The sequence below is a fragment of the Bacillus sp. SH5-2 genome (assembly GCF_008368905.1).
In the GTDB taxonomy this organism is placed as follows: domain Bacteria; phylum Bacillota; class Bacilli; order Bacillales; family Bacillaceae_G; genus Bacillus_A; species Bacillus_A luti.
The window spans coordinates 1-115,343 of the sequence record NZ_QOSD01000021.1 but is presented as its reverse complement, the minus strand read 5'-3'; the positions used below and the strand labels follow the sequence as shown (position 1 = coordinate 115,343).

Below are 115,343 nucleotides of genomic sequence, written 5' to 3'. Positions count from 1 at the left end.
GTGTAGTGGTTAACATGCCTGCCTGTCACGCAGGAGATCGCCGGTTCGACCCCGGTCGGGACCGCCACTTTTGTTTATACCACCATTAGTGGTTTTATATATAGTTTTGGCTCGGTAGCTCAGTCGGTAGAGCAGAGGACTGAAAATCCTCGTGTCGGCGGTTCGATTCCGTCCCGAGCCACTCTCAGGATATTAAGTGGGCCCACTTAATATCCTTTTTATTTGTGTAATTTTACAAAAGTGAGTAGTTATTTTAAAATAGAATGAGGAGCCTCTAGCAGTTGAAGCTAGAGGTTTTTCTATAGATCGTATAGGATTCCGTGTAAAAGTGGATCATACATGAGTCTGTGAGAATAGAGGAGAAGTACTTAAGCAAAAGATGCGGTCATATAGGGACATACTATGTAGACATCAATGTGTTTAGGGATATTGACCATATTTTTATAAGGAGGAAATAGACGATGATGGGAAAGAAAATTTTAGTAGTTGATGATGAAAAGCCGATTGCGGATATTTTGAAGTTCAATCTAGAAAAAGAAGGTTTTGAAATTGTAATGGCGCATGATGGTGATGAAGCGATTGAAAAAGCGAATGAAGAACAGCCAGATATGGTTTTATTAGATATTATGCTACCAGGTAAAGATGGCTTAGAGGTTTGCCGTGAAATACGTAAAAGCTCAGAAATGCCAATTATTATGCTTACAGCAAAAGATTCTGAAATTGATAAAGTATTAGGGCTTGAGCTTGGGGCAGATGATTATGTAACGAAGCCATTTAGCACGAGGGAATTACTGGCTCGCGTGAAGGCGAACTTACGTCGCCATCAACAAGGTGGTGCTGCGGAAAAAGAAGAAAATACGGAAATGGTTATTGGTCCAATTGTTATTAACCCAAATGCCTATAGTGTAACAAAGCGTGAAGAAAATATTGAGCTTACACATCGTGAATTTGAATTACTACATTATTTAGCTAAACATTTAGGACAAGTTATGACACGTGAACATTTATTACAAACAGTTTGGGGTTACGACTATTTTGGAGATGTTCGTACAGTAGACGTAACAGTACGTCGTTTACGTGAAAAAATTGAAGATAATCCAAGTCATCCTACTTTAATTGTCACTAGACGTGGAGTAGGGTATTACTTGCGTGACCCAGAGCAGGAATAGTATATGAAGAAAGTCGGTTTTTTTCAATCTATTCATTTAAAATTTGTACTCATATATATGCTATTAATATTGATAGCTATGCAAGTTATTGGGGTATATTTCGTAAGAGAGTTAGAAAAGAGTCTTGTACAAGGTTTTAGAGATTCTTTAACGCAGCAAACAAACTTATTAGCATATAACTTGAAACAAGAGTTTAAAAAAAGTTATACAAAAGCAGAAACAGAGTCAACCGATGAAACGATTAAAACGTCAATTCGAAAATTTGCCTCTGATCGAAAGAAAGATATTCAAGAGGTAAGTGTATTTGATTCGCATAGAAAGTTACTAGCCATTTCAGATGAATCGAAGCAAAATAAGGTGAATCGAACATCAACTGATATAGCTGTTCAGCGAGTATTGGTACAAAAAAAGCCTGAAGTGAAAATTGAGAAAGATGGTCGAACGGGCCATCGTGTCCAAGTTATGATTACTCCTATTCTAGATGATAACGGCAAAGATGCACTTGGTGTTATTTATGTTGTTGCATCTATGGAAGATGTTTATAAGCAGATGAAGGATATTAATCAAATTTTTGCAACGGGAACAGTTATTGCATTACTCGTAACGGCTGTACTTGGAATTTTGTTGGCTCAAACTATTACGAGACCAATTTCAGATATGCGAAGACAAGCAATTGAAATGGCAAAAGGAAACTATTCGAGAAAAGTAAAAGTGCATAGCCATGATGAAATTGGACAACTAGCATTATCTTTCAATAATTTATCAAAAAAATTACAACAAGCCCGTTCTTCAACAGAAAGTGAAAGACGTAAATTATCATCTGTTTTATCACATATGACAGATGGAGTAATTGCTACTGACCGAAAAGGCGATATTATTTTATTAAATGACCCTGCGGAAAAAATGCTAAATGTTTCGCGTGAAACAGCGCTCGATCAATCTGTTTTAGAAGTATTAGGGATACAAGAAGAGTTTACGCTTGATCATTTATACGAAGAACCAGACTCTGTTTTATTAGATTTTAGTACGAGAAATGAACCATATATTTTACGTGCTAGTTTCTCGGTTATTCAAAAAGAGACAGGGAAGGCAAATGGTTTAATTGCTGTATTATATGATGTAACAGAGCAGGAGCGTATAGAGCGAGAACGTCGTGAGTTTGTGGCGAACGTCTCTCATGAATTAAGAACACCATTAACAACAATGCGTAGTTATTTAGAGGCGCTTACGGATGGGGCATGGCAAGATCCGAATATTGCACCGCAATTTTTAACAGTTACACAAGAAGAAACAGAAAGAATGATTAGACTTGTAAATGCGTTGTTGCAACTATCTAAACTCGATAGTACAGAACATCGTTTAATGAAAGAATGGGTCGACTTTACTGACTTCTTTAATAACGTTATTGATCGATTTGAAATGTCTAAAGAGCAAAATGTAAGTTTCAAACGATCTTTCTCGAAAAAGTCCCGATTTATTGATATGGATACGGACAAAATTACTCAAGTGTTGTATAACATTATTTCTAATGCATTAAAGTATTCACCAGAAGGTGGAACGGTAACATATCGCTTACGTGATCGCGGTGATTTATTAGAGATTAGTGTAAGTGACCAAGGAATGGGTATTCCGAAAGAAAACGTTGATAAAATCTTTGAACGCTTCTATCGCGTAGATAAAGCACGTTCAAGACAAATGGGTGGTACAGGACTTGGATTAGCGATTGCGAAAGAAATGATTGAGGCGCATGGTGGTTCGATTTGGGCGAAAAGTGAGGAAGGAAAAGGGACGACTATTTACTTCACATTGCCGATGGCAGCGGATGAAGAGGACGATTGGGAATGAGTATGGAAAACTTTAAAACGATAGTTTTAATTAATTTAGTTGTAATTAGTCTATTCCTTACTTTTAACTTATGGACATATGTGCCAGACTCCACTTCCATGCAAAATGCAAAATTTGTGCAGGGTAATGAAGGAACCAGTCAAACGAAAATTTCCGATGTAATCCGTCCCACTTCTATCATCGTGCACAAAGATAAAAATCATTATGGGAGCAAAAGAGAGGAAGATATAGAATCAATCTATAGACCTTTGGAAACAGGAGAGTTACATGATTTTAGAGAGATTTCGGTTGCTAAGGGTGATTTCCTTTCTTATGTACATGGCGAAGGGAAAATTGAGCTTCTTTTTCCTACTAATATCCCATTTGATGCAGTCAAATCTATGTTTAATCTGAAAGAGAAAAGTATAGATAGGCCTAAATATTTTAATCGTATTATTCTTGATCCTTCTCGAAGTAGGGATCAGGAAATTAAAATTAACTTTGTGTCTTATGACGATAACTTTAGAATATATGAAGCAAAATTAAGTGGTGTGTATTTAAAAGATATTGTTAATGCACAAAATCAATTTATAGTATCAGCAAAACCATATTTTGATTATCAAATTAATGATACGAAAAAGTTGTTTTTGCCAGATGGAACGACAGAATTAAACAATATCACATATATTTCATCTAATTTAGCGGTGGATACATTTAAGAATGCTCTTTTTAGCGATCCACGTTATTTAAGTCCTATTACAGAGGGATCGAAAGAAACATTTACGGATGGTATTAGGTCCATGGAGATTGAACATGATCATCACATGCTAAAGTATAAAAACTCTTCTGTATCAAGTGAGAAACCTATAGATAATTTAATGCTTTTACAAAAAAGTTTTGAATTTGTGAGTGGCCACAGTGGGAGCTTGGATTCATATCGTTTAGATTATGTGAATAAAGGACAGACAGTATTTCGTTTGCATGAAGATGGATATTCCGTATTCAATACAGATGGATTAGCTGAATTAAGACAAGTATGGGGATCAGAAGAAGTGATGGAATATGAAAGACCGTTGCTATCTTTAAATACGAAGGGGATAGAACAGAATGTTACCCTTCCATCAGGTCACGTTGTGATAGCATCCTTAGAAAAGAATACAGAAATAAATAAACAATTAATTAAAGACATTGGTATTGGATACAAGTTATCACTAGATGGGCAAGTAGTTCGATTACAGCCAATTTGGTATGTAAAGCTTGCTGAAGATGAGGCTGGTAAACAAAAAATATATGAGTGGAGTGAGGGAGGACTAAATGGATTGGGATCGGATTAAAACCATATTTATTGTGACCTTTTTTGTTTTGGACCTCTTTCTCATTTTTCAATTCATTCAAAAGCAAGATAGTAATCAATTGGAGCTTATTGCGGAAACAAAGATAGATCAAGAATTAAAAGCAAACAAAATTACTATGGGTAATTTCCCTAAAGAACCGAAAGAAGAGTCGTTTATTAGGGCGGAAAACAAGGCCTTTAAAGAAGAAGATATACAGTCTTTAAAAAATCAAACGGCGCATATACAAAATATGTACAAGATAGAAAGTAAGTTAAAAGAACCTTTTTTAAATACAAAATCATTATCAAAAGATAAGTATAATGAATTTTTGAAGAACTATGTATTAGATGGACAAAAGTATGAGTTTGGAGCGATGAAAGACTCTAAAATTTACTTCTTCCAAAAATATAAAGATAAGCCTATTTTCTATAATGATCAGGCAATGATTGTTGTGGAATTAAATGAAAAAAATGAGCTTGTTTCGTACACACAGACGATGCTAACGGATTTAAAAGAAATGGGCGAAAGTGAAAAAACGAAACAGCAAGAAATTATTACGGCTCAAACGGCTTTAGAAAATTTGTATTTAAAAAATAAAGTTCATGGGAATACGCATGTAAAAGAAGCGCAAATTGGTTATGCCACCCTTACCGCATCTACTTCTAATAACCAAGTACTCGCTCCCACATGGAATTTAAAAACGGATCAGAAGCAGGATTTCTTTGTGAATGCGATTGAAGGACAGGTTATGGAATTAGGGGAAAAGGAAAATCAAGTGGTTGATGAACATACTGGAGTGAGAAAGAATGGGGTTGCATTTTAGCGTACTTGCAAGTGGAAGTACAGGGAATATGCTATATGTAGGAACAGATGAGAAAAAATTACTTGTCGATGCAGGTTTAAGTGGTAAAGCAACAGAGGCTTTATTTAAACAGGCAGAACTAAATATAAATGATGTATCAGGTATTCTTGTAACACATGAACATAGTGACCATATTAAAGGATTAGGTGTATTGGCACGCAAATATGATTTACCTGTTTATGCAAATGAGAAAACATGGAACGCAATGGAACATTTAATAGGAAATATCCCAACTGAGCAAAAGTTCATTTTCTCAGTCGGGGATGTGAAAACATTCGGTGATATTGAGGTCGAGTCATTTGGTGTTTCTCATGATGCGGCAGAGCCGATGTTTTATGCTTTTCATAACAACAATAGAAAGTTAGCCCTTATTACAGATACAGGATACGTCAGTGACCGTATGAAAGGTGTTATTAAGGGAGCGAATGCTTTCGTATTTGAAAGTAACCATGATGTGGAAATGCTTCGTATGGGGCGTTATCCATGGAGCATTAAACGACGTATTTTAAGTGATGTGGGGCACGTTTGTAATGAGGACGCTGCATTAGCCATGGCGGATGTAATTACAGATGAGACAAAACATATTTATTTAGCACATTTAAGTTTAGATAATAATATGAAAGAGCTAGCCCGCATGTCGGTATCACAAGTACTGGAGGAAAAGGGATTTGGAGTAGGAGAATCCTTTGAAATTCACGATACAGATCCAAAAATGCCTACAAAAATTCAATACGTATAATTCTTCATTTTAGTAAACAATAAAGGTGAATATAGTTGTTTTCAGGAAGATGGGTGAACAAATATGTCCTTTATTGATGAAGAAAAATATCGTATAAAACGTGCAGGTAAAAAGAAGCGAAAAGGTATTGTTATTTCTAGCATAGCGGGAACAATTGTCGGAGCTTCATTGTTTGCATTTGGAGCTCCTTTATTCTCAAACCATACGGGATCGCTCCCGCAAGCGGAAGCAAGCGGAAGTAATATGGCCGAAGCTCAAGGGATTAAGCAGATTAGCTTTGTGGATGCTGTTGATCGTGCTTCTGAAGCTGTTGTTGGTGTGATTAATATTCAACGAGATGATTTTTCAGAGGCGGATTCTGAAGCAGGTACAGGATCTGGTGTTATTTATAAGAAGACTGGTGATCGTGCTTACATTGTAACAAATAATCACGTTGTTGCTGGAGCGAATCGTATTGAAGTGAGCCTAAGTGACGGTAAAAAAGTTTCAGCAAAAGTATTAGGAACCGATGTAGTCACAGATTTGGCTGTATTAGAAATAGATGCGAAGTATGTGAAAAAAGTAATTGAAATTGGCGATTCTAATACTGTTCGCAGAGGAGAACCGGTTATTGCGATCGGAAACCCACTCGGACTACAATTTTCTGGGACTGTTACACAAGGTATTATTTCAGCTAGTGAACGCATTGTTCCTGTAGATTTGGATCAAGATGGTCATTATGATTGGCAAGTAGAAGTATTGCAAACAGATGCAGCGATTAATCCAGGTAATAGTGGTGGCGCGCTTGTAAATGCAGCAGGACAATTAATTGGTATTAACTCAATGAAAATTGCCGCAAAAGAAGTAGAAGGAATTGGACTAGCAATTCCGGTTACTAGAGCTGTTCCAATTATGAATGAACTTGAGAAGTACGGAAAAGTAAGAAGACCTTATGTTGGAATTGAACTTAGGTCATTAAATGAAATTCCGACCTATCATTGGTCAAAAACATTACAGTTACCAGGGAATGTGACGGAGGGCGTTTGCATTTTAGATGTGAAAAGTCCTTCGCCAGGTGCAGAAGCTGGTTTACGAGAACATGATGTTATTGTGGCGGTAGATGGAAAACCAATCCGCGATATTATTGGGTTCCGCACGGCCTTATATGATAAGAAAATTAATGATAAAATGACTCTGACGTTTTATCGTGGTACAAAACGAGCAACAACAACGGTGAAGTTAGGCATTCAGAAGTATTAAAAACAGGAGGGCCTACCTCCTGTTTTCTATTGTAGAAAAGTGAGGTGAAGAATATGAATTTACCTTGTTGTTTAGAACATGTAGAATTAGCGCTAGATATTATTGTGGATGAATGTGAAGTTGCGCCGGTTATCAACAATGTGGATAACTCTAAAAACGAGAAGAAAACATGTGAATTTTGTCAAAATGAGGCGACATATGTTGTATCGAACACAGATTCTCACACAATATGTGGGTAACAATTGTGGATATGTGGATAAGTTATGTGGATAACATGTTTGTAAGGTGGGGAATACGTGTGAATATCTCGATTATTTCAATTGGGAAATTAAAAGAAAAATATTTAAAACAAGGTATAGCAGAATACTTAAAACGATTATCTGCATACGCAAAAGTAGAAGTAATTGAATTACCAGATGAGAAGGCACCAGAAAATTTAAGTGAAGCTGAAATGCTAATTGTAAAGGAAAAAGAAGGTATACGTATACTGGATAAAATTTCTGATGATACGCATGTCATTGCATTAGCGATAGAAGGAAAACAAAAATCCTCAGAAGAATTTGCAGTAAGTCTAGATCGTCTTGCTACATATGGAAAGAGCAAAGTGGCATTTGTAATTGGTGGATCACTTGGACTAAGCTCAGAAGTAATGAAGCGTTCAAATGAGTCACTTTCTTTTTCAAAGATGACATTACCACATCAATTAATGCGATTAGTATTGCTTGAGCAAGTGTATAGAGCGTTTCGGATTAATCGTGGGGAACCGTATCATAAATAATGTATATAAAAAGAGTAAAAAAGACCATTGGACAAAAATCACCGATGGTCTTTTGAACATTAATAGGTTGTATATAGATTTCCTAAAATAAGTATGTTTCTATTTCTAAAAAAGTATGCTGTAATATGAAGAGGAAAAAGTATAAGTAGTCAGAGAAGTGAGGAATTAAAGGTGAAAAAGTTTAAGAAGTTTTACTTGGAGATTACAAGTGTATGTAATCTTGCGTGTAGCTTTTGTCCGCCTACGGAAAGGCAGAAGCAATTCATTTCTGTGGAGGATTTTTCTAAAAGATTAGACCAAATTAAACCTCACACAGACTACATTTATTTGCACGTGAAGGGTGAGCCGTTGCTGCATCCGAAAATAGATCAACTGTTAGATTTAAGCCATGAAAAGGGGTTTAAAGTTAATATTACAACGAACGGAACGTTAATTAATAAGAGAAGGCATAGACTGTTAAATAAGCCTGCTCTAAGGCAAATGAATTTTTCACTGCACAGTTTTGACGGACATCCAGGTTCGCAAGACAAAGAAGGATATGTAAGAAGTATACTTTCTTTCATTAGAGAGGCGACTAGCCAATCGGATTTAATCGTTTCATTAAGGTTATGGAATTTAACTCAGGATAATAAAACAAATGCTGAAATCCAGAAAAATAGAGAGTTATTATCCATCATTGAAAATGAGTTTAATCTGTCTTATCAAATTGAAGAGAAGCTTACTCCAGGAAAAGGTATAAAAATTGCGGAACGCGTCTTTATTAATCAGGACTATGAATTCCAGTGGCCAGCATTGCATGAGGAAGAGGATGACGGAAAAGGATTCTGTCATGGTCTTCGAAATCAAGCAGGCATTTTAGCAAATGGAACAGTTATTCCTTGCTGTTTAGATGGTGAAGGGATTATTAATCTTGGCAATATTAATAGTGATTCATTTTCGAATATCATAGAAGGTGAAAGAGCGCAAAATATTGTAGATGGATTTTCGAAGAGAGTTGCAGTCGAAGAGCTATGTAGGAAATGTGGATACCGAAAAAGATTTGGAAAGTAAACATAAGATAAGCCCTCATAAAGCGAGGGCTTATTTTTATGCTCTAATTCATCAATGAAGGAACCGGCGTAAGAAACGGCTTTACGGAGGGTTTATCTAATCTGGCGTGTTTCGTTGGTTATATCTCCCCTATTTTTAATATTGAAAAACCCTCAACGTATTCATACATGAAAAGAAGGACAAGCATAAAAATGCTTGTCCTTCGAGTTGAATTTGAAAATTAATATACTTTGTCGCCGTTGAAAATAGAGTTTTTCACGACAACATAATCTACAGTACGGATAGCGTCTAATTTTGTTCCACCAGCGTAAGAGATAGAAGATTGAAGATCTTGTTCCATTTCGATTAAAGTGTCTTCTAGAGAACCTTTATGCTCAACGAACATTTTCTTACCTTCAACGTTTTTCTTCTCACCTTTTTGGAATTCAGAAGCTGAACCGAAGTACTCTTTATAAAGTTTGCCGTCTTTTTCGATTGTTTCCCCTGGAGACTCTTCATGACCAGCGAATAGAGAACCGATCATAACCATAGTCGCCCCAAATCGAATAGATTTAGCTACGTCGCCGTGTGTACGAATACCACCGTCAGCGATAATTGGCTTGCTTGCAGCTTTTGCACACCAGCGAAGTGCAGCTAGTTGCCAGCCGCCAGTTCCAAAGCCTGTTTTAATTTTAGTAATACAAACTTTACCAGGTCCAATACCAACTTTTGTTGCGTCAGCACCAGCGTTTTCTAATTCTCTTACCGCTTCTGGAGTTCCAACGTTTCCAGCGATAACGAAGCTTTCTGGTAAATGCTTTTTAATATGTTGAATCATGTTGATCACAGCATTAGAATGTCCGTGCGCGATATCAATTGTGATGTATTCAGGTGTAAGTTGCTCAGCAGCTAATTGTTGTACGAATTCATACTCGTCCTCTTTTACACCAACGCTAATAGAAGCGATTAATCCACGTGATTGCATATCTCTAATGAATGAGATTCGTTTCTCTGGTTGGAAACGATGCATGATATAGAAGTAATTATTTTCAGCTAAATAAGTTGCAATTCTCTTATCAATAATCGTTTGCATATTTGCAGGTACGACAGGTAATTTAAATTTATGTTTTCCTAAAGTGACAGTTGTATCACATTCAGAGCGGCTATTTACAATACATTTTGCAGGAATTAATTGAATATCTTCATAGTCGAATACGTTTTCCATCATTTACACCCCTAAAATACGAATATTTTATTCGTTTTGTTTAAAAATGTTCGTCCAAAAGATAATTTACATTATTTTCACTCATAAGTCAAAGGTTTTCATGTTTATATTTGAAAATTAACATTTATATACGAATGTTGTAGGGGCAAATGCTGAAAATATGTTTTAACATAGTGGTATTTGATGTAAAATAATCTTTGGAAAATAAAAGAGTAATAGGCAAATAACAGATTAATAGCCAAATTTAGGAGGAGTATTAATGAAACGCTTAGTATACATGGATTGGCTACGAGTATTAGCCACAATCGCAGTTGTTACAATTCACGTTACTGCTGGTTATGTTTCTGTGTTAGATACAAATAACGTGTCGCGCTGGCTGGCTGGTAACTTTTTTGAATCCATTTCACGTGCCAGTGTTCCAATCTTCGTGATGATTAGTGGAGCGTTATTATTAAAGGGAACGAAAGAGATTCCGATCGGGGAATTTTTACAGAAGCGTGCAAGTAAAGTGATTATACCTTTTATCGCTTGGAGTGCTATATTTTATGCATATGGAGCATATGCAGGATATTTTCCAGCATCTTTCAAGCAAGGGATAAAACACTTTTTAACGGATACGATCGGGGGACATTTATGGTTCCTATACATGATTGTAGGGATATATTTAATTACACCTCTACTGAAAATCTTTGTGAAGAACGCTAAGAAAAGAGAGATAGAATATTTTTTAATTTTATGGCTATATGCATCTGTTGTAGTCAATTTAGTGAAATATTATTATCCTATCAATTTTAATATTGAATTATTTTACGTTACAAATTATGTAGGATACTTTTTACTTGGTTATTATTTATCTAATTATGATATTTCGAAAAAATGGAGAAATATTTCTTACATCGGAGGAATCGTAGGATTTATTAGTACATTCTTTATTACATATCACTATACGGTAAAAGCCAATGGACAGTTAGATCAGTTCTGGTACGGGTATTTTGCACCAGGTGTTGTACTTATGGCGATTGGACTATTTGTATTTTTCAAATATGCTTTCCAAAACTCAGAACGAGAATTACCATTCGTATTACGCTTTATAAATCAAGCGAGCCTTGGAATTTATATTCTCCACTTCTTCTTATTAAATAACTATCTGTACATTATTTTCCCTAAGGTAAATGAACGTGTGCATGCAATATTAGCAATACCAATTAATGTAACGATTACAATCGTTCTTAGCATGGTGATTACATTAGTATTGCAAAGGATACCTGTTGTAAAAAGATTAGTTCCGTAAAAATTAATATGATGTAGATGGGGCAGACTTATTATTAAGACTGCCCTTTACTATTTGTAAATTATACTTAGATAAATTGTGACTTAAATGAATTAAAAACAATAGTATTGCGGTATAATTCAACGTGAGGCATGAAGAATATAATTATTTAAATTTAAAATCAAATGAGGTTAATATATGAGTAAAAAGAGCTTTAGTAATTATGCATTAAGTAAAGAGATAGTAAGAGCACTGACTGGTTTAGGATATGAGCATCCAACAGAAGTACAAGGAGAGGTTATTCCAGTTGCATTGCAAAAGAAGGACCTTGTTGTAAAATCGCAAACTGGAAGTGGAAAAACGGCTTCGTTCGGTATACCACTTTGTGAAATGGTAGAGTGGGAAGAGAATAAACCACAAGCGTTAGTTTTAACGCCAACGAGAGAACTTGCTGTTCAAGTAAAAGAAGATATTACGAATATAGGTCGATTCAAAAGAATTAAGGCTGCCGCAGTTTATGGGAAATCTCCATTTGCGCGTCAAAAATTAGAGTTAAAGCAAAAAACACATATTGTAGTGGGTACCCCTGGTCGTGTATTAGATCATATCGAAAAAGGTACGCTTTCTTTAGAGCGTCTAAAGTACTTAGTTATTGATGAAGCAGATGAAATGCTAAATATGGGTTTTATTGATCAAGTAGAAGCAATTATTGATGAATTACCGACAAAACGAATGACAATGCTATTTTCAGCAACGCTTCCAGAAGATGTTGAAAAGTTATCTCGTACATATATGAATTTACCGACACATATTGAAATTAAGGCGGCTGGGATTACAACAGATAAAATTGAACATACCCTTTTTGAAGTGGGAGAAGAAGAGAAGCTTTCACTTCTTAAAGATGTAACAACAATTGAAAATCCAGACAGTTGCATTGTTTTTTGCCGTACACAAGAAAATGTAGATCATGTATATAGACAGTTAAAACGAGTTAATTACCCTTGTGACAAAATACATGGTGGCATGGTGCAAGAAGATCGTTTTGAAGTAATGGATGATTTTAGAAAAGGAAAGTTCCGTTATTTAGTAGCAACGGATGTAGCTGCGAGAGGTATTGATATTGATAATATTACACATGTTATTAATTATGATATTCCATTAGAAAAAGAAAGTTATGTACATCGTACTGGAAGAACAGGACGAGCTGGTAAGAAGGGAAAAGCTATTACATTTATTACGCCATATGAAAATAGATTTTTAGAAGAAATTGAGACGTACATCGGATTTGCAATTCCGAAGGCACAAGCACCTTCAAAAGAAGAAGTGATGAGAAGTAAGGCTGTATTTGAGGAAAAAATACATGCTAAACCAATGATAAAGAAGGATAAAAATGCTGATATAAATAAAGGAATTATGAAATTGTACTTTAATGGCGGGAAGAAAAAGAAAATTAGGGCTGTAGATTTCGTCGGTACAATTGCTAAAATTCAAGGTGTTTCGGCTGAAGATATAGGTATTATTACAATCCAAGATAATGTTTCGTACGTTGAGATATTAAATGGAAAAGGCTCACTTGTTTTAAAGGTCATGAAGAATACAACAATAAAAGGTAAACAATTAAAAGTTCATGAGGCGATTAAATAGGAGAAACTATCCACTTTAAAGGTGGATAGTTTTTTTTGAAACTTCATTAGAGTGGACGATTTGAAAGGACTTTACATAACGCGTTATTGACGATTGTTTTTTTGTATGTTAGTATATTCATTTGATTTTTTCTACCATTGAATGGGAAAATTGTTAATTCGTTTAGAGGGATATTTTTATATAAGTAAATCAATTTTTAATTCAATTGTTGTAAGTTATAAAAAGTGAGGACGGTGTTTGATTAATGAGTTTTACTCGAGATAGGTGGAGTTTAAATTGGCTTCATTTTTATTTGATTGTAGTAGTTGTTGCATCTCTTTTATTACGTATATATTTAGCGTTTCATTTAGAAGGCTATGAACGAGATCAACTCTTTTTCGTAGATTGGATGAATACTGTAGGTAAGTATGGGCTAGGTGATGTGTACGCACATGGGGATTTAGTAAACTATCCACCATTTTTCTTAGCTATATTAGGTATTTACGGAGCAATATTGTCATTTTTTAATATATCTGTCGAAGCGGCGGGTGTTTTAATTAGAGTGCCATCCATTTTATTTGAAGTGATAGCTATAATTATTTTTGCTATAGCTTCAAAAAGAATAGGTAATCCCATTGTGAGAGCGGCGTTAGTAACATTTTTTGCATTCAGTCCTGCTGTTATAGTGGATGGGACTATATGGGGTCAAGTAGATATGCTGCATAGTATATTGATGGTGAGTTCCCTTTTATTACTTATGTCTAAGCCGACTTGGTCTGGTGCTATTTATGCTGTAGCATTACTAGCTAAATTTCAATCAATTGTAATTGCGCCTGTATTTGCTATGTATTTCTTAAAAGTAATATGGGAGAAAAGAGAAGGGAAGGAATTGGCTAAGTTTGTAATAGGATTCTGTATACCTTTATTAATATTTAGTTTATATTTTGCAGCCCATGGAACATTTAGTATGATGTTAGATCAAGCGTATTTAGATGCAGTGGGCACGTTCCCAACAGTAACCGTATTTGCTATGAATATTTGGTATTATGCAATTGGTACTACCCCTGATACAGTGGATACTATTCAAATCTTACCGTATATTACTTTGAAAACAGTAGGGTTAATACTCTTGTCTATCGCTGCATCATTAATGTGCTTGTATGTCTTTTTCCATCGCCAAATGAATACAGCAATTTTATTGAAGGCCGCGACTTTTATAAGTTTCGCATTCTTTATGTTACCTACACAAATGCATGAAAGATATTCTTTCCCAGCATTAGTATTCGTGATCTTTTTACTGTTGTATGACATGAAGTGGACAGGAATAGCGTTAGGATTATCGGTAACAATATTTTTAAATATAGGAACGGTTTTATATGCGGGCGCTAATACGAATACAGGAATGTTTATTGTTGTAATTAATGTTTTTATTTTTTATTCTATGTGTAAATTATTATTAAAAGAGTATTATGATCGCTTTGAATCGTTGTTAGAGAGACAGTAAAAGCATAATACTTGGAATAGTTACATGTATTAGTTATTAAAATCTAATAATTACTCCAATAGATAATGCGGGATAAAATAAAAACGCTACCTAATTATTAGGTAGCGTTTTTATCGTTAGTAAGATCCTTTTAAATCATCAATTAACTTTTCAGCTAAGCGTCTATACATATTACTCATAGTTACGAAAGATGTTAGTAATAAAAATTGCTCTAAGTTTGGATCTTCCAAGGAAGAGATGTCGCTTACTTCTGAAACACGATTATTTACGTCTTGTTTAAAGCCTTCAACATTGATTTTAGTAAGGGCTAGATAATCTTTATATAGTGTATCTAACTCAAAGGTATCATCATTTAATAATGATTCATTTATATTTTCTAAGGAGCTTTTAATGTCGTTAATAGAGAGAGCCCCTTTTAATTGATAAATTAAGCTGATTAAAATCATATGCTCTTTTGAGTATTTTTTATTTTTGATTGGAATGAACAATTTCCCTTTTGCGTAATTGTTAATCATTGTTTTAGTTAATACTTTTTCATCATCAGTTCTTGTTGTATCCGCATAAGTATTCTCAAATAGTTGAACAACTTGGTCTACATATAAATCGACATTTGGGATATCCTCAAGTTTAATATTTTTTTCTAAATGTAATGATTCAAGTAATTTATTTATATTTTCCACGTAGAACCCCTCACTTTTATAACTTAGTGGAACTTAATGTTCAGTATATCTTTAAATATGGTATTACGAAACAAATGAATTGTAAATGTTGACCTATAAGGATAATGTGTATATAATTACATGTAGTTATCAAAACTACATGTAATTATATGAGGGGTGTTAATATGAATGCTTATGTAAGAGAACCGGTTAATGCATTAACTCATTTAGGAGGAGCTGTATTATCATTTATTGCATTATTAGCTATGCTTGTGAAAGTTTCTGTTAAGATGCCATCTTTCGCGGCAATTACAGCTGTTATTTTATTTGGTATCGGGATGATGGTCCTTTATATGGCGTCAGCTGTATATCATAGTGTTGTAGCCAGTGAACGTGTTATTTATTTCTTTAGGAAGTTAGATCACTCTATGATCTTTATATTAATTGCAGGTACATATGCACCCTTTTGCTTAATTACATTACATTCGGCAAATGGTTTGTTATTATTTTCTTTAGTTTATGCAACCGCGATTTGTGGTATTATTTTTAAAATGTTTTGGTTTAATTGTCCGAGATGGTTATCAACCGCAATTTATCTTCTTATGGGTTGGTTAATTGTTTTATTCTTTGCACCGCTAGCTGAGAATTTAAGTACAGGAGGTATTATTTTCTTAGTACTTGGAGGTGTTTTTTATACAATTGGTGGATTTATTTACGGTGCGAAACCAAAATGGTTGGAGTTTAAATATATGGGACACCATGAAATTTTTCATGTTTTTGTATTGTTAGGTAGTCTTGCACATTTTCTAAGTGTATATTGTTACGTAATTTAATATAAAAAAGCCACATAACAAAGATTATGTGGCTTTTTTGATTGTTGAAGTAGAGTTGTGTGTTGTACAGAATAAATGTGAGTTTCTGTGTTCGCATAATAAACATGTAACAAGAAATACATGGTATAATTTGGTGAATTCATATTAAATATGATATGGGGGACTAGAATTATGGCAGTACTTGTAACAGGTGGAGCAGGATATATTGGTAGTCATACATGCGTAGAATTACTGAATAACGGTTATGAAATTATTGTAGTAGATAATTTATCAAACAGTTCAGTAGAGTCTATTCATCGAGTAAAAGAGATAACGGGAAAACAATTCAAATTTTATAAAGAGGATCTTGTAAATTACGAGGCGCTGAATAAAATTTTCGAGGAAAATACAATAGAAGCTGTCATTCACTTTGCTGGTTTGAAAGCTGTAGGAGAATCGGTAGCAAAGCCATTAATGTATTATCACAACAATATTATTAGCACATTAGTATTATGTGAAGTGATGAAAAAGCGTAATGTGAAGAAGATGATTTTTAGTTCATCGGCAACGGTATATGGTATGCCAGAAACATCACCAATTACGGAAGAATTTCCATTAAGTGCAACAAATCCATATGGTCAAACAAAACTAATGATTGAACAAATGATGCGTGATGTAGCATTTGCAGATGAAGAGTGGAGCATTGCATTACTTCGCTATTTCAATCCATTTGGTGCGCATGAAAGTGGACGAATTGGAGAAGATCCAAATGGAATTCCAAATAACTTAATGCCATATGTAACACAAGTAGCGGTAGGTAAGTTAGAAGAATTAAGTGTATTTGGAAACGACTATCCAACGAAAGATGGAACGGGCGTCCGTGATTACATACATGTAGTAGACTTAGCAAATGGCCATGTAAAGGCGCTTGAAAAAGTATTGAATGCAACAGGAGTAGATGCTTATAATCTGGGCACAGGTACAGGGTATAGTGTGTTAGAGATGGTTGAAACTTTTGAAAGGGTTTCAGATAAGAATATCCCTTATAAAATTACAGATCGTCGCCCTGGTGATGTAGCGGTATGCTTTGCAGATGCATCAAAAGCAAAACGTGAACTAGGATGGGAAGCAAAACGTGGATTAGAAGAAATGTGTGCAGATTCTTGGAAATGGCAATCAAATAATAGAAATGGCTACCTAGAAGTTTAAGGAATATAAAAAATGACCTTTGCATAAGCAAAAGGTCATTTTTTATATTTATTTTCTATTAAGTTTATTCGCCAATGTAGTAAAGAAAGTTCTCTGTTTTATAGGAACATTCGATTGGCAAAATGTATAGTAATCAATATCTTTAATATAAGTAAAGAGTCTAGAAATAGCATATAAGAATGTGATAGAAGACCCGATTGCAAAACTAATACCGTAACCGTTGAATCCAAACGGAAGTAGAAGGAGACTTAATATTAGGTTTGCAAAAAAGAATAAGGCCGATGTTCGAAAGGCACCTTTACGATCCTCAAAGTATAGAAGTAGCAACGTAATAACGAGGACCATTCCATTTGCATAAGCCCCAACTATAGTTAGCTGTAAAATAGAGTATTCAAGTGTCGTTTTTCCAGCTTGTGAACTAAACATCCATATTATAAAAATAATAAGTAAAGAAAAAATACCTTGATTACGAAGTATACGTTCCATTTCTTGCTTTAAGACAAAATTCATGGAATCTTTTAATTGTAAAATTGTATTTAATGTTCCTCCATTGTTTACTGAACCGAAGAACTTTTTATATCTTTCATAAAACCTTGTTTCAATGGATACTACAAAGAAAATATAGGTTGGAATAATGCTTAAATATGCCCAGAAAACAGAAGTATCATAAATTTGATGATAAATAAATGTATTTTCAATATTTCCTCGCCCTTCTCCAAACCAAAGAACAAAGTTACATATCCAAATACCGATATTATAAAATAGGCTTGACCAAAACAGTTCTGGATATTTATCTAGATAAGAAAGAAAAGTAAATTGCTCAGTTGCGTCACTATTTGGAAACATTCGTACAATAACAACACTTAACCATACTAATGTAATGAAAGTGCCGATTGTAAAAGAAATTAAAAGCAATAGGGCCGATCCGTGCTCTAATCCGAGTGTGGGATGCCAGTAAGCAATTAGTGCAATTCCAGATAAGGAAAAAATGGAACCAATTAAAAAGGCAAGAGCGATTGATTGATAATCTTTAGCTGCCGTTAAATAAATGGATTGAATCCAAATGATATTTAAAGCTAAAAATAAAAATAACATCACAATTTTATAATAAAAGGCCAATGGTGTGAAAAACGCAAACAACATCCATAAAATAATAGCTAAAAAAAGTGTAATCTTCGTCATTCCTAAAAATGAAGAGAATACTTTATCAGCTTTTTGCTCGTATAAGAGGTCAGCCACATACCTAGTTACGATGAGTTGCAATGCTCCATATATAATTTGTGAAAAAATAAAGCAGTATGAAATTGAAATGGTGAAAAGTCGCTGTTCTTCAATTGAAATCGAATGGAACAAACTTAAAATATATCGAATAGCTGTTACTGCTAAAATAACAACTAACCAAGGACCTGCTGTAACAAACAACGAAAATCCATAAGCTTTCACCCTTGAAGAATAGTAGTCTTCTTGAAATAATTTTTGTAATCGAAATCCTATGCCTGCCACATTTTTTCACCTCTTTCTAAGTAAAGCTTACGATAACTTTCAACGACCCCTGATAATTGATAGTACGCTTCAATACGATTTCGCCCATTATCTCCAAACTGTTGAATGGATTCAGGATGGCGGTAATACCATTCTAAATAAGTAGCAACTTGTTCGGGAGATACAGGTGGTACCACAAATCCACATTGACCATAGGAATCGCCATCTTGTCCATAAATTAATTCTTTACAAGAACCAACATCCGTAACAACCCATGGTAACCCTGCGGCCATACCTTCTAACATAGCTAGAGGTTGTCCTTCAGATATACTTGTTAATACGAGAATATCCGTTTGTTTTAAGTAATCTTTAATATTCACCCTGCCAGTCATGATTACATAATCTTTTAATCCTAATTGCTGAATTAAATCGCGACATTCTTGGGCGTATTCTGGCTCTTCGGTATCGGGGCCTAGTAGATAAAATATAAAAGGAACATCTTTCTCTACTAATAATTTCGCTGCATAAATCATCGTTTTGACATCTTTAATCGGTACAACGCGTATAATAGCGGAAATAACGAGTTTTTCCGGGTTGTACTTTGATTTACGAAGCCCTTCATAATCAGCTAGAGTAACACCATTTGGTATGATTTTTAGTTTATGGGATGGAGCACCTAATTCTTTTTGATATATACTATTTCGGCCGAATAAAGTAATTACATCATCAGCCTGTTCGTATGCCTGATGAGATAAATGATGGAAGAAGGAAACCCACCTTTTTTTATATTCAATCGGTATCCAAGTTGATTGTAATATTTCCTCTTCACGTTCCCGAGAATAGATACCATGCTCAGTTAGCAGAAATGGTATATCAGAATTAGCGCTGATTGCCGCGCCAAGTAATCCACCATAACCCGTTGATACGGAATGGATAAGGTCTAGTTTTGGGAAGTCAATTTGTAGAATTTGAATGATTGGTGTGAACATAGACCTCCACATCCAAAAATAATTTAAGAAAGAACCACTACTTTTTTCATATACATAGCTCTCTTTAACAATTTCATAAAACTCACGGCTTTCGAAGAAGGAGTGGAGCGTTCCTAACTTTTGTTTATTCCCTAATATGCGTAATGCTGCTGTATCGTTAGCTTGAAATGTAAACCATTTTTGAAGTGTTTGTACTTCATCAGTAGTTAAATTCGTTTTGACATGTTTTGAGTCACTTTCTGATTGTAAGGGAATCATAATGATATCCTTTACATTGCTGGGAATTTCATATTGATATTCTTCTTCTGTTTTTATTTGCGGTACGATCGCAAATATGGTGAATTCATGTTCTTTAAATTGCTGGATGATCATTTGTACCCAGCTTGCTACTCCGCCACTGACAAAAGGGTAACTTCCTTCAACGACTAAACCTATTCTCATTTGCTATGCTCCTTTAATTGGAATTGTAGCGTTGGCTTTTTTTAATGTAACGCTATAAATTTGTGAATCTAGTTTTGTAACTGTACCGTACGGGAAAGAACCGGTTTTTAATTTTTTTCCTTCTTCGACACGTATAATCGTTGAAGTGTGGTTTGGCAATCCTTTATATGCAATATGAACAGCATTGTCTTCATAAGAAACAGCTAGATCACCAGTTTGATAAATTTTCATGGAAGCAGTTGCTTCGCTTTGTGTCATACTTTTTATATAAGGATATCTTTCACGTATTTCAAAGATTGTTTTTTTATAAGCTTTAAATAATTCTTCCCAAGTTAAGTTACCTGAACGTTTTTCATCAAGAATATCATCGGGATGGACGAAGTGTGAAATAACGCCTAAATTTGCAGTAACATCGGTTAGGATGAACTGTTCTTCGTCTGTAATAGCATAACCACTCGTAATGCGCGGGAAGTGATAAATATTTTTGTTCTGTTTATCTTGTTCGAATTCCTGAATCAAGCTACCGTTACTGCTACTTCCTATATATAGGGAGGAAACAGTTTCTAGTGTAGGAACACTATCATTTAATACATTTAATCCAGTTGTATTTATAATATTGGATGGTGGTACATAAGTTTTTAATTTTTCATTTGGAAAGAAGTTATATACGAGCTTTTGTAGAGCATCTAAAGCGTTAGCCATATCCTCTTTTGAATTCCATGGAATGTATTCCAGTGATTTGTCTACCGGATCTTTTGGTAATAATAAAGGTTGATGATTATAGCCGTGTATTCCAATTTCTCCGCCTTGAGATAACAATTCCCTTCCAAATAATAAATAGGTATTTCTATTTTTATTAGCGAAATCCTCAAAAGGAGGCGTCACCTTATTTTGGTATGTCCCAATTGCAACCCCTGTATATTTAATATGAAGTTCGTCAGAGATGTCTTTCATATTCTTCCACCAATGTTTTTTATAAAATTCTTCAACAGAAATTTTTTCGGTCGTTAAGTTTTTTAATTCACCACTTGGTATTGGTGATGGGAAATCATCGATATACATAATTTCTGCACCAAGTTGTGCTGTAGCAAAAGTAGGGAAAATGGTACCAAGTGATTGGACAAACATCCCTCTACCTAATTTATTGTTTAATGCCGTTGTATTCCAATATAAGACCTTTCCATCACCATATTCATTCGTCCAAAGAATCGGAAGGTCTTCGGCTGTTATCCAAGGATCGGTTGTATTCTCATCTAGTGCAATCTCCATAGAGCTATGTGTAAATAGAGCAGAAGAGTTTGAGAGATCTGGATAACCAGGGAATAAAACTTGTTCAAAAGTTAATCCCTTTGCATCTGTGAATCCTCCTTTTTGGTTAATCCCAAATAAGGAATTCCAGGAAGGATCTGAATCGAGCCGGTTGGCAATAATGAGTCTTCCACCCATCTGTACAAAATTTTGAATATCAGCTTGTGGCAGTTGTGCCATTACTTCACCCGTAATAATGATCCCTGTATAAGGAGAGGGAGTAAGCGTCTTAATTTCATTAGCTGTAATATCCTTGTAATGTAGGTGGGCGTAATCCATTGCCTTTTTTGTATGGAATGTAACTTGTTCTCCTAATTTATTATCCGTTGTTAAAACGTAGAATTGCATGTTTTGACCATTTGGATTTACATCTTTCGCTGTTACTGTTTTAACAGTATCTGTTTCTTTAGTTTTGGGAATAGAAAAAAATTGATAAAAATTATTTGTTCGATATATGAGGATAAGGATAATTAAGAGAAATAAAGTAATACTGATGATCCCGATATATATATTAATGCTCTTCTTCAATGTGTATGCCTCCAAACTGCCCTACAAATAATTGATATTTACGTGGTAAAATATGAACTTTTTTTGTAGATGTTAGATTATCAATTAATTTATAAAGTTTGTCCCATAATTGTTGTTCGTAGTATAGTTCTAGTAATCCGACATACCCGTAATAGGATTCAGAATTAAGGTGGATTAGATGTGAAAATTGTCCTTCGGATTCTACATATTGTTTTTTGTATAGAAGTAGATTTCCGAGCTGGAAAGAGTAGAGCAATTCGTCCGGGAAAAGTTCTATACTTTGTGTAATGAAACTCATAAATTCATTAATTGTTTTCTCTTTCTGCTGATTGGAAAGTAGACCACTTTCTATATATCTTAAATAATTAGAAACTAATTCTTTTGCAATGTCGTTTTGGGGATGTTGCAGAAATTGTTTATTCAAGTATCCAATCTGTTTTTCATAACGCTCGTTTAGTAAATTAATCGTAGTTGCAGCATAATGTACAGTTTCAGGATCTTTATGATGAATCGCTTCTTTCAATAATCCACCTTCATTAGAAATGGTGGAAGAACTTAATTGTACAATGAGTTGTTTATGTAACTCAGGCTTATCAATTTCTAATCCGGAAGAAAATGAAATAAGGTCCATATCCTGTTTGGCCGATTCTAAAATATCTTCATAATTATCAACCTGAAAGGACACATAATCAGAATACTGCTGTAACCACCCTGTTTTGGAACGCTTTATATTAAGTAATAACATGATTACTGATACAATAAGTCCAAGGAGTGGGAACAGAAGAGAAATAATTAAGCAAAATTCAATAATTCCTTTTTTATTTTCTGACATTAAACCTTTCGTAAATCGAAATAAGAGAAAAATTAAAATAGCATATATAATATAAAAAAGGAGAAAAATCATTAGGATATCACTCCTTCAGCAGAGAGAGCATTTTGTATACGAGTTTTAACTTGTAATAAAAACTTTTCTTCAGTACCAGGTAATAAAATCATGATTTTTTGATGGACTGTACTATAACTGAAGATATCAATATCACGTAAATGCGTTTTTAAGACTGCATTTATTACTTGTAAAGAGTCCTGTGACGCATGGAACTCAAAATATGAATATGGATATGATAATGTTTCGTAACGTTTTTGTTCGATTTCTAATAAATGTTCAAATTCGTCTTCATAGTAAATACTCGTGTTAGGGAATGTACGCTCTTCCTGACTAGATATCCAAATATTAGAAGCGTTTTGTAAACGGTCACCCATCCAGCGTAAATACCATGTGAAGAGTTCAAATTGTTCAGAAGTTATTTTGGAGAATTCAATTTCATCTAAGATAATGATGTATTGTACATTATCTTGGAATAAGACAGGACCAACTAAAAGTGGTGCGTCTTGAAAATCTTCTTCTGTACGGAAAAAAGGTCGATTATGCGCTAATGCATTTTTGATGACTGGTGAAGCGTTTTTAACAAAAATTGATTGGGATAAAGTATTTTCACCAGTTTCTGATCTTAATTTAATACGAAGAGATTGTTTATTGTTATCAACGTGATAGATGCCAATTTTTTTTGCACCAAAATATGTTTTTAATACATTCATGCCTTCATCTAATACAATTTCAGGATGTGTATGATTTAAGGCTTTAAACATATGGTACATTTTAGATAAATGATTGTTTGATTCAAGCACACGAGAACGAAGTGTAATACGTGTTTCATCCAATTGTTTAATAACATACTTTAGCTCTTTATTTTCAGACTGGAGTTCAGCATTTACCATATGTATATCTTCATAACGTTCTTTTTGTGAAGTACTCATTAATCCGCAATATAAACTAACAACAAGCAAGAAAATCCAACTTATCCAATGATCTGATGAATAGAAGTAAAGTAGTATATCATCACCTTTATATATACCGCTTATAAAAATGTAAACTATTGATTCCAGGAATGTGAAAAGTGCAATTGATATACCGTATCGGCTAGAAATAATTAATGTAATAAATAAAAGTATGAAATATTCATGTGTAGACGTAAAAAAATCAGTTAATATTGAGAGAACAAATAGAGCAATAAAGAGAATAGTAGGTTCAATCAATTTCATGAATAAATTGGATTGTTTATAGTGCATAAATAGACCCCTTCTTTCGTTTACCAATTTAGCTCCGAGTAATAATACATGAAGTAAAATAAACAGTTATTTTAAAATATATATTTTCTGCAGAATACAAATTATTTTATCAATAGGGATGTAGTAAATTCAAGAGAAATAAATTCTAATTTTTGTTAATTCATTGTGTTTTTGAGGGGTTTTTATAAAATAACGACCCTTTATTAACGCTTTAAGATATAAAACATGAAAATATTATTATATTAGTATAGGAGGCAATATGATTATGAATTGGAAACGTTCCATCTGTTTTTTTTCTATATTTTCTTTTATTTTTTCCTCAAATACAGCAGCACAAGTAAATGCGGTGAATCCAATTTTGAAAAATGTGCAGAGCTATAAAATTTATTATGGCGAAGCAAATAAGCAAGTAATTGAAAGACTTTCGAAGTATGACATGGTTATTATCGAGCCTTATGCATTTACGAGAGAACAGGTTCAACAATTAAAAAAATCAGGAACTGTGGTTCTCGGCTATGTTAGTGTTTTAGAATTAGAAGACTGGCATAAATCACAAGTAATGGAGTCGGATTATTATTATAGAGACGGCGAGAAAATGAGAATTGAACAGTGGGATACATATATTATGAATTTAGCTGACGACCATTATCGAAGTATTATTATCAACAAGGTAAAACAGCAAATTATTGGAAAAGGCATAGATGGGGTATTTTTAGACACTGCGGGTGATATTGACGATTATTTCTATGATCAGGCAGCTGTACAAGAAAAATTTAGATCGGCGTATGTAAATTTATTAAAAGAAATTAAAAGTGTTGATTCTAATTTATTGCTTGTACAGAATTGGGGATTTGAAACGATTAAAAGTGCGACTTTGAATTTTATCCACGGTGTACTATGGGAAGACTTTAATAAACGCGTTATTGCAGAAGATCAATGGAGCCAGAATTGGATGCGTTATTTTAAGCAACAGAGTAATAAAGTTGTAACGTTTACTGTAACTCCAGATGATATATCGAAAAAATATAGCACTATAAATGGATTTATTTCTACAATAAATCCAAATGATATTTATGATAAGTAAAATAATATTAAATATGTCCTTTGGGATCAGTAATACCCTTTTTTCTAGAGAAGGAAAAAGGGTATTACTGGTCTAGAATTTCTCAGAAGTATTAAGACTGATAATATGGAAACGTAATACTTTCATGAATTTTAACGAGTTGCTTATGGTATACGGTATTACCTTGTTGGCTTGTATAAGGAGGAAGGCTTCGTCCAAAACAATTTGCAACAACATTAGCGTGCTTACGATAAGAAATGCGAATTTCATACAAATTAACAGATTCATTTAAATCTGCATAAAAGACCGCTAAATGATTTCCAGCTAAAGGATAAGGAAAGTTTGCTTCCGTGTTTTCACCAATTAATACAGGTAATTTCACGGGATTAGAATAATTAGACCAATCCCAAACTTCTATACTTATAGGGTGCTCGTAATGTGCATCTAGATTTACAATGTTTACTACTGCAGAAACGGTAGCTGGTTCTCTTGTTAGAACACCAGTTGAGTAAATAAGAGAGTGAGTTGGATAATGAAGGGACATATATATCAAACCTTTCTAAATTAATATGAATTTACAATATTCTATGCGGATAATTAATAGAGTGAGATAGGAAAAATGTATCATTCATCATATTTTTTATAGAAATAAAAATATGATATTGAAAAGTATTCCAATACTTGTATCATTACTAGAGTACGTTTATAATCAAATAATCCTATTAGCTTTTTGATTGGATTACGTATTATTGAAAGCGTTTTAAGACGTGTTACGCTCAGATTCATATTATTTACTGTGTAGCATGTATGGAATGGGTTTGTATGTCGTTTTTCAAGGTAGGAAGTCTGACTTGTTTTGCAAAAAACTTTGTATGTAGTTGTAAATAAGAAGGAGAATAAGGAATAATATTATTTTTACAAGATGGGGAGGTTACAGTGTGAAACTGTAAGGTTTTCACATGAGGATATATGGGTTACGTAGGATTATTACTTTCGGGTGCAGCTTTATTTTTAAATAGTCTTGTTATATTAGGAAAAGCAGAGATGAAAAGTGCGGGTGTTTTTAATTTATTTGTAGGTGCACTACAAATTATTATTCCGTTCTATCTGATCATGATTTCTGACCAAAGCAATTGGACAGTGTATTCATATGCAGCTACTTTCTTATTTGGATTAACCTATTTATATGTAGGTGTTACCTTTATAAAAGGAATGGATAGTAGCGGTCTAGGGTGGTTTTGTATTTGGGTAGCAATTATTGCTTTATTCTATATGGTTGTTTCATTTGTTCAATTCCATGATGTTGTTAATGCGTTAACGTGGTTTATGTGGGCATTACTTTGGTATTTATTCTTTGTATTAAATACACAAAAAAAGAATATTAATCAATACCTTGGTAGAATTGCTTTCGTGCAATCGTGGGTAACGTTGACGCTGCCTTCACTCTTTTATTTTATGGGAGTATGGGGAGAAGGTTTTGTATATGAACTTTGGGTTTATGTATCAGTAATTTCTATTTTATACTTCTGTTATTGTATTTTTAAATATAGAGTACGTTAATATATTATCTATAGAAAAGCATGGAATCGTTAAACTGATTCCATGCTTTTTATATAGTAGCTTTTATAATAATAGAGGAAGTATTTTAAAAATTGTTGTAATGGGGATGATGGAATTGAAAAAAGTACTAGTGCTCGGGGGAACAAGATTTTTTGGTAAACATTTAGTAGAAGCACTTTTGCAAGATGGACACGATGTAACGATTGCGACGAGAGGAATTACGGAAGATTCTTTTGGAAGTACAGTGAAAAGACTTATTGTAGATAGAGAAGACGAAAAACAATTAGAAGAGCGTCTAGAAGATAAAAGTTATGATATCGTATACGATAATTTATGCTATAGCTCGAATGCAGCGAAGATAGTATGTAAAGTTTTGAAAGGGAAAACGAAGAAGTATATTATGACATCTTCAATGGCGGTCTATGAACCTGCACTAAACTTATCAGAGGAGGACTTTAATCCGTACGAGTATGCAATTACGTACGGAAATAGGAAAGACTTCACTTATAGTGAAGGAAAGAAGTTAGCGGAAGCAGTGTTGTTTCAACATGCAACATTCCCAGTTATTGTAGTGCGTTTTCCAGTTGTTATTGGAGAAAACGATTATACGAAAAGATTGCAATTTTACGTTGAAAATGTTGTGAAACAAGAGCCTATCGTTGTGGATCATGTAGATGGAGAGTTGTCATTTATACATGAAAAAGAAGCAGGAGAGTTTCTAGCTTGGTGCGGGATGGAAAACATGGAAGGTGTGATTAACGCTTGTAGTAACGGGGTAGTTTCTACTGAAGAAATTATTCGTTTCATAGAAGAGAAAACAGGGATAAAAGCGTGTATTCAAGAAGCAGGAGACAATATAGCGCCTTATAATGAGGTAACTAATTGTACGCTACATAATGGAAAGGCTCGTGAATTAGGGTTTCCATTCCGAGAACTGAAAATAGAAATAAAAAATGTTTTACACCATTACATAAATACAATGAAGTAATCATAAATCCCCCGGTGGCAATCCGGGGGATTCTGGAGGATTTCGACAATACTGACTTTACATTACCAGATTTACCTTATACGTACGACTAATGTTTTCGTGATTGAATTGCTTGTAAATACTTTTCGTTTACTCGGTCCCAGTTTACTGTATGCTACCAGTTGGTCACAAACTCTGGGCACCGATTTTCATCATGGTGCTTCCCATGATGAATGGCAATTGAAATGAAGACATAACCCCCTTTTTACCATAAAGTTGGTTTAGGTAAAAACATTTTACCTGAGTCAAAAATACACTTATTTTACATGTAAGTCAATAGCGATCTGTTTAATTTTCTGAAAAATATTACAATAATAGTAACACTCTCACTTTCATTTGTGACTCGTATTCTTTTTGCTTATACTGTAAAGTAGTAGCGTTTTGTTGAAATAGAAGGAGATTGTTTATGAGTAAAATGAAACAATTAATAGAGGAAGCAAGTAACTTTATTACGATTTGCTATAAAGAGCTTCAAAAAGAGCAATTAATAGAAGAACGTATAAAAGAAATTCAAATTGAAATAGAGAAAACGGGGACTTATGAGCATACATTCGAAGAGCTTGTTCATGGTTCGCGAATGGCATGGCGTAATAGTAATCGATGTATCGGAAGACTATTTTGGAATAAGATGCACATATTAGATGCACGTGAAGTAAATGATGAGGAAGGTGTATATAATGCATTAATTCATCATATTAAATATGCAACGAACGACGGGAAAGTGAAACCGACCATTACAATTTTTAAGCAATATCAAGATGAAGAAAATAATATACGGATTTATAATCACCAGTTAATTCGATATGCAGGATATAAAACGGAAACGGGAGTGATTGGTGATTCTCATTCCGCTACATTTACAGATTTTTGTCAGGAACTTGGTTGGCAAGGAGAAGGCACGAATTTCGATGTATTGCCACTTGTGTTTTCTATAGATGGAAAAGCACCTATATATAAAGAAATTCCGAAAGGAGAGGTGAAAGAAGTACCAATTGAGCATCCAGAATACCCTGTATCTTCACTCGGAGTAAAATGGTATGGCGTACCGATGATTTCAGATATGCGTTTAGAAATTGGCGGTATTTCCTATACAGCTGCTCCGTTCAATGGATGGTATATGGGGACGGAGATTGGGGCTCGTAACTTAGCGGATCATGATCGTTATAATTTACTCCCAGCCGTTGCGGAGATGATGGATTTAGATACATCAAGAAACGGGACGTTATGGAAAGATAAAGCATTGGTTGAATTAAATGTAGCTGTTTTACACTCCTTTAAAAAACAAGGAGTTAGTATTGTTGATCATCATACTGCAGCACAACAATTTCAACAGTTTGAGAAGCAGGAAGCTGCGTGTGGTCGTGTTGTAACAGGCAATTGGGTATGGCTAATTCCGCCATTGTCACCAGCTACCACTCATGTTTATCATAAACCGTATCCGAATGAAATTTTGAAGCCGAATTTTTTTCATAAATAGTTTGTAGTATAGGGCATTTTCTGTAAAAATATAATTTTTTTTAATTACTGTTACGTAGCAAATGGAAGCCTTTACTATCGGTTATTTTTGGAAAGGGCTTTTTGAACCAAGGAGTTCCTTATGTTATAATCAAATTTCTGTTTCGAAGACCTTATATAAATATAAGGTCTTTTGTTTTGCTTTTTTATGTAAAAGGAATAGAAATTTTCTTTTAAATAAGGGATTTAGCATATTTTTAGGGACAACATAAGTGTGTAGAAAATCGTTGAATTATTATACTTATATAATCATTGTGTTTTGGGTGTAAACAATAAAACATAATAAAGTTGTTTTTTTAGATTGCTGAGGAAGGAGGAAGTGTAAATGAGGATGAAGAGTCGAAAAACGGATTGGCCTGTATTTCTTATTAGTGGTGGCTCGCTTTTATTATTTGTAATTGCGGTTTTTTTAAATAAAAGTTACGTAGAGGGAGTCATTAATAGCAGTTTTACAGCTTCAATTAAATATTTTGGTGCCTTTTGGCAGGTTTTATTAATTGGTACATTTATTGTTGCAATGTGTATGGCGTTCTCGAAATATGGGAGAGTTAAACTTGGGGGATTAGAAAAACCTGAGATTAGTACGGCAAAATGGCTCGCTATTATTATGTCTACATTACTTGCCGGAGGTGGCGTTTTTTGGGCAGCAGCAGAGCCAATGTATCATTTTATGACAGTTCCACCAATACATGAAGGTATATCCGCTGAAACGAAGGAAGCGGTAATGCCGGCTTTAGCACAAAGTTATATGCATTGGGGCTTCTTAGCTTGGACAATTTTAGGAACAATTAGTGCAGTAGTGATGATGTATGGGCATTACCATAAAGGGATGCCGTTCAAGCCTCGCACACTTTTATATCCTATTTTCGGGGAGAAATTACGAAAGAGTATGCTTGGAACGATGATTGATGTATTTGCGATTATTGCGGTAGCTGCAGGGACAATTGGTCCAATTGGATTTTTAGGACTACAAGCAAGTTATGGATTACAAGCATTGTTTGGAATTCCTGATGTGTTTACTACTCAATTAGCGATTATTGTTTGTGTCGTTGCTGTTTCTACTATATCTGCAGTGACAGGAATTAATAAAGGAATTCAAATTATAAGTGATTTAAATGTTAAGTTAGCGATTTTATTGATGGTATTTGTATTATTCTGTGGACCAGGCGGATTTATTATTGATGCATTTATTTCTTCGTTTGGATTTTATATAAATGAATTTATTCCAATGAGCACATATCGAGGGGATACAGCTTGGTTAGGATCTTGGACGATCTTTTTCTGGGGATGGTTTATTGGATATGGACCGATGATGGCAATTTTAGTGAGCCGTATTTCAAGAGGAAGAACAATCCGAGAAATCATCGTTGCAATTGGAATTATTGCCCCAATTATTACAACGTTTTGGTTTACTATACTAGGGGGATCAGGTGTGTTTTATGAGTTAATGAATCCTGGTTCTATTTCGGCCGCATTAAGTGAATCTGGTATGCCAGCAGCTATGATTGCAATTACAGAGCAACTACCACTTTCTAATATTATTGGACCTGCATTTCTGTTATTAACAATTTTATTTGTAGTGACAACAGGAGATTCAATGGCTTATTCGATTTCAATGGCAGTGACTGGAGATGGAGATCCTAGAATTAGCTTACGAATTTTTTGGTCGCTTATTATGGGAACAGTTGCAGCGATTCTTTTATACATGGGCGAGGGAAGCATTAATGCGTTGCAGTCATTCATTGTAGTGACAGCTGTTCCAGTATCCATTCTGTTGTTCCCAATGCTATGGCTAGCACCTAAAGTTGCAGGGGAACTAGCATTAAAACAAGGTATTGTAAAAGAAGAAGATAAAACTGCTTTCTTATTTCAGAAAGCTAGTAAATCAAAAAATGATAAATAAACATTGAAAAGAGGAAGCATCTCATTTAAGATGCTTCCTTTTTTACGTTTAGTCTAATGCTGTTCTCTTTGTTTCTGTTACGATAGCCATTTCAACTAAAAAACGAAGAACTAATAACTTCCAGTAAATTATTGTATTCTTCTTGACGGCTACTTCATTATTTTCTCATAATAAAACTAACGAACTAAAAAGGAATGACTCACAGATGTTAAATTTAGTACTTATGATGATTGAACGTGTTGGACTTATTGTTATTTTAGGTTTTTTACTCTCTCATATTAAGACATTCAGGCGCCTACTTCATAGGCAGGACGGATATATAGATAAGTTTAAGCTTATTTGTATTTTTTCAGTGTTTACAATTGTAAGTAATTACACAGGAATTGAAATTGCAGGGAATACGATTATGAATGAAAATTGGCTACAAGGTGTTTCTTCATCGAGTACAATTGCAAATACACGTATTATGGGTGTTGGAATTAGTGGATTGCTTGGTGGGCCTATCGTTGGAATTGGAGTAGGGTCGATTGCTGGTATTCATCGTTATATGCTTGGCGGGACGACAGCGGTAAGCTGCGCAATCTCATCAATTTTGGCAGGAGTGATAGCGGGGTATATTGGATATATTTTTAAAAAGTATAACCGTATGATTACGCCTAAGTTTTCAGCGATTTTAAGTGTGTTTATCGTTTCTTTAGAGATGATTATGATTCTACTAATTGTAGAGGATGGAATGGGTATTGTGAAAACAATCGCGATACCGATGATCCTTGTGAATAGTTTCGGTAGTTTTATTTTACTTTCCATGATCCAAGCTATTTTGCGTCAGGAAGAGAATGCGAAAGCATTGCAGACTCATAAGGTATTGCGCATTGCTGATAAAACGTTACCTTATTTTCGCCGGGGTTTAACAGAGGAATCTTGTAAGCATGTGGCACAAATTATTCACCGCTTTACGGGAACAGATGCGGTATCCTTAACAGATACAGAGAAAATATTAGCTCACGTCGGATTAGCATCAGATCATCATATTCCTTCACACAGTTTAATAACAGGTTTATCGAAAGAGGTTCTACATACGGGGAAAATAATGAAAGCGAAATCGCGTGAGATTATTAATTGTCAACATGAAGGGTGTCCGTTACAAGCGGCAGTTGTTATTCCACTCACTTCACATGGGAATACGATAGGAACATTAAAACTTTATTTTAAAAACGCTAGTCAATTAGGGCGTGTTGAGGAAGAATTAGCGGAAGGTTTAGCAAAAATATTCTCCACGCAGCTTGAGTTAGGTGAAGCCGAGTTGCAAAGTAAATTATTGCAAGATGCTGAAATAAAAGCGTTACAAGCACAAATCAATCCACATTTTTTATTTAACGCAATTAATACAGTATCAGCTTTATGCCGAACAGATGTAGAAAAAGCGAGAAAATTATTATTGCAGCTTAGCGTATATTTCCGTTGTAATTTGCAAGGGGCACGTCAATTATTGATCCCACTAGAACAAGAATTAAATCATGTACAGGCATATTTATCACTGGAACAAGCGAGGTTTCCAAATAAGTATGAAGTAAGGATGTACATTGAGGAGGAGCTAAAGACAACATTAGTCCCACCGTTTGTTCTTCAACTATTAGTTGAAAATGCATTGCGACATGCTTTTCCAAAGAAGCAACCAGTATGTCAAGTTAAGGTACATGCGTTTGAAAAAGAGGGGATGGTTCACTTTGAAGTGAAAGATAATGGACAAGGGATTGAGAGTGAACGTCTAGAGCAATTAGGAAAGATGGTAGTTTCTTCAAAGAAAGGGACCGGAACAGCTTTATATAATATTAATGAACGTCTAGTCGGTTTATTTGGGAAAGAGACGATGCTTCAAATTGAAAGTGCACTACACAAGGGAACGGATATTACTTTTATAATTCCAAAAAAAGTAAAGGAGGAAGAGCGGTTTGTTAAAGGTATTAGTAGTTGATGATGAAATGTTAGCACGTGATGAACTAAAGTATTTATTAGAAAGAACGAAAGAAGTTGAGATCATTGGTGAGGCTGATTGTGTGGAAGACGCATTAGAGGAACTAATGAACAATAGACCAGATATTGTATTTCTAGATATTCAATTATCGGATGATAATGGATTTGAAATCGCAAATATATTAAAAAAGATGAAAAATCCCCCTGCAATTGTATTTGCAACTGCGTATGATCAATATGCGTTGCAGGCATTTGAGGTAGATGCGCTAGATTATATTTTAAAGCCATTTGATGAAGAACGTATTGTACAGGCATTAAAAAAGTATAAAAAACAAAAACAAGCGAAAATAGAAACGAAGCAAGAAATAAAAGCGGGCGATGTAACAGCAGAGATGCACAAATTGGCGTTGCCAATTGAAGAATCAATCGTACTTGTAAATATTAAGGATATTATATATGTAGGGCTTGTAGATGGAAAAGTAACCGTAAAAACAATGAGAGAAACGTATGTAACACATGATACGCTTGTCATTTTGGAAAAGAAGTTACCACAAGCAAGTTTTATGCGTGTGCATCGTAGTTTTATTGCAAATATTAATCATATTGTAGAGGTACAACCGTGGTTCAATTCTACTTATAATTTAATTATGAAAGAGGCATCTAAAGTCCCTGTTAGCCGTACATATGCAAAAGAACTCAAGAAGCTGCTTCGTATTTAGGAAGCAGCTTTTGTATTTCGTCCTCATATTCCTGCAACTGATTCTATATATTTGACGTTCCGTTTGTAAGCGCTTACCAAATCAGTTATATCTTATACAATAAAGGTACCAAATCGAAAGAGGTGGACAAAATGAGTACGAAAAAAGTATATAGTTTCTTATCACAAGCATTCATATTCTCAGCCGTTATGTTAATTTCTAATATTATTGCAACACATTTACCAATTCCGATGCCTTCATCGGTAATCGGGTTAGTCATTTTATTTAGTTTATTATGTTTAAAAGTTATTAAATTAGAGCAAGTTGAATCGCTTGGAACAGCTTTAACAGGTATTATCGGATTCCTTTTCGTTCCATCAGGTATTTCAGTTATTAATTCACTTGGTGTAATGAGCCAATATTTCATACAAATTTTAGTCGTAATTGTTGTCGCGACAGTTATTTTACTCGCTGTAACTGGATTATTTGCACAATTCATTTTAGGAAAAGATGACAAAGAAACAAAAGATACAAAAGAATTAAAAGTTGTAAACAAAGGACGTAAACACGGAAAAGTTGCATAACTATTTTAGACCATACATGGTTAGGAGGTAATGAACATGACAAGTATAATGACTCCATATTTCGGAATCGTCGTTTCATTAATCGCATACGGAATCGGAACATTATTATTTAAGCATTCAAAAGGGTTCTTCCTATTTACGCCATTATTCGTAGCGATGGTATTAGGAATTGTCTTTCTGAAGGTAGGTAACTTTACTTTTGAAGAATATAATACTGGTGGGAAAATGATCAGTTTCTTCTTAGAACCAGCAACAATTGCATTTGCAATTCCATTATATAAACAAGTGGATAAGTTAAAAAAATATTGGTGGCAAATTTTATCAGCTATCGTGGTTGGATCTATTTGTTCAGTAATTGTCGTGTTCATTGTTGCCAAAGCAATTGGTTTAGATACAGCAGTAATGAATTCAATGTTACCACAAGCAGCAACAACAGCCATTGCATTACCAATTTCTGAGAGTATTGGTGGTATTCCAGCCATTACCTCATTTGCAGTTATTTTTAACGCAGTTATCGTATACGCATTAGGAGCGTTATTCTTAAAAACATTTAGAGTGAAACATCCAATTGCAAAAGGTCTAGCACTTGGAACAGCAGGTCACGCATTAGGAGTTGCAGTAGGAATTGAAATGGGTGAAGTAGAGGCAGCAATGGCTAGTATTGCTGTAACAGTAGTTGGGGTTGTGACAGTAGTTGTCATACCGATGTTCATGCCATTCATTGGATAGTAAAAACTTACTTAAAAAATGAGAAAAGCAAGCTATTTGTAGGACGGATTTCTACTGATAGCTTGCTTTTTATGTTACAGTAGTGGTAAGACCTATTAGAATACAAGTTTCCTTAAATCTTCATTAATACTCTGGATAATACGTGTTGAATTAGGTCATTGTATTGTAAAATAAGAAGTAAGCTATTATATGGTCTGGTAAGTGATACGTATACTAAGCTTATAAGAATTTTAATATGAATGAATAATTAAAGGTAGAAAAGAGAGATACATCTACTTATTAACGTTTTACTTTATAGGACAGGAGAGAGTACTCGTCGATTATGCAAATAAAAAACCTGTTTCAAAGCAAAGGATTTCAGAGGTTACTCGTATTAGTAATACTTGCTCTTGTATTATACGGGCTGCAAAGTATGTTGAATTTAATATTAATTACGTTTATTCTTACGTATTTAATGGATCGATTCCAAAAGTTTATTTCCCGCAAATTAGATCACTTTATGCCCATTAATCGAAAACTTATTATAGCATTTCTATATGTAATGCTAATTGGTGGAATTGCTATTACACTATTTAAATATTTACCAGTATTAACGATACAAATTTCACAATTGATTTATCAATTTAACGTATTTTTAAGAAACCCACCGGATAGTGAATTAATTAAGTATGCAGTTAATGCTGTCAATCATATGGAACTTTCTAAATATATAGGACAAGGCGTAGACATTTTGTATAAATCTATTACGAATGTTGGGAAATTTGGCCTTCAAGTTTTACTTTCTTTAATTTTAAGTTTGTTTTTCTTACTGGAAAAGGCTCGTATCGTTGCTTTTACTGCAAAATTTAAAGAAAGCAGACTTGCAATTTTCTATACTGAAATTGAATACTTCGGTAAGAAATTTGCACGTTCATTTGGAAAGGTAATTGAAGCGCAGTTTTTAATTGCGGTTGTGAATTGTGTGTTATCTGTTATTGCATTATGGATATTAGGCTTCCCGCAGTTATTAGGCTTAGCGTTAATGATCTTCTTACTTGGTTTAATTCCAGTAGCTGGGGTTATCATTTCATTATTCCCGCTTTGTATGATTGCTTACAATATCGGCGGCATTATGTATGTTGTTTATATTTTAATTATCGTAACAGTCATTCATGCGCTTGAAAGTTACGTGTTGAATCCGAAGTTTATGTCGAAAAAAACAAACTTACCGATTTTCTATACGTTTATGGTATTAATCTTCTCAGAACACTTCTTAGGTGTATGGGGATTAATTATCGGTATTCCAATCTTCATTTTCTTATTAGATGTCTTAGATGTGACAAGTGATGAAATGGAGAAGGAAGTTGGGAAAAAATAAAGTGAAGAAAAGAAAAAGCATCGATGTTCGATGCTTTTTCTTTTATAACATGATGTTTCTTATGCCATACTGTAAGAAGAATATAGAATAGGGGTGAAATAATGGCTGTAAATGAAAAGGTAGAGTTAGCTACATTTGCTGGAGGGTGCTTCTGGTGTATGGTTTCGCCATTTGAAGAGATGGAAGGAATTATAAAGGTTGTTTCTGGCTATACAGGTGGTCATAAAGAAAATCCAACATATAAAGAAGTATGTTCAGAAACGACGGGACATTACGAGGCAGTACAAATTACATTTGATGCAAATAAAATGCCGTATGAAGAGTTATTAAATATATATTGGAGACAAATTGATCCGACTGATATTGGAGGGCAATTCCACGATCGCGGGCAGTCTTATGAAACAGTGATTTTTTATCACGATGAAGAACAGCATAGAAAAGCAGAAGCATCAAAAGAAGAGCTCGAGAAGAGTGGGCGTTTTTCAAAGCCGATTGCGACGAGAATCTTGCCAGCTGCTACGTTTTATCCAGCTGAAGAATATCATCAAGGATATCATAAGAAAAATACATTCCGCTATGAGTTATATCGTAAAGGGTCGGGGCGAGATGCGTTTATTAAGCAACATTGGCCAAAGGATAATGCTCATTTAAAAGAAAGACTCAACGAGATGCAGTTTTATGTAACACAAGAGAATGGTACCGAACCACCATTTCGAAATGAGTATTGGAACCATCAAGAGGAAGGCCTTTATGTAGACATCGTTTCAGGTGAACCGTTGTTTACTTCTATAGATAAATTCGATAGTGGATGTGGATGGCCTAGTTTTACAAAGCCAGTTATGGCAGCAAGTTTGAAAGAAAAAATGGATGTAAGTCATAATATGACTCGTACGGAAGTGAGAAGTAAAGAAGGAGATTCCCATCTTGGGCATGTATTTCCAGATGGTCCAGGACCAAATGGTCTTCGTTATTGCATTAATTCAGCAGCCCTTCGATTTATCCCAAAAGGGAAGTTAGAGAAAGAAGGATACGGTGATTTCTTAATCTTGTTTGGGAATAAAAAATAACCTCGCAGTTAGCGAGGTTATTTTTTTGTTATTTTACTTTTTTCTTTTTGAACTTGCTTAACACTTCATAAACGATTGGAACAATAAGGAGTGTTAATAATGTTGAACTTGTTAATCCACCAATTACTGTTACACCAAGTCCTTTAGAAATTAAGCCACTACCTTCAAATCCTAATGCAAGCGGGATAAGAGCACCGATTGTTGCAATTGCAGTCATTAAAATTGGGCGAAGGCGTGTTGCACCAGCTTCTAATAAAGCTTCACGTGTTGATAGACCTTCATTTTCTTTATGAATAACACGGTCGATAAGCACGATTGCGTTTGTTACAACGATACCGATTAACATAAGGGCACCGATCATTGCGGAGACACTTAACGTTTCACCAGAGATTAATAAGGCAACAAGAGCTCCAATGATTGTGAATGGTAGCGAGAATAAAATTGCGAATGGTGCAAGGGCACCGCCAAATGTAACGACAAGAACGAAGTATACAATGGCAATCGCAGCTAACATCGCTAAGCCAAGTTGCTTGAATGATTCTTCAATATCTTTTGTAACACCGCCCATAGAAACATCTACGCCGGAAGGAAGATCCATTTTATCTACTTCTTTTTGAACCGCGGCAGATGCTTTTGAAACGTCATCAGATGTTAGTTTTGCACTTACTTCCGCATAAACACGGCCATCGCGGTGTTTCACTGTATTCGAAGTTTCCCCTTCTTTTACAGTCATCACATCTTTCACAGCCACTTCATTACCAAGTGGCGTTGTAATTTTACGATTTGTTAAGTCATCGATTGTTTCATAATTTTGCTTTTCGGCTTCTACATATACATTGACATCTTTACCGTCTTTTTTAATTGTTGTCAGAACAGGGCGATCATGTTGATTAGAAAGTCCCATTCCGATTTGTGCAGCCGTTAGACCCATTTTGCTTAGTTTTTCTTGATCTGCGACTAAAGTGTACTCTGCATATGTTTTTGCAATACTAGAGTCTATATCCTTTAAGTCTTTATTTTTCTTCATGATATTTTGAATATCTTTTACGACAGGCTTAATGTCTTCCGAGCTATCTCCGTAAACGTATAGTTTTATTTCATTACTACCACCACTTGCTCCGAAGTCTTGGTTTTTCCATTCGCCTTTTCCAGACATCTTCTGTAAATCTTTAACGACTTGTTCTTTCTCTTTTTCGAAATTTTTCGTGTCGTTATCATATTGTACGAAGAACATTGCTTGGTTTGATTGACCAGGACTCATTGGGTTTTCGCCACCTAATGAGAATTGAATTGTTCTGACGTCCTTATTATCTTGGAAGTGCTTCTCAGCTTTCGTTGCGATTTTTTCAACGTCTTCTAACGTTTGACCTGGTTCAGGGTTGTACGTTGCAATGATCATTTTTTCTTCTTCAGATGGTAAGAAACTTACACCGATAACTGGAACAAGTGCAAGGCTACCAACTAAGAGAAGGACAGCAATACTTGATGTAATAATTTTGTGATTTAAAGCCCATGCAAGTATGCGTTTATAAATATTTGCTAATTTACTTGGTTTTTCTTCATGATGTACTTCTTTTTCCCTCATGCTCTCTTTTTTAAATAAAGAGTGAGCTAGCATCGGTACGATTGTAACTGCTACTAGTAATGATGCTAATAAAGCGAAGACGATAGTTAAGGCGAATGGTAAGAACATTTCACCAATCATACCTTTTACTAGTCCAAGCGGTAAAAATACAGCAATTGTTACAATGGTAGAAGACATAATCGGGATAAACATTTCTTTCGTAGCTTCACGAATTAAATCTTTTCCGCGCAACTTCTCTTCTGATAACGACATACGTCGGTAAATATTTTCAATAACAACAATGGAGTCATCCACAACGCGCCCGATAGCGACCGTCATTGCTCCGAGCGTCATAATGTTAAGCGTAATATCCATTTGCTTTATGACTAATACAGCAATTAATAAAGAAAGTGGTATGGAAACGACAGAGATTAATGTTGTTCGGATATTTCGTAGGAACAACATAATAATAACAATCGCAAAGATAGCACCAAAAATGGCTTTACTTAGCATTGTTTCTACTGATTTCTCAATAGGTGCACCTTGGTCGAATGTTGAAATAATCTCTAAGTCTTTATATTTTTTCTCAAGTTCTTTTACTTCATCTTTAACTGCATTTACAACATCAACTGTGTTCGCATCAGCAGCTTTTACAATTTGAATTCCAATTGCTTCTTTTCCATTTGTTCGAGAAATAGATTCCGCTTTTCCGACTTCTTTAATGTCAGCAATTTCGTCTAATGTAACTGTCGGAATCCCGTTCATAGCCGCTGGATTCATTTGCGGCACTTGTGTACCAGCTCCAGCATTTTGACTACCTTGACCACTTGCTGATGAAGGAACAGCAGGGATTTTTAATTCTTTTAATGCTTTAATTGTTGTAATATTCCCATCTACAACAACTGATTTTTCTGTGTCTTTAAATGTATATAAGCCAAGTGGTAAAGATATATCCGATCCTTTAATTATATTTTTTACAGTATCTTCACTTAAACCTAATTCTTTCATCTTATCTTTTTTGAAGACAAGTTGTACTTCATCTACTTGTTGACCTGAAATTTGAACAGATGCGACCCCATCAAGTCCTTTTAATCCTGGAACAACATTTTTTTCTACATTTTCAGTTAAGGTAGCTAAAGATTCATTTTTACTGGCTACGCTTAATGAAATAACAGGAAAGGCATTGAAGTTTACACGTGAAACTTTCGGGTCCTTTACGCCTTCTGGCAGTTTCACATTTGCGAGAGCTTCTTTTATTTCTGTTTCAGCCTTTTCCATATTTTTATCAAAATCATATTCTACCTGAATAGAAGATGCATTTTGAAAAGATGATGAACTAACAACGTTTACACCACTTAAATTTTGCAGTTGCTCTTCCATCGGTTTTGAAACTTTATCAGCTACTTCTTCTGGTGTAGCACCAGGATAAACCGTGGTTACTGTTACAACAGGTGTTGTAATATCAGGAATTGTTTCCAGCTTCATATTCAGCCCAGAATAAATACCTGCAATGGTAACGATAATGGTTAGTAGCCAAACTGCGAACTTATTTTTTAACGAAAAATTAATAATTTTGTTCATGTTTGCGCTCCCTTTGTATTATATTGACCAACTGGTCAGTCTAATACATAATATAACTGACTGATTGGTCAGACGTCAATGAAAAGGGATGGTATAATAAAGTGAAACTTTAATCAGTGGGAATTTACGATCTGTAAATAGTGAGATGTATTATTTATTTAAGATGCGAGATTAAATTTAGGAGAGACAGGATATGAAAGAAAAAGAGCGCTTAATTATAGAGATGGCTATGAAGTTATTTGCGACTAAGGGTGTAAATGCGACATCAGTGCAGGAAATTGTGACAGCTTGTGGCATATCTAAGGGAGCCTTTTATTTATACTTTAAATCGAAAGAGGAACTTTTATTAGCGACACTTCGATATTACTATGACAAGATTCAAAACAAAATGATGGATATTGAAAAAGAGCCGTTATTGCCACGTGAAAAATTTGCAAAACAATTGCATTGCCAGTTTAATGATATACAGAAGCATAAGGAATTCATTATTATGCATGCAAGGGAAAATGCTATTCCTTTTAATAAAGAAGTAGAAGAATTTATGATGCGAATGAAGTTAGAGTCTCACGCATTCTATCGGAATAGTTTACTGTCTATTTATGGTGATAAGGTTATGCCATATGTATTAGATTTAGTCATTATGGTAGAAGGTATATGCCGTGGATATTTAGAACTAATTATTTTACAAGCACCAGAAATAGACTTATCTTATGTCTCTGCTTTTATTTTGAAAAGAGTGGATCATTTAGTAGATGGATTGGTAGAATCTTCAGAAGAACCCGTATTACATGAAGAAAGGCTTGGAGAATTTCTTTGTAAATCAGAGCTTATTAAGGAGCAGGTTAAGGAACATTTTTTAAAAGAAATTATTGTGTTTAAACGTACATTAGCTGATCAATTAGAAGATGATGGATTACTTGTTACGCTAGATGTTTTGGAGGCGGAAATGAGATTGCAAAATCCAAGGATTCCAGTTATTCAGGGGATGCTGTCTAATTTAGATATATATCCAAATTTAAAAGAATTTCGCTTGCGGCTTATGGGATATTACAATATAAAAAGGTAACAATGATTGTTTTCATTGTTACCTTTTTTATTATACATTCACTGTTTCTTTTTTCTGCGCTGTCTCTTCTTCTTCAATGTTAATTGTTTCTTTCACAATATAAATCGGACGGTTTTTACTTTCGTCATAAATACGAGCGATATACTGACCGACGATTCCAAGACCAAGTAACTGAATACCGCTAAAGAATGTAATAGCGACCATAATGGATGCCCAACCTGTTTGAGTACCATCACCGATGATTTTCACAGTAATTGTATATAGCAATACGATTATGGAAATGAGAACTGATAATAAGCCTAATGACATAACGATGCGTAACGGCTTTGTCGAAAATGCAATAATGCCATCTGATGCAAATTTAATCATTTTCTTTAATGGATATTTTGTTTCGCCAGCAAAGCGCTCATCACGCTCATATTCAACATATGTTTGGCGGAAGCCAACCCAAGACATCATACCGCGGATGAAGCGATTTCGCTCCGTCATTTGATTGAAAACATCAGCTATTTTGCGATCGATGATTCGGAAATCACCAGTGTCTTTTGGGATATCGATATCAGACATGTAGTTTAAGAATTTATAGAAATATTTAGCTGTTAAAAGTTTAAACCAAGTTTCACCTTTACGTTGTTTACGTTTTGCATAAACAACTTCATATCCTTCTTCCCATTTTGCAATAAGTTCAGGAATCACTTCTGGTGGATCTTGTAAGTCTGCATCTATAATTACAATAGCATCACCTTTTGCAGCAGCAATACCAGCTGTAACGGCTACTTGGTGTCCAAAGTTACGTGCGAAATTAACGATTTTTGTACGGTAATCATTTGCTGCAATCTCAGATAAAATTTCCATTGTACGGTCTGTACTACCGTCGTTTACAAAGACAAATTCGTAATTAATATCATTTTGAAGCATAACGGACTTTAAACGATTATAACATTCCTGTGCTACTTCTTCCTCGAAGTACATAGGAACTACAACCGAAATTAATTTTTGCATGTTGTATCCTCCGTATTTTTAATAAGTCGTTCAAATTTAATTAGTAGCCTTTTCATCTTGGTTGAATGTCCAAATTTTATTAAGGACAAAATTTATAACCATTCCGACACCAATTGCGAAAATCTGTGCAATTAATGCATTAAAGGTAAGTTTATCTACTAATATAAATAAACATAATGTATTAAAAGCCAATACAATTAAATTTACAGTTAGAAATTTAAAGAACATTGACGAGCTTTTATTATTAGGTTTAAACACCCAATTTTTATTCCAATAGTAGCTATTGGCAACACCAATTAAATAGGCAATGGTATTCGCAATAAGGTAGTTCATTCCGAATTTTAATAATATCCAAAAGCTAATAATTGTAATGAGTGTATTAAAGATTCCTACTAAACCGAACTTTAAGAGTTTCTCCATAATAGTATCCTCTTCTTTATAAAATATATAAATAAAATAAGAAATGTAGAAAGGCTATTCTTACATAACAAATACTTATTATAGCATATTTTGTGCTGAAACGTTAATGAAATTGAGTAGCTTAAATCTTGTGTGAATTTAAACTTGCGTGACATTTAATTGGACAGATTAGTTATATAGATGCTTGTACTTTCTAAAATTAAACATGGTGTGTCTATTCATACAATGTTTAATGCCATCGTGAAAATAGAAATATTATCATGATTCATGTATAGTGGTGTGTGATACGGTTTATCGGTTAGTGTTGAGGATTGCTTGAATCCGTATATAGATTATAGTGAAAATAAGAATGTTTTTGGTTTTCATGTATAATTGATTAGTTATAAAGTGCTCCAGCTTTATACAGTATATACCGGTGTTTTTGTACCAATGTTTAAAGGAGTAGATAGTATTGAAATTATTTTTAAAAGGGTTATCGACCCTCTCTACACGTGCAGTGTACATGTTATATGTCTTTTTTGCCTCGATATTAATTTTTAATTATTTTTCGGATACGCAAAAATACAATTACACAATGATAGTAACGGGGGTCGTACTTTTATGTACAATTGGGTCCTATATCCTTAGAAAAGGTTCTTTATATCTAGAGAAATTCAACGAGAAAAAATGTTTTTTTGTGTTAGTAATTATTTGCTTAGCAGTTAAATTAACATGGGTTCTTACATACGAAATTCAGCCGTTGGTTGATTACGCTACCTTTTATTATACTGCAGTAGCATTAAGTAAAGAATTTGTTATTGATAATAATTACATAGCGTTATTTCCACATATTTTTGGTTACGCCTCATTTTTAAGTATTTTCTTAAAAATATTTGGAGAAAGTTATATGGTAGCTCCTATTGTAAATGTTGTTTTAACTACCATATCAATGGGATTAATATATATTATATCTAGAAAAATTGGTGGAGTTAGAACAGCAATAACAGCAAGTATTTTATGGATAGCATTGCCTTCACAAACGATTTATAACATGTTTGCACTGTCAGAGCCATTGTATTGTACAATACTGCTATTGATTTGGACAGTTATGATAATTGTTCATGAGAAGATTCATAATATAAACATAAAAAAATTACTTGTTTATTCGATTTTATTAGCAGCACTATTTGCATTAATGAATATGGTACGACCAATTGCAGCTGTTCCAATTATTGCTTTAGTCGTATGGTTATTTATTATTAACACGAAGCACATAGGAAATAAAAAAATATTATTAAACAAGGTAATATATATAGGAGCTATCGTTGCTGGATATATTATTTTTTCTTCGGCGATTAATCAGTATATAACATTACGTTTAGGTGAAGAGATAGCATCAACACCAGGCTATAATATTTATGTAGGATTTAACCAAGAAAACGCCGGAAAATGGAACATGCCAGATGCAGAATTATTGTTTGAGTACAGTAATAAACCAGGGTGGACTGCTAATGATGCTCAACAAAAAATGATAGAAGAGGCGAAAAATAGAATACAAAATGATAATATCGATTTTGTGAAATTATTTTCGGATAAATTCTTCGTCTTTTTAAGTGAAGATAGTGCAGCAGTTTCTTACGCCGAGCCTGCGCTAGACAATGTAGTAAGATACACCGTGGCATCTAATATTTTTTATTACTTCTTAATTGTGACTTCAATATTAGGTGTGTTAATAATGATAAAAAATAAAGATAAATCTATCCTATTTATGATTTGTTTATTTACAATAGGGTTAACAATGGCGCAGTTATTAGTAGAAGTGGCGTCAAGATATCATTATGCGGCTACAGTATCTATGGTGATTTTGTCTGCCTTTTGTATAAATTATGCTTATAATAAAAAAGAGAATATAGATATAAATAAAAAGGCATGATTTCGGTATTGCACCGGGCTCATGCCTTTTTATTTCGTTGTGATCATTAAATCATCATTGTATTTTATATTTTTGAGGTTTTTCTGTTCGATATAAATTGATAGCATAAATATAGACCGTAGCTTTGAATAATCGTAAAGCTAGGAATGATGAAGTATCGATATCTTGTTTGGTATTCGATTAAGAAATGAACAGTTATGTAACCAATTATCAATAATAAAAATAGTGTATAATGCGTATTATTTTGCTTAGTCAATATGAGATAAAGAAGTGCTACTGTGCTCAGGAGCATAGCTGTAATATACATATACTTTTCATATTTCGTAAGACTGTCCTTTAAAGCAATCATATCACTGTCTGTGTCCCCTAGTGTCAGTAAACTCCATAATGGGGCGGAGTCGTAATCTGCCCACATGAGCGTGAACTTATCACCAAATAAAGATAAAACCTTTTGTGGATCAGCTAGTCGCTCTTGAATCAGTTTTTTTTCAGCGGCTTTGCGTTCTTCACCGATTTCAAAGGACATAATATATTCTGCATCTGCTGCAGAATATCCCCCTTTTGTTTCGTGATTAAACCCTACTGTAAATTTCCAGAGAGGATCACGATTAGATAGTGGGTATTGTGTAATTCCAGCAGATATAAATGAATAACTTATAATGTAATGTACAAGGTAAAATACAAAGAAAATTCCACAAAGTTTTTTAATGGAATTGAAAATATCTTGTTTTGATTTTCCTAATATACCTTGTAAAAAGACATAAATGGTCACTGCAATTAGGATGATAGCTCCAAGCGGGCGCATGATATCGCCTAAAGAAAGCGAAATTCCTATGAAAATCCACATATATTTATGGCTTAAGCCTTTTGTAATTAATAAATAAAACCCAAGATAAAATAAGAAGGTCGCAAGATGTTGATTTGTTAGGACTGAGCTCAATACGATACTTGGGATATATATTGCATATAGTAAACCAGCCATACGTCCAGACCACTCATTAAATATATGAGAAGTTATTTTGTAAACGAGGAATGTTGTTCCCGTGCAATATAATACATTTAAGAACTTTAGGAGGAAGGTTCCTTCACCAAAGAAATTAATAATTAAAGCTTGGTACATTGTAAATCCAAGTTGGTAAACCCACGAAGTATAATACGTGCTTTGGGCAAAACTAAAATCTCCTTTAGTTGCTTGCACAGCACCATTGTACATCATGGCAAAATCTGATTCGACAGGAGTTTGTACATTGAGGACCCAGATTAATCGAATAGAGAAAGCTAAAACGATAAGCGAAATAGTAAATGTTAGTTTTGACATATATTTGTTGGAAATATAGCCGATTAATAAAAATAGAAGCCCTATTAGAATAATAATTGGGACTATAATAAGTAAACGAGTGTTAGCTTGTTCTCTAACTACGTATACTGATTGCCATGTAATAGCTGCAGAAATAATGAGACATAGCACTAACAAGGACTTCACACAAAATGTATTGAGTTTTAGAAAAAATGAACTTTGCATTATAATTAAAAACTCCTTATTGAATTTTATTGCTATTTCAAAGGTAAATCCCTTTACACACTAAGTGATGGTGTAAAGGGATGATTTCAGGTGATTAAGAATTTTCTTGGGCCCACGTTTCTACATCCCAAACTTTAGTTACCCAATCTTTATAAAATTCTGGTTCGTGACATACAAGGAGGATTGTTCCTTTATATGCTTTCATTGCTTTTTGTAATTCTTCCTTTGCTGTAACATCAAGGTGGTTTGTTGGCTCATCAAAGAGTAACCAGTTACTTTCTTCACCCATTAGTTTACATAAGCGAACTTTTGCTTGTTCGCCACCACTTAATTGGTTCAGTGGACGGGAGATATGTTCGTTTTTTAAACCACATTTCGCTAGCATTGCACGAACTTGATGTTGGTCTAAGCTAGGGAATGTATTCCAAACATCATCAATTGGCGTAATATTATCAGCCTTCACTTCTTGCTCGAAGTATGATGGGTTTAAGAAATCACCAAGACTTGTTTTTCCGCTTAATGGTTTAATCTTACCTAAAATCGTCTTTAATAGTGTTGACTTACCGACACCATTACATCCAACAATTGCAATTTTTTCACCACGTTCAATTGTCATTGTTAACTTTGGTAATAGCGGATGTGTATATCCAATCTCTACATTTTCTCCTTCGAAGACGAATCGACTACTCGCACGACTTTCCTTAAATGAGAACTCAGGTTTAATAGCTGTTTCAGGACGATCGATACGTTCCATACGATCAAGTTGTTTTTGACGACTCTTTGCACGACCTGTCGTTGAGTAACGAGCTTTATTTTTCGCAATAAAATCTTCTTGCTTTTTAATAAATTCTCGTTGCTTTTCATAAGCGTTTATATGTTGGTTTTTATTCATTTCCGCTAGCTCTAGGAATTTTTCATATGTCGCTGTATAACGCGTCATTTTTGTGAATTCAAGATGGAAAATAATATCAACACATTTATTCATAAATTCCGTATCATGGGAAATTAATAGGAATGCGTGTGGATATTCTTTTAAATAATTTGTTAACCAATGAATATGTTCAACATCTAAATAGTTGGTAGGCTCATCTAATAGTAATACTTCGGGTTGCTCAAGTAACAATTTTGCAAGTAATACTTTTGTACGCTGTCCGCCGCTCAATGCAGAAACATCACGATCTAATCCAATTGCATCAATTCCAAGACCACGCGCTGCTTCTTCAATTTTTATATCTAATAAATAGAAACCGCCTGCTTCAAGAGCATCTTGTATTTCTGCCATTTGCTCAAGAAGTTCTTCTAATTCTTCCGGTGTAGCAGTTCCCATTTTTTCTGTAACTTCATTTAAAGCTTTTTCTTTTTCAAATAAGGGTAAGAATGCATCTGCTAATACATCACGAATTGTTCGACCAGGTGTTAAAATTGTATGCTGATCTAAGTAACCGTAATTTGTACCAGGTGTCCATTCTACACGACCTTCATCATGGATAAGTTGTCCAGTAATAATATTCATAAATGTTGATTTACCAACACCGTTTGCACCAACTAAACCAACGTGCTCTCCTGCTAGTAAACGCATAGATACATCTTTAAATAGTGTTCGATCACCAAATGTATGTCCTAGTTTTTCGACTGTTAATAAGCTCATAATATCCTCCGTCCAATTTGAAATAGTATCTTGAATCATGATACTAAATTCTCTCGTATAATGCTATCATTTCAAAAATGGATATTTTTAAAAGTAAGGTATTGCATTGTTTTGGAAAAAACATATAATATAATTGAACAGTGGTTAATTATTTTGTGAGGTATAAGAAAATGTCGCCAAGAAGAGCAGTCAAACAAGAATTAACAAGAGAAATGATTATGAACGTAGCAAGGGATTTATTTGTACAGCAAGGATATCAACACACTTCAATGCGTAAAATTGCGACAGAACTAGGGTATAGCCATGGTTCAATTTACTACCATTTTAAAAATAAAGCTGAACTTTTTTATGCGATGGTAGAACAAGACTTTCAATTGTTAAATGAAAAGTTAGATGAAATTAGCAAAAGAAGTTTATCTCCAGAAGAGCAGTTAAAAGAAGTCTTGTTTGGCTTTATAGAATTTGGTTTGGAAAATCAAAGCCATTATGAAATTATGTTTTTAATTAAAGATAGCGAGTTAAAGGAATGTTTAGCGGACAGTCCGAATGTTAGTTATGAAAAATTTGCAAAGGTTATTTTTTCTTTATGTAATAAAAAAATAGATACAATGACGATATGGTCTGTCTTTTTATCATTACATGGGTTTGTGGCACATTATTGCGGAAGTGGACAAACATTTGACGAGTTAAAAGGATTAGCTCGAGTGCATGTAGAGTTTATTTCGAAATCGCTTCTAATGTAAGTGGTTTTCTTTTTGTAATTAATTGAACAGTGGTTAATTAATTGAAGGAGGGAATTATGATGAAAAAAGCGTTAGTACTGGGAGCATCTGGAGCAATGGGATATGCGATTACAAAGGAATTATGTAATCGAGGAATTGATGTGATTGCTTTTGCGAGAAATAAGGGGAAGCTGGAGAATTTATTTCAAGGAGAAGAACATATACAAACAGTAGCAGGGGATGTACTTGTAAAGACAGATATAATGGACGCAGCGAAAGGGGTGGATGTGATATTTCACGCTGTTAATATTCCATATTCAGATTGGGAAGAGAAACAGCCTAAATTGTTAAGAAACATATTAGAAGTAACAAAAGAAAATAATATGAAGTTAGGGATCGTTGATAACATTTATGCATATGGAAGGCAAGTTCAAGAGCTTGTTAAAGAAGATGCTGAAAAGGAACCACATACGAAGAAGGGGAAAATTCGATTACAACTCGGAATGATGGCAGAGCAGAGTGGCGCCAAAATGTTTATCGCTCATTTTCCTGATTTTTACGGTCCACAGGCAGAAAGCACACTCATTCATCATACTTTAAATGGAGTACTTGCAAATAAAGGATCTAGTTTTGTTGGAGATAAGAAGATTGCACGTGAGTACATTTTTACGCCAGATGGCGCGAAAGCGATGGTAGAGTTAGCGTTACATGAGGAAGCTTATGGGCAACATTGGAATATACCAGGTTGTGGCGTTATTACAGGAGAAGAAATGATTCAATATATACGTGAATTAACGGGATATACAAAACGTGTTATGACTGTAAAAAGAGGTATGATAAAGTTAATTGGCTTATTTGATAAGCAGATGAAAGAATATGTTGAAATGCTATATTTGACAGAAAAACCAGTTGTATTAAGTGGAGAGAAATATGAAAAGTATATAGGCATTTTACCTAAAACTTCATATTATGAGGGATTAAAAGAAACCATTATATATATGAATAATAATAGTAAATAAAAAGCGGATTTCTTTCTCAAATTGATGAGAAAGAAATCCGCTTTTATCTCGCTATTTGCGGGATGATAATCAGTAGAGATGGACAAAACCCATACTGATTAAGTTTTATTTTATGCTATGTTCTTACCGAGCTTTTTATTTACTAAGTCTAAAAGTAACCCGCGTATTTGTGGGTCAATGGCAAGACCGATAAGACCGTACAATATACCAGTAAGTGTTAAAGCTACTAGTGGGGGCAAATGAATTAATACTGTGCGGTATAGGGCGTAACTAATTATAAATGCGAGACTATTAAATATGATTCCTTTAAATAATAGCCCGAAACCTTTACGGACAAATAAAGTGAATCCAACTAATAAAGTAAGTTCAGTAATGATAGCTGCCACAGCAGCTCCCATCATTCCAAATTTGCTACCTAAGATGATGTAACTTATGATGGCAACAGCCAATCCAATTCCCATTATTGTCGCACGTTTCCACTGTTGTCCAATTGTTGTTAAGTTATCAGCGAGTGGATAGTTGATAGATTGTAAAATGACCATAAAGGCTAAAATTGCAAGAGCATTACCAGCTGGTGCATAGTCGTCACCTAATAAAGTAACAATCCAAAAGCTAGGATCGGCGATAAATGGGATAGCAATTCCCATACCTAAAAAGGACATAAGTTTTAATTCGAACTGAGATAGCTTTCTATGTTCCACGATATTTTTTTCATTTCCGAAAGCGAATAATTTTGGATAAAATGCTGCTGCAATTACACCAGGTATTTGATAAAGTACGGCAGGTATTTTATAGGCAGCCCCAAAGAATCCAACTTGCTCATGTGTTGAAACTTTTTCTAATATAATAGGACCTAACTGTGGTAAAAGCATAATGATAATGCCATTGATTGTGAAAATAAGCAGTTGATCTAAAATTCCTTTGTCCCAGCCTTTATGAACTTTTGTATGGCGGAGTACCATTAAGAAGGCGATAATCCCTGTTACAAGGCTAGATATTCCGTACATGGCAGCGATCATCATAAGTGACCATTTAAATGACATTCCTAGCAGAAGAGCGGCTGCGGCTGTCACACCTTGTAGTACAGAAATAATCGCTGTAAATTGCATACGCTCTGTTACTTGGAAATATGCCATCCCAACACCTTGTAAAGTGGCTCCAAACATGGTTGGTAGTACGACCCAATATACCATGGCACGTAAGTAAGCATCAGTGTAGAAGAACTGAGCGAAAATAGCGAAGAGCACAGAAATTACGATAGCTAATACTAAACGAATACGTAAATAACTACTTATTAATACGCTAATGTTAGCGTCACTTCTCGTTCCTTCACGCATAAACGTATGTGTTAAACCTGCATCTGTAAAATAACAAATGACAGCGGAAACTGCTAATGCAACTGTAAACATCCCATACTCATCTGGTGAAACATATCTTGCAAAGAGAATCGTCGCAATAGCAAGTACAAATCGAACAGTAATATTTCCTACAAAGAGATAGGAGGCGTTTTTAAGAATTTTATTTGTTTTCATGGAAAAAGACCTTTCTATTCGTCAGGACATACTTGTCCTATTGGTAAATTTAATTTGTTTACGGAAAGAATGCTTAAAAGCATATTTTTTATTTAAGAAAACAGAAATTTAATGCGTACAAACCAAAGCATCGCATATAATTTTTTGCTGCGCTTTCCATTTTTTGAATAGATTTTGCGGCAATATTTCTTTATATCGCTTTTAATTAATCGAACTTTCGATTTATCTAATTTAGAGTTCTCTTTAATGTATATACAAGCATTGTTAATGACTGTATACGGAAATAGATAAGTTTCAAGGATTTCAATAAGCTCCGTAGAATCCTTCGTGATTAAGTCTTCTGATTTATTGTGAATCCAATTCTTCATTCGAGTAAATACTTCTAACTCTTTCGTTGTCTTTAATTCATAATCTTTATAATTTGAAGAAAGGTTCCCTCCTGATAGGATTCGATAATATGTTAAGTATTCATCGACATAACATACATTTGTTACACTCATTAATTTAAATAGAAATTCTAAGTCTTCTCCCCAGCTACATCCTGGTGTGAAACGAATATCATGGTCCATCACGATAGATTTTTTGAAAATCCAAGTACTCGTTTGTGCGAAAACTTGATGTGTTAAGAAATCTTTTGTCATATTTCCTTTAACAAAATTTGTCGTGTTTGCAACCTTTTCGCCAGTCTCTTCGTAGAAGTTCATATATCCACAATAGCAAGCATTCATATTATTTTTGTGCATGCTTTCCATTTGCTTTTCTATTTTTGTATGATGCCATAAATCATCACTATCAAGAAAAGAAATATATTCTCCGTTTGCGTTTTCAATTCCTGTATTACGAGCAACAGAAACGCCTTGATTTTCTTGTAAGATATATTTTATTTGTTCAGGGTGTCTTTTCTTGAGATTTTTAACGAGAGAAGATGATTGATCTTTACTTCCATCATCAACAACTACAATTTCAATATTTTTATATGTCTGATTTAGTATTGATTCCATCGTCTCTTCAATGTATTTTTCCGCATTATACAGCGGGATAATAACGGAAACGAGTTGTGTTTGTTCCATCATATAATTATTATCTCCTCAAATTTTTTATCTTGTACACTATATAGGCCTTTTGCAAGGAAGAAGATTACAAGAACATCTGTATAAGTTTACCGCATATAAACTTTGTAAATCAACATTATGTACTTTATATAAAAAAACCTTCCTTTTTGCTTTGTAAAAAGGAAGGTAAATCAAATATTATATACCCCAAGGTTTACTCAGTGTTAACACTTCTGCCATTTCTTTGCTTTTTAAACGTCCTTTTTTTCTATTTTCTGCACGCTCGGAACCAGTTGTGTGTAGCCAATGTTCTTCTTCGGTTTCAGGAAGTACTTGTGGAACAGAGGAAGGCTTTCCATCTTTTAACGCAACGAATGTAATGAAACATGTTGCAGCTATTCTACGTTCACCCGCTAGCAAATTCTCTGCGATTACTTTTACGAAAACCTCCATGGAAGATTTTCCTGTGTAACATACGAATGCTTCATAGCAAACAGAATCTGCTTGATGAATGGGAGTTAAAAAATCAACGGAATCGATAGATGCTGTGACGCAATGTTTACGGCTATGTCTTGCAGCTGCAATTGAGGCGATGCTATCAATTTCTGCTAATAATTTCCCTCCGAAAAGCGTTTGATGGTTATTTAAATCATTAGGAAAAACACGTGTTGTTTTAATTGCTTTTGATTCTCGCATGAATTTCTTTTCCATATATTCAGCCCCTATTTTCTGTTTTCAATCAGAATGACATGTATTGTAAGTGGAGTACAAAATTATTAAAAATCGTTAGATATTTAATGAAGTAAAGAATTCCAGAAGAGGGTTAGTAAAACTTCTGTATTTGTATTCATGTAACTGAAAGAAAATTTATCCTATATAAAATGTAGTGTAAAAGAGGATTCGCTTACATTGCAAGTGAAAAAGTTATGACTCTGTATTTGTCATAGAAATTCCCTATCAGCCGTGTACCTATTCATGATAGAATCGTTTTGTTATGAATGGAAATAGAGGTGCAATGGATATATGAATCATATACAAACAAATTTTTCATCTTTCTTTAGTAAAATAGTGATTGGTGCGATGCTTGCATTTTTTGTTTATAGTTGTTGGTCAGCATTTGAAACAAGTAAGCAATTTTTTGGAGGGAATACAACAAGTGTAACAATTGTGTTGGTTATTTTTATTATTCTTATGCTGTTAGTGGCATCGATTTTACAGTATCGTTTTACAGATAAACAATTTCTTACTTTTCTTATAAGTATATCTATAGTTGTGAGACTTAGTATGGTTCTATTTGTAGATGTTCCGCTAATCGGTGATATGAAAGCTATGTTTGAGTCTGCCAAGCAGATTGCACTTGGCAATTATGTTGGGAATATAACTCAGTTACCTTTTATTATTTATGAATCAATTATTATTCGTATATTTGGTGATACGGTATTCGTATTACAGTTATGTAATATTTTGTTTTGCGTAGGGATTGTATTTTTCATTTATCGTATTGCTGCTATGATGTTTGGGGAAGAGTGTGGTCGTATTGCGTCTGTATTTTACGCTTTATATATTCCAAATATATTTACGAGCTCCTTATTAACGCCAGAATCACTTGCAATGTTTTTATTTTATTTTGCTTGTTACATACTCTTATATAGAGGATTAGATCACCCTTATATGTGGGTGCTCTCATCAATTTTATTTGCATTTAGCAATATGATTTTTCCGATGGGGTTGTTCTTCCCTATTTTTATCACCGTATATGTGTTGTTGATTGAACTCTTTCAATCGGCAACGAAACAAAAGGTGCTATTAAAGATGATAGGGATACTTATTTTGTTTTATAGCGTTCATTTTGGTGTGAGTTATGGGATTAATACAATGGGAATGTCACAATATACGATTTCGAACGAGACGTATGTTCAATCTGTCTTAATCGGAAAAACTCAAAGTGAGGAAAAGATACCAAAAAATCAAAGTGTAACAGAGTATATGGATCAAAAGTTAAAAGAGATTGAGGGAGAAAGATTTAAATCTCTAAAGCCAGTAATGAATCAGTTTTCAAACGAGGGAACAAATTCTATTCTGCTCAAATATGAAAAACTTATATATATAGCTGTAACGTTGTTTATGGCTATAGCCTTATTACACTTCCTTATTAAGAAACAGCAACACGAAGGATATATGTTGTTCGTATTGTTAATTAGTGGATACGTATTGTTAAGGTTATTCCAAATCGATGTGGCGTATTATAATATTATTATGCCGGCGTTGTTTATTTTACAAAGTTTTGGTGTTTATATGAGTTACGTTTACTGTCAAAAAATATTCTTCAGAAAATAAAAAGAATCCGCTTTGGATTCTTTTTTTGTTGATGAAAGGTGAGGATTAGTCGTCAGCGGAGATGAAGAATCGCCACTGACTTAAGTTTTACCTTAACGGTTTAGTTCCAGTTGTAAACTATCAGCTGTTAGGGCCATTTTTGAAGAATCATCTTGAATACCCTTCATTACTTGTGAAATAGTTTCTAACTCATTTTCAATTTTTTTATTCTGTTCTTTTGAGTTAGACATATCGTTTACGATCTCTTGGAAGTATTGATCTGTTGCATACATACTATCCGTTCCTTCAGACACGAGAGAGCTAATTTGCTTTACGGAAGAAGAAACACGAATAATCTGTTCATTTGTTTTTTCAACGAGTTTTGTAACGTTGAATATAGATTCTTTCGTTTGCTCGGATAACTTGCGAATTTCTCCAGCTACAACAGAAAAACCTTTACCAAACTCTCCAGCACGTGCAGATTCAATAGCAGCATTTAGTGCTAGTAAATTTGTTTGCTCTGCAATTGATTTAACGATATCTATAATTTCGTTAATTTTGTTAGAGATATCGAGAAGTTCATGCGTATCTGTAATGATGGTTTCCATATTTGTTTGAATGGATTCCATTCGTTTGTTTTGCTCATTTAATTGTGCTTTACCCTTATTCGCTTTTTCTTCCGATGTGATAGCTAATGATGTGCCTGTTTTAGCGATTTCTACAATCGTTTCCGATTTAGCGGTTAATTCTTGAATAGAAGAGCTCGTTTTTTCAGATACAAATGCTAGTTCTGTTGCGATATGTGTAATTGTCATAGCTGTTATTTCTTTTTCTTTTTCATGTTCTTTTTGTATTCTTTCATACTCTGCTTCATAAGCCGCAAGAACAAGTTCTTGTTCAAGAGTGAATAATTTATTTATTACATTTATAGAATAAGAAAAATCCTCGATTGTTGTAATTTTTGTTTGCAAAATCTTCATGATAGAGCGGAATAGTTCTTGATAAGCAGCAGTATACCACTTTCTATGTAAACCAATTTGCACGTGCCTTTTGGCAATTCTAACACGTTGTTCAATAAAATCTTCGTGCATATTTCCGCTGAATAATTCTGTTATATGTGTTTTTAAAGTTTGTTTTAGTTTTGGAATAGAGCTGTAACGTTCAATAACATTAATTAAATTAGGTTGTTTTGTAATATTGGCATAGAACTTGTCTGTAATCCAATCTATCTCTTCATAAATAAAGGGCTGTAGTACTTTTACAATTTGTAAATCTTCTTTTGAAATATGTAGCATATCCATTTGGATTTTTAATTCAGAATTAGCAGGAATGTTAAATATTATTTGTTTGTCCTTGCTTAATTCGATTATACTGGCGCTTGTTTTAGTAGTGTGTTTTTTAAAAACCCCAAGCATTGTTCTTCCCCCTGTTTGTAAAGCGTTTTCATTTCTGGTTCTTCTATAATTATATATTTTTATATACAATTACTCTATATTAGTGTGTAGAATAGTATATAAATTAAGAGAATTCTAAGTAGAATCCTCTTAATGGCTTTTATTAATCTTAGCATGTGTTTTAAAGAAAACTGGGAAATGTACATTATATATTACAGTGACGACACGAATAACGAATGTTACTAATAAACAAACATAGAAAGCTAATACGTGCGCCCCCATTGCATGTGTGATTAGGAAGCTAATTGCTCCTAAGATAGAAGCGATTGCATAAATCTCTTTTCGGAATACGTAAGGGATATCTTGAGCACAAATGTCACGCAAAATACCGCCTCCAATACCTGTAATGACTCCCATTGAAACTACTAAAAATGAGGCGTCAACGTGATGTGACATTGCCGCATTTGCACCAATAGCTGTAAATACACCTAAGCCAACAGCATCAGAAAGCATAATAACGACTTGAAGTTTATTAATGCGTTCAAAAAACATACAAGTAAATAATGCTGATAATACGCTTACGAAAAAGTAAATAGGTTTTACAAATGCGACAGGAGGCAGGTTACCGATCATAATATCACGAATAATACCGCCGCCGAGCGCAGTAGCTACAGCTAAACAAAGGACACCGAATAAATCTAAATCTTTTTTTAAACCAACTAATGTACCGGAAATAGCAGCGGCGATAATGCCAAGAAACGTAAATATGTCGATTAATAACATGGCTGTAATCCCTTCCTCCTAAAGATGTTCCAGAGAAAAAATATACACTAAAGTTATGTAAATAACAATGCATTTTCGTTACATGTAGAAAAAAAGAAAAAATGAGGAAAGAAAGCGCTTGGAAATACAAATTTGCTTTTTTTCTATAAGGTAAATGGAGAGAGAAATGTGAGACGTTTAATTGAAAAATATATGTTATAATAAATATTTGAGATAATAAAAAATATTAACTGTATAGATTGAAATTAGGTAATAGTTATGGAGGTTCTAAATGTTAAGCGAAAATGGTAAGAGTAATAAATTTGAAAATTTTCTACTAATCTTTATTTTGTTGCAACCAGTTTTAGATTTGCTTACAGCATTCTGTATAATGGTTCTAAAAATTGATACGACTATTGGAGTTATTTCACGCTTATTTGTTATGTTCCTAGGTGGAATATATATTTTAATTCAAACTAAGAAAAAAGGAAGTATAAAATATATATCGTATATAATCCTAGTTGGAATAGTTTTCGCTATTGGATTGGTAAATAATAAATTTACAAAGGATCCTATGGTACTTACAGAAGAAATCAAGTTTATAGCAAAAGCGTTATATCCATTTGTTATGCTTACTTGCTATGTATTTGTTTTTAAATCATTAAAAGAAAAAAGACATTCAAAAATGCGTGACTATATTACGTATGCATCATTAATTACGGGAATAGTAATGGTAGTTTCGATTGCAACAGGAACAGATTACAATAATTATGAGTGGTTAAAGTTAGGATCACGTGGCTGGTTTTATGCAGGTAATGAGTTAGGATCTATTTTAGCGATCATGTGTCCAATTGTTGTTTTATATTCAATTGAAAAAACGAAAAGTATGGGAAAAATATACTACTGGATTCCTTCCATTTTAGTTGTTTTTTCATTATTTGCAGTTGGTACGAAGGTTGGCGTAGGAGCAATCTATGCAACGATGGCTATTGCGGTTGTTATGTGCTTTATTCAAGCCTTTACACAAGGTAAAAAAGGAAAGAAAAATATATATTTATTAAACGGTTTTATTGCAATGACCGTTTTTGTAGGAATCATGGCGTATACACCTTTTTCACCATTTCTAAAAAATATGGGTATTCATGTTCAATTAATTGAAGACCAACAGACTGCGAAAAAGGAAGAGAAGAAAAAAGAGCCGGGAGCAGGAAAAGAGCATAAACCGCCTGTTACAGAGAAAGAAAAAGAGAAAGAAAAAGAAAAAGAGAAAGTTGCGGAGAAAAAAGAAGAAACGCAAGCTATCATTTTCAGTGGGCGTCAATTATTTGAGCAAATGTATAAAGACTTCTATAAAGAAGCCCCAACATCTCAAAAATTATTAGGTATGGGTTATGCTGGTAACTATAAAGCAGAGCCGAAATTAATTGAACGTGACTTCCACGATTGGTTCTATTCTTTCGGAATCATAGGGTTCATTTTACTCGTAGTTCCATTCTTATACTTTGGTATTAAATTTATCGTATGTGTATTTACTAAATTTAGACAAGTATTCACAGTGAAATATGCAATGGTGATTGCATCGATACTTCTCGGATTAGGTATCTCATTTATAGCTGGCCATATTTTAATGTCACCGGGAGTAAGTTTTTATTTAGTATTAATCATGGCATATTTAATAGTTGACTTGGAAATTGAATGATAGAAAAATAAAAGCTAGCATATGTTAGCTTTTATTTTGTTAGAGTAAATAAAAAGAAAAATGGGGGATGTAAGAAATGAAAGTGTTGCATATGAATGCTGGTGCAGAAGAAGGTGGGGGAAAAACACATATTATTTCACTTTTATCTCAATTTTCAAAGGAAGAAGTGGAATTAATGGTATTTGAAGAAGGTGCGATTGCTAGAGAGGCGAGGAACCTTGGTATTCAAGTACATGTTTTTACTCAATCATCTCGGTACGACCTATCAATTCTTTCAAAAATAAAGGCATTTATTAATGAAAACCAATTTGACATTGTGCATACACATGGCGCACGAGCAAATTTCTATCTCTCCCTCTTGAAAAAAGGTATAAAAGCGAAATGGATAATGACTGTCCACAGTGATCCAACTTTGGATTTTATGAAGAGGGGATTAAAGGGATGGGTATTTACGAAGTTAAATTTACGTTCTTTCAGGAAGGTAGATTTGTTCTTTGCAATTACGGAAAATTTTAAAGAAAATATAATGAAACTTGGTGTACCAGAAGAGAAAATTTGTACAGTTTATAACGGAATTGAGTATGATAACACTCCAGCAAAGCCTTATGATAAGAGTGAATTTGGCATCGGTGAGGGAGTATTTACGGCCATTCAAGTGGCGCGTCTTCATCCTGTTAAAGGCCATAACATTTTATTTGAAGCGTTACAAAAAACTAAAATTCCGAATATAAAGGTGCTTCTGCTTGGTGATGGACCTATAGAAGCAGAATTAAAAGAGATGGTGCAACAAAAAGGCTTAGAGGATAAGGTGATTTTTCTAGGTTTTCGTACAGATTCAAAAGAATTATATGCATCTGCACACATTAATTTGTTAACCTCTTATAGTGAAAGTTTCCCTCTTGTTTTATTAGAGGCGGCGAATCAACGCTTAACATCTATTGCAACAAATGTGGGTGACATGAGCAAGTTAATCGTCGATGATACGTATGGATGGATTGTACCAATTGGTGATGCAGATTCGTTAGCAAGTGCATTAGAAAATGCTTATGAAAAATGGTTGAATAATGAATTAGAAGTGATGGGAAATCGTTTATATAATCACGCATCTACTCATTTTTCACTAAAGAATTTGTATGAAGATACTCGTAATGCATATAAAAAACTTTTATTGAAATAGAGAGGATAGTTAATTATGGAAGTACAAAAGGTTGATATTCTAGGTGTCCCTTTCTCCACAATGACAATGGATGAAACAATCCAATATTTAAAGAAACAGCTAGAAATGGAGCAAGCTCATACTTTTCAAGTAGTAACGGCAAATCCTGAGATTGTTATGTGCGCAAAAAAAGATGAAAAGTTCCATAAAACGTTATTAAATACAGATTTAATTACACCTGATGGTATTGGAGTTGTAAAAGCAAGTGGTATGCTTGGTACACCTTTAAAAGAACGTGTAGCAGGTTTTGATTTAATGTGTAATTTATTTGCGAAGTTATCAGAAGAGAATAAACCAGTATCAGTTTTCTTATTAGGTGCAAAACCGCATGTTGTACAAGCTGCAGCAGAGCATTTAACGAAGACGTATTCAGCGGTATCTATTGTAGGTACACAAGATGGGTATTTTAAACAAGAAGAAGAAGAGAATATTGTTTCTCGCATTCAAGAGGCAAAACCAGACTTATTGCTTGTTGCACTTGGTTTCCCAAGACAAGAGAACTTCATCCAAACGAATAAGCATCGTTTAGAAACGAAAATGGCTGTTGGAGTAGGTGGAAGTTTAGACGTATGGGCTGGAGAGGTAACACGTGCTCCAAAATGGATTCAAGCTATTAACTTAGAATGGTTTTATAGATTATGTAGTAACCCAACACGTTGGCGTCGTCAGTTAGTATTAGCGGAATTTTTAAAAGAAGTAATGCGTTCAAAAAAGTAGCGGAATATCGCTACTTTTTTTATTTGTTCATTTTTCATAAATATTTTATTTTTTGGGAATGATGAAGGAGAATTTTTTACACGAAAGTATTTTACTTATACAATTCACACATGTAAAATGATGTGTAAAGACAGCTGTGTAAGGAGGACTTCTTGTGGGCAAGGTAAAAGAAATTTCGAAGCGAAAGCTGCTTGGTATAGCGGGGCTTGGATGGTTATTCGATGCAATGGATGTTGGAATGCTTTCATTTGTAATGGTAGCGCTGCAAAAAGATTGGGGATTAACGAGTCAGGAAATGGGCTGGATAGGTAGTATTAACTCAATTGGTATGGCAGTAGGAGCACTTATATTTGGAATACTATCAGATAAAATAGGACGGAAATCAGTCTTTATTATTACATTATTATTATTTTCTATCGGTAGTGGTTTAACTGCTTTAACGACGACACTCGCGATGTTCCTCGTATTACGATTTTTAATTGGTATGGGGCTTGGCGGAGAGTTGCCGGTTGCCTCTACACTAGTATCAGAGAGTGTTGAAGCACATGAACGAGGCAAAATTGTTGTGCTATTAGAAAGTTTTTGGGCAGGTGGCTGGCTCATTGCAGCCCTTATCTCGTATTTTGTTATTCCGAAATATGGTTGGGAAGTTGCGATGGTATTGAGTGCGGTTCCAGCGTTATACGCTTTATATTTAAGATGGAGTTTGCCGGATTCTCCAAGATTCCAAAAGGTTGAAAAAAGACCATCTGTTATTGAAAATATAAAGTCAGTTTGGTCGGGAGAATATCGTAAAGCTACAATTATGCTATGGATTTTATGGTTTTGTGTTGTCTTTTCCTATTATGGAATGTTCCTTTGGTTACCTAGTGTAATGGTATTAAAAGGATTTAGTTTAATAAAAAGTTTCCAATATGTACTTATTATGACATTAGCTCAACTTCCAGGTTATTTTACTGCCGCTTGGTTTATTGAACGTCTTGGTCGTAAATTTGTTTTAGTTACGTATTTAATCGGTACAGCGTGCAGTGCTTACTTGTTTGGCGTTGCAGAGTCATTAACAGTTTTAATCGTGGCAGGTATGTTATTATCCTTCTTTAATTTAGGTGCTTGGGGTGCGTTATACGCTTATACACCTGAACAGTATCCAACAGTTATTCGTGGTACAGGTGCAGGGATGGCAGCGGCATTCGGTCGTATTGGTGGTATTCTTGGGCCGCTACTAGTAGGATATTTAGTTGCTTCACAAGCTTCATTATCGTTAATATTTACGATTTTCTGCGGATCAATTTTAATTGGCGTTGTGGCTGTAATAGTACTTGGGCAAGAAACGAAGCAACGGGAATTAATATAAAGTGAAACTTTAATGAATGGGGGATCTCTCTCTATTCATTATTAGCCCGCAAGAACAGAGGAAACCGTGATGGTTTCCTTTTTTCTGTTTTTTTAGATAAATAATGGTATAGTAAGAAAAAGGGATTATTTCTTATAAAAGCGAATGTATACAACAGGACATACGGACAAAAGAATTAGGTGGTTGAAGAAATGAAAATTTTACTGATTATGGAAAATGTAGAAGAACGAAAAATTTTAGCTGAAAAATTTACTGAAAATATACGGAATGTAGAATGTTTTGAAGCGAATACAGGGACAGAATCATTATTTTTGATGAAAAAACATACACCAGATTTTGTTTTTTTAAATTCAAAATTACTAGATGGTACTGGTTTTGAATATGCGGGTTTATTACGGGAAGTAAATTGCTATACAAAATTTATTTTTGTAGGTGAAGATCTAGAAGAGTCCATTGCAGCTTTTCGTTTCCAAGCATTGTATTATTTACTACGACCATTTCGTGAAGATGATCTGCAATTTCTCTTATATAAAATGGGTAAAGAGCAAGGAGAGCAAGCGAAGAGTTGTTTGCGAAAATTACCGATAGAAGGTCAAGAGGGAATTCGTTATATTTTCCCGGAAAATATTGTATATGTAAGTAAAAATAAGGAGAATAAGACAGTCTCAATTTATACAACAAATAATCAGTATATTTCAACATATACACTTCAGGAGTTAGAAAATAAACTAAATGTATATGATTTTTTACGTGTGCACAAAAGCTATTTAATTAATATGTCATATGTACAAGAACTGAAGCCTTATTATAATGGCACATATAATTTGTATTTAGATAGATATGATGAGCAACCGATTCCAGTAAGCCGTAATTATGTAAAACGCCTTCGAAATAAAATTGAATTATAGCAGGTAATGAGAGCATTTTAACATGATAAACTAAAAATCCTTCATGATAAGGAGGATTCAATTTAAATTTTCAGAAAATTTAGTACAATTTCCACTAAGAAGTAGTATTGGGGGGATTGTATGTGAAGACATTGAAGTCGATCTTACTTTGGGGAGTTATTGCGGCAGTAGGAGCAGGTGCTTTTGGCGTAATAGCTTTATCACAAGGTGAAACTATTAATGCTGTATGGCTTTTAGTAGCAGCGGTATGTGTATATGCAGTTGCTTATCGGTTTTATAGTAGATTTATAGCGAGAAAAGTTTTTGGTCTAGATAATAATCGGCAAACGCCAGCCCATACATTAAATGATGGAAAAGACTATGTTCCAACAAATAAGTGGGTATTATTCGGGCATCACTTTGCAGCAATTGCTGGGGCGGGACCTTTAGTAGGACCGATTTTGGCGGCGCAAATGGGGTATTTGCCAGGAACAATTTGGATTATTGTTGGGGTAGTTGTCGCAGGAGCTGTACAAGATTTTGTCATTTTATTTGCTTCAATGAGACGTAATGGTAAATCATTAGGAGAAATGATCAAAGATGAGATTGGGCCTGTTACAGGGCTAATTGCAATGATAGGTATTTTAGGAATTATGATTATTTTATTAGCCGTATTAGCGTTAGTAGTAGTAAAAGCATTGATTGGAAGTCCTTGGGGAATGTTTACGATAGCGGCAACGATTCCTATCGCTATTTTAATGGGAGTTTACATGCGCTACATTAGGCCTGGACGAGTTGGGGAAGGGTCAGTAATTGGTATTATTCTACTCATTCTATCTCTTGTTGGAGGACAGTATGTAGCAGAAAACCCAACGCTTGCAAATATGTTCACATTTAGTGGTGAAACGATTGCTATTATGCTTATTGTATATGGGTTTATTGCATCAGCATTACCAGTTTGGATGCTTCTAGCACCTCGTGATTATTTAAGTACATTTTTAAAAGTAGGAACAATTGTTGGATTAGCCATCGGCATTTTAATTGTAGCGCCGGATTTACAAATGCCAGCGGTTTCGCAGTTTATTGATGGAACAGGTCCTGTTTTCTCAGGTAATTTATTCCCATTCTTGTTTATTACAATTGCCTGCGGTGCTGTATCTGGATTCCATGCTCTCGTTTCATCAGGTACAACGCCAAAAATGATTGAACAAGAGGGACATGCACAGCCAATCGGTTATGGAGCAATGTTAATGGAATCGTTTGTAGCAGCGATGGCTATGATTGCTGCTTGTGTATTAACACCAGGCACTTATTTTGCGATTAATAGTCCGGCAGCACTTATCGGTACGGATGTATCGCAAGCAGCTCAAGTTATTTCCTCATGGGGATTTGCTATTACACCAAATGAATTAAAAGATCTTGCTGTAAACGTTGGAGAGCAAACCATTTTATCACGTACAGGTGGTGCACCAACGTTAGCGATAGGTATGGCATATATTTTCTCACAAGTAATGGGTGGAACGGCAATGATGGCATTTTGGTATCATTTTGCTATTCTATTTGAAGCACTATTTATTTTAACAACGATTGATGCAGGAACACGTGTAGGGCGATTTATGATCCAGGATATTTTAGGACATGTATATAAGCCATTTGCGAAAACGGATTCTACATTAGCGAATGTAATAGCTACAACGTTATGTGTATTAGGATGGGGCTACTTCTTGTATCAAGGGGTAGTAGATCCTCTCGGTGGGATTAATACATTATGGCCACTTTTCGGTATTGCAAATCAAATGTTAGCAGGCATTGCATTGTTACTTGGAACGACAATTTTATTCAAAATGGGAAAAAAGGCATATGTTTGGGTGACGTTAATTCCAACTGTCGGATTGCTGATTGTAACGATGACGGCTGGTTATCAAAAGTTATTTCATGAAAATCCTAAAATAGGATTTCTATCTCACGCGAAAGTGTTTCAGGGTGCATTAGACGAGGGGAAAGTATTAGCCCCAGCTAAAAATGTCGCTCAAATGAAACAAATTATTTTTAATGATTATGTTGATGCAGCACTATGCGGGATTTTTATGATAGTTGTAATTGCTGTATTAATTTCGGCAATTCGAATTTGGATTCAAGTATTAAGAAATAAGCCGATGCCGTTAAAAGAGGCACCATATATTCCTAGAGATGAAAGTGAGTCGAGGAACTATGCTTAAAAGACTACGGCAAGTATGGGGGAAAAGGAAACAATTTATTAGTTTACTTGTTGGGGTGCCAAGCTATGAAACGTATGTCGCCCATATGAAAAAGCATCATCCGGAAGAAGAGATTGTGGGTCAAAAGCAATTTTTTGCTGAGGCACAAGAAGCTAGATTTAACGCAAAGGGTGGAAAGATATCACGCTGTTGTTAATAAAAAAGGGCGAATTTTTCGTCCTTTTTTATTTTTATGCTGTTCCACGTGAAACAGCATAAAAATAAATAAAAAGCTTTGGGAATTATAGACATTTCGTATACAATAAAATAAGGAAAGGGATAGACGGAAAAGTAGGGAGATTATTTTATGTTAAGAGATCTATTTGTAAACACAACAATTATTCTTTCCTTTATTTTTGTTGGAGGCCAGCTTTTAAGAGACAAGCCGTTAAAAGAAGGATTCTCTTTTTGGCAGAAATGTATAGTAGGTATTTTTACCGGAATATTAAGTGTACTGTTGATGCATTTTGGTGTACATATTGAAGATATTATGTTGGATCTACGTTATCTAGCTGTTATTTTGGCAATTATAATTGGAGGTCCAGTAGCTAGTAGTATAACAGTTGCGATTATTTTAATTACTCGATTATATTTTACTGAGTACTCTTTAGCTTCCGAATTGGCTTGCTATACGATCGTATTGATAGGGATTGGAATTATCTTTATTTGGCGGATGAAAGTTTCAATATTTATAAAGTGGATATGGTTTAATGTGTATAGTTTGTCTATTTTAGTAGTGCCAATATCTATTTTGTTTAATAATATATCTGTAGTAGCGTTATATTTAATTTGTAGTAGTGTTACAGCATATATCACATTTATAAGCGCGAATTACGTATTGCAATCCAATGAGTTATTCCAAACGATGAAGCAATATGCAACGATAGATGCTTTGACAGGCCTTGGAAACGTAAGGCATTTTGATTTAGAAATGAATCGTCATGTTGGTAACAAGCACATGAAAAATGATTCACTTTGTTTATTACTTATGGATATTGATCATTTTAAGTATGTAAATGATACGTATGGGCATCCTGCAGGGGATGAAGTATTAAAACAAATAGCGTGTATTTTACGAGAAATTTCAACGTTTCCGGATTTGGTTTTTCGAAAGGGCGGAGAGGAATTTGCACTTTTGATACCAAAGAAAGGATTAGCTTATGGAATTCATATGGGCGAACAAATTCGTACAGCTGTTGAGAAACATTCATTTCAATTGTTAGATGGAACAAAAATAAAAATTACAGTTTCGGTAGGAGTTTCAGAGTATGAAGAGTCATCAGAGCAATTTATTCAAGCGGCTGATGATGCATTATATTACTCAAAAAGAAATGGTAGAAATAAGGTCAGCTCTGCATCTTAAAGATAAGATGACCAGAAGAGCTTATAAAAAACACCCACAGAGGCAATATATGAACTCTGTGGGTGTTTTTATTTATATATTAGACAAGTTCTTTTGATGCAACAAATTTACGGTATGCACCGTGATGAGTTGGGCCTACATATTCGTTAATTTTGAATGAATAACGAATAGCCGCTGTGATAAATTCTTTAGCAGTTTTTACTGCTTCTTTCACAGGTTTTCCTTTTGCAAGTTCTGCTGTAATTGCAGCAGAATATGTACAACCTGCGCCGTGTGTATTTGTCGTATCAATCTTTTCTGATTCTAGAAGATCAAATGTTTCTCCATCGTATAGGACGTCGATTGCAGTTTCTGTACCAAGCTTGCTACCGCCTTTAATTAGGACGTATTTCGCACCTAAAGCGTGGATTTTTTTCGCTGCTTCTTTCATGTCCTCAAGAGAATTAATTTTCACGCCACTTAATTGGTAAGCTTCAAATAAGTTTGGTGTAACAACTAATGCTTTTGGAACAAGAACGTCACGTAAGCAATCATTTGTTTCAGGATGCAATGCTTCATCTGCACCTTTACATACCATAACAGGATCAACTACTACATTTTTAAAATTATGCTTTTCGATTGTTTCTGCAACCATCTCAATAATTTCTACTGATCCAAGCATACCTGTTTTTAAAGCATCTACGCCAACACCTTCAATTGTTGTTTCTAATTGTGGCTTTAATGTAGAAGCCGGGATTGGGAATACGTTATGTGCCCAACCGTTATGTGGATCCATCGTTACGATTGTCGTAAGAGATGTCATTCCGTATACGCCAAGTTCTTGGAATGTTTTTAAATCTGCTTGTATACCAGCACCGCCACTTGTGTCAGAACCAGCGATAGTAAGTGCCTTATTTAATGTCATTATGAAAGCCCCCTCAAGTGATATAATGAAAACTATGTTTTCACCATTATATCAATGTTACGAATAAGTACAAAGTGAAAAGTAGATGATTTACTTTAGGGGCAATTTAAAATCTTGTATGTAGGAGATTAGGTATGTTTCGAGATAATCGTACAAATGAATTAGTTATATTAAAAGAAATAGCAGAGACGCTAAATACATCAAATGATACATATCATGTACTGCAAGCAGTACTAGAAAAATTGTTAAGTGTAACAGGTTTAACGACAGGATGGATTTTTCTTGCCGATGAAAATGGGAAATATACGAAGTTAATCGATTACCAGTTACCAGAGGCACTTACATACGAAAATAAGCGCCCGATGTGTGAAGGTGAGTGTTGGTGTTTACGTGGTTTTGTAGATGGAAAGTTAGAGAGAGCCGTTAATATTATTGAATGTAAAAGAATTAATAACGCAATTGAATATAATTGGGGAGATACAGAGGGGATTCTTCATCATGCTACGGTTCCTTTAAAAGCTGGAGGAGAAAAATTTGGTTTGTTGAATGTGGCAAGCCCAGGTAAAACACATTTTTCAGAAGAAGAATTAGTATTGCTCCAATCAGTTGCCTTACAAATTGGAACGGCTTTAAAACGAGCAAAATTATATGAAAACGAAAAGCGAAGAGCACATTATTATGTGAAATTAGAACGTTTTATTCAAGCCCTAAGAACGATTCATCGATTTAGTATATTGCCTGAAAAAGTTGTGAGTCAATTAGGTGAAGTGTTTCAGTGGAACGAAGTAACATTCTTTATTAGAGAAGAGAAAGAATTATCATTGCGGGCATCTTATCGCCAAGAAGAATTGAAAGAGGATGTAAAAGAAGCCGCGAAAGAAGCGTTAGAAAAAGGTGAATCTATTTTATTAAAACGTCAAATCAGTCATACCGCTCCCTCTAATAGAACGGTTATCGCCACACCAATACAGATTCAAAGTCACATATTTGGGGTTGTATGTGTTAGTTCCAATAATGGTGAATTTGATGTGAATACGATAGATGTGCTTCAAGCCATAACAAATCATATTTCTTTCGTGATAGAGAATTTAAGGCTAAATGAGCAGCGACGCGAACTCGTACGGATGGAAGAAAGGAATCGTTTAGCAAGGGATTTACATGACTCTGTCTCACAAAAGCTATTTTCGTTAACCTTTATGACAAAGGGTGCTGAGGCAGTTTTAAAAGGTCAAAATGAGAAAGTAGATCACTCTTTGCACGAGATGCGTGAATTAGCGCAAGGTGCTTTAAAGGAAATGAGGACGTTAATCTGGCAGCTCCGTCCAGCAGGATTAGAGAAAGGTTTATTACCAGCTTTAAAGCAGTACGGTGAAAGCTTTGGATTGAAAGTTAGGGAACAAGTTACAGGTGTTCGTGATTTACCACGTGTAGTAGAAGAAGCATTATGGCGTATTGGACAAGAAGCGTTAAACAATGTGAGTAAGCATGCAGGTGTAAAAGAAGCGACGATTTATTTTAAAGTGACTGAGAAAAATGTATCATTAGAAATAGTAGATCAAGGTAATGGATTTATAGAAAAGGATATAAAAGAGAAGAAATCACTTGGCATGACAACGATGCGTGAAAGAGTAGCGCTGATTGGCGGAACAATTAAAATTGTAAGTAAAAACAAACGAACAAGTATACAAGTAAATGTACCATTATAATGTGAAAATGAGGGAAGTTTGTGAAAATAAAAGTATTGTTAGTTGATGATCATACAGTCGTTTTAAAAGGATTAGCATTTTTCTTAAGTACACAGGAAGATTTAGAGTTAGTTGGGGAAGCGAATAACGGGAAAGAGGCTTTGGTGAAAGTAGGAGAAGCAAATCCTGACGTTGTATTAATGGATTTATATATGCCTGAAATGGATGGCGTTGAGGCGACAGCTCGCATAAAAAAAGAATATCCAGATGTGAAAGTAATTGTATTAACGAGTTTTTCTGATCAAGCACATGTGTTACCAGCATTAAAAGCGGGAGCAAGTGGGTATATTTTAAAGGATGTAGAACCGGATCAACTTGTTGAGGCGATCCGTAGTGCGTATAAAGGGAATATACAGCTACATCCGGATATAGCAAATGCGCTTCTTTCTCAAGCGTTACCGGAGAAGGAGAAAGAAGAGGAACACTTCATTCATGTAGATGTATTAACAGCGAGAGAAAATGAAGTGTTACAACTATTAGCAAAAGGGATGAGTAATAAAGAAGTTGCTTCGGTTTTAGTCATTACAGAAAAAACGGTTAAAGCGCATGTGAGTAGTATTTTAAGCAAATTAAACTTATCTGATCGTACGCAAGCAGCGTTATATGCAGTGAGAAATGGAATTGTATAAGACGAAAGTCGTAAGACCAAGTTCGCCTTTAGAAGGTGGACTTTTTTTATGGAAAAATACGTCTATGTGAGGACGAAATTGTCTTGATATGAAGATAAAATATGTTTGTAAGCAACAAAACAACAATTACAAGGGATACCTTTTTTGAAAGCATATATGACAACATAAGAGTGAGTTTTAGGAGGAAAATATAATGACAACAGTTTTATTCGTAAAAGCAAACAACCGCCCAGCAGAACAAGCAGTTAGTGTGAAATTATACGAGGCATTTTTAGCAAACTATAAAGAAGCACATCCAAATGATACAGTGGTAGAACTTGATTTATATAAAGAAGAATTACCATATGTAGGCGTGGACATGATTAATGGTACATTCAAAGCAGGTAAAGGATTTGATTTAACAGAAGAGGAAGCAAAAGCAGTAGCAGTAGCTGATAAGTATTTAAATCAATTCTTAGAAGCTGATAAAGTTGTTTTCGGTTTCCCATTATGGAACTTAACAATTCCAGCAGTATTACACACATATATTGATTATTTAAACCGTGCTGGTAAAACATTCAAATATACACCAGAAGGTCCAGTTGGTCTAATCGGAGATAAGAAAATAGCATTATTAAACGCACGCGGCGGCGTATATTCTGAAGGTCCAGCAGCTGACGTAGAAATGGCTGTTAAATATGTAGCGAGCATGATGGGCTTCTTTGGTGCGACAAACATGGAAACAATCGTTATTGAAGGACATAATCAATTCCCAGACAAAGCAGAAGAAATTATTGCAGCAGGTCTTGAAGAAGCAGCTAAAGTAGCAAGCAAATTTTAATTAAAATTATAATCGTCACTCAAAGAAACAGCATTAACGTTTATGTTAATGCTGTTTTTTTATTAATTTGTAGTTTCGTTATGCTTAGGAAGTGGAAATGCATTACCAATAGCTGCTGCACCGAGCATTGGTAATAGTAAATTAAGCGGGAAAAACATAAGTAATAGTAATGTTATAGCTATTGGTTTTCTTAGTGCATAGCTCGAAATCGCTGTCGTTACAATGGCTACAGACGCGATTGGATCTATAGGAAGAATGGAAGCTATCGCGTATCCGATACTTGATCCAGAAAATATAATTGGAAAAATATGTCCGCCGCGCCAACCTGTATTTAAACAAACGGCAGTAATGCATAATTTTAAAACTCCTGAAAGAAGTAATACCCAAAAAGATAAGTGACTCCATTCAACAACTAATTCTTTTAGTTGATGTTCCCCTGAAAATAATGTGTATGGAAGAAAAGTCCCCGCAATTCCTAATAAAATCCCACCTATAATTCCAAGTGTTAGTTTGTATTCACGGAAAGGATGGATGATTTTCTCTAATGTAAATTCTACTTTGAAATATAAGAAACCAATGATAGCACCGACGCAAGCAAGTGGAAGAAAGGCGATCCATTCATTGATTGAAAGAGATCCTTCTCCAAAATCAACAATAAAGGATCCACGATTATCGAGTTTACTAAGCAATAAATAAACGGAAAATCCAGCAAAAGTAGTAGTTACATATACAATTGCTTTTTTTCCTTTAGAAAACCCGGCATTTTGTTCTCCCTCATTTTCAGTCGGAGCTAAATAACCGAATAATGGAGCGTTAAAAATGACACTTAAAGTAGCTCCAATTCCAACTTCTGTTAGTTCGCTCATTCCCTTTAAAGCGAATTTAAAGCGATCCCCTACCCATGTACAAAGTCCGCCGATAATCCCGACAAGTGCAGCCTCTGGACCTAGGCTAGCTCCAAATATTAAAACAATAAGCGCAGTTAAGGTAGCCTGATGTACAAAACGGTATTCAATTCTACCAGTTTTTTTATATTCACCCATTACTTCTGGCATAAGACGTGGATATGTACCGAAGTATTTTTGTGATAAACCAACAAGAATACCGCCGATTATTGTTACACAAAGAGTGTAATAAGGGGGAGAAGAGAAAACGTTAGGTAAGTATCCCCAAATAAAGTGGATTCCGATATTTATCGTAACTAAAAATAACCAAACTGTAGCCCCTACTATAGAGCCTAAGAGAATGCCATATAGAGCGAGTATATAGTGCATGTCCTTTTTATCTGTCATGTTATACCTCCGTTATGTAAGTTGTAATAGAGAAAGGGTTACACATGCTAGTGTGAAATGAATGGAATATAATATAGTATCTTTGTGTGAGGTGGGCTTATTCAACATATATATTGGGATTTCATTAGGGTTTGAGGCTTATAAATTAAACCACTTATTTAATTCTATATATTGATTAGGATTTTTTAAAGGTCTTTTTTGAATAAATATGGAATATACTTCTTTTGTTGCTTTATATGGAACTGCTGACATTTATTTTAGAACATTCAGAAAAACAGATTGACATTAGGAAATTATTGCTATAAAATCAACGGTAATTGCATAGTCTTATCAAGAAAAGGTGGAGGGACAGGCCCGATGAAACCTTGGCAACAGCCGTATAACGGAATTGTGCCAAATCCTGCAGGTAATAATCCTGAGAGATAAGAAAGAGTCTTTAGAGCGTGTTTTCAAACTGCTCCTTTCTTGTTTTCAGGAAGGGAGCAGTTTTTTATTTTGTATAAAAGAAAGGAGAATGAGAGATGGGAGAATCATGGGGAAAGGGAACAATTTGTGTGCAAGGTGGCTATACGCCAAAAAATGGTGAGCCACGCGTTTTGCCGCTTTATCAAAGTACAACGTATAAATACGATACGTCGGATGATTTAGCGGCATTATTTAACTTAGAGGCAGAAGGCTATATTTATACACGTATTGGGAATCCCACACTGGCTGCATTTGAACAAAAGTTATCAGATTTAGAAGGTGGTGTAGGGGCTGTTGCGACAGCTTCTGGGCAAGCTGCTATTATGCTTGCAGTGTTAAATATTTGTAGTAGCGGGGATCATCTACTTTGTTCTTCGACAGTCTACGGAGGGACATTTAATTTATTTGGAGTAAGTTTACGTAAGCTTGGCATTGATGTTACGTTCTTTAATCCGAATTTAACAGCAGATGAAATTGTGGCACTTGGTAACGATAAGACGAAACTTATCTACGCAGAATCATTAGGAAATCCAGCTATGAACGTTTTGAATTTCAAAGAATTTTCAGATGCAGCAAAAGAACTAGAGGTACCTTTTATCGTTGATAATACATTAGCGACTCCTTATTTGTGCCAAGCGTTCGAGCATGGAGCAAACATCATTGTTCATTCTACGACGAAGTATATTGATGGCCATGCAAGTTCTTTAGGCGGTATTGTCATTGATGGAGGGAACTTTGATTGGACAAATGGAAAATATCCTGAACTTGTTGAACCAGATCCAAGTTATCACGGCGTAAGTTATGTTCAAAATTTTGGTGCGGCAGCTTATATTGTGAAAGCACGCGTACAGTTATTAAGAGATTACGGAAATTGTATGAGCCCATTCAATGCATATATTAGCAATATTGGCTTAGAAACACTGCACTTACGCATGGAGCGCCATAGTGAAAATGCTCTAGCAGTTGCTAAGTGGCTTGCTAATCATGAACGTATTGAATGGGTGAATTATCCGGGACTAGATAGTAATGAAAACTATTCATTAGCACAAAAATATTTGAAAAAAGGTGCTAGTGGTGTTTTAACTTTCGGTATTAAAGGTGGATTAGACGCGGCAAAAGAATTTATCGCGAATGTGAAACTAGCAACTCTCGTAACGCATGTAGCTGATGCCCGAACTTGCGTTATACATCCTGCTAGTACGACGCATAGACAATTAAGTGCGGAAGATCAGCGTTTGGCCGGTGTCACATCGGATTTAATTCGTTTATCGGTTGGTATAGAAGATGTTTCTGATATTATTGCAGATTTAGAAACAGCGCTAATCGGGGGCAAACAACATGCCGATCATAATTGATAAAGATTTACCAGCTCGCAAAGTATTGCAGAAGGAAAATATTTTTGTAATGACGAAGGAGCGAGCAGAAACACAAGATATCCGTGCTTTGAAAATTGCTATATTAAATTTAATGCCTACAAAGCAAGAAACAGAAGCGCAATTACTTCGTTTAATTGGCAACACACCGTTGCAATTAGATGTTCACTTACTTCATATGGAATCACATTTGTCCCGTAATGTAGCACAGGAACATTTAACAAGTTTCTATAAAACATTCCGTGATATTGAGAATGAGAAATTTGATGGACTTATTATTACAGGAGCACCAGTTGAAACCCTTTCTTTTGAAGAGGTAGATTATTGGGAAGAGCTTACACGTATTATGGAGTATTCAAAAAAGAATGTAACATCTACGCTTCATATTTGCTGGGGGGCACAGGCTGGTTTGTATCATCATTATGGCGTTCCAAAGTATCCTCTGAAGGAAAAAATGTTCGGTGTATTTGAACATGAAGTCTGTGAGCAACATGTGAAATTGTTACAAGGGTTTGATGAATTGTTTTTTGCCCCGCATTCTCGTCATACAGAGGTACGAGAGAGTGATATTAGAGAGGTGGCAGAATTAACATTATTAGCAAACTCTGAGGAAGCCGGTGTTCACCTTGTTATTGGGCAAGAAGGAAGACAAGTGTTTGTGCTCGGGCATAGTGAATATAGCTGTGATACGTTAAAGCAAGAATACGAACGGGACCGCCAAAAAGGGTTAAATATTGATGTGCCAAAAAATTATTTCAAACATAATAATCCAAATGAGAAACCGCTTGTTAGATGGAGAAGCCATGGAAATCTATTATTCTCTAATTGGTTGAATTATTACGTGTATCAAGAAACCCCTTATATATTGTAAAGATTGTGTAACACGTGGCACCGTTTTCTTTGTAAAGATTAACTTATATTTTTCCGAATGTTCAAAATACATTGTTTTTCAGATTTTTAACTCATATAATTTCAACTAAACACAATTTTTGAGGGGTGGACAGTACTATGAAAGAAATTCAAGTGGGTTTATTAGGTCTTGGGACAGTTGGTAGTGGTGTAGTTCGTATTATTACAGATCATCAAGAGCGACTTATACATCAAGTAGGTTGTCCTGTAAAAGTAACGAAAGTGTTGGTACAAAACATTGAGAAAGAGAGGGGTGTTGAGGTACCTTCTACTTTATTAACACAAGATGCAAATGAAATTTTAGATAATCCAAATATTGATGTAGTTATTGAAGTAATGGGTGGCATTGATGATGCAAAATCATATATTTTACAAGCTTTAAGAAGTGGGAAACATGTTGTAACTGCAAATAAAGATTTAATGGCATTACATGGGGCTGAATTATTAGCAACAGCAAAAGCGAATAAGACTGATCTGTTTTATGAAGCTAGTGTAGCCGGAGGGATTCCGATTTTACGAAGTATTGTAGAGGGACTTTCTTCAGATCTTATTACGAAAGTAATGGGAATTGTAAATGGAACAACAAATTTTATTTTGACGAAAATGTCAGACGAAGGGAGAGCATATAACGACGTGTTAAAAGAAGCCCAACAACTTGGATTTGCAGAAGCAGATCCAACATCAGACGTAGAAGGTTTAGATGCTGCAAGAAAAATGACGATTTTAGCTACTCTCGGTTTCTCTACAAATGTAGAGCTTGGAGACGTGAAGGTAAAAGGGATTACTTCTATTACAGAAGAAGACATTGAATATAGTAAGAGTTTAGGGTATACGATTAAATTAATCGGTCTTGCAAAGCGAGATGGTGAAAAACTAGAGGTTACAGTTGAACCAACGTTACTGCCAAATACACATCCTCTTGCGGCAGTACAAAACGAATATAACGCTGTGTATGTGTATGGTGAAGCAGTTGGGGAAACGATGTTTTATGGCCCAGGTGCAGGAAGCTTACCAACAGCAACAGCTGTTGTTTCAGATTTAGTAGCTGTAATGCAAAATATTAGATTGGGTGTAAATGGAAATAGTGCGGTATCGCCGCAGTATAAAAAGGTATTAAAAGAGCCAGATGAAATTGTTGTGAAGAAATTTTTAAGACTTCATGTAAAAGACGAAATTGGTGTATTTGCAAAAATTACATCATTGTTCTCTGAGCGCGGTATTAGCTTTGAGAAAATTATTCAAATGCCGCTTGAAGAGAAAGGAAAAGCAGAAATTGTAATTGTAACGCATCGAGCTTCTCTTGCGGATTATGATTATATTCTACATACATTGCAAGGGTATGAAGAAATAGATTGTGTGAAGGCAAATTATCGAATTGAAGGGGATGCTAAGTAGTATCTCTTATTATAAAGTGAAACTTTAATTAGCGGGGTGTCCATCCCGCAAATAGCGTGATAAAACAGAAAGAACCTATTAAGCAGCTTGCTTAATGGGTTCTTTTTTGTTTAAAATTTGCGTGCCGATTTGAATGAATGCTTGAATAATCCAGCCAGTTGTAAAGGACAAGATGATTGTGCCGAAATAAATCGGGCCATCTAATAAGAAACTTAACGTTAAAAATAAAAAAGCTAATGAAATTTCTGTTTTTCTAAATGTCCATTTTTTCTTCTCGGCAACCGTTAAAACGAAAGCTTCTTGAGGTGCTGCACAAAGATTTGTCGAGACGTAAAGACCAATACCAGCTCCGACGAATAGATTTCCACAAATAAGTGTTATATATTTTGGAAGAGAGCGGATAGCGTCCATAATAGTTGTAATGGAACCAATCCAATCAACAAAAAGAGAAATAAGAATCATCGTTACAATTGTTCCGATAGTAATTTGTTTTTTATTCCAAAATAGTACGATAAGTGTAAAGGCAAAATTAATCATGAAAATCCAAAAACCAATACTTATCCCGAAATTTTGATATAGTGCAATAAAGAAGGAATCATAAGGGCTAAGTCCAAAGGAAGTAATTGTTGTCATCATATTAATGCCGATGGAGAGAATGAGTAAACCGCCAATGAAAAATATATATTCTAATTTGAATCGAAGCATAGTTGTATATCCTTTCTAAATGTATTTGCTAGGAAAGGATATATTGTGGAAAGCTTACCAGGTCAAGTGAGAATTTTTGCGAGAAGGGGAGAATGAGATGACGAATATAAGAAAGATTGCTGAACTTGCTGGGGTATCCGTTTCAACTGTTTCACGTGTACTGAATAATCATCCGTACGTAAATGAACAGAAACGAAAAGAAATTTTAGCAATTATAGAAGAATTAAATTATACGCAAAATGTAAATGCAATTCATTTAGTGAAAGGGAAAACGAATGTAATTGGAGTGCTATTACCACACGTAAATGATCAATATTATAGCGCTATTATTGAGGGGATATCAAAGGAAACCGCAAAGAAAAATTATAATATGATGCTTTGTCAGACGAACTATAGTGAGGAAAGAGAATTAGAAATTTTGAACATGTTAAAAATGAAGAAACTTGATGGAGTTATTATATGTTCTCGGGCGAATAGTAAGGAGAAGCTTGAAGAATATACGAAATTTGGTCCAATTGTAACATGTGAAGAAATAGATTCAAAATATATTTCAAGTGTACATATTGATTACTATAAAGTGTTTTCACAAGGGATGAAAAGCTTAATAGATGCTGGTCATACACGTATTGGTTATTGCATCGGAAGAAGTAATAGCATAAATAGCGAAAGACGAAAAAAAGCGTATGAGGATTCGCTTGGACAAATTAAGGTAACACCGTTACATAATTGGAAGTTTAAAGGTTGTTTTACAGTAGAAGATGGACGTAATGTAGTCAGGGAGTGGGTTCGTATGTCTGTAAAACCGACAGCATTTCTTGTATCTTGCAACCATATTGCAGCGGGGATGGTAACAGAAGCGAAAAAACAAGGAATCCGTATTCCAGAGGATATTACGATTATTGGATGTGATGATCAAGAAGTGGCAAATATATTAGGGATAACAACGATTTCGCATCCTAGTAAAAATGTTGGAGTGAAAGCGTTTAAATTATTATATGAAAAGGTTAATGAAGAGAAATTAGATGTGAAGCATATAGAGTTATTACCAGAGTTAGTAGATAGGGAAACGACATAATTGAGAAGGTATGAAAATCGCTTTTCAAAATTTCGTTTGGTATAATTATGGACAATCTATGAGGGCTAAAAGGGGTTTTGATATGAGATCAAAAGTAGTAAAAGTAATTCTACTCATTACAATTGCATCTTTCTGTTTATTTGCATATGGCTTTGTTTCAGGTGTAAATGATGTATTAAATCCGAAAGCTTCAAATTTAATTAAGAAAAACGATGTACTAGCAAAAGAGAAAAAGAAAACAGGAACGTTACAAATCGTTAGTTTAGGTGATTCATTAACACGCGGTGTTGGTGATAAAGAAGGAATTGGCTATATTGGACGAATGAAAGAAGATTTACAAAAAGATTATAAGCAAAAGGTTGCATTAACAAACTTAGCAGTTAGTGGTGCGAAAATGCCTGACTTATTAAAACAAATTGAGAGTAGTGGTGCTCAATACTCAATTAAGCAAGCAGATGTAATCGTCTTAACAATTGGAGGGAATGATTTATTTCCAGGTTGGGAATCACTTGGAAAGATAGATTTAGAGACGTATCGCCCTGATACGGAAACATTTCAAAGTGAAGCGAAGAAAATTATAGAAGAAATTCGTAAAGTAAATACAGATAGCCCTATTTTTTGGCTCGGTTTATACAATCCGTTTGAAGATGTAGAAGATTTAAAAGGGTCTTCAAACATTGTTGTGGACTGGAATGCATCTTTAGAGAAATTAGCGTTAACTGATAAAAATGTGTATATTACACCGACATTTGATTTATTCCAAAACCGCGGAAAAGATTTATTATACTCTGATCATTTTCATCCGAATGAAGTTGGTTACACATATATGGCAGAACGTTTAGTTCAAAATGTTGCAAGTAAATTAAAACTAGAACAAGGAGGGGTAAAATGACGACGATACTTTCCGTACGAGACTTGAAGAAAGTAATTGGGAAGAAGACACTTGTAGAGAATATTTCCTTTGATGTGAAGCAAGGAGAAGTGTTTGGATTTTTAGGACCCAATGGTGCCGGAAAAACGACTACCATCCGAATGCTAGTCGGACTAATTAAAGCGACAGAGGGTACGGTTTCTATCGGTGGCTATTCGATTAAGGAAAATTTCAGAGAAGCGATGCGCCAAATTGGAAGTATCGTTGAAAACCCAGAGCTGTATACATATTTAACAGGATGGGAAAATTTAAAGCAATTTGCTCGTATGCTAGGTGGCATATCCGATGAACGTATTATTGAAATTTCTAAAATGGTTCATTTGGATGAAAGAATTCATGACAAGGTAAAAACGTATTCACTTGGCATGAAGCAGCGCCTTGGCATTGCACAGGCGCTGCTTGGAAATCCTAAGCTACTTATATTAGATGAACCAACGAATGGTTTAGATCCAGCTGGAATTAGGGAACTGAGGGAATTCATACATAAGCTTGTGAAAGAAGAAAATATGAGTGTGTTTATTTCGAGTCATTTGCTAAGTGAAGTACAAATGATATGTGATCGTGTTGCTATTATTCATAAAGGAAAAATGATAACAGTTGCCAAGGTTGAAGAATTGATTAAAACAGCAAGTGATCGCGTAGAATGGATCGTTACGCCGATTGGAAAAGCAAAAGATATGCTAGAATCGGCTGAAGAGGTAAGAGAAGTGAGTGTAGAGGGTGAACGATTACTATGTCGCATGGATATTGCGTCTATAAGTAGCTGGAATAAACATTTTGTAGAAAATGGGATAGATGTACATAGTGTTAAGGAGCTTGTGTTTACGCTAGAAGATTTATTTATTGAACTCACAAGGGGTGAGCAGCATGCGTGAATTTGCGAATCTAGTTTTAAATGAATCAGAAAAGATTTATCGTAAGAAACGTATTTTTGTTGTCATGCTTATTTTAGCAATCTTAATCCCACTTTTTGTGTATGCGCAGTATCGTGAAATAGAAACGACACAAAAAAGGCTAGGTACAAAGGATTGGAAAGTATCATTGCAGCAGCAAATTGTTGATTCTCAAAACCGTTTGAATAACTCTAGATTGCCGGAAGAATGGCGTGATTGGCTAAAAGTAAGAGTGGAACAACAACAATATTATTTGGATCATAATATTAATCCGATGGCACCAGGAGCGCCGACTTTTGTAAGAGCATTTATCGAGCAAGGGATTACATTGTTTATTCCACTTCTCGTCATGATCGTTGCCATTGATATTGTTTCAGGAGAACGAAGTGATGGGACGATGAAGATGCTACTTACTCGGCCAATTCGGCGCTGGAAAATACTTCTTAGTAAGTATGTGACGATGTTATTTTTTATTTCGCTCATATTACTCCTTGTCGGTGTATTTGCTTACGCATTATCGGGGCTTGTATTTGGATACTCGGGATGGAATTTACCTGTTTTAACAGGGTTTGTTATTGATAAAGAGACGTTAAATACAAATTTTGTACATCTTATTCCACAGTGGCAATATATTTTAATGGCGTACGGACTAGCTTGGTTTGTTGCTATCGTTGTCGGAACGATATCCTTTATGGTTTCTGTTTTAATTCGTAATACACCAGCTGGAATGGGTGTTATGTTAGCTGCTTTAATCGCAGGTGGCATTTTAAGCTCATTCGCGACGTCTTGGGAAGGTGCGAAATATATTTTTAGTGTGAACTTATCGCTAACGGATTACTTATCAGGAAAGCTGCCTGCATTACAAGGACTATCAATGGGATTTTCTTTAATGAATTTAACAGTTTGGGCAGTTGTTTCTCTTATCATTTCATTTGTAGTATTTACAAAGCAGGATATGGTGAACTAATCGGACAGGAAGTGAAGACATGGAGAATGTTTTAAAGAATGATTGGAGGCCATTATTGGCATCGGAGTTTGAGAAAGAATATTATCGTACTTTAGCTGATTTCTTAAAAGAAGAGTACGGTACACATGTTGTTTATCCAAAAGTAGAAGATATATTTAATGCTTTGCAATATACGAGTTATGAAAATACGAAGGTTGTTATTTTAGGACAAGATCCCTATCACGGACCAAATCAAGCACATGGTTTAAGCTTTTCTGTACAACCAGGTATTAAAACGCCACCGTCGTTGTTAAATATGTATAAAGAACTGCGAGATGAATATGGTTATGACATTCCGAATAACGGCTATTTAGTAAAATGGGCAGAGCAAGGAGTTTTATTATTAAATACAGTATTAACGGTTCGTCAAGGCGAAGCAAATTCTCATAAAGGAAAAGGGTGGGAGCACTTCACAGATCGTGTGATTGAACTGTTGAATGAGCGTGAAAAGCCAGTTATTTTCATATTGTGGGGACGCCACGCACAGGCGAAGAAAAAGTTAATTACGAATACGAATCATCATATTATCGAATCCGTACATCCAAGTCCATTATCAGCAAGACGAGGTTTCTTTGGTAGTAAGCCATACTCTAAAGTAAATACGATTTTAGCTAATATGGGCGAAAGAGAAATTGATTGGGAAATTCCAAATTTATAAAGTGAAACTTTAATCAGTGGGGATTTTGTTTATCCCCCTACTGATTCTCAGCCCATAAATAGCGGGATAAATAGAAAAGGTAGTTAACAGTCGTTAACTACCTTTTTATTATTGTTGTTCATTTTTTAGTTTTGCATCTAGTACAAATGTACCGAATGGGATAACTGAGGAAACGAATGCCCCAAGTGCCCATAAAATTGATTTACGGTGTACGATTGTTACTTGGATTAACGCAAAGATGAATAGAATAAATAACACACCATGAGCCATGCCTGTAATTTTAACAGCTGTTGCGAATCCTGCGAAATATTTTAATGGCATTGCTACAAATAATAGTAATAGGAAAGAAATACCCTCGATTAAGCCGATCGCTCTTAATCGTCCAATTGGTGTAGATAACATGAAGTAGCCTCCTTTAACGTATGCTTGTATATAGTAAATTTGTATTCTTTTTCAAAATAAAATAGTCTATTTTGTTTCATTATATACAAAAAGAAAGTTTGCACTACGAGAATAGTGCAAAGTTCAAAATATAGTCACAAAAGAATGGTAATTTAAATGAAAACCTATTTGAAGTATTTGACTTCAAATAGGTTTTATGAATGAAAATATTAAACAAGTACTTCCGTTTTTAAAACGAATTTCTCTACAACTTTTGCAACGCCATCGTTCATATTTGTATCTGTTACGTAATTTGCAATTTCTTTAATATCATCAGGTGCATTGCCCATTGCAACACCAAGACCTGCAAATTCAATCATCGCCTGATCGTTATAACTATCGCCCATTGCGATAACCTCTTCGCGTTCAATACCTAGAGTTTGAATTAATTGATTTAAGCTTGTTCCTTTTGTAACACCATATTCAGTAAATTCTAAGAAGAATGGTTTCGAACGCATCACGCTTAATTGGCCATCTAGTTGTTTTTGTAGTTTTGATTCTACCGTTTGTAAATGTTCTGGGTTTTCTACCATTAATACTTTTACAACTGGTTGTTGTACAGCTTCTTTCAGGTTATTTACTTCTACGATTGGCATACCTGTAATTTGACCTTCAATTTCTGTATAAGAGTTGTTTTTTTCAGTGATAATATCGTCACCAATGTATGTGTGAATCCAAACATTTTCTTCTTTACTAATATCGTATAGACTGTGAACGATTTCAGGAGATAACGTACTACTGAATAATTCTTCATCTGTTTTACAGTTAATAATTTTTGCTCCGTTAAATGAAAGAATAAAACTGCCGTATTCTTCTAAATGTAATTCTTTTGCGACTGCACGCATTGCGAATGTTGGACGCCCAGAAGCAAGTACAACTTTTACACCTTGCTCTTGTGCAGTCATTAAAGCTTTTTTCGTACGAGGTGAAATGGTATGGTCATCGCGTAATAAAGTATCATCTAGATCTAAAACAATCATTTTATAAGTCATATCAAAAATTCCCTTCTTTATTTAAATAGAAATACATGTTCATGAAGATGTTAAGGAATAATAGTAAGACATCGAACCTCTTTGAAAAGAAGTAGATAAATTATCATAGGCGTATTGCCTATGATAATTTATCGTAACAACTCTACAGGTAGAGTGCAATAATGGAAGTTTTCCAATTTACGATAGTTGTTTTTCATTAGAGCGAGAAAATAGTATTTCCAGTAAGATCGCCATTACAGATCCAAGAACGAGACCATTACTTAAAAATGATGCTAGAAATGGTGGGAGCGTAGAAAATGCGCCTGCTGGGACGAACATAACGCCAACTCCAGTGAAGATGGAAAGACCAGCTACTTTAAATAATCGTTCTTTATTTTGGACCGTATCGTATTCGCGAAAAGCGAGACCAATCATACTTGCGAATACAGGATAAATGGCAGCATATCCGACTGCAACTGGGATTGCTGCAAAGAATGAAGTGATCTTTGGAAATATACTAATGAAAATAATAAAACTTGAACCTAACATAAATGGAAGTCGTTTATAAATATTAGTCGTTGCAATAAACCCTGCTGATCCAGAAATGGCGACGGGCCCAATAGCTGAAAATAGACCGCCTAGCACTTGGTTTATTCCTGTTATAATGCCTGCTTGTTTGAAGCGATTCTCAGTGGGATTTTCTTCGTACTTAGAAACCACCCTCTGTACAACGCGAATACTTGCTAACATATTTGTGAGAAGTAGTAACGTGACAAAAACGACCGTAATTGCCATATTCCATTCAATACGAGGCATTCCAAAAACAAATAGAGATGGCAGACGAATTATGTCTGTCACAGGTGTTATTGGATTAGATAATCCGAAGCATGCAAATAAAATCCAGCCGCAGACGATACTGAAAAGAACAGAATATTGTCCAATAATAGGTAGCTTCATAATGAAAAAGGATAGTAAAATAACAATGAGTGAAAGAATAAATACGTCAGCTTGTACTTCCGTATGTTGTCCATCAAGACCAAACATGCCTTTTAAGAAGGAGCCACTAAGCTGTGCGACAAGAAGAAATAAATATGTACCAATGACTGTCGGTGTAAAGTAGCGAACGAGTTTGTCGATAAGTCCAAAAACGCTAAGAATAATACAAATGATTCCACTTAATAGGAAGGCGTACTGAAGGACTTTAAGTGTTTCATTGCTTGATCCAAATAATACGACGCCTAAACTTGCATACAGGGAGAAAATTCCCCACCAAAGGCCAGCAGGTCCTTCTTGAATAGGAAGTTTATGACCAAATATAGCCTGGAGTAGGCCAGCAAACCCAAGAACAAATAATGTTCTTTGTACAAACGCGATAGCTTCAGCGCCATCGAGACCATAACTAGTTGCGACGCTAATGGGTACAATAAGGCTTCCAGCTAAAATAAATAGTGCCCATTGTAAGGCGGAAAGAAATGTCTTCATTATATCAACCTCTTTCATAGATTCCGTTTCTAGTATATACGTATTTTATTTCCGCTGGCAAAGATTGTAGATAGAGAAAAGAGTTGAAAGATGATATGAATGCACGTAAGCAATTATGGATAGCAGTTATATGTATGACTTTTGTCGTAATGCTAGGAACATTAGGATTTATGACAATTGAAGAGATTAGTTTGTTTCAGGCATTTTGGATGACGATGATTACTGTATTGACGGTTGGATACGGAGATGCGGTACCTATAACGCAGGCGGGGAAAGTATTTGCACTGCTCATTATTCCTGTTGGAGTCGGTATTGTTACGTATGCAATCGGTGTAGTGGCAGCTATGATTATTGAAGGGAACCTATTTCATGCAGTACGGGGGAAGAAGATGGATAAACAAATAGCACAGTTGCAAAATCATATTATAGTATGTGGTTGCGGTAGAGTGGGGCTCCAAGTTGTACATGAATTACAGGAGAAGAAAATTCCGTTTGTCGTGGTGGATAAGGATGAAAGTATATTGGAGCAGGAAAAACTTTTGTATGTACACGGGGATGCAACGGAAGATCAAGTGTTACATCATGCTGGAATTTCAAAAGCGGCGGGTTTAGTTGCAATTGTTGCGAATGATGCTGAAAATGTATTTATTACATTAACAGCGAGAGGATTAAACGACACAATTAAAATTGTGGCGAGAGCTGAAAAGCCAGAAACCGAAGAAAAATTAAGGCGTGCTGGTGCAAATAAAGTTATTAATCCATCTAGTATGGCAGGGATTCATATTGCAAAAGGTATTGCGAATCCGCTAACAGTTCATTATATTGATACAGTACTGTATGGAGTAGATCAGTCATTTGTAATTGAAGAAATTTCAGTCGGAAAAGATTCTATCTTAACTAGTAAATCATTACTAGAGAGTGATGTGAGGAATCAATTTGATGTGACAATTTTAGCGATTTTAAGAAATGGGGATATTATCCATAATCCAACGGGGCAGGAAAAACTGCAAGAACATGATATGATAATAGTATTTGGTTCAGTCGAGAAGCTGGGGCAATTTGAGAAAGAACTACAAAGTAAGAGGTGACAAGGAATGCAAATATCGAGCGATAAGATTTTAAATAAAATGGCAAATGAAATTGCAAAGGCAAAAAGTAGTGAAGGTCAAAAATCAAAAGAGCATTTATTAGTTGTGCGAGCATTATGTGATTTATTATTAGATGAACAAGTGGAATCCCATACGTATAGAGAGCCGCAAGTTCAATCACAAATAATTGGATCGCAGCCTATGACAACAGTCCAACCGATTATGCCAGTTTCTGGAGAACCAGTATATATAAAAGAAGATGATGCAAACGGTAATTCTTTATTAGATTTTTAGGAGATAAATCGTTTGGCTTATATGTAAAAATTGCTTATGATAAAAGTAAAAAAGGGGAATTAGAATGAAAATTTTCTTTTTACTAGGTTGTATTGCAGCGGGGCTATCTGTTGCGTTAGGAGCCTTTGGAGCACATGGTTTAGAAAATAAAATTTCTGCAAAAATGTTAGAAGTTTGGAAAACAGGTGTTACATATCAAATGTTTCATGCAGGTGGACTATTCGTAGTTGCTTTATTGATGGATAAGATTCAATCATCACTTTTAACTACTGCTGGTTGGCTAATGGTAGCTGGGATTATTATGTTCTCAGGTAGCCTTTACGCGTTAAGTACAACAGGAATTAAGTTCTTTGGTCCAATTACACCTCTTGGTGGTGTAGCATTTATCGTGGCATGGATCCTAGTCGGAACTGCGGTTGCAAAAGGATTATAAAAAACAAAAGCTGGCATTTGCCAGCTTTTTTTTATGGTCTTGGAGCATAAGTTGCTTGTTGACTAGGTAAATACATAATTTCTTCTGGGAATTCTACGTAATCTAAGTAAATCATTAGTAGTAAATAACGTTTCCCTGATTGGGGCTCACTAATTACAATATGATCACGGCCAGCTGCCTCAATAATACCTGTATAAGATTGTGTACCGAGTGAGCTACCACGCTCATAAGTCATTACAACCGTAGCTTGCTTGCCCTTGTTCAAGCGAAGAATATTTTCAATATACGACTGTTCTAATGGTAACATGCCTTGAGAAACGGCATATTGAGCTTGCGCAGCTTGTTGTTGCATCGCTTGTTGTTGTTGCTGCTGTTGCCCAGGGGTCATTTGTTGCGGTTGTACGTAAGTTCCAGATGGTTGATAGAAACCTGTTCCGTAATACGGATTTTGTTGCTGTGCCATTCAAAAATCCCTCCTTGTTTTCATTCCTTAATATATGCTAGGGCAATCCCCAGCATTTGGCTGGAAGAAGCAGTGCTTTTTAAAGCGGCCAGAGTTTTGTTGGTTATACCAAGTTGGCGGACAAGGACCTTCAGGTCTAAAGAACCATAAGGCAAAGTTAGCGGGCCAAAAACGTTGTCCTTGAATAGTTCGCCTTGCTAAGGCGATATCTTGTTCCCGGGCTCTTTGATAAAAATACCCTTTTTGTGTTGCCTCAAAACCACCAGGATTTTGATAAACCATTTGACGTAAATTACGAATGCTTTTAAAATCTAAACAATTTCCGCGGACACGATTTACTCCAACGTTTCCGACCATTAACATTCCTTGTTGCCCTTCTCCTTCGGCTTCAGCACGCATCAGTCTAGCTAACAACTTTACATCTTCTTCGTTATAAGCAATAACGCCCATTATGTGTCACCTCTCTTTTTGTAATACCTTTTGGAAAGAGGTTTATTTCTAGATGAAGTGTGTAACGATTACTAGTTCATACGTATGAGAAAAAGGACTCAGATATGACAACCAAACGAAGTTTTACATGTAGAGGGAAAATAAAAAAAGCTAGCCCGCGCTAGCTTTTTTATTAAAACACTTTAGACCATAATCCTGAGAAGAAATCACCAACTGAACGCATCGTTAACACGAACCAATTTGCTTTATCAACTTCCTCTGTCGCTTTTGCAGTAACCTTCATACTTTTACTGCCGTCTAAGAAACCGTATTTATTATCAGTTGATTCTAAAACAATTGAACCGACCTTAGCATCTTTTTTAATCGGGGCAACTAAATGTCCATCTTCAGCAATGGATTTATCTACTTCGGTCCCAATTTTATAAGGTGCTTTGCTACCTTTTTTCGCAATTACTGTTATTTCTTTTTCAGGTGCAACCGTTACTTGATCTTCTTTCCCTTTTACTACAGAGATTGTGTTATTTTTATCAACCTTGAGCTTTTGTTTTTCGAAGTTATTAAATCCATATTCGATTAATTCACGAGATTCTGTGAAGCGCTCGTCCATTGACTTTGTTTTAATAATAACCGAGATAAGACGTAAATCACCGCGTTTCGCAGTAATAGTAAATCCATATCCAGCTGTATCAGAACTTCCTGTTTTTAAACCATCAGTACCTTCATAAGCGAAGGCAGCTCCTGGTAACATCCAGTTCCAGTTTTCCATACGAATTGGTTTTGGATGATTGTCTGGGAAGTTTCTAAATCTTTGTTTTGTATCCTCTAGCATTTCTGGATACTTTGTAATCATTGCTTTTGAAAGTATACCCATATCGCGAGCTGACATAGAGTTTTCTGCATTTGGATCAGTACCCTCAGGATGTTTCCCTTTTAAGTCAGCGTTATTTAAACCAGTAGCGTTTACAAATTTATATTTCTTTAACCCTAGTTTTTTTGCATGCTCATTTGCTAGATTTAAGAAGTTCTTCTCACTTCCTGCAAGTAGCTCTGCTAAAGCAATACTAGACCCATTTGCAGAGAAGATAACAATAGAATGATATAATTCTTTTACAGTATATTGACGTCCTTTCTCAAATGGTACGTTAGAAAATTCATTATTACGTGAGACTTCATAAGCGTAATCGGAAATATTTACTTTCGTGTCCCAAGTAATTTTCCCTTCTTTAATTGCTTCTAAAACAGCGTAAACAACAATTAATTTTGACATACTAGCAATAGCTAGCAGCTCATCTGGGTTTTGTTCATGCAGTATTTTCCCTGTATCTGCATCAAATAGGAGTGCAGCAGCAGCTTCTATTTGTATTTTTTCTTCCGCATGGGATGTTGTTACTCCTAAGGAAGAAATTGACAATAGAAGTGCTAGTAAAATAGACAAGATTTTCTTCATATAAATTATCACCTTCGCATCGTTATTAGCATATAGCCCGTACCATTTTAGCATGAATTTGGATATAGAAAAGTTACAATTTTGTAAGGGATTTGTCGATTTTTGTTCAAATTTGCGGGAAAAAGAAGTTTTTTGAGGAGAAATATAGAGGGGAATAAAAAAAGGAACGAATTTCGTCCCTTTTTCAATATTATATGTGTAAAAATTTCTCTACTTTTTCGTCTGGTAAGATGTTTCCAACGAAGAATGTTCCGAATTCACCATAACGAGCACTTACTTCATCAAATCGCATTTCATATATAAGTTTCTTGAATTGAAGAACATCGTCAGCGAATAATGTTACGCCCCACTCGAAATCATCGAATCCAACAGATCCTGAAATAACTTGGCGTACTTTCCCTGCGTATTGGCGACCGATCTTGCTGTGACTGTACATCATTTTTTTACGCTCTTCCATAGGAAGCATGTACCAGTTGTCATCACCTTGGCGACGCTTATCCATTGGATAGAAGCAAATATGATTTGCTTTCGGTAATTCAGGATATAAGCGAGCTAAAATTTGTGGATTTTGATATGGATCCTCATCAGCTGGAAGGTAGTTGCTTAGTTCAACAACAGATACGTAAGAATATGCAGGAACCATATATTCAGCTAATGTTGTTTTATTCAATTCTGTCTCAATTTCATTTAACTCTTCCATTGTTGGACGTAAAATCATAAGCATAATATCAGCTTTTTGGCCAACAACTGTATACATTGCATGACTGCCTTTTTTTGCAGTAGCTACTTCGTTCCATTTTTCAACGACATTTAAAAATTCAGACACTGCTTGTCCACGTTCGTCGCTAGATAATGTTTTCCATGCAGCCCAATCAATAGAACGTAAATCATGTAAACAATACCAGCCATCTAACGTTGTTGTTGCTTCACTCATTCTATTCACCTCAGTTAATGATAGTTTTACACGTTAACTATAGCATATATAGTTTTAAAATCATCTATATAAAACTTCAGCGCATAAAATTGTCACATTTAAAGGAAAGAGGAGCCCTTAAATGAGCTGAATTCCATGGCTGAATTTTATGAAAAAATAATCATTTTTATTTTATCTATTTTTTAGGAGCTATAAGTTTAAAATATAGAGGAAAAGCAGTATTCTTAAAGATAGAGTTTTTTAACATTTGTAGGAGGGTTTATTCGTGAGCAATTTATTTACAACAGTAAAAGAAAAAGTTCAAGGAAAAGGCATTTCTATCGTACTTCCTGAAGGAACTGATGAAAGAATTTTAGGCGCTGCAGAGCGTTTAGCAAAAGAAGAGTTAGTAAAACCAATCTTAGTTGGTAATAAAGAAGAAATTAGCGCAAAAGCTGCTAGCATGAATTTAACATTAGCAGGCGTTGATATTTACGACCCAGCTACATACGAAGAAATGGATGCAATGGTAGCATCTTTCGTTGAACGCCGTAAAGGTAAAGCAACAGAAGAAGACGCTCGCAAAATCCTTAAAGACGAAAACTACTTCGGTACAATGCTTGTATACATGGGCAAAGCACACGGTTTAGTAAGTGGTGCAGCTCACTCTACAGCTGATACAGTTCGTCCAGCACTTCAAATTATTAAAACAAAACCAGGCGTTACAAAAACTTCTGGCGTATTCATCATGGTACGTGAAGAAGAGAAATATGTATTCGCTGATTGCGCAATTAACATTGCACCAAACAGCCAAGATTTAGCTGAAATCGGTATCGAAAGTGCGAAAACTGCTGAGTTATTCGGTATTGACCCACGCGTTGCTATGTTAAGCTTCTCTACAAAAGGTTCTGCGAAATCTCCAGAAACAGAAAAAGTTGTAGAAGCAACTCGCATTGCAAAAGAAATGGCTCCTGAGCTAACTTTAGATGGAGAATTCCAATTCGATGCTGCATTCGTACCATCTGTAGCTGAGAAAAAGGCTCCAGGTTCTACAATTAAAGGTGATGCTAACGTATTCGTATTCCCAAGCTTAGAAGCTGGTAATATCGGTTACAAAATCGCTCAACGCTTAGGTAACTTCGAAGCAGTAGGACCAATCTTACAAGGCTTAAACATGCCTGTAAATGACCTATCTCGTGGATGTAACGAAGAAGAAGTGTACAAGTTAGCTTTAATCACAGCAGCTCAAGCACTTTAATTTTATAAAGAATTGAAATAAAAACCGTCGCTATAAGAGCGACGGTTTTTATTTTTCTAAGCCAAGTGCCTTGTTATTACGATCAATAATACGTTGTAAATTCGTCTCATATAAAGGAATCTCATCTATTGTTAATTGAGATGGTGTTAACTTTGGAGCGAATTGTTGCAGTGTTTTTAAAAGACGCATCATTAAGTCTTGTACTGTAATGGTTTCGCCAAGTAATTCAGAGAGTGAGGCCATCGTACTCGGCACAATTTCAGGGTACGTAAAGCGTGTTTCCTCTCCTTGAATTGCTACGTTGTAGAAATCACGAACGAGTGCGGCACGCTCAGAGCCACTTCCTGTAGCGCAGAGATAAATTTGGACAGCGACACCGCCGCGAATACGGCGCTGTGAAATACCAGCGAATTTTTGATCGCGAATACTTAAATCGTAGCTACCAGGACAGTAAGAACCAACAATTTCTTTTGCCTCAATAGTAACATCGTAATCTTTTAACATTTCCTTAATTAAATGCCACATCGTATCGTATCCAAGATCAATATCGATACCTTTCTCTGTTTCTTGGAATAAAAGTGATACGTTTAACACACCTTCATCAAGCACAACTGCAAGTCCGCCAGAATTACGAACGATAACATTGAAGTTGTTTTCCTTTAAAAAGGAAATACCTTCTCCTAAATGTGGTAGACGTGAATCTTGAATGCCAAGAACGATGGTATTGTGATGAACCCAAGAACGCATCGTTGCAGCTGACTTGCCATTTCCAATACTTGTACATAATGTGTCATCCATCGCGAACGACTGAAGTGCATGGAATGTTGGTCCCAAACTAGACTGATCTACAATACGCCACTCTGGCTGAGATAAAATGGAACGGGAATTGCTCATATAACTAACCCCTTATTTATAAAATGACAATCTCTATTATAGCAAAAAATGAAGAATGGAGTTTTCTCGCATATAAAGGGGAAGTTTAGAGGGGAAAGAATAAAAAGGATGCATTACATGCATCCTTTTTATTCTGCAATTTTTTCTAAATTACCGTTTCGATCCATTCGGAAAGATGTTTGTGAGCGTTCCTCATCATCCATTACGGCCAATTTACGAGCTCGGTTCATAATATTCATAAGTGTTTCGTAATCTTCTTGTACAGTATGAGATTGCTTTTCTAATTTTTCTAGTTTCTTTTCCAGCTCTTCATTTCGAAGCATTTGGCTTTTAATTTCTTGTTTCAATCTCGTATTCTCGTTTTCAAGAGCTGTTACTTTTATATTTGAAGATCCGACTGTTTGTAAAAAGTAAATAACATCTTGCATTGTTATAGAAGTTTTTGAAACAGGAACAGTAGGTTTTTGATATGAGCTAGCTTCTTTATATTGTACAGTTGTTTCTTCTTGTACTAGTTCTTCATAATCCACCATTGCTTCTGAAGCAGGTGGTGTATAGAGTAAACGTTTTTTCGCTTGTTCACCACTTGCAGCACGCATTTTATCTTTACGATGTTTTTTTGCTAGTTGAAGAGCTTGTTCATAGCTATAGCGAACAACAGCATTCCAACGGAAACCACAGGCAGCCGATGTACGATTTAATTGATCTCCTACTTCTTCAAATGCATTTAATTGAGTACTTCCTTCTCGAACGTGACGAAGTACAGTTTCAGCAAGTAATAAATCATCCTCATCCGTCCAAGCATCTTGTCTTACTTTCATAGATTCAACTCCCTTTCTTTTTATGAACTTCCTATTTTTATAATGGGCAAAAAAATGAGCTTTTATACAAAGCTTTTAAAAATATGGTAGATTTCGATGGAAGGGAAAAATTTTCCTATGAATGATGAGAGGTTCTGTAGGAGAGTATATAAATTATATATAGAGTAGGCTATGTAGGGAGACTTGCAACGAGCTTCAAAGAACGGTAAAATACCATTTAGTGTTTATTTTTAAATGTACTTGAGAAAAGTTTGAAATAGAGGAAGTGTTATATATGGGAAACGAATTTCGTGTGTGCGATGATTGCCAGGCAACGAACGTTAAAACGTTGATTCCGAAGTTAAAAAAAGTAGATTCATGTGCAACGATTGAAGTTGGATGTCAGTCTTACTGTGGCCCTGGTCGTAAAAAATCATTCGCATTTGTAAATAACCGTCCAGTTGCGGCTCCAACAGAAGATGAATTAATTACAAAGATTGAAGTAAAGTTAAGTAAGTAAGAAAAAGAAGAGTGAGCAGATTCCTCTTCTTTTTTTATGCCCATAAGAGGAAAAAATTATTCTATGAAAGTGCACTTGGTCGGAACTGACATGCAATGATGGATGAACATTACCTATTCATTAAAATTTCGATTTATATGAATTTGTATTTCGAAATAATGGTTGACAGTCTTTGGAAGCGATAGGTAGAATAGAAGGTGTCTGATTCTGAGAATCATTATCAAGAGAAAGTTGATTTACTTAATTTTTTTATTGTTATTTGAGAATAAATTTCATTTCATTAAATATATGTTGTTGGTTAGGATGGTTGAGGGATGGAAGCGAGCGCAAGGAGTATAGAACAGCAAGAAGAGAGTGTCAAAGAGATTAAGAGCAGACCGCTCATTGCTTCTATTATTTTAATAGCGGGCACAGTTTTATTAGCTTTAAGTATGGCAGTTTCTATTTCGTTTGGCGCTGCTGATATTAGCTTAAAGACTGTATGGCAAGCTGTATTTCAGTTTGACGGTTCTATTACGCATCATAACGTAATTCAAGAACTTCGCATGCCTAGAGCAATAGGGGGCGTAGTTGCAGGTGCTTTTTTAGCGGTATCAGGAGCAATTATGCAAGGTATGACGAGAAACCCACTGGCATCACCATCTTTAATGGGGATTACAGATGGCGCTGTATTCGGAATTGCAATTATGTATGCATTCTTCCCTAATTCACCTTATTTAATGTTCGTTATCGCATCTTTTATTGGAGCTGCTTTTGGTGCGAGCATTGTATATGGAATTGGGTCTTCTTCACCAGGTGGATTAACACCTGTGAAGTTAGCTTTAGCAGGTGCAGCAATTAGTGCTTTATTAGGGGCCATTTCATCTGGAATTGCGCTGTATTTCAATCTTGCCCAAGAGGTAAGTATGTGGAATGCAGGCGGAGTTGCTGGAGTGAAATGGGAAAGCATCAATATGCTAGTGCCGATCGGTCTAGTTTGTCTTTTTATCGCGATTATGATGTCGAGGTATATTACGATTTTAAGCTTTGGTGAAGAAATTGCGATTGGACTTGGTCAAAATACGACATTAATTAAATTCATTGGAACAGTACTTGTTCTTGTGTTAACAGGTTCTGCGGTTTCTATCGCGGGATCAGTTGGATTTGTTGGTCTTGTAATCCCACATATGACTCGTTTCCTTGTAGGCTCAGACTATAGGTGGGTTATTCCATGTTCTGCAGTCTTAGGTGGATTATTAATCGAGTGTGCAGATATGCTGTCTCGCGTTATTAACCCGCCATTTGAAACGCCAATTGGAGCAATTACAGCGCTAATTGGGGTTCCATTCTTCCTCTACTTAGCACGTAACGAAGGGAGAGGAAAAATGTGAGGACGAGCGTTTTAACAAAAAAGAACATTTCTGTTTTAACAATTTTAGTAGGATTAATCGTTACTGTATTTTTAGTGAGTTTAAATACAGGAACATTTAAAATACCACCAATGGACGTATTAAAGTCATTGGTTGGGCTCGGGGCTGAAGATCAGTCTGTTATTTTATTTGAATTCCGTATGCCACGTATGGTTATTGCTATATTAGTTGGTTCGGCATTAGCTATGTCAGGAGCAATTTTACAAGGGTTATCACGAAATCCACTTGCTGATCCGGGTATTATAGGTATTAACGCAGGTGCAGGATTAACAGTTGTTGTATTCGTCTACTTTTTCTTCGGAAAAGTTGGAACTGGTACACTTTTATCTGTATTTATCCTTCCATTTTTCGCGCTAGTTGGTGCGATATTAGCGGCGGTTATTATTTATTTATTAGCATGGAAAGACGGCGTTTCATCAACTCGATTAATACTTGTAGGTATCGCTGTTGCAGCTGGATTTGGTGCTGTTAGTTTAATTTTTTCTATGAAGATGACATCGAACGATTTCCGTTTTGCTACGATTTGGTTAGCAGGAAGTCTATGGGGTACCGATTGGAAATTCGTATTAAGTGTACTTCCGTGGATGGTTATTTTCTTACCACTAGCTATTAGTAAAGCACACATATTAAATGTAATGAACCTAGGCGACTCTACAGCAGTTGGTCTTGGTGTAAACGTAGAAAAGGAAAGACGTAAATTATTATTTATTGCAGTTTGTTTAGCTGGTGCATCTGTCGCTGTTGCCGGAGGAATTGGTTTTATCGGTTTAATGGCTCCACATTTAGCGAGGCGCCTCGTTGGTGGTAAACATCAAATTATGCTGCCTACAGCTGCACTAATAGGAACGTTTTTACTTTTATTTGCAGACGTAATTTCAAGAAGTGTGTTAACAACTTCAGAAATACCGGTCGGTCTTGTTATTTCTGTAATTGGTGCACCATATTTCATATACTTACTTATGAGGACAAAATAAAGGGAGGCTTTTTGTATGGCAACTTTAGCAGTTGATGCGGTATCTGTTGGCTATAATGAAGGGTTAATTATTGATGGATTAACAGTTGAAATTCCGGAAGGGAAAATTACAACAATTATTGGACCAAATGGTTGTGGGAAGTCCACATTATTAAAAACGGCTTCTCGTATTTTGAAGGCAAAAAAAGGTACCGTTTACCTTGACGGAAAAGCAATTGAGAAACAGCCAACGAAAGAAATTGCAAAGAAAATGGCGATTTTACCACAGACTGCAGAAGTGCCAACTGGCCTTACTGTGTTTGAACTCGTTTCATATGGACGCTTTCCGCATCAAAAAGGATTTGGAACGTTGAAAGAAGAGGATTATCGTTACATTCATTGGGCACTTGAAGTGACGGGAATGACAGAATTCGCAAATCGTCCAGCAGAAGCTTTATCAGGTGGTCAACGTCAACGTGTATGGATTGCAATGGCTCTTGCACAAGGAACGGAATTACTCGTTTTAGATGAACCGACAACGTATTTAGATATGGCTCATCAATTAGAAGTATTAAACTTATTGAAAAAGCTAAATGAAGAAGAAGGCAGAACGATTGTTATGGTTATCCATGACTTAAATCATGCTTCTCGTTTCTCAGATCATATGATTGCACTAAAAGCAGGTAAGTTAATGAAACAAGGAACGCCAGATGAAGTGATGACAAGTGAAACACTTCGTAGTGTATTTGAGATTGAAGCTCAAATCGTTCCGTGTCCAGTAAACTGTAAACCGATTTGTTTAACATATGATTTAGCGATGATTAATAATCAATTACGTAAAAAAGCATAAGTAGAACCCCCCTCGTAAAGAGGGGGACTTCTAATGGACGTTGAGCTTCTTATTAGTAAATAGGAAGTTGAACACCCGTTAGAACGGGGCATAAACAACAATTAATAAATATATATTAATTAATTGTTAATCTTGTTTCTTATAGTTCACTGTAACTTATAAGAGAAATACAGCTAGAAGGAGTGGGAACATGAAGAATTTTAAAATGGCGTTATTAGCAATGGTACTAGTCGTTACTTCTGTACTATTTGCAGCTTGTTCTAACAAAGAAGAGAAGAAAGCAGATGCGAAGGATGCGAAGACTGAAGAGCGCACTGTACAACATGCAAAAGGGGAAATTAAAATCCCTGCAAATCCAAAGAAAATTGCTGATCTTAGTGGTTCAACAGAAGAATTATTAATTTTTGGTATGAAACCAATTATTACTGCTAATACATCTCAAGAAAAAATTGATGCACATATTGCAAATAAATTAAAAGACGTTAAACCAGTTGGCTCTGCTTGGGGCGATAAAATTAACATCGAAGCAGTAGCTGCTGCAAAACCAGATTTAATTCTTGTAAACAATCGTCAAGAAAAAATTTATGATCAATTATCTAAAATTGCACCAACAGTTATGTTAAAAACTCCATTAGACCAATGGCGTCCAAAATTTGAAGAAGTAGGCCAAATCTTTGGTAAAGAGAAAGAAACAAAAGAATGGTTCAAACAGTATGATGAAAAAGCAAGCAAATTACATGACAAAATCATCGCTAAAACTGGCGATGCAACATTCATGAAGATGGCTGCATATCCAAATGCTTTCCGTGTATACGGTGACTACGGTTACGGTAGTGTAATCTTTAATGATTTAAAATTACCAGCAGTTAAAGGTACACCAACTGATAAACCGCTAGTACAAGTACAAAAAGAAGCTTTAATCGATTACAATCCGGATTACTTATTTGTATTTACAACTGGTGACGGTTCTCAACGCTTAAAAGAATTCCAAGAAGAATCAATTTGGAAAAACATGAACGCTGTTAAAAACAACCACGTATTTACAATTAAAAATGAAGACTTAAACAAAGGTTACTTCCCACTAGGTAAAGAAATGATCTTAGACGAAGTTGCTGAGTTCGTTTTAGGAAAATAATGTATAAGAAAAAATCACTTTTACTTCGGTAAAGGTGATTTTTTCTTTTTATAAAGGGAATTAATATAGTCTTTCATTTCTTTCTGTTTCCTATTTCGTTTATAATATATAGTAAGAATGCAGTAAGGAAAGGGGGATGTCGAAAAGTGGTATATTTAAACGACAAACTCAGCGAAACAAAAGTGTTTAAAGACCCAGTACATAAATATGTGCACGTGCGTGATCGTGTTATTTGGGATTTAATCGGAACGAAAGAATTTCAACGTTTGCGCCGTATTAAGCAGCTTGGAACGACATTTTTTACATTTCACGGTGCAGAGCATAGTCGCTTTACTCATTCGTTAGGTGTATATGAAATTATTCGTCGTATGATTGATGATGTATTTGATGGCAGACCGAACTGGAATGCTGAAGATAGATTGTTATGTTTATGTGCGGCATTACTTCATGATGTCGGCCACGGCCCATTTTCTCACTCGTTTGAAAAAGTGTTTTCGCTAGATCATGAGAAATTCACACAAAAGATTATCGTTGGAGATACGGAAATTAATCGTGTGTTAAGTCGTGTGGATAAGGATTTTCCGCAAAAGGTAGCCGATGTAATTGCGAAAACATCCACTAATAAATTAGCGATTAGTATGATTTCAAGTCAAATTGATGCAGACCGTATGGATTATTTATTAAGAGATGCTTATTTCACAGGCGTAAAGTACGGAAACTTTGATATGGAACGTATACTGCGTGTCATGCGTCCGTACGGGAATCAAGTAGTCATTAAAAATAGTGGCATGCATGCTGTTGAGCATTATATTATGAGCCGTTATCAAATGTATTGGCAAGTATATTTCCATCCGGTAACGCGCAGTGCCGAAGTTATTTTAACGAAGATTTTACACCGTGCGAAATCATTGCATGAGAAGTATTATACATTTAAAAATCATCCTGTTCATTTCTATTCTTTATTTGAAGAAGAAGTAACGGTAGAGGATTATTTAAAGCTAGACGAGAACGTTATGTATTATTACTTCCAAGTATGGCAAGACGAAGAGGATCCAATTTTAAGTGACTTGTGCCGCCGTTTTATGAACCGAGATCTATTTAAATACGTAGAGTTTACAGATAAGCATGGTTTAGATAATTGGATGGAATTAAGTAGCTTATTTAAAAAGATTGGACTCGATCCAGAGTATTATTTAGTAGTTGATTCAACATCAGACTTACCATATGACTTTTATCGTGCTGGAGAAGAAGAAGAGCGTTTACCAATCTTACTTCTTATGCCGAATGGAGATCTTAGAGAGCTTTCACGTGAATCGGATATTGTTGAGGCGATTACTGGTAAGAAGAGAACGGATCAAAAATTATTCTATCCGCATGATTTAATCTATGAAGATGGAAGAAAAGGAAAATATAAAGAGAGAATTATTGAGTTGTTAGAAGGAAAGAAATAAGAAGCAGCTAATGGCTGCTTCTTATGAAAGAGCTTGAAATTATTTGTCGCTTAAGCGTTTTCCGCCAACGGCATAATGGTTTTTAGACATTTCTTCGATGAAAACAACGATGTTTTCTTCAGGAGCACCAGTTGTTTCGCTTACTGCTGCTGTTACTTTCTCAGCAAGAGCTTTCTTTTGTTCCTCTGTGCGTCCTTCTAGCATTTTCACTGTTACGTATGGCATGTACAATCGCTCCTTTTATGTAAGTTACACTCTTATTATAGCGGATTATGGGGAAGAACAATCGAAAAAACAAATAATTTCTTTTTTGGACATATTGAAGAGGGGTTGGAGTATGGATCAGTTATTTAGATATCCATTGCAGGAAATTCCGTTAGTAGCAATGGCGATTATTATTGCGTTATCTGTGCATGAATTCGCACATGCGTATGTTGCATATAAATTTGGAGACGATACAGCAAAGAGACAAGGTCGTTTAACATTATCGCCGATGGCTCACTTAGACCCTATCGGGATGATTGCTGTATTGATTCTTGGATTCGGTTGGGCAAGACCAGTACCAGTTAACCCGTATAACTTTAAAAGACCTCGCCTTGCGGGAATATTAGTTTCGATTGCAGGGCCAATTAGTAATTTAATTTTAAGTGCGATTGGTTTAATTATTTGGTATAGCTTAATAACATTTGGTGTGCTAGATGCAATTCCACCCGCAGTAGGAAAGACGTTAAGTCAATTCTTCCAGATTTTCATCGGGCTTAATATTGTTTTACTTGTATTTAACTTATTACCGATTCCACCACTTGATGGGTATCGTGTTGTGGAAGATTTAGCACCAGCAAATATTCGTGCGAAAATGACACAGTATGAAAAATATGGAGCAATTGCGTTATTAATTCTTGTTATTACACCGCTTAGCAATTACACAATTCAGCCTATTTTCAACGTTGTTATTCCGTATGTATTTGTATTTTTAGACAGTATCATTGCGCCTATTTTTGGGCTTTTATAATCATTAAGCGAGGAGGAAGTTACATATGACTGAGAAAAAGAAAAAAATCGGTTTTAATATCGTAAAGAATGATTCAACAGATGGACATGGTGGATTTGGCGTTGGAGCATTAAGCCTAGAAAACATTTCACCTGTATTTGTCGATGTACTAGAGAAAACAGCATTCGTTGATATCGGTGCAATGCATGCACGTAGTACAGTAGAAAAAGGGATTAAGTTTTTAACAAATAAAGATGAAGTTCCAAACGGCAAACCATTTTGGCTTGTTTGGGTAACGATTGAAAGAACGGCAACAGGTGCTTATTATGCAGGTGTAACAGCTTGTGAAATGACAGTTGACCGTGAAATTCGCCGCGGATATAAATCACTTCCAGAGCATGTAAACAAAATGGATAAATCAATGAAGCGTCACATTATGGTTGACCATATGGATGAATCATCTAAAAAAGTACTTGGTACGTTCTTGAAAGAACATAATGAAGCGATTTGGAACGAGTCTAGTGAAGAATTGCGCCGTGCATTATTAAGTGAATAAAAAAAGGATGTCCCACTAGTCGATTGTTGACTAGGTGACATCCTTTTTATTTTGGTTTGTTATATGAAAATATATCAACGATTTTTCGAATATATCTATCATAACTTAAAATATATCAACGATTTTTTTGATATATCGACGATTCGACAAGGAATATCGATTTACCGACAAAGAATGACAATAGGAGGCTATTTCACATTTCATTTGAATAGCCTCCTATTGTTTCACCAAGGAAGGTATTTTTTCCACCAGCTTGCTTTTGTCTTTTCTTCACTGTTTTTTTCAAATTCCTCTTTATCATCAACATGATCCATACAATATTCGGTCGGCTCAGTGCCTTTAGCGAAATACATTTTAACTGAAATTGGGCAGTTTTTTGTAGCGATTTTTCCGTTTTCTGGATTGATATTAACTGCTACCACATCGCTGGGTTGTTTAAAACCTTTTTTAGGTTGACCATCTAAGCCTTTTTCCATCGTATCGGTCCATATTTTTTTCGCATACCCTTGTTCTGCTACATTTGAAATCGATTTAGGTTGATCGTATCCAACCCATACACCAGTGACGATTTGTGGAGTGAATCCAATCATCCAACTATCCGTTTCCGTAGAACCAGACTTACCGGCATATGTTCTGGATAGCTTTGATAACATCGATTGACCGGTCACAGCGGCATAACTACTTAGGTTTTTATTAAACATACCCGTCATCATTTCTTCCATCACAAAAGCTTTGCTTTTATCGAGAACTTGTTTGCTCTCCAAATGAGCATCGTATAGCATGTTTCCTTCATGATCCATAATGCGACGAATAAAGGTAGGTTTTACTTCTTTTCCACCATTGGCAAACATGCTATAAGCGTTAACCATCTCAAGTGGTTTTACTGGAGATGTACCGAGAGCTAGAGAAGGTACATCTTTTAACGCACTAGTAATTCCAAATTGTTTTGCTGTTTTTGTGAGTATATCTTCTCCTAAAAATAAATTGGTTTTTACAGCATATACATTATCAGATACTGCAAGGGCCTGTGCCATCGTTACAAAATCGTCTGCATAGTAATCTTTATAGTTTTTCGGTTTATACTTTGAAACACCATCACCTAAAGTGAATACAGTGTATTCGCTTTTTAAGCGCGTGGCGGGAGTGAATCCTCGCTCTAAGGCTGCGTAATATAGAAAAGGTTTAAATGTAGAACCAGGCTGACGAGCGGCTTGTGTAGCCCTGTTAAATTGACTCTTATTATAATCAGTACCACCAACGAGAGCAGCCACTTCACCCGTTTTTGGGTTCATAGAGACAAGAGCCGTTTGTATGTTTGTTGTGTCAGGTATATGATCTTTTACGGCTTGCTCTGCTACAGATTGTAATTTAGGATCTAGCGTTGTGTAAATACGTAAGCCACCTTTTTGTAAGGCTTGTTCATCTAATCCGATATCACGAAGAAGAGAAGCTTGTACAGCATCTTGGAAATAAGGTGCGACCTCTGGCACTTTTTTCGTATCTAATGAAGCAAAAGTGAGTGGCTCTTTCTTCGCTGAATTTGCTTGTTTCTTCGTAATATAACCTTGTTCTACCATTTCATCTAATATGAGAGATTGTCGTCCTTTCGCACGATCCTCTTTTAAAAAGGGAGAGTAGACGCTAGGTCCTTTCGGGATACCTGCGAGCATACTAGCTTCCGCTAATGTTAATTCTTTTGCTGTTTTATCGAAATATAGGCGAGATGCAGCTTCGATTCCGTAAGCACCATGTCCGTAATAAATTGTATTTAAATATCCTTCTAAAATATGATTTTTATTATAATTCACTTCAAGGCGGATAGTGTACATTGCCTCTAGTAGTTTTCGTTTCCACGTTTTATCATGATCTAAATATAGATTACGTGCGTATTGTTGTGTAATCGTACTAGCTCCTTGCACCTTTGCCATCGCTTTTAAATCAGCGACAATTGCACCTGCAATACGTTTTATATCGAAGCCGTGATGTTTATAAAATCTTTGATCTTCGATAGAAAGTGTCGCTTCTTTTACATAAGGAGAAATGTCATTCAGAGAGACATTGTAGCGTTTCTGTATTGCATTACTTTGTCCTATAACAGTGTCATCATTAGCATAAAAGACACTTGTTTGCGGAACCGCAACAGGGGGAGGCCCCATAATTTTTGCAACTATAAGAATAACAAAAAAGGAAAAAACGAAGAAAAGGACGCAAGAAAACATTGCGGTGAAGAAAAGACGTTTATATTTTTTAAGTTTTGGATTCATAGTTTGATCCATCTTTTTTCAGCCCCTCATTAATACAAGCGTTATTGTATTAGTATTGAGGGTTTTGAGTTATTTTAAACAATGAAATTTCGAAAATAAAAAAGCCCCTTCCATTAAGAAAGGAGCTCAAAGGCACGTGCTGGCCAATCGGTAATAATGACATCTACACCGTAATCAATCATAGTTTGTAAATCTTTGTATTCGTTAATTGTGTAAGGGCGGAAAACATATCCTTGTCCCTGTGCTAATTGGACAAATTCTTTCGTTAATAATTGAAAGTTTGGGTGTAATCCAGTTGCTTCTCGTTTTTTCGCTTCAGCAATAGGATCTGCAAGTGGCATATCGTACAAAATTGCTCTTGGAATTTCTGGAGCGATTTCTGCTAATAATGAAACGGAATCATGGTTAAATGATGAAAATACAATTTGATTGGACAGATGATATTCGCGAACAAGGGCAACAACTTTTTCTTCAATAGTTGAATAGTGAATCACATCTGTTTTTAATTCAATATTAAGTTGTAAATTTGTTGTAGAGAGCCAAATAAATACTTCGCGTAATGTTGGGATTTTTGCTTCATGGAAAGAAGGATCTTTAAAGCTACCGGCATCTAAAGCTTGCAATTCTTCTACAGTTTTTTCGGAAACAAGTCCTACGCCATTTGTTGTGCGATCCACTGTTTCATCGTGAATCACGACAAGTTCACCATCCTTTGATAGATGGACATCAAGTTCAATTCCATGAGCGCCAATGCGTTCAGCTTCTTGGAAGGCAATCATCGTATTTTCGGGATGTGTTCCTTTTACCCCGCGGTGAGCGAAAATAAGTGGTTTACTCATGTTAGATTCTCCTTATCATCTCTTTTCTTTCATTATGAAACTGCTTGGGGGAAAACACAATTGAACAGGGAAAATATTTACAAAACCCTAACAGTTGCGAAAAAGTTAACGTTAACGTAAAATGTAATAGTTGAGTGAAGGGAGGAATAAACATGTATAAAATCGATGAAGTAACAAAACAAGTTGGTTTAACAAAACGTACACTTCGTTATTATGAGGAAATTGGTTTAATTCATCCCCCGGAGCGTAGTGAAGGGAACATTCGTCTGTATACAGATGAGGATATTGCAAGAATTAAAAGGATTGTAGAAGCAAAAGAAGTACTTGGAATTACACTTCAAGAAATGCAACACTTCTTATCGTTAAAAGAAAGAATGGAACAAAGGAGAAATAGCGATAACCCTCGTGATCGCGAAGTGATTCAAGAAATTAAAGAGATGCTTGCAAAACAAGTGCAAACGTTAGAAGAGAAAATGGAGCAAATGCAGCGTGTAAAGGCGGAACTTGAGGATAGTTTACATCGTGCAGTGACATTTTTAGATAGTACAAAAGGAGAGTAATCAAAATGGAGAGCAAACAAAAACTAGGGAGATTGATTACAGTGGTGGCTACCTTTCTTGCCTTTTCGGGTATAGGGGTAGTCGACCCAATTTTGCCGATTATTGCCGAAAAAATTGGTGCAACGCATTGGCAAGTCGAGATGTTATTTACAGCTTATATTTTAACGATGGCAATTATGATGTTACCAGCTGGAATATTTGCATCAAGATTTGGTGATAAACGAATGATGACAATCGGTCTTGCAATTGTGACTGTATTTGCATTTATATGCGGGATATCGCAAACGATTGCTCAATTATCTCTTTTCCGTGCTGGATGGGGACTAGGAAATGCGATGTTTTTTGCGACAGCGATGACACTTTTAATAGCATTAAGTAAAGAAGTTCATGAAGCGGTTGGATTATATGAAGCAGCTATCGGTTTAGGAATGGCAGGCGGACCGTTGTTAGGTGGTATATTAGGTGGACATTCTTGGCGTTACCCATTTTTCGCAACGAGTATTTTAATTTTCTTAGCATTTATTTTAGTTTTCTTTTTTGTAAAAGAACCAGAGCGAAAAGTGAAGCGTAAAGCAGCTGGCATGGGGGAATTACTTAACTTGGTGAAGTATAAACCATTTATGCAAGGTGCCATTTCGGGGATGTTATATTACTACGGATTTTTCGTCGTTTTAGCATATTCACCACTTGTTATGCACTTATCTGCCATTCAATTAGGTTTTGTATTTTGTGGATGGGGATTAGCGCTAGCTTACGGATCAGCAATTTTAGCGCATAAGCTAGAAGGTAAATATGAACCAAAGACAGTATTAAAGGGTAGTTTACTCGTATTTGCGATGTTATTAATTGCGCTATTCTTCGTGAAAATTATGTGGTTACAAATCGTATTAATCGTTCTATCTGGATTAGCATCAGGATTAAATAACGCGTTATTTACAAGTTATGTAATGGATATTTCACCTTATGAAAGATCTGTTACGTCAGGTGTATATAACTTCGTTCGTTGGTTAGGGGGCGCGATTGCTCCAATTTTATCAGGAGTTATCGGCCATACAGTTTCGCCGCAAAGTCCGTTCTTAGTTGGTGGGATTGTTGTGTTAGTTGGTTGTGTAATGATCTTAATCCCAATTCGTAAACCAGTAGAAATAGAGACAAAAGCCCTTTCTTAAGAAAGGGTTTTCTTTCCTATTACAGGGAAAACCCTTTTCGTATATATGTTAGAACCCTCTGACTAAAATATATTTTCGGTATTTTTATACTTTTAACTATACTTTTTGGATGTTTTGTTTTATTTTTGTTAGGGGACATTAATGATGTCCCTATTATAAATTTGCACTGAAAGGCGTGATTGTACGATGGAACTATGGTTCACTGAAAAACAAACAAAACATTTTGGAATTACTGCGCGTATTAACCGCACATTACATACGGAGCAAACAGAATTCCAAAAACTTGATATGGTTGAAACGGAAGAGTTCGGAAACATGCTTATTTTAGACGGCATGGTTATGACAACAGAAAAAGATGAGTTCGTTTATCATGAAATGGTAGCGCACGTACCTTTATTTACACATCCAAACCCTGAAAACGTATTAGTTGTTGGTGGCGGTGATGGTGGTGTTATTCGTGAAGTGTTAAAACACCCAAGTGTAAAGAAAGCAACTCTTGTTGAAATCGATGGAAAAGTAATTGAGTACTCTAAACAATACTTACCATCAATTGCAGGCGCATTAGATAATGAGCGTGTAGAAGTGAAAGTAGGAGACGGTTTCCTACACATCGCGGAAAGCGAAAATGAATATGACGTAATTATGGTAGATTCTACTGAGCCAGTTGGACCAGCAGTAAACTTATTTACAAAAGGTTTCTACGCTGGAATCTCTAAAGCGTTAAAAGAAGACGGTATTTTCGTTGCGCAAACGGACAACCCTTGGTTCACACCAGAATTAATTACGACTGTGTTTAAAGATGTAAAAGAGATTTTCCCAATTACTCGTTTATACACAGCAAACATTCCGACATACCCAAGTGGACTTTGGACATTCACAATCGGATCTAAAAAACATGATCCATTAGAAGTAAGCGAAGAGCGTTTCCACGAAATTGAAACGAAATACTACACAAAAGAATTGCACAATGCAGCATTCGCATTACCGAAATTTGTTGGCGATTTAATTAAGTAAGAGAATCGAATTGTAACAAATAAAGTGTAAATAGCTCATTTAAGGTGTTTGTCCAGAAGACTTGAACATGCTAGCTATTTACACCTCTGTAAAGAAAATTGTCTTCTTGTTATGAAACAGAAGACACTGGTAAATCGAGAAAGAGGAGCAATTCGCTCCAAATTTGAGAAATATGAAAGGTTGGGATACCTTAAGTTCCACATAAGGAGGAAAAGAATATGCGTTTTGATGAAGCTTATTCAGGTAAAGTATTTATTAAAAGTCATCCAAGTTTTGAAGAGTCAAAGGTAGTTATTTATGGGATGCCTATGGATTGGACAGTAAGTTACCGTCCAGGATCTCGCTTTGGCCCTGCACGTATTCGTGAAGTATCAATCGGTCTTGAAGAATATAGTCCCTATTTAGATCGTGAACTAGAAGAGGTAAAATATTTTGATGCGGGTGATATCCCATTACCATTCGGAAACGCACAACGCAGCTTAGACATGATTGAAGAGTATGTATCAAAACTTTTAGATGCCGGTAAGTTTCCACTAGGTCTCGGCGGTGAGCACTTAGTGTCTTGGCCAATTTTTAAGGCAATGGCAAAAAAATATCCGGATTTAGCAATCATCCACATGGATGCTCATACTGATTTACGTGAATCGTATGAAGGGGAGCCTTTATCCCACTCTACACCAATTCGTAAAGTGTGTGATTTAATTGGTCCGGAAAACGTATATTCTTTCGGAATTCGTTCTGGAATGAAGGAAGAATTTGAATGGGCAAAAGAAGTAGGTATGAACTTATACAAATTTGACGTATTAGAACCGTTAAAAGAAGTGTTACCGAAACTTGCAGGACGCCCAGTCTATGTCACAATTGACATTGACGTATTAGACCCAGCTCACGCTCCAGGAACAGGAACGTTAGAAGCTGGAGGTATCACATCTAAAGAATTATTAGATTCCATCGTCGCAATTGCAAATTCAAATATAAATGTAGTTGGAGCAGACTTAGTAGAAGTGGCTCCTGTCTACGACCATAGTGATCAAACACCAGTCGCAGCAAGCAAATTCGTGCGGGAAATGCTGCTCGGTTGGGTGAAATAAAAGTGAAGCCGACTGTTTAGACCTGGTGACTAAGGTTCTTTCCTGCAAAAGGTGCTTTTTACCTTTTTGAAGGGAAGGTTCTTAGACGCAAGGGTCTAGGAGGCGTAACTGGATAGAAATAAAAGCGTAAGCGGCTCGTTCAGAATGTGAGGAAGAAGCGAAGCCACCGATCATTCTAGCCGCTATAGCTGGATAAAAATAAGAGCCCTCTATATGATTAGAGGGCTCTTATTTTGTCGTTATGTGTCGGTAAGTCGATATGTCTTGTCGAATCGTCGATATATTAAAAAATCGTTGATATAATTTAAGTTATGATCGATATATTTGAAAAATCGTCGATATAATTTCATTTACCATCACGCAACATCAAAAAGAGCTATTCTCAAACAATGAGAATAGCTCTTTTTCTTATGCAACCTTCTCTTCCGAAGTAATGCCGCGAATTTCATCAGCAGAACGGATTGGATATTTGCGGAATATGATTGATCCGATGTATCCAACAATAGTGGTAACGATTCCACATAGTACAGCAGCGATCGTTACTTTTATAACGTCATTAAATCCGAATAAGACAAGAAGTCCTGGAATAGGTGATGCTGTTCCTGGCGCATTATTAACGAGCTGGAATAGGGATGTAATAATCCCGGCAAGTGCACCGCCAACGAAATTTGTCGCATAAATTGGAATTGGATTTGCTGAGACAATATCGGCTTGTGTTAAAGGCTCGATTGCTACAGCAATTGTATCTTTCTTTGAACAAATTTTTAGTCGTTTAAAGAAAATAAAGTTCATTGGGGCTGAAGCTGCTACGGCAAGACTACCAATTGCCATTGGTAAACCAGTTAATCCAAGCATGGCAGTTAGTGCCATAGAACTTAATGGGGAGGTAGAAATAACTGTTATTAATCCACCAAGCATAATACCCATAATGATAGGACTTTCTGTAGTTGCAACTGAAATCATAGAACCAATTTTACCGAGTGTTGCATTAACGAGCGGATCCATAAGCATAGCCATTCCGCGTGAGATTGGTGCGGCAATAAATAAAATTGCTAAAAACTCTACACCAGCTGGTAATTTCTTTTCGAGAAATTTCACGATGAATGCACAAACGTATCCAGCGAAGAATCCTGGTAAAATACCGAATCCACTAGTAGCGATACCGATTAAAACAGCATATACGGGTGAAACACCGATTGCTAGTGCGACTAAAATTGCCGCTGCGACACCGCTCATACTACCAGAAGCTTCTCCTACTGATTGTAAAAAGTCATTATGAAACATCTCTCCACCGATATAACGGTGAAAGGCTTCAATAAGAAAACTTGCGATTGCTGCATTAGCTAAAGCACCCATTGCTTTCATGCCGTAAGGAGCACGGTAACTAAAAAGTGTAAATAGACAAAGTACAACAAGTAATAGTGCTAAACCTTGCAAGATAGCCATTTGAAAACTGTCTCCTTTGATTTCTGTAATAAAAATTTGTATCATTCAATAATAATATAAAAGTTCATGAAACGGAAAAAATTTTTATTGGGAAATTGCTATAAGGTGAAAATGCCTTACAATAATGTAAGGAAAGTGTAAGGTGTTTAAATAGAGTATAGTATGTCATTTTTCGTATAATACAAGTATAGATATATGACTAGGGAAAAAGAAGTGCAAACAGGAGGCGCATGTATGAAATTGGTAATTAAAGTTTTAGCTGTATTCGCCATTATTTTAGGGGGAACAGCGTATTATTTAAACACAAAAACAGAAGGTGTACATGCTTTTGTAGACAACTTCTTTTCAAATAAGGAAATACAAGATTATTATGCAGTTATAGATAAAGGCGAGAAAAAAGATGATGAGTATTTATATACATTTAAAGGATATACAGAAGACGGAAAGTTACAAGTTGTGAAAAGAATGATGAACCGTGAATTGCATACGGGTGCTTTTATAAAAATTTATGCAAAAGGTATGCAAGGAAAAGGATGGGCTGAAATCCCGAAAGAATCAATTCCGCAAAAAGCGTTGGAAAAAATAGAAAAACCATAAAAGGAGCGAATCATTCGCTCCTTTTTAGTGCGTTAAAATGGTGATAGATGTCTTTTCTTTGTTAGAAATGATTTTTGCACGTCCACCAATTGGGAAAGTGAAAATCGGGGTTGTATGACCGAAACTTGCGTTTGCGATGATAGGTATATGTGCAAGTTCAGGTTTTGAAACAATCATTTCCTGTACGTCTTCAATTGTACAATCTGCTCCTTTTTGCATTCTTCCTATAATAATGCCTTTTACATACTCAAAATCTGGTTGCTGCATAAGGGAGTGTAAATAACGATCAAAAGTTTTAAGAGTAGCTTTTCCAGTTAGGCTATCTTCTTCAAGAAATAAAATTTTATCCTTTAAGTTTGGCATATATGGTGTACCTTGCAGTAAGTTCAATGTGCTCATATTACCACCGATAATATCCCCCGTAGCTTCTCCTTCATGAATCGAAACGTATCCTTCATTTTTAATAAATTCTCGATTTTCTTGATCTATATACCAAGAATCATCGCTCCATGTTTCAGATGGCAGGACTTCAATAGGCTCATTAGAAGTTAAGCATTTTAAAAAGTAATCGGTTGTATACTCGAGCCCTTTCTCCATTCCAAATGAAGAGAAATGGGGGCCTGAATATGTAACAAGTCCTGTTTTAGTGTAAATTGCATTATTTAATGCAGTGATATCAGAATAGCCACAGAAAAATTTCGGGTTTTCTCGAATTAAATCGTAATCGAGATGTTTTAACAAACCATTAGAGTTGTATCCGCCAAGTGTTGTTAAAATGGCTTTTACATTCGGATCTCTAAATGCTTCGTGAAGGTCTTGAACGCGTGAAGAAATAGGAGAGGACGCAAAGCGATCTAGCTCTTCAGCGTGTTTTGAGAACGTAACTTGAAAGCCCATGTTGTTTAATCTTTTTATAGCAAGATTTCTGTTTTCATTTGAGACAATACTTAAACTACAAGATGGTGAAATAACCCTTATTTCATCACCTTTTTTTAATTTTGTTGGTAGCATCTATTTCACCCCTTTAAATGAAAGAATATTTAGATTTAAAAAATATTTTATCATATGAAATAAAGTGAAGGTGAATTATTTTTTGAAAAGGAGTTTTCCTGATTTTTCAGCAGACAGACAGAGTCTTTTTTTGATATGATAGGAAAAGTGATTTATTATAAGTAGTATTTAATATCTATAACATTTGAAAGGTGTGCAAGACGTGAAGAAACAACTTGCAGGCTTGCCGGTACACGTTCATTTCGTAACAGAAATCCGTGAAGGGGCGAGGAAGGAAACCGTTGCTTTTGAAGCAAATGGTCAATACTATGTAAAAGGTCAAGGTACATATGTAACATTCCAAGAGCCGAATGAACAAGGCGAAGTGAAAACAATTATTAAAATTCAAGATGAACAAGTTCTCATTATGCGTTCAGGTGCTGTTTCGATGCGTCAAACGCATGTGAAGGGTGAATGGACAACTGGTACGTATACGAGTGAACTTGGTACGTTTGCATTGCAAACAAAGACTGATAACGTTCTTTTTAAATGGTCGGATGAAAAGAAAAAAGGACAACTCTTCTTAACGTACGCATTGCTTCTAAGTGAACAAGAAGCTGGCAGATATACAATTACACTTAATTTGAAGGAGGCAAAATAATGAATTCTTTAGAACAAGTAAAAGGATTGATTAAAGAAGAAATTCAAGCTGCTGTATTAAAGGCAGAATTAGCGACAGAAGAACAGATTCCAAACGTTGTATTAGAATCTCCAAAAGATAAAACAAATGGTGACTTCTCTACAAATATGGCAATGCAACTTGCGCGCGTTGCGAAAAAAGCACCTCGTATGATTGCAGAAGAATTAGTTGCAAACTTCGATAAAGCAAAAGCTTCTATTGAAAAAATTGAAATCGCAGGTCCTGGTTTCATTAACTTCTACATGGATAATAGCTACTTAACAGACTTAATTCCAACAATCGTTAACGCTGGTGAAGCTTATGGTGAAACGAATACTGGTAAAGGTGAAAAAGTACAAGTTGAGTTCGTATCTGCGAATCCAACAGGTGACCTTCACTTAGGACATGCACGTGGTGCAGCAGTAGGTGACACTTTATGTAACCTATTAGCAAAAGCAGGATACGATGTATCTCGTGAATACTACATTAATGACGCTGGTAACCAAATTCATAACTTAGCTCTTTCTGTTGAAGCTCGTTACATGCAAGCGTTAGGTTTAGAGAAAGAAATGCCAGAAGACGGTTACCACGGTGCAGATATTATCGGCATCGGTAAACGTTTAGCTGAAGAATTTGGCGATCGTTATGCGAAAGCTGATGAAAAAGAAAGCTATGAATTCTACCGTGAGTACGGTTTAAAATATGAATTAGCAAAACTTCAAAAAGACTTAGAAAGCTTCCGTGTTAAATTTGATGTGTGGTTCTCAGAAACATCACTATACAAAAACGGAAAAATTGATCAAGCTCTTGCTGTATTAAAAGAGCGTGAAGAGATCTTTGAAGAAGACGGTGCAACTTGGTTCCGTTCTATGACTTACGGCGATGATAAAAACCGTGTATTAATTAAAAACGACGGTTCTTACACATACTTAACACCAGATATCGCTTACCACCGTGATAAATTAGAGCGTGGTTTTGATAAATTAATCAACATTTGGGGTGCTGACCACCACGGTTACATTCCTCGTATGAAAGCTGCTATTCAAGCGCTTGGTTACGATAAAGACACGTTAGAAGTAGAAATCATCCAAATGGTACAACTGTACCAAAATGGTGAAAAAATGAAAATGAGTAAACGTACAGGTAAAGCAGTTACACTTCGTGAGCTTATGGAAGAAGTAGGCGTAGACGCAATGCGTTACTTCTTCGCAATGCGTAGCGGTGATTCTCATTTAGACTTCGATATGGACTTAGCTGTATCAAAATCTAATGAAAACCCAGTATACTATGCACAATATGCTCATGCGCGCGTATGCAGTATCCTTCGCCAAGGTGAGGAATTAGGATTAGCTACAGGCGGAGATGTGAACTACAAACTTGTTACTTCTGAGAAAGAAGTAGAGTTACTGAAAAAACTTGGTGAATTCCCAGCAGTAGTTGCGGATGCAGCGCAAAAACGTCTGCCACACCGTATTACAAACTATGCATTTGAATTAGCAGCAGCATTACACAGCTTCTACAATGCAGAAAAAGTATTAAACCAAGATAACTTAGAATTAAGTAAAGCTCGTTACGAGCTAATGAAAGCAGTACGTACTACACTTCAAAACGCACTAGCAATCGTAGGAGTATCTGCGCCAGAAAAAATGTAATAAAAAAAAGGGAAGTACCGAAAAGTCGTATGGTGAGAACCGCACGTACGGCTTGATGAAGGGAAACTGCAACGGAAAAAGAGATGGCAAAGCTATCTCTTTTTCTGTTGCAGTTTTTCACTCTAAATATATGTTATGGTGATGAAGTGAAAACAGAAAACTAACATTAACTATTGATTTTTAGGGAGAATTCTAGAATAATGGATTGTCGGGAGCAAAATTTCTAGAAATCAGCATATGTATTATTAGTTGGTAGAAAGTTACTGGGAAATGGTGTGATTGTTGTAAAAACTATTGTTACAGCTAGGCCAAATACTAAAATCACGATTCATCTAACCAAGTATTTAAACAATTAGTAATTGATCATGGAAACTTCCAACCTAGTCAAGAAACTAGGGGTTACGTTTAAAATAGTACAATTAAAGTTTTCATGATTTGATAAAAATAATGAAAGGATATAAATCTCTCGGTTTTGATATTATCATCATATATAAGCTCATTTTAATTCTTCGAAATAGCCATGGAACTCATTAGGCAAACTGTTTTTTCTCGAAACGCATTTATATACTCCAAAAATAAAAAGGCTGAATTACGTACTTCTACACGATTTACAGGAAATCAGTCGACAATCACACTCTTTTTTAGTTACTCCCAAATTCATTCCACTGTCTTTAAATTTGGAGATTATATCTTTCATCTTGCATAGGTAACTAGTACTTCATTCAGGGCATTTTTAATTATATAATGCCGGTGGAACACTTGTTTAGGTGTGTAGATCGGTTGTGAAACTAAACACCAAACATTTCACCTATGGCCAATTTTATCTCAACTCATAACGGCAGAAATGCATCTTCAATAACATCTTTTAGAATACGAGAATCCAAGTATGTTTCGCAGTTTTAGCATTCTTCGGCTGATATGCTAAATTCAATTATAGATTGCACTTCTTGTTATTCTTTAGGAGGATAAGTAAGGAAGTTGACCGAATGCATAGTTACTATGAAGTAGTTCGTTCATACTTGCTAGCAATGAAATTTTTATATTTTATAGAGCAAACGTTTGCAAAGGTTTGAAGAAATTCCGAAAGTTTTACAGCATAATAAGACGAATGACTGTCATGGGTTTTATCGTGAGTGCTTTTTGAGTTGTCTTCTTTTGACTTTGAAGTTATTCTATGGTCCATTCATACGTATGTGTAATTCGAATTTCTTTATCAAAATTTGTCCTGTCCTGTATCTGTTTTTGTTAAACAGTATAGACCAGAAATAACGTAGTTTAGACATGTCGGAGAAATGAGATGAATCTATATAAAAGTCATACGTCGGACTTCAAACTTCAGGTTTCTAAGCAATAGAAGGGTTGGAAAAAGAGAAAAAGATGATAATAGCTATCAAAAATATTTAAGTAAAATAGCTTAATGACATTGAATAATAGAATCTTTGTCATAGTATGTTTGTACCAGAATCTATTTTTAATTTTATAGGAGGATAACATAAAATATGCATTTAAAAAGAATTACTTCAATTTTTTCGATTATAATGATTTTCATGTTTACTATAGGTCAGAGTTTGCTACCTATAGTAGCAAATGCACAAGAGTTAAACACAGTAGGACTTGTGGATAGTATTAAGATTGATAAAACAGATCTTTATACTGGACAAGAGACTAAAGTAACTGTAAATTTCAGTGAAAAAGATGGAGTTAGGCTGAAGCCAGGAGACACACTAACATTAACACTGCCCCCAGAATTAATAGGGTTGAATACACAGTTTAATTTGGGTGATTATGGTACTTGTACAGTCAATTCAGGTACTGTGGTATGTACATTTAATGATAAAGTAGATACACGTGATGATATTAAAGGATATTTAAACTTTTACGTGCAAGCTGCTAACGTAGGAGAAGATCAAAAGAAAGAGATTGAAACCAATTTTGGTACAAATATAGATAAGCAATCTGTAATAATTACCGGTCCAACAAGCGGTGGTGGTACAGATCCTGGAAAGGGACCGTTTTTTTATAAAACTGGTGATATGAGAGGTAAGCCAGGTGAGGTGCGTTGGTTCTTAAATGCAAACTTAAATAAAGAAGAGTTAAGTGATGATATTGTTGTAGTTGATAATTTACAAGAAGGTCAAATACTTAATAAAGATAGTTTTAGGATAGATATTGATAATTATTTAGGCCGTCAAAATTTATCATTACAAGAGTTTGAATCTAAAGGTTATGGAAAGATTACCTTTACTGGTGAAAACTCATTTCAAGTTGTGCTTTATAAGGATAAAGCACGTCTTTCCTCCTTTTCGATTGCTTATACATCTACTATAACGGATGCCGGAAAGGCGCAAGATTTCTTTAAGAATGATTATACGATTGATTATCAAATTTATAATAAAGAGCCAGTTACTGAATCGGGTAGCTACCCCGTTGAAAATAGGACAGCCGGCGGTGGTGCTGAAGGGGTTCCAAGAGGAACGCTAAAAATTGTTAAGCACCTTGATAAAGATGAAGAAAAAGTCATACCGAATGTTTCATTTGAGTTGTATAAAGAGTCGGGTGAACAAGTTGGGGATCTATATAAAACAGATGAAAAAGGTGTCATCGAAATCAAGGGTTTAACACCAGGAAAATATTATGTGAAAGAAGTTTCAGCTCCAGACTATATTGATTTTGATCCACAAGCAAAAGTAAGTTTTGAAGTTAAATTAGATGCTGTAAACGGAATTAAACTACCGATTTCGAATAAAGTGAAAACTACATCTGTTTCGGGAACGAAGATATGGGAAGACAACAACAATAAGTTTGGTAAA

Annotated in this window: 104 protein-coding genes, 2 tRNA genes, 3 pseudogenes and 1 riboswitch (1 of these 110 running past the window's edge); of the genes and pseudogenes, 72 read left to right on the top strand and 37 right to left on the bottom strand. The window is 35.2% G+C overall.

Going from position 1 to position 115,343, the window contains the following annotated elements; genetic code table 11:
• The 11 genes from DN410_RS19320 to DN410_RS19270 form a co-directional block, all read left to right on the top strand.
• Positions 1 to 67, top strand: a tRNA-Asp gene (locus DN410_RS19320) (it extends 9 nt beyond the left edge of the window).
• A gap of 41 nt (positions 68 to 108) precedes the next feature.
• Positions 109 to 181, top strand: a tRNA-Phe gene (locus DN410_RS19315).
• Positions 182 to 461: 280 nt separating this feature from the next.
• Positions 462 to 1,169, top strand: coding sequence for a cell wall metabolism DNA-binding response regulator WalR (gene walR / locus DN410_RS19310; RefSeq protein WP_000971865.1), 708 nt, complete (start codon positions 462 to 464; stop codon positions 1,167 to 1,169).
• Positions 1,170 to 1,172: 3 nt separating this feature from the next.
• A complete protein-coding gene (walK, locus tag DN410_RS19305) occupies positions 1,173 to 3,014 on the top strand; it encodes a cell wall metabolism sensor histidine kinase WalK (RefSeq protein ID WP_000755362.1) in 1,842 nt (613 codons plus the stop codon).
• On the top strand, positions 3,011 to 4,327 hold the full coding sequence (locus tag DN410_RS19300; RefSeq protein ID WP_149177680.1) for a YycH family regulatory protein: 1,317 nt from the start codon (positions 3,011 to 3,013) through the stop codon (positions 4,325 to 4,327). The genes walK and DN410_RS19300 overlap by 4 nt, the downstream gene beginning before the upstream one ends.
• Entirely contained in the window at positions 4,308 to 5,150 is an 843-nt protein-coding gene (locus tag DN410_RS19295) for a two-component system regulatory protein YycI (RefSeq protein ID WP_149177679.1), read from the top strand. The genes DN410_RS19300 and DN410_RS19295 overlap by 20 nt, the downstream gene beginning before the upstream one ends.
• On the top strand, positions 5,134 to 5,928 hold the full coding sequence (locus DN410_RS19290; protein WP_000522837.1) for an MBL fold metallo-hydrolase: 795 nt from the start codon (positions 5,134 to 5,136) through the stop codon (positions 5,926 to 5,928). The genes DN410_RS19295 and DN410_RS19290 overlap by 17 nt, the downstream gene beginning before the upstream one ends.
• Before the next feature lie 63 nt (positions 5,929 to 5,991).
• Positions 5,992 to 7,167 (top strand): S1C family serine protease, encoded by a 1,176-nt coding sequence (locus DN410_RS19285; protein ID WP_149177678.1) that lies wholly within the window; start codon positions 5,992 to 5,994, stop codon positions 7,165 to 7,167.
• A 53-nt stretch (positions 7,168 to 7,220) separates the two neighbouring features.
• Positions 7,221 to 7,406 (top strand): CxxH/CxxC protein, encoded by a 186-nt coding sequence (locus tag DN410_RS19280; RefSeq protein ID WP_149177677.1) that lies wholly within the window; start codon positions 7,221 to 7,223, stop codon positions 7,404 to 7,406.
• Between the two features lie 59 nt (positions 7,407 to 7,465).
• Entirely contained in the window at positions 7,466 to 7,945 is a 480-nt protein-coding gene (gene rlmH / locus DN410_RS19275; protein ID WP_001027003.1) for a 23S rRNA (pseudouridine(1915)-N(3))-methyltransferase RlmH, read from the top strand.
• 171 nt (positions 7,946 to 8,116) lie between these two features.
• A complete protein-coding gene (locus tag DN410_RS19270; protein ID WP_149177676.1) occupies positions 8,117 to 8,995 on the top strand; it encodes a radical SAM/SPASM domain-containing protein in 879 nt (292 codons plus the stop codon).
• A 220-nt stretch (positions 8,996 to 9,215) separates the two neighbouring features.
• Here the strand turns inward: DN410_RS19270 and guaC are convergent, their stop codons facing one another.
• The gene (gene guaC, locus DN410_RS19265) at positions 9,216 to 10,199 is read right to left on the bottom strand and encodes a GMP reductase (protein WP_149177675.1); all 984 of its coding nucleotides are present in this window, start codon (positions 10,197 to 10,199) and stop codon (positions 9,216 to 9,218) included.
• Positions 10,200 to 10,458: 259 nt separating this feature from the next.
• On the opposite strand from guaC, the gene DN410_RS19260 reads away from it, so the two are divergent.
• The 3 genes from DN410_RS19260 to DN410_RS19250 all read left to right on the top strand — a co-directional run bounded on the left by DN410_RS19260 (position 10,459) and on the right by DN410_RS19250 (position 14,596).
• Entirely contained in the window at positions 10,459 to 11,490 is a 1,032-nt protein-coding gene (locus DN410_RS19260; protein ID WP_149177674.1) for an acyltransferase, read from the top strand.
• 177 nt (positions 11,491 to 11,667) lie between these two features.
• Entirely contained in the window at positions 11,668 to 13,113 is a 1,446-nt protein-coding gene (gene dbpA / locus DN410_RS19255; protein ID WP_149177673.1) for an ATP-dependent RNA helicase DbpA, read from the top strand.
• 244 nt (positions 13,114 to 13,357) lie between these two features.
• Complete coding sequence (locus DN410_RS19250) at positions 13,358 to 14,596, top strand: hypothetical protein (RefSeq protein ID WP_149177672.1); 1,239 nt, start codon at positions 13,358 to 13,360, stop codon at positions 14,594 to 14,596.
• Between the two features lie 116 nt (positions 14,597 to 14,712).
• Here DN410_RS19250 and DN410_RS19245 read toward each other — a convergent pair whose 3' ends face one another.
• Positions 14,713 to 15,276, bottom strand: a complete 564-nt coding sequence (locus DN410_RS19245) for a DUF1836 domain-containing protein (protein ID WP_071710877.1) — start codon at positions 15,274 to 15,276, stop codon at positions 14,713 to 14,715.
• 164 nt (positions 15,277 to 15,440) lie between these two features.
• Here DN410_RS19245 and trhA point away from each other — a divergent pair, with 164 nt between their 5' ends.
• Both trhA and galE read left to right on the top strand, forming a co-directional pair.
• Complete coding sequence (trhA, locus tag DN410_RS19240) at positions 15,441 to 16,088, top strand: PAQR family membrane homeostasis protein TrhA (protein ID WP_149177671.1); 648 nt, start codon at positions 15,441 to 15,443, stop codon at positions 16,086 to 16,088.
• A 171-nt stretch (positions 16,089 to 16,259) separates the two neighbouring features.
• Positions 16,260 to 17,276: a UDP-glucose 4-epimerase GalE gene (gene galE / locus DN410_RS19235; protein ID WP_149177670.1), complete on the top strand. Its 1,017-nt coding sequence runs from the start codon at positions 16,260 to 16,262 to the stop codon at positions 17,274 to 17,276.
• A 48-nt stretch (positions 17,277 to 17,324) separates the two neighbouring features.
• On the opposite strand, the gene pelG is transcribed toward galE, so the two are convergent.
• From pelG to DN410_RS19210, 5 genes are read right to left on the bottom strand one after another with little or no spacing between them, the layout of a single operon-like run.
• Positions 17,325 to 18,779, bottom strand: coding sequence for an exopolysaccharide Pel transporter PelG (gene pelG, locus DN410_RS19230; RefSeq protein ID WP_149177669.1), 1,455 nt, complete (start codon positions 18,777 to 18,779; stop codon positions 17,325 to 17,327).
• Positions 18,767 to 20,188, bottom strand: a complete 1,422-nt coding sequence (pelF, locus tag DN410_RS19225; RefSeq protein ID WP_149177668.1) for a GT4 family glycosyltransferase PelF — start codon at positions 20,186 to 20,188, stop codon at positions 18,767 to 18,769. Before pelF ends, pelG begins: the two co-directional genes overlap by 13 nt.
• A gap of 3 nt (positions 20,189 to 20,191) precedes the next feature.
• Positions 20,192 to 22,024, bottom strand: coding sequence for a DUF2194 domain-containing protein (locus tag DN410_RS19220; protein WP_149177667.1), 1,833 nt, complete (start codon positions 22,022 to 22,024; stop codon positions 20,192 to 20,194).
• Positions 22,008 to 22,928: a tetratricopeptide repeat protein gene (locus DN410_RS19215; RefSeq protein ID WP_149177666.1), complete on the bottom strand. Its 921-nt coding sequence runs from the start codon at positions 22,926 to 22,928 to the stop codon at positions 22,008 to 22,010. The genes DN410_RS19220 and DN410_RS19215 overlap by 17 nt, the downstream gene beginning before the upstream one ends.
• The gene (locus tag DN410_RS19210; protein ID WP_149177665.1) at positions 22,928 to 24,151 is read right to left on the bottom strand and encodes a GAF domain-containing protein; all 1,224 of its coding nucleotides are present in this window, start codon (positions 24,149 to 24,151) and stop codon (positions 22,928 to 22,930) included. The genes DN410_RS19215 and DN410_RS19210 overlap by 1 nt, the downstream gene beginning before the upstream one ends.
• 265 nt (positions 24,152 to 24,416) lie before the next feature.
• Here DN410_RS19210 and DN410_RS19205 point away from each other — a divergent pair, with 265 nt between their 5' ends.
• Positions 24,417 to 25,235 carry an endo alpha-1,4 polygalactosaminidase gene (locus DN410_RS19205; RefSeq protein WP_149177664.1) on the top strand — a complete coding sequence of 273 codons (819 nt, stop codon included), beginning with the start codon at positions 24,417 to 24,419 and terminating at the stop codon, positions 25,233 to 25,235.
• Between the two features lie 91 nt (positions 25,236 to 25,326).
• Here DN410_RS19205 and DN410_RS19200 read toward each other — a convergent pair whose 3' ends face one another.
• Entirely contained in the window at positions 25,327 to 25,758 is a 432-nt protein-coding gene (locus DN410_RS19200; RefSeq protein WP_149177663.1) for a hypothetical protein, read from the bottom strand.
• A gap of 425 nt (positions 25,759 to 26,183) precedes the next feature.
• Here DN410_RS19200 and DN410_RS19195 point away from each other — a divergent pair, with 425 nt between their 5' ends.
• Both DN410_RS19195 and DN410_RS19190 read left to right on the top strand, forming a co-directional pair.
• Positions 26,184 to 26,774 (top strand): AmiS/UreI family transporter, encoded by a 591-nt coding sequence (locus DN410_RS19195; RefSeq protein ID WP_000542567.1) that lies wholly within the window; start codon positions 26,184 to 26,186, stop codon positions 26,772 to 26,774.
• A gap of 100 nt (positions 26,775 to 26,874) precedes the next feature.
• Positions 26,875 to 27,762 carry an NAD-dependent epimerase/dehydratase family protein gene (locus DN410_RS19190; protein WP_149177662.1) on the top strand — a complete coding sequence of 296 codons (888 nt, stop codon included), beginning with the start codon at positions 26,875 to 26,877 and terminating at the stop codon, positions 27,760 to 27,762.
• Positions 27,763 to 27,850: 88 nt separating this feature from the next.
• Here DN410_RS19190 and DN410_RS28815 read toward each other — a convergent pair.
• Positions 27,851 to 27,952: pseudogene (locus DN410_RS28815) on the bottom strand (superoxide dismutase); the annotation flags it as partial.
• A gap of 255 nt (positions 27,953 to 28,207) precedes the next feature.
• On the opposite strand from DN410_RS28815, the gene DN410_RS19180 reads away from it, so the two are divergent.
• From DN410_RS19180 to msrB, 9 genes and pseudogenes are all read left to right on the top strand, one after another.
• Positions 28,208 to 29,278, top strand: coding sequence for a nitric oxide synthase oxygenase (locus DN410_RS19180; protein ID WP_149177661.1), 1,071 nt, complete (start codon positions 28,208 to 28,210; stop codon positions 29,276 to 29,278).
• A 363-nt stretch (positions 29,279 to 29,641) separates the two neighbouring features.
• Positions 29,642 to 31,219, top strand: a complete 1,578-nt coding sequence (locus tag DN410_RS19175; RefSeq protein WP_149177660.1) for a BCCT family transporter — start codon at positions 29,642 to 29,644, stop codon at positions 31,217 to 31,219.
• 205 nt (positions 31,220 to 31,424) lie between these two features.
• A complete protein-coding gene (gene lytS / locus DN410_RS19170; protein WP_149177659.1) occupies positions 31,425 to 33,194 on the top strand; it encodes a two-component system sensor histidine kinase LytS in 1,770 nt (589 codons plus the stop codon).
• Positions 33,172 to 33,912 carry a LytR/AlgR family response regulator transcription factor gene (locus DN410_RS19165; RefSeq protein WP_149177658.1) on the top strand — a complete coding sequence of 247 codons (741 nt, stop codon included), beginning with the start codon at positions 33,172 to 33,174 and terminating at the stop codon, positions 33,910 to 33,912. Before lytS ends, DN410_RS19165 begins: the two co-directional genes overlap by 23 nt.
• Before the next feature lie 131 nt (positions 33,913 to 34,043).
• On the top strand, positions 34,044 to 34,475 hold the full coding sequence (lrgA, locus tag DN410_RS19160; RefSeq protein WP_149177657.1) for an antiholin-like murein hydrolase modulator LrgA: 432 nt from the start codon (positions 34,044 to 34,046) through the stop codon (positions 34,473 to 34,475).
• Positions 34,476 to 34,511: 36 nt separating this feature from the next.
• A complete protein-coding gene (gene lrgB, locus DN410_RS19155; RefSeq protein ID WP_149177656.1) occupies positions 34,512 to 35,204 on the top strand; it encodes an antiholin-like protein LrgB in 693 nt (230 codons plus the stop codon).
• A 322-nt stretch (positions 35,205 to 35,526) separates the two neighbouring features.
• Positions 35,527 to 36,561: an AI-2E family transporter gene (locus DN410_RS19150; RefSeq protein WP_149177655.1), complete on the top strand. Its 1,035-nt coding sequence runs from the start codon at positions 35,527 to 35,529 to the stop codon at positions 36,559 to 36,561.
• A gap of 101 nt (positions 36,562 to 36,662) precedes the next feature.
• Positions 36,663 to 37,130: pseudogene (gene msrA, locus DN410_RS28810) on the top strand (peptide-methionine (S)-S-oxide reductase MsrA); the annotation flags it as partial.
• A gap of 45 nt (positions 37,131 to 37,175) precedes the next feature.
• Entirely contained in the window at positions 37,176 to 37,628 is a 453-nt protein-coding gene (gene msrB / locus DN410_RS28805; RefSeq protein ID WP_370456824.1) for a peptide-methionine (R)-S-oxide reductase MsrB, read from the top strand.
• 28 nt (positions 37,629 to 37,656) lie between these two features.
• Here the strand turns inward: msrB and DN410_RS19140 are convergent, their stop codons facing one another.
• Entirely contained in the window at positions 37,657 to 40,773 is a 3,117-nt protein-coding gene (locus DN410_RS19140; protein ID WP_149177653.1) for an efflux RND transporter permease subunit, read from the bottom strand.
• Positions 40,774 to 40,966: 193 nt separating this feature from the next.
• On the opposite strand from DN410_RS19140, the gene DN410_RS19135 reads away from it, so the two are divergent.
• Positions 40,967 to 41,839 (top strand): TetR/AcrR family transcriptional regulator, encoded by an 873-nt coding sequence (locus DN410_RS19135; RefSeq protein WP_149177652.1) that lies wholly within the window; start codon positions 40,967 to 40,969, stop codon positions 41,837 to 41,839.
• A 30-nt stretch (positions 41,840 to 41,869) separates the two neighbouring features.
• Here DN410_RS19135 and DN410_RS19130 read toward each other — a convergent pair whose 3' ends face one another.
• Complete coding sequence (locus tag DN410_RS19130; protein ID WP_149177651.1) at positions 41,870 to 42,841, bottom strand: glycosyltransferase family 2 protein; 972 nt, start codon at positions 42,839 to 42,841, stop codon at positions 41,870 to 41,872.
• Positions 42,842 to 42,877: 36 nt separating this feature from the next.
• On the bottom strand, positions 42,878 to 43,261 hold the full coding sequence (locus DN410_RS19125; RefSeq protein WP_149177650.1) for a GtrA family protein: 384 nt from the start codon (positions 43,259 to 43,261) through the stop codon (positions 42,878 to 42,880).
• A gap of 451 nt (positions 43,262 to 43,712) precedes the next feature.
• On the opposite strand from DN410_RS19125, the gene DN410_RS19120 reads away from it, so the two are divergent.
• Positions 43,713 to 45,173 (top strand): ArnT family glycosyltransferase, encoded by a 1,461-nt coding sequence (locus tag DN410_RS19120; protein WP_149177649.1) that lies wholly within the window; start codon positions 43,713 to 43,715, stop codon positions 45,171 to 45,173.
• 64 nt (positions 45,174 to 45,237) lie between these two features.
• On the opposite strand, the gene DN410_RS19115 is transcribed toward DN410_RS19120, so the two are convergent.
• Together DN410_RS19115 and DN410_RS19110 are read right to left on the bottom strand one after the other, a co-directional pair.
• Entirely contained in the window at positions 45,238 to 46,695 is a 1,458-nt protein-coding gene (locus DN410_RS19115; RefSeq protein WP_149177648.1) for a glycosyltransferase family 39 protein, read from the bottom strand.
• 94 nt (positions 46,696 to 46,789) lie between these two features.
• Positions 46,790 to 48,382 (bottom strand): ABC-F family ATP-binding cassette domain-containing protein, encoded by a 1,593-nt coding sequence (locus DN410_RS19110; RefSeq protein ID WP_149177647.1) that lies wholly within the window; start codon positions 48,380 to 48,382, stop codon positions 46,790 to 46,792.
• Positions 48,383 to 48,513: 131 nt separating this feature from the next.
• Here DN410_RS19110 and DN410_RS19105 point away from each other — a divergent pair, with 131 nt between their 5' ends.
• Both DN410_RS19105 and DN410_RS19100 read left to right on the top strand, forming a co-directional pair.
• Complete coding sequence (locus tag DN410_RS19105) at positions 48,514 to 49,086, top strand: TetR/AcrR family transcriptional regulator (RefSeq protein ID WP_149177646.1); 573 nt, start codon at positions 48,514 to 48,516, stop codon at positions 49,084 to 49,086.
• A 59-nt stretch (positions 49,087 to 49,145) separates the two neighbouring features.
• Positions 49,146 to 50,084 carry an SDR family NAD(P)-dependent oxidoreductase gene (locus tag DN410_RS19100; protein WP_149177645.1) on the top strand — a complete coding sequence of 313 codons (939 nt, stop codon included), beginning with the start codon at positions 49,146 to 49,148 and terminating at the stop codon, positions 50,082 to 50,084.
• A gap of 110 nt (positions 50,085 to 50,194) precedes the next feature.
• Here DN410_RS19100 and DN410_RS19095 read toward each other — a convergent pair whose 3' ends face one another.
• The 3 genes from DN410_RS19095 to DN410_RS19085 all read right to left on the bottom strand — a co-directional run bounded on the left by DN410_RS19095 (position 50,195) and on the right by DN410_RS19085 (position 53,379).
• Positions 50,195 to 51,616, bottom strand: a complete 1,422-nt coding sequence (locus DN410_RS19095) for a flippase (RefSeq protein WP_149177644.1) — start codon at positions 51,614 to 51,616, stop codon at positions 50,195 to 50,197.
• Positions 51,617 to 51,708: 92 nt separating this feature from the next.
• Positions 51,709 to 52,689 carry a glycosyltransferase family 2 protein gene (locus DN410_RS19090; protein ID WP_149177643.1) on the bottom strand — a complete coding sequence of 327 codons (981 nt, stop codon included), beginning with the start codon at positions 52,687 to 52,689 and terminating at the stop codon, positions 51,709 to 51,711.
• A gap of 177 nt (positions 52,690 to 52,866) precedes the next feature.
• Positions 52,867 to 53,379, bottom strand: coding sequence for an acyl-CoA thioesterase (locus tag DN410_RS19085; RefSeq protein WP_149177642.1), 513 nt, complete (start codon positions 53,377 to 53,379; stop codon positions 52,867 to 52,869).
• Between the two features lie 312 nt (positions 53,380 to 53,691).
• Here DN410_RS19085 and DN410_RS19080 point away from each other — a divergent pair, with 312 nt between their 5' ends.
• Positions 53,692 to 55,005, top strand: coding sequence for a glycosyltransferase family 39 protein (locus DN410_RS19080; protein ID WP_149177641.1), 1,314 nt, complete (start codon positions 53,692 to 53,694; stop codon positions 55,003 to 55,005).
• Positions 55,006 to 55,097: 92 nt separating this feature from the next.
• On the opposite strand, the gene DN410_RS28800 is transcribed toward DN410_RS19080, so the two are convergent.
• From DN410_RS28800 to DN410_RS19070, 3 genes and pseudogenes are all read right to left on the bottom strand, one after another.
• Positions 55,098 to 55,904: a methyl-accepting chemotaxis protein gene (locus DN410_RS28800; RefSeq protein ID WP_370456823.1), complete on the bottom strand. Its 807-nt coding sequence runs from the start codon at positions 55,902 to 55,904 to the stop codon at positions 55,098 to 55,100.
• Positions 55,902 to 56,279: pseudogene (locus DN410_RS28795) on the bottom strand (protoglobin family protein); the annotation flags it as partial. The pseudogene DN410_RS28795 and the gene DN410_RS28800, both read right to left, overlap by 3 nt.
• Positions 56,280 to 56,528: 249 nt before the next feature.
• Positions 56,529 to 57,161 carry a trimeric intracellular cation channel family protein gene (locus tag DN410_RS19070; RefSeq protein WP_000924372.1) on the bottom strand — a complete coding sequence of 211 codons (633 nt, stop codon included), beginning with the start codon at positions 57,159 to 57,161 and terminating at the stop codon, positions 56,529 to 56,531.
• A 271-nt stretch (positions 57,162 to 57,432) separates the two neighbouring features.
• Here DN410_RS19070 and DN410_RS19065 point away from each other — a divergent pair, with 271 nt between their 5' ends.
• From DN410_RS19065 to DN410_RS19025, 8 genes are all read left to right on the top strand, one after another.
• Complete coding sequence (locus DN410_RS19065; protein ID WP_149177639.1) at positions 57,433 to 58,839, top strand: O-antigen ligase family protein; 1,407 nt, start codon at positions 57,433 to 57,435, stop codon at positions 58,837 to 58,839.
• Between the two features lie 76 nt (positions 58,840 to 58,915).
• Entirely contained in the window at positions 58,916 to 60,016 is a 1,101-nt protein-coding gene (locus DN410_RS19060) for a glycosyltransferase family 4 protein (RefSeq protein ID WP_149177638.1), read from the top strand.
• A gap of 15 nt (positions 60,017 to 60,031) precedes the next feature.
• A complete protein-coding gene (locus DN410_RS19055) occupies positions 60,032 to 60,772 on the top strand; it encodes a WecB/TagA/CpsF family glycosyltransferase (RefSeq protein WP_149177637.1) in 741 nt (246 codons plus the stop codon).
• 154 nt (positions 60,773 to 60,926) lie between these two features.
• Positions 60,927 to 62,126 carry an MFS transporter gene (locus DN410_RS19045; protein ID WP_149177636.1) on the top strand — a complete coding sequence of 400 codons (1,200 nt, stop codon included), beginning with the start codon at positions 60,927 to 60,929 and terminating at the stop codon, positions 62,124 to 62,126.
• 191 nt (positions 62,127 to 62,317) lie between these two features.
• The gene (locus tag DN410_RS19040; RefSeq protein WP_149177635.1) at positions 62,318 to 63,034 is read left to right on the top strand and encodes a LytR/AlgR family response regulator transcription factor; all 717 of its coding nucleotides are present in this window, start codon (positions 62,318 to 62,320) and stop codon (positions 63,032 to 63,034) included.
• Between the two features lie 122 nt (positions 63,035 to 63,156).
• Positions 63,157 to 65,232 (top strand): carbon starvation protein CstA, encoded by a 2,076-nt coding sequence (gene cstA, locus DN410_RS19035; RefSeq protein WP_149177634.1) that lies wholly within the window; start codon positions 63,157 to 63,159, stop codon positions 65,230 to 65,232.
• On the top strand, positions 65,225 to 65,428 hold the full coding sequence (locus DN410_RS19030) for a YbdD/YjiX family protein (RefSeq protein ID WP_149177633.1): 204 nt from the start codon (positions 65,225 to 65,227) through the stop codon (positions 65,426 to 65,428). The genes cstA and DN410_RS19030 overlap by 8 nt, the downstream gene beginning before the upstream one ends.
• A gap of 150 nt (positions 65,429 to 65,578) precedes the next feature.
• The gene (locus DN410_RS19025) at positions 65,579 to 66,634 is read left to right on the top strand and encodes a GGDEF domain-containing protein (protein WP_149177632.1); all 1,056 of its coding nucleotides are present in this window, start codon (positions 65,579 to 65,581) and stop codon (positions 66,632 to 66,634) included.
• Between the two features lie 79 nt (positions 66,635 to 66,713).
• Here the strand turns inward: DN410_RS19025 and pdxK are convergent, their stop codons facing one another.
• The gene (gene pdxK / locus DN410_RS19020; protein WP_000174251.1) at positions 66,714 to 67,538 is read right to left on the bottom strand and encodes a pyridoxine/pyridoxal/pyridoxamine kinase; all 825 of its coding nucleotides are present in this window, start codon (positions 67,536 to 67,538) and stop codon (positions 66,714 to 66,716) included.
• A gap of 134 nt (positions 67,539 to 67,672) precedes the next feature.
• Here pdxK and DN410_RS19015 point away from each other — a divergent pair, with 134 nt between their 5' ends.
• From DN410_RS19015 to DN410_RS19005, 3 genes are all read left to right on the top strand, one after another.
• Positions 67,673 to 69,244, top strand: coding sequence for a GAF domain-containing sensor histidine kinase (locus DN410_RS19015; protein ID WP_149177631.1), 1,572 nt, complete (start codon positions 67,673 to 67,675; stop codon positions 69,242 to 69,244).
• A 20-nt stretch (positions 69,245 to 69,264) separates the two neighbouring features.
• A complete protein-coding gene (locus DN410_RS19010) occupies positions 69,265 to 69,912 on the top strand; it encodes a response regulator (protein WP_149177630.1) in 648 nt (215 codons plus the stop codon).
• Positions 69,913 to 70,105: 193 nt separating this feature from the next.
• The gene (locus tag DN410_RS19005) at positions 70,106 to 70,732 is read left to right on the top strand and encodes an FMN-dependent NADH-azoreductase (RefSeq protein ID WP_149177629.1); all 627 of its coding nucleotides are present in this window, start codon (positions 70,106 to 70,108) and stop codon (positions 70,730 to 70,732) included.
• Between the two features lie 62 nt (positions 70,733 to 70,794).
• On the opposite strand, the gene DN410_RS19000 is transcribed toward DN410_RS19005, so the two are convergent.
• Entirely contained in the window at positions 70,795 to 72,024 is a 1,230-nt protein-coding gene (locus DN410_RS19000) for a chloride channel protein (protein WP_149177628.1), read from the bottom strand.
• A 324-nt stretch (positions 72,025 to 72,348) separates the two neighbouring features.
• Positions 72,349 to 72,453, top strand: a riboswitch (SAM riboswitch).
• A 92-nt stretch (positions 72,454 to 72,545) separates the two neighbouring features.
• Between DN410_RS19000 and DN410_RS18995 the strand changes: the two genes are divergently transcribed.
• The 3 genes from DN410_RS18995 (at position 72,546) to DN410_RS18985 (ending at position 76,166) form a co-directional block, all read left to right on the top strand.
• Positions 72,546 to 73,844, top strand: coding sequence for a bifunctional O-acetylhomoserine aminocarboxypropyltransferase/cysteine synthase (locus DN410_RS18995; protein WP_149177627.1), 1,299 nt, complete (start codon positions 72,546 to 72,548; stop codon positions 73,842 to 73,844).
• Entirely contained in the window at positions 73,828 to 74,733 is a 906-nt protein-coding gene (gene metA, locus DN410_RS18990) for a homoserine O-acetyltransferase MetA (RefSeq protein ID WP_149177626.1), read from the top strand. Before DN410_RS18995 ends, metA begins: the two co-directional genes overlap by 17 nt.
• 137 nt (positions 74,734 to 74,870) lie before the next feature.
• Positions 74,871 to 76,166 carry a homoserine dehydrogenase gene (locus tag DN410_RS18985; RefSeq protein ID WP_149177625.1) on the top strand — a complete coding sequence of 432 codons (1,296 nt, stop codon included), beginning with the start codon at positions 74,871 to 74,873 and terminating at the stop codon, positions 76,164 to 76,166.
• A 78-nt stretch (positions 76,167 to 76,244) separates the two neighbouring features.
• Here DN410_RS18985 and DN410_RS18980 read toward each other — a convergent pair whose 3' ends face one another.
• Positions 76,245 to 76,871, bottom strand: coding sequence for a YczE/YyaS/YitT family protein (locus tag DN410_RS18980; protein ID WP_000943422.1), 627 nt, complete (start codon positions 76,869 to 76,871; stop codon positions 76,245 to 76,247).
• 97 nt (positions 76,872 to 76,968) lie between these two features.
• Between DN410_RS18980 and DN410_RS18975 the strand changes: the two genes are divergently transcribed.
• From DN410_RS18975 to DN410_RS18955, 5 genes are read left to right on the top strand one after another with little or no spacing between them, the layout of a single operon-like run.
• A complete protein-coding gene (locus tag DN410_RS18975) occupies positions 76,969 to 77,946 on the top strand; it encodes a LacI family DNA-binding transcriptional regulator (protein ID WP_149177624.1) in 978 nt (325 codons plus the stop codon).
• A gap of 10 nt (positions 77,947 to 77,956) precedes the next feature.
• Positions 77,957 to 78,838, top strand: a complete 882-nt coding sequence (locus DN410_RS18970) for an SGNH/GDSL hydrolase family protein (protein WP_149177623.1) — start codon at positions 77,957 to 77,959, stop codon at positions 78,836 to 78,838.
• Positions 78,835 to 79,752: an ABC transporter ATP-binding protein gene (locus tag DN410_RS18965; protein WP_149177622.1), complete on the top strand. Its 918-nt coding sequence runs from the start codon at positions 78,835 to 78,837 to the stop codon at positions 79,750 to 79,752. Before DN410_RS18970 ends, DN410_RS18965 begins: the two co-directional genes overlap by 4 nt.
• Positions 79,745 to 80,737: an ABC transporter permease subunit gene (locus DN410_RS18960; RefSeq protein WP_149177621.1), complete on the top strand. Its 993-nt coding sequence runs from the start codon at positions 79,745 to 79,747 to the stop codon at positions 80,735 to 80,737. The genes DN410_RS18965 and DN410_RS18960 overlap by 8 nt, the downstream gene beginning before the upstream one ends.
• Positions 80,738 to 80,756: 19 nt before the next feature.
• Positions 80,757 to 81,434, top strand: a complete 678-nt coding sequence (locus tag DN410_RS18955; RefSeq protein ID WP_149177620.1) for a uracil-DNA glycosylase — start codon at positions 80,757 to 80,759, stop codon at positions 81,432 to 81,434.
• 108 nt (positions 81,435 to 81,542) lie between these two features.
• On the opposite strand, the gene DN410_RS18950 is transcribed toward DN410_RS18955, so the two are convergent.
• The 3 genes from DN410_RS18950 to DN410_RS18940 all read right to left on the bottom strand — a co-directional run bounded on the left by DN410_RS18950 (position 81,543) and on the right by DN410_RS18940 (position 84,328).
• Positions 81,543 to 81,836: a DUF3817 domain-containing protein gene (locus DN410_RS18950; RefSeq protein WP_098858768.1), complete on the bottom strand. Its 294-nt coding sequence runs from the start codon at positions 81,834 to 81,836 to the stop codon at positions 81,543 to 81,545.
• Between the two features lie 209 nt (positions 81,837 to 82,045).
• Positions 82,046 to 82,867 carry a Cof-type HAD-IIB family hydrolase gene (locus tag DN410_RS18945; protein WP_149177619.1) on the bottom strand — a complete coding sequence of 274 codons (822 nt, stop codon included), beginning with the start codon at positions 82,865 to 82,867 and terminating at the stop codon, positions 82,046 to 82,048.
• Between the two features lie 177 nt (positions 82,868 to 83,044).
• Complete coding sequence (locus DN410_RS18940; protein ID WP_149177618.1) at positions 83,045 to 84,328, bottom strand: purine/pyrimidine permease; 1,284 nt, start codon at positions 84,326 to 84,328, stop codon at positions 83,045 to 83,047.
• 95 nt (positions 84,329 to 84,423) lie between these two features.
• Between DN410_RS18940 and DN410_RS18935 the strand changes: the two genes are divergently transcribed.
• From DN410_RS18935 to DN410_RS18925, 3 genes are all read left to right on the top strand, one after another.
• Complete coding sequence (locus DN410_RS18935) at positions 84,424 to 85,416, top strand: potassium channel family protein (RefSeq protein ID WP_149177698.1); 993 nt, start codon at positions 84,424 to 84,426, stop codon at positions 85,414 to 85,416.
• A 6-nt stretch (positions 85,417 to 85,422) separates the two neighbouring features.
• Positions 85,423 to 85,710, top strand: a complete 288-nt coding sequence (locus DN410_RS18930; RefSeq protein WP_149177617.1) for a YwdI family protein — start codon at positions 85,423 to 85,425, stop codon at positions 85,708 to 85,710.
• A gap of 64 nt (positions 85,711 to 85,774) precedes the next feature.
• Positions 85,775 to 86,143, top strand: a complete 369-nt coding sequence (locus DN410_RS18925) for a DUF423 domain-containing protein (protein ID WP_149177616.1) — start codon at positions 85,775 to 85,777, stop codon at positions 86,141 to 86,143.
• Positions 86,144 to 86,174: 31 nt separating this feature from the next.
• On the opposite strand, the gene gerQ is transcribed toward DN410_RS18925, so the two are convergent.
• The 4 genes from gerQ to hemQ all read right to left on the bottom strand — a co-directional run bounded on the left by gerQ (position 86,175) and on the right by hemQ (position 89,437).
• Positions 86,175 to 86,606, bottom strand: coding sequence for a spore coat protein GerQ (gene gerQ / locus DN410_RS18920; RefSeq protein ID WP_149177615.1), 432 nt, complete (start codon positions 86,604 to 86,606; stop codon positions 86,175 to 86,177).
• Between the two features lie 27 nt (positions 86,607 to 86,633).
• A complete protein-coding gene (gene cwlJ / locus DN410_RS18915; RefSeq protein WP_149177614.1) occupies positions 86,634 to 87,056 on the bottom strand; it encodes a cell wall hydrolase CwlJ in 423 nt (140 codons plus the stop codon).
• A 172-nt stretch (positions 87,057 to 87,228) separates the two neighbouring features.
• Positions 87,229 to 88,503 carry a serine hydrolase gene (locus DN410_RS18910; protein ID WP_149177613.1) on the bottom strand — a complete coding sequence of 425 codons (1,275 nt, stop codon included), beginning with the start codon at positions 88,501 to 88,503 and terminating at the stop codon, positions 87,229 to 87,231.
• A 190-nt stretch (positions 88,504 to 88,693) separates the two neighbouring features.
• On the bottom strand, positions 88,694 to 89,437 hold the full coding sequence (gene hemQ / locus DN410_RS18905; RefSeq protein WP_001287595.1) for a hydrogen peroxide-dependent heme synthase: 744 nt from the start codon (positions 89,435 to 89,437) through the stop codon (positions 88,694 to 88,696).
• Between the two features lie 265 nt (positions 89,438 to 89,702).
• Between hemQ and pta the strand changes: the two genes are divergently transcribed.
• Complete coding sequence (pta, locus tag DN410_RS18900) at positions 89,703 to 90,674, top strand: phosphate acetyltransferase (RefSeq protein WP_000067215.1); 972 nt, start codon at positions 89,703 to 89,705, stop codon at positions 90,672 to 90,674.
• A 48-nt stretch (positions 90,675 to 90,722) separates the two neighbouring features.
• On the opposite strand, the gene lipL is transcribed toward pta, so the two are convergent.
• Both lipL and DN410_RS18890 read right to left on the bottom strand, forming a co-directional pair.
• Positions 90,723 to 91,568, bottom strand: coding sequence for an octanoyl-[GcvH]:protein N-octanoyltransferase (gene lipL, locus DN410_RS18895; protein ID WP_149177612.1), 846 nt, complete (start codon positions 91,566 to 91,568; stop codon positions 90,723 to 90,725).
• Positions 91,569 to 91,696: 128 nt separating this feature from the next.
• The gene (locus DN410_RS18890) at positions 91,697 to 92,389 is read right to left on the bottom strand and encodes an RsfA family transcriptional regulator (protein ID WP_149177611.1); all 693 of its coding nucleotides are present in this window, start codon (positions 92,387 to 92,389) and stop codon (positions 91,697 to 91,699) included.
• A 274-nt stretch (positions 92,390 to 92,663) separates the two neighbouring features.
• Here DN410_RS18890 and DN410_RS18885 point away from each other — a divergent pair, with 274 nt between their 5' ends.
• From DN410_RS18885 to DN410_RS18860, 6 genes are all read left to right on the top strand, one after another.
• Positions 92,664 to 92,888 carry a YuzB family protein gene (locus tag DN410_RS18885; protein WP_149177610.1) on the top strand — a complete coding sequence of 75 codons (225 nt, stop codon included), beginning with the start codon at positions 92,664 to 92,666 and terminating at the stop codon, positions 92,886 to 92,888.
• A gap of 314 nt (positions 92,889 to 93,202) precedes the next feature.
• Positions 93,203 to 94,258, top strand: a complete 1,056-nt coding sequence (locus DN410_RS18880) for a FecCD family ABC transporter permease (RefSeq protein WP_149177609.1) — start codon at positions 93,203 to 93,205, stop codon at positions 94,256 to 94,258.
• Entirely contained in the window at positions 94,255 to 95,271 is a 1,017-nt protein-coding gene (locus tag DN410_RS18875) for a FecCD family ABC transporter permease (protein WP_149177608.1), read from the top strand. The genes DN410_RS18880 and DN410_RS18875 overlap by 4 nt, the downstream gene beginning before the upstream one ends.
• Positions 95,272 to 95,286: 15 nt before the next feature.
• Positions 95,287 to 96,099, top strand: a complete 813-nt coding sequence (locus DN410_RS18870) for an ABC transporter ATP-binding protein (protein ID WP_149177607.1) — start codon at positions 95,287 to 95,289, stop codon at positions 96,097 to 96,099.
• A 190-nt stretch (positions 96,100 to 96,289) separates the two neighbouring features.
• Positions 96,290 to 97,234, top strand: coding sequence for an ABC transporter substrate-binding protein (locus DN410_RS18865; RefSeq protein WP_149177606.1), 945 nt, complete (start codon positions 96,290 to 96,292; stop codon positions 97,232 to 97,234).
• A 146-nt stretch (positions 97,235 to 97,380) separates the two neighbouring features.
• A complete protein-coding gene (locus tag DN410_RS18860) occupies positions 97,381 to 98,685 on the top strand; it encodes an HD domain-containing protein (protein ID WP_149177605.1) in 1,305 nt (434 codons plus the stop codon).
• A gap of 39 nt (positions 98,686 to 98,724) precedes the next feature.
• Here DN410_RS18860 and DN410_RS18855 read toward each other — a convergent pair whose 3' ends face one another.
• Positions 98,725 to 98,910 carry a 2-hydroxymuconate tautomerase gene (locus DN410_RS18855; protein ID WP_001147171.1) on the bottom strand — a complete coding sequence of 62 codons (186 nt, stop codon included), beginning with the start codon at positions 98,908 to 98,910 and terminating at the stop codon, positions 98,725 to 98,727.
• 112 nt (positions 98,911 to 99,022) lie between these two features.
• Between DN410_RS18855 and DN410_RS18850 the strand changes: the two genes are divergently transcribed.
• Together DN410_RS18850 and DN410_RS18845 are read left to right on the top strand one after the other, a co-directional pair.
• Entirely contained in the window at positions 99,023 to 99,697 is a 675-nt protein-coding gene (locus tag DN410_RS18850; RefSeq protein ID WP_149177604.1) for a site-2 protease family protein, read from the top strand.
• Positions 99,698 to 99,722: 25 nt separating this feature from the next.
• Complete coding sequence (locus tag DN410_RS18845; RefSeq protein WP_000136683.1) at positions 99,723 to 100,232, top strand: YwhD family protein; 510 nt, start codon at positions 99,723 to 99,725, stop codon at positions 100,230 to 100,232.
• A gap of 224 nt (positions 100,233 to 100,456) precedes the next feature.
• Here the strand turns inward: DN410_RS18845 and DN410_RS18840 are convergent, their stop codons facing one another.
• Positions 100,457 to 102,508, bottom strand: coding sequence for a transglycosylase domain-containing protein (locus tag DN410_RS18840; RefSeq protein WP_149177603.1), 2,052 nt, complete (start codon positions 102,506 to 102,508; stop codon positions 100,457 to 100,459).
• Between the two features lie 101 nt (positions 102,509 to 102,609).
• Entirely contained in the window at positions 102,610 to 103,335 is a 726-nt protein-coding gene (locus tag DN410_RS18835) for a glycerophosphodiester phosphodiesterase (protein WP_149177602.1), read from the bottom strand.
• 152 nt (positions 103,336 to 103,487) lie between these two features.
• On the opposite strand from DN410_RS18835, the gene DN410_RS18830 reads away from it, so the two are divergent.
• The 4 genes from DN410_RS18830 to speB all read left to right on the top strand — a co-directional run bounded on the left by DN410_RS18830 (position 103,488) and on the right by speB (position 107,169).
• The gene (locus tag DN410_RS18830) at positions 103,488 to 103,895 is read left to right on the top strand and encodes a MerR family transcriptional regulator (protein WP_149177601.1); all 408 of its coding nucleotides are present in this window, start codon (positions 103,488 to 103,490) and stop codon (positions 103,893 to 103,895) included.
• 5 nt (positions 103,896 to 103,900) lie between these two features.
• Positions 103,901 to 105,064, top strand: coding sequence for an MFS transporter (locus DN410_RS18825; protein ID WP_149177600.1), 1,164 nt, complete (start codon positions 103,901 to 103,903; stop codon positions 105,062 to 105,064).
• A 186-nt stretch (positions 105,065 to 105,250) separates the two neighbouring features.
• Complete coding sequence (gene speE / locus DN410_RS18820; RefSeq protein WP_000424696.1) at positions 105,251 to 106,078, top strand: polyamine aminopropyltransferase; 828 nt, start codon at positions 105,251 to 105,253, stop codon at positions 106,076 to 106,078.
• A gap of 218 nt (positions 106,079 to 106,296) precedes the next feature.
• Complete coding sequence (speB, locus tag DN410_RS18815) at positions 106,297 to 107,169, top strand: agmatinase (RefSeq protein WP_048528013.1); 873 nt, start codon at positions 106,297 to 106,299, stop codon at positions 107,167 to 107,169.
• Between the two features lie 408 nt (positions 107,170 to 107,577).
• Here speB and DN410_RS18810 read toward each other — a convergent pair whose 3' ends face one another.
• Positions 107,578 to 108,615, bottom strand: a complete 1,038-nt coding sequence (locus DN410_RS18810; RefSeq protein WP_149177599.1) for a PTS sugar transporter subunit IIC — start codon at positions 108,613 to 108,615, stop codon at positions 107,578 to 107,580.
• 234 nt (positions 108,616 to 108,849) lie between these two features.
• On the opposite strand from DN410_RS18810, the gene DN410_RS18805 reads away from it, so the two are divergent.
• A complete protein-coding gene (locus tag DN410_RS18805; RefSeq protein ID WP_149177598.1) occupies positions 108,850 to 109,212 on the top strand; it encodes a YxeA family protein in 363 nt (120 codons plus the stop codon).
• 24 nt (positions 109,213 to 109,236) lie between these two features.
• Here DN410_RS18805 and DN410_RS18800 read toward each other — a convergent pair whose 3' ends face one another.
• Positions 109,237 to 110,223, bottom strand: coding sequence for a S66 family peptidase (locus tag DN410_RS18800; protein WP_149177597.1), 987 nt, complete (start codon positions 110,221 to 110,223; stop codon positions 109,237 to 109,239).
• Positions 110,224 to 110,425: 202 nt separating this feature from the next.
• Between DN410_RS18800 and DN410_RS18795 the strand changes: the two genes are divergently transcribed.
• The 3 genes from DN410_RS18795 to DN410_RS18785 form a co-directional block, all read left to right on the top strand.
• Positions 110,426 to 110,863 (top strand): YwiB family protein, encoded by a 438-nt coding sequence (locus tag DN410_RS18795; RefSeq protein ID WP_000744345.1) that lies wholly within the window; start codon positions 110,426 to 110,428, stop codon positions 110,861 to 110,863.
• Positions 110,863 to 112,533, top strand: a complete 1,671-nt coding sequence (gene argS / locus DN410_RS18790; RefSeq protein ID WP_060632988.1) for an arginine--tRNA ligase — start codon at positions 110,863 to 110,865, stop codon at positions 112,531 to 112,533. The genes DN410_RS18795 and argS overlap by 1 nt, the downstream gene beginning before the upstream one ends.
• Positions 112,534 to 114,080: 1,547 nt before the next feature.
• Positions 114,081 to 115,343, top strand: a 1,263-nt coding sequence (locus DN410_RS18785; RefSeq protein ID WP_255446761.1) for a collagen binding domain-containing protein, incomplete at its 3' end; no start/stop codon positions are given.

What these genes read in the sequence shown, in the direction of transcription:
- metA (WP_149177626.1), top strand. Translation starts at nt 73,828, where the DNA reads ATGCCGATCATAATTGATAAAGATTTACCAGCTCGCAAAGTATTGCAG.
- DN410_RS19175 (WP_149177660.1), top strand. Translation starts at nt 29,642, where the DNA reads ATGAGGATGAAGAGTCGAAAAACGGATTGGCCTGTATTTCTTATTAGT.
- DN410_RS19015 (WP_149177631.1), top strand. Translation starts at nt 67,673, where the DNA reads ATGTTTCGAGATAATCGTACAAATGAATTAGTTATATTAAAAGAAATA.
- DN410_RS19140 (WP_149177653.1), bottom strand. Translation starts at nt 40,773, where the DNA reads ATGAACAAAATTATTAATTTTTCGTTAAAAAATAAGTTCGCAGTTTGG.
- DN410_RS18930 (WP_149177617.1), top strand. Translation starts at nt 85,423, where the DNA reads ATGCAAATATCGAGCGATAAGATTTTAAATAAAATGGCAAATGAAATT.
- DN410_RS18995 (WP_149177627.1), top strand. Translation starts at nt 72,546, where the DNA reads ATGGGAGAATCATGGGGAAAGGGAACAATTTGTGTGCAAGGTGGCTAT.
- DN410_RS19040 (WP_149177635.1), top strand. Translation starts at nt 62,318, where the DNA reads ATGAAAATTTTACTGATTATGGAAAATGTAGAAGAACGAAAAATTTTA.
- DN410_RS18885 (WP_149177610.1), top strand. Translation starts at nt 92,664, where the DNA reads ATGGGAAACGAATTTCGTGTGTGCGATGATTGCCAGGCAACGAACGTT.
- lipL (WP_149177612.1), bottom strand. Translation starts at nt 91,568, where the DNA reads ATGAGCAATTCCCGTTCCATTTTATCTCAGCCAGAGTGGCGTATTGTA.
- argS (WP_060632988.1), top strand. Translation starts at nt 110,863, where the DNA reads ATGAATTCTTTAGAACAAGTAAAAGGATTGATTAAAGAAGAAATTCAA.
- DN410_RS18805 (WP_149177598.1), top strand. Translation starts at nt 108,850, where the DNA reads ATGAAATTGGTAATTAAAGTTTTAGCTGTATTCGCCATTATTTTAGGG.
- pdxK (WP_000174251.1), bottom strand. Translation starts at nt 67,538, where the DNA reads ATGACATTAAATAAGGCACTTACTATCGCTGGTTCTGACACAAGTGGC.
- DN410_RS19150 (WP_149177655.1), top strand. Translation starts at nt 35,527, where the DNA reads ATGCAAATAAAAAACCTGTTTCAAAGCAAAGGATTTCAGAGGTTACTC.
- DN410_RS19000 (WP_149177628.1), bottom strand. Translation starts at nt 72,024, where the DNA reads ATGACAGATAAAAAGGACATGCACTATATACTCGCTCTATATGGCATT.
- DN410_RS18865 (WP_149177606.1), top strand. Translation starts at nt 96,290, where the DNA reads ATGAAGAATTTTAAAATGGCGTTATTAGCAATGGTACTAGTCGTTACT.
- DN410_RS19115 (WP_149177648.1), bottom strand. Translation starts at nt 46,695, where the DNA reads ATGCAAAGTTCATTTTTTCTAAAACTCAATACATTTTGTGTGAAGTCC.
- walK (WP_000755362.1), top strand. Translation starts at nt 1,173, where the DNA reads ATGAAGAAAGTCGGTTTTTTTCAATCTATTCATTTAAAATTTGTACTC.
- lytS (WP_149177659.1), top strand. Translation starts at nt 31,425, where the DNA reads ATGTTAAATTTAGTACTTATGATGATTGAACGTGTTGGACTTATTGTT.
- DN410_RS19080 (WP_149177641.1), top strand. Translation starts at nt 53,692, where the DNA reads ATGAATCATATACAAACAAATTTTTCATCTTTCTTTAGTAAAATAGTG.
- DN410_RS19285 (WP_149177678.1), top strand. Translation starts at nt 5,992, where the DNA reads ATGTCCTTTATTGATGAAGAAAAATATCGTATAAAACGTGCAGGTAAA.
- DN410_RS19125 (WP_149177650.1), bottom strand. Translation starts at nt 43,261, where the DNA reads ATGGAGAAACTCTTAAAGTTCGGTTTAGTAGGAATCTTTAATACACTC.
- DN410_RS19300 (WP_149177680.1), top strand. Translation starts at nt 3,011, where the DNA reads ATGAGTATGGAAAACTTTAAAACGATAGTTTTAATTAATTTAGTTGTA.
- DN410_RS19025 (WP_149177632.1), top strand. Translation starts at nt 65,579, where the DNA reads ATGTTAAGAGATCTATTTGTAAACACAACAATTATTCTTTCCTTTATT.
- cwlJ (WP_149177614.1), bottom strand. Translation starts at nt 87,056, where the DNA reads ATGGGCGTTATTGCTTATAACGAAGAAGATGTAAAGTTGTTAGCTAGA.
- DN410_RS19205 (WP_149177664.1), top strand. Translation starts at nt 24,417, where the DNA reads ATGAATTGGAAACGTTCCATCTGTTTTTTTTCTATATTTTCTTTTATT.
- DN410_RS18935 (WP_149177698.1), top strand. Translation starts at nt 84,424, where the DNA reads ATGAATGCACGTAAGCAATTATGGATAGCAGTTATATGTATGACTTTT.
- DN410_RS19200 (WP_149177663.1), bottom strand. Translation starts at nt 25,758, where the DNA reads ATGTCCCTTCATTATCCAACTCACTCTCTTATTTACTCAACTGGTGTT.
- DN410_RS18960 (WP_149177621.1), top strand. Translation starts at nt 79,745, where the DNA reads ATGCGTGAATTTGCGAATCTAGTTTTAAATGAATCAGAAAAGATTTAT.
- pelF (WP_149177668.1), bottom strand. Translation starts at nt 20,188, where the DNA reads ATGAGAATAGGTTTAGTCGTTGAAGGAAGTTACCCTTTTGTCAGTGGC.
- DN410_RS19060 (WP_149177638.1), top strand. Translation starts at nt 58,916, where the DNA reads ATGAAAGTGTTGCATATGAATGCTGGTGCAGAAGAAGGTGGGGGAAAA.
- DN410_RS19135 (WP_149177652.1), top strand. Translation starts at nt 40,967, where the DNA reads ATGAAAGAAAAAGAGCGCTTAATTATAGAGATGGCTATGAAGTTATTT.
- DN410_RS18890 (WP_149177611.1), bottom strand. Translation starts at nt 92,389, where the DNA reads ATGAAAGTAAGACAAGATGCTTGGACGGATGAGGATGATTTATTACTT.
- DN410_RS18825 (WP_149177600.1), top strand. Translation starts at nt 103,901, where the DNA reads ATGGAGAGCAAACAAAAACTAGGGAGATTGATTACAGTGGTGGCTACC.
- lrgB (WP_149177656.1), top strand. Translation starts at nt 34,512, where the DNA reads ATGACAAGTATAATGACTCCATATTTCGGAATCGTCGTTTCATTAATC.
- DN410_RS19295 (WP_149177679.1), top strand. Translation starts at nt 4,308, where the DNA reads ATGGATTGGGATCGGATTAAAACCATATTTATTGTGACCTTTTTTGTT.
- DN410_RS19095 (WP_149177644.1), bottom strand. Translation starts at nt 51,616, where the DNA reads ATGAAAACAAATAAAATTCTTAAAAACGCCTCCTATCTCTTTGTAGGA.
- DN410_RS19070 (WP_000924372.1), bottom strand. Translation starts at nt 57,161, where the DNA reads ATGTTATTAATCGACATATTTACGTTTCTTGGCATTATCGCCGCTGCT.
- DN410_RS18800 (WP_149177597.1), bottom strand. Translation starts at nt 110,223, where the DNA reads ATGCTACCAACAAAATTAAAAAAAGGTGATGAAATAAGGGTTATTTCA.
- DN410_RS18950 (WP_098858768.1), bottom strand. Translation starts at nt 81,836, where the DNA reads ATGTTATCTACACCAATTGGACGATTAAGAGCGATCGGCTTAATCGAG.
- DN410_RS19180 (WP_149177661.1), top strand. Translation starts at nt 28,208, where the DNA reads ATGAGTAAAATGAAACAATTAATAGAGGAAGCAAGTAACTTTATTACG.
- DN410_RS18830 (WP_149177601.1), top strand. Translation starts at nt 103,488, where the DNA reads ATGTATAAAATCGATGAAGTAACAAAACAAGTTGGTTTAACAAAACGT.
- trhA (WP_149177671.1), top strand. Translation starts at nt 15,441, where the DNA reads ATGAATGCTTATGTAAGAGAACCGGTTAATGCATTAACTCATTTAGGA.
- DN410_RS19090 (WP_149177643.1), bottom strand. Translation starts at nt 52,689, where the DNA reads ATGATGGAACAAACACAACTCGTTTCCGTTATTATCCCGCTGTATAAT.
- DN410_RS18835 (WP_149177602.1), bottom strand. Translation starts at nt 103,335, where the DNA reads ATGAGTAAACCACTTATTTTCGCTCACCGCGGGGTAAAAGGAACACAT.
- dbpA (WP_149177673.1), top strand. Translation starts at nt 11,668, where the DNA reads ATGAGTAAAAAGAGCTTTAGTAATTATGCATTAAGTAAAGAGATAGTA.
- DN410_RS18810 (WP_149177599.1), bottom strand. Translation starts at nt 108,615, where the DNA reads ATGGCTATCTTGCAAGGTTTAGCACTATTACTTGTTGTACTTTGTCTA.
- DN410_RS19110 (WP_149177647.1), bottom strand. Translation starts at nt 48,382, where the DNA reads ATGATTCAAGATACTATTTCAAATTGGACGGAGGATATTATGAGCTTA.
- DN410_RS19100 (WP_149177645.1), top strand. Translation starts at nt 49,146, where the DNA reads ATGAAAAAAGCGTTAGTACTGGGAGCATCTGGAGCAATGGGATATGCG.
- DN410_RS18955 (WP_149177620.1), top strand. Translation starts at nt 80,757, where the DNA reads ATGGAGAATGTTTTAAAGAATGATTGGAGGCCATTATTGGCATCGGAG.
- DN410_RS18840 (WP_149177603.1), bottom strand. Translation starts at nt 102,508, where the DNA reads ATGGATCAAACTATGAATCCAAAACTTAAAAAATATAAACGTCTTTTC.
- DN410_RS19195 (WP_000542567.1), top strand. Translation starts at nt 26,184, where the DNA reads ATGGGTTACGTAGGATTATTACTTTCGGGTGCAGCTTTATTTTTAAAT.
- DN410_RS19250 (WP_149177672.1), top strand. Translation starts at nt 13,358, where the DNA reads ATGAGTTTTACTCGAGATAGGTGGAGTTTAAATTGGCTTCATTTTTAT.
- DN410_RS18985 (WP_149177625.1), top strand. Translation starts at nt 74,871, where the DNA reads ATGAAAGAAATTCAAGTGGGTTTATTAGGTCTTGGGACAGTTGGTAGT.
- DN410_RS19105 (WP_149177646.1), top strand. Translation starts at nt 48,514, where the DNA reads ATGTCGCCAAGAAGAGCAGTCAAACAAGAATTAACAAGAGAAATGATT.
- DN410_RS18975 (WP_149177624.1), top strand. Translation starts at nt 76,969, where the DNA reads ATGACGAATATAAGAAAGATTGCTGAACTTGCTGGGGTATCCGTTTCA.
- gerQ (WP_149177615.1), bottom strand. Translation starts at nt 86,606, where the DNA reads ATGGCACAGCAACAAAATCCGTATTACGGAACAGGTTTCTATCAACCA.
- DN410_RS18870 (WP_149177607.1), top strand. Translation starts at nt 95,287, where the DNA reads ATGGCAACTTTAGCAGTTGATGCGGTATCTGTTGGCTATAATGAAGGG.
- DN410_RS18965 (WP_149177622.1), top strand. Translation starts at nt 78,835, where the DNA reads ATGACGACGATACTTTCCGTACGAGACTTGAAGAAAGTAATTGGGAAG.
- DN410_RS18940 (WP_149177618.1), bottom strand. Translation starts at nt 84,328, where the DNA reads ATGAAGACATTTCTTTCCGCCTTACAATGGGCACTATTTATTTTAGCT.
- DN410_RS18980 (WP_000943422.1), bottom strand. Translation starts at nt 76,871, where the DNA reads ATGCTTCGATTCAAATTAGAATATATATTTTTCATTGGCGGTTTACTC.
- walR (WP_000971865.1), top strand. Translation starts at nt 462, where the DNA reads ATGATGGGAAAGAAAATTTTAGTAGTTGATGATGAAAAGCCGATTGCG.
- speE (WP_000424696.1), top strand. Translation starts at nt 105,251, where the DNA reads ATGGAACTATGGTTCACTGAAAAACAAACAAAACATTTTGGAATTACT.
- DN410_RS18845 (WP_000136683.1), top strand. Translation starts at nt 99,723, where the DNA reads ATGACTGAGAAAAAGAAAAAAATCGGTTTTAATATCGTAAAGAATGAT.
- DN410_RS19215 (WP_149177666.1), bottom strand. Translation starts at nt 22,928, where the DNA reads ATGATTTTTCTCCTTTTTTATATTATATATGCTATTTTAATTTTTCTC.
- DN410_RS18855 (WP_001147171.1), bottom strand. Translation starts at nt 98,910, where the DNA reads ATGCCATACGTAACAGTGAAAATGCTAGAAGGACGCACAGAGGAACAA.
- DN410_RS19190 (WP_149177662.1), top strand. Translation starts at nt 26,875, where the DNA reads ATGGGGATGATGGAATTGAAAAAAGTACTAGTGCTCGGGGGAACAAGA.
- DN410_RS18910 (WP_149177613.1), bottom strand. Translation starts at nt 88,503, where the DNA reads ATGAAGAAAATCTTGTCTATTTTACTAGCACTTCTATTGTCAATTTCT.
- DN410_RS19260 (WP_149177674.1), top strand. Translation starts at nt 10,459, where the DNA reads ATGAAACGCTTAGTATACATGGATTGGCTACGAGTATTAGCCACAATC.
- galE (WP_149177670.1), top strand. Translation starts at nt 16,260, where the DNA reads ATGGCAGTACTTGTAACAGGTGGAGCAGGATATATTGGTAGTCATACA.
- DN410_RS19030 (WP_149177633.1), top strand. Translation starts at nt 65,225, where the DNA reads ATGCTTAAAAGACTACGGCAAGTATGGGGGAAAAGGAAACAATTTATT.
- DN410_RS18850 (WP_149177604.1), top strand. Translation starts at nt 99,023, where the DNA reads ATGGATCAGTTATTTAGATATCCATTGCAGGAAATTCCGTTAGTAGCA.
- hemQ (WP_001287595.1), bottom strand. Translation starts at nt 89,437, where the DNA reads ATGAGTGAAGCAACAACAACGTTAGATGGCTGGTATTGTTTACATGAT.
- DN410_RS19005 (WP_149177629.1), top strand. Translation starts at nt 70,106, where the DNA reads ATGACAACAGTTTTATTCGTAAAAGCAAACAACCGCCCAGCAGAACAA.
- DN410_RS19210 (WP_149177665.1), bottom strand. Translation starts at nt 24,151, where the DNA reads ATGCACTATAAACAATCCAATTTATTCATGAAATTGATTGAACCTACT.
- DN410_RS18970 (WP_149177623.1), top strand. Translation starts at nt 77,957, where the DNA reads ATGAAAATCGCTTTTCAAAATTTCGTTTGGTATAATTATGGACAATCT.
- DN410_RS19290 (WP_000522837.1), top strand. Translation starts at nt 5,134, where the DNA reads ATGGGGTTGCATTTTAGCGTACTTGCAAGTGGAAGTACAGGGAATATG.
- DN410_RS19065 (WP_149177639.1), top strand. Translation starts at nt 57,433, where the DNA reads ATGTTAAGCGAAAATGGTAAGAGTAATAAATTTGAAAATTTTCTACTA.
- DN410_RS19130 (WP_149177651.1), bottom strand. Translation starts at nt 42,841, where the DNA reads ATGCAAAAATTAATTTCGGTTGTAGTTCCTATGTACTTCGAGGAAGAA.
- DN410_RS18880 (WP_149177609.1), top strand. Translation starts at nt 93,203, where the DNA reads ATGGAAGCGAGCGCAAGGAGTATAGAACAGCAAGAAGAGAGTGTCAAA.
- DN410_RS19055 (WP_149177637.1), top strand. Translation starts at nt 60,032, where the DNA reads ATGGAAGTACAAAAGGTTGATATTCTAGGTGTCCCTTTCTCCACAATG.
- lrgA (WP_149177657.1), top strand. Translation starts at nt 34,044, where the DNA reads ATGAGTACGAAAAAAGTATATAGTTTCTTATCACAAGCATTCATATTC.
- speB (WP_048528013.1), top strand. Translation starts at nt 106,297, where the DNA reads ATGCGTTTTGATGAAGCTTATTCAGGTAAAGTATTTATTAAAAGTCAT.
- DN410_RS19085 (WP_149177642.1), bottom strand. Translation starts at nt 53,379, where the DNA reads ATGGAAAAGAAATTCATGCGAGAATCAAAAGCAATTAAAACAACACGT.
- DN410_RS19280 (WP_149177677.1), top strand. Translation starts at nt 7,221, where the DNA reads ATGAATTTACCTTGTTGTTTAGAACATGTAGAATTAGCGCTAGATATT.
- DN410_RS18925 (WP_149177616.1), top strand. Translation starts at nt 85,775, where the DNA reads ATGAAAATTTTCTTTTTACTAGGTTGTATTGCAGCGGGGCTATCTGTT.
- guaC (WP_149177675.1), bottom strand. Translation starts at nt 10,199, where the DNA reads ATGGAAAACGTATTCGACTATGAAGATATTCAATTAATTCCTGCAAAA.
- DN410_RS18945 (WP_149177619.1), bottom strand. Translation starts at nt 82,867, where the DNA reads ATGACTTATAAAATGATTGTTTTAGATCTAGATGATACTTTATTACGC.